73 protein-coding genes, 1 tRNA gene and 1 pseudogene (1 of these 75 running past the window's edge) are annotated in these 89,975 nt (G+C 65.9%); 36 read left to right on the forward strand and 39 right to left on the reverse strand.

Going from position 1 to position 89,975, the window contains the following annotated elements; translation table 11 throughout:
* The 5 genes from hemW to dnaK all read right to left on the reverse strand — a co-directional run.
* Positions 1 to 574: the 5' portion of a radical SAM family heme chaperone HemW gene (gene hemW, locus CV103_RS04510; protein ID WP_107394140.1), read on the reverse strand. The gene continues 560 nt to the left of window position 1, outside the view; 574 of the gene's 1,134 nt are visible here — the first part of the coding sequence; the start codon lies at positions 572 to 574; the stop codon falls past the left edge of the window.
* A 167-nt stretch (positions 575 to 741) separates the two neighbouring features.
* Positions 742 to 1,353 (reverse strand): RdgB/HAM1 family non-canonical purine NTP pyrophosphatase, encoded by a 612-nt coding sequence (gene rdgB, locus CV103_RS04515; protein ID WP_107394077.1) that lies wholly within the window; start codon positions 1,351 to 1,353, stop codon positions 742 to 744.
* On the reverse strand, positions 1,350 to 2,066 hold the full coding sequence (gene rph / locus CV103_RS04520) for a ribonuclease PH (RefSeq protein ID WP_015457242.1): 717 nt from the start codon (positions 2,064 to 2,066) through the stop codon (positions 1,350 to 1,352). The genes rdgB and rph overlap by 4 nt, the downstream gene beginning before the upstream one ends.
* Before the next feature lie 231 nt (positions 2,067 to 2,297).
* The gene (gene dnaJ, locus CV103_RS04525; RefSeq protein ID WP_015457241.1) at positions 2,298 to 3,422 is read right to left on the reverse strand and encodes a molecular chaperone DnaJ; all 1,125 of its coding nucleotides are present in this window, start codon (positions 3,420 to 3,422) and stop codon (positions 2,298 to 2,300) included.
* Between the two features lie 130 nt (positions 3,423 to 3,552).
* Positions 3,553 to 5,457 (reverse strand): molecular chaperone DnaK, encoded by a 1,905-nt coding sequence (dnaK, locus tag CV103_RS04530; protein ID WP_015457240.1) that lies wholly within the window; start codon positions 5,455 to 5,457, stop codon positions 3,553 to 3,555.
* Between the two features lie 197 nt (positions 5,458 to 5,654).
* Between dnaK and CV103_RS04535 the strand changes: the two genes are divergently transcribed.
* The 4 genes from CV103_RS04535 to CV103_RS04550 all read left to right on the forward strand — a co-directional run bounded on the left by CV103_RS04535 (position 5,655) and on the right by CV103_RS04550 (position 7,635).
* Positions 5,655 to 6,119 carry a copper chaperone PCu(A)C gene (locus CV103_RS04535; protein WP_107394141.1) on the forward strand — a complete coding sequence of 155 codons (465 nt, stop codon included), beginning with the start codon at positions 5,655 to 5,657 and terminating at the stop codon, positions 6,117 to 6,119.
* Between the two features lie 32 nt (positions 6,120 to 6,151).
* Positions 6,152 to 6,649 carry a vgr related protein gene (locus CV103_RS04540; protein ID WP_107394078.1) on the forward strand — a complete coding sequence of 166 codons (498 nt, stop codon included), beginning with the start codon at positions 6,152 to 6,154 and terminating at the stop codon, positions 6,647 to 6,649.
* 33 nt (positions 6,650 to 6,682) lie between these two features.
* The gene (ybaK, locus tag CV103_RS04545) at positions 6,683 to 7,156 is read left to right on the forward strand and encodes a Cys-tRNA(Pro) deacylase (RefSeq protein WP_107394079.1); all 474 of its coding nucleotides are present in this window, start codon (positions 6,683 to 6,685) and stop codon (positions 7,154 to 7,156) included.
* A gap of 164 nt (positions 7,157 to 7,320) precedes the next feature.
* On the forward strand, positions 7,321 to 7,635 hold the full coding sequence (locus CV103_RS04550) for a hypothetical protein (protein ID WP_015457236.1): 315 nt from the start codon (positions 7,321 to 7,323) through the stop codon (positions 7,633 to 7,635).
* 21 nt (positions 7,636 to 7,656) lie between these two features.
* Here CV103_RS04550 and CV103_RS04555 read toward each other — a convergent pair whose 3' ends face one another.
* Genes CV103_RS04555 through CV103_RS04575 form a run of 5 tightly spaced genes read right to left on the reverse strand, consistent with a single transcriptional unit; the run spans position 7,657 to position 12,869 of the window.
* Complete coding sequence (locus CV103_RS04555) at positions 7,657 to 8,076, reverse strand: low affinity iron permease family protein (RefSeq protein ID WP_015457235.1); 420 nt, start codon at positions 8,074 to 8,076, stop codon at positions 7,657 to 7,659.
* Between the two features lie 24 nt (positions 8,077 to 8,100).
* The gene (locus CV103_RS04560; RefSeq protein WP_107394080.1) at positions 8,101 to 9,210 is read right to left on the reverse strand and encodes an ABC transporter permease; all 1,110 of its coding nucleotides are present in this window, start codon (positions 9,208 to 9,210) and stop codon (positions 8,101 to 8,103) included.
* A gap of 1 nt (position 9,211) precedes the next feature.
* On the reverse strand, positions 9,212 to 10,339 hold the full coding sequence (locus CV103_RS04565) for an ABC transporter permease (protein WP_107394081.1): 1,128 nt from the start codon (positions 10,337 to 10,339) through the stop codon (positions 9,212 to 9,214).
* Positions 10,336 to 11,373 carry an HlyD family secretion protein gene (locus CV103_RS04570; RefSeq protein ID WP_211314346.1) on the reverse strand — a complete coding sequence of 346 codons (1,038 nt, stop codon included), beginning with the start codon at positions 11,371 to 11,373 and terminating at the stop codon, positions 10,336 to 10,338. Before CV103_RS04570 ends, CV103_RS04565 begins: the two co-directional genes overlap by 4 nt.
* The gene (locus CV103_RS04575; RefSeq protein WP_107394082.1) at positions 11,370 to 12,869 is read right to left on the reverse strand and encodes a TolC family protein; all 1,500 of its coding nucleotides are present in this window, start codon (positions 12,867 to 12,869) and stop codon (positions 11,370 to 11,372) included. Before CV103_RS04575 ends, CV103_RS04570 begins: the two co-directional genes overlap by 4 nt.
* A gap of 447 nt (positions 12,870 to 13,316) precedes the next feature.
* On the opposite strand from CV103_RS04575, the gene CV103_RS04580 reads away from it, so the two are divergent.
* Entirely contained in the window at positions 13,317 to 15,611 is a 2,295-nt protein-coding gene (locus tag CV103_RS04580) for an Orn/Lys/Arg family decarboxylase (protein WP_015457230.1), read from the forward strand.
* Between the two features lie 39 nt (positions 15,612 to 15,650).
* Here CV103_RS04580 and CV103_RS04585 read toward each other — a convergent pair whose 3' ends face one another.
* On the reverse strand, positions 15,651 to 17,264 hold the full coding sequence (locus tag CV103_RS04585; protein ID WP_107394084.1) for a DcaP family trimeric outer membrane transporter: 1,614 nt from the start codon (positions 17,262 to 17,264) through the stop codon (positions 15,651 to 15,653).
* Between the two features lie 157 nt (positions 17,265 to 17,421).
* Between CV103_RS04585 and CV103_RS04590 the strand changes: the two genes are divergently transcribed.
* On the forward strand, positions 17,422 to 17,994 hold the full coding sequence (locus CV103_RS04590; RefSeq protein ID WP_070935862.1) for a DedA family protein: 573 nt from the start codon (positions 17,422 to 17,424) through the stop codon (positions 17,992 to 17,994).
* Here CV103_RS04590 and cls read toward each other — a convergent pair.
* The 5 genes from cls to CV103_RS04615 are packed head-to-tail and all read right to left on the reverse strand — an operon-like array spanning position 17,986 to position 28,628.
* Positions 17,986 to 19,401 (reverse strand): cardiolipin synthase, encoded by a 1,416-nt coding sequence (gene cls, locus CV103_RS04595; RefSeq protein ID WP_107394143.1) that lies wholly within the window; start codon positions 19,399 to 19,401, stop codon positions 17,986 to 17,988. The two genes, CV103_RS04590 and cls, sit on opposite strands and share 9 nt — an antisense overlap.
* A 28-nt stretch (positions 19,402 to 19,429) precedes the next feature.
* Entirely contained in the window at positions 19,430 to 21,196 is a 1,767-nt protein-coding gene (gene nagE, locus CV103_RS04600) for an N-acetylglucosamine-specific PTS transporter subunit IIBC (protein ID WP_107394085.1), read from the reverse strand.
* Positions 21,196 to 23,655 carry a phosphoenolpyruvate--protein phosphotransferase gene (gene ptsP, locus CV103_RS04605; protein WP_107394144.1) on the reverse strand — a complete coding sequence of 820 codons (2,460 nt, stop codon included), beginning with the start codon at positions 23,653 to 23,655 and terminating at the stop codon, positions 21,196 to 21,198. The genes nagE and ptsP overlap by 1 nt, the downstream gene beginning before the upstream one ends.
* Before the next feature lie 2 nt (positions 23,656 to 23,657).
* On the reverse strand, positions 23,658 to 25,940 hold the full coding sequence (locus CV103_RS04610; RefSeq protein ID WP_211314347.1) for a family 20 glycosylhydrolase: 2,283 nt from the start codon (positions 25,938 to 25,940) through the stop codon (positions 23,658 to 23,660).
* 60 nt (positions 25,941 to 26,000) lie between these two features.
* Positions 26,001 to 28,628, reverse strand: coding sequence for a TonB-dependent receptor (locus tag CV103_RS04615; RefSeq protein ID WP_107394086.1), 2,628 nt, complete (start codon positions 28,626 to 28,628; stop codon positions 26,001 to 26,003).
* A gap of 255 nt (positions 28,629 to 28,883) precedes the next feature.
* Between CV103_RS04615 and CV103_RS04620 the strand changes: the two genes are divergently transcribed.
* From CV103_RS04620 to nagA, 3 genes are read left to right on the forward strand one after another with little or no spacing between them, the layout of a single operon-like run.
* Positions 28,884 to 29,624, forward strand: coding sequence for a GntR family transcriptional regulator (locus CV103_RS04620; protein ID WP_107394087.1), 741 nt, complete (start codon positions 28,884 to 28,886; stop codon positions 29,622 to 29,624).
* Positions 29,621 to 30,652 (forward strand): SIS domain-containing protein, encoded by a 1,032-nt coding sequence (locus tag CV103_RS04625; protein WP_107394088.1) that lies wholly within the window; start codon positions 29,621 to 29,623, stop codon positions 30,650 to 30,652. Before CV103_RS04620 ends, CV103_RS04625 begins: the two co-directional genes overlap by 4 nt.
* A complete protein-coding gene (nagA, locus tag CV103_RS04630; protein ID WP_107394089.1) occupies positions 30,652 to 31,794 on the forward strand; it encodes an N-acetylglucosamine-6-phosphate deacetylase in 1,143 nt (380 codons plus the stop codon). The genes CV103_RS04625 and nagA overlap by 1 nt, the downstream gene beginning before the upstream one ends.
* A 38-nt stretch (positions 31,795 to 31,832) precedes the next feature.
* Here nagA and CV103_RS04635 read toward each other — a convergent pair whose 3' ends face one another.
* Both CV103_RS04635 and CV103_RS04640 read right to left on the reverse strand, forming a co-directional pair.
* Complete coding sequence (locus tag CV103_RS04635; RefSeq protein WP_107394090.1) at positions 31,833 to 32,351, reverse strand: VOC family protein; 519 nt, start codon at positions 32,349 to 32,351, stop codon at positions 31,833 to 31,835.
* On the reverse strand, positions 32,348 to 33,841 hold the full coding sequence (locus tag CV103_RS04640; protein ID WP_107394091.1) for an FAD-binding protein: 1,494 nt from the start codon (positions 33,839 to 33,841) through the stop codon (positions 32,348 to 32,350). The genes CV103_RS04635 and CV103_RS04640 overlap by 4 nt, the downstream gene beginning before the upstream one ends.
* Positions 33,842 to 33,928: 87 nt before the next feature.
* Between CV103_RS04640 and CV103_RS04645 the strand changes: the two genes are divergently transcribed.
* The 9 genes from CV103_RS04645 (at position 33,929) to CV103_RS04685 (ending at position 42,725) form a co-directional block, all read left to right on the forward strand.
* On the forward strand, positions 33,929 to 34,558 hold the full coding sequence (locus tag CV103_RS04645) for a TetR/AcrR family transcriptional regulator (protein ID WP_107394092.1): 630 nt from the start codon (positions 33,929 to 33,931) through the stop codon (positions 34,556 to 34,558).
* Between the two features lie 63 nt (positions 34,559 to 34,621).
* Complete coding sequence (locus CV103_RS04650; protein WP_107394093.1) at positions 34,622 to 35,215, forward strand: LemA family protein; 594 nt, start codon at positions 34,622 to 34,624, stop codon at positions 35,213 to 35,215.
* Positions 35,212 to 36,009, forward strand: coding sequence for a TPM domain-containing protein (locus tag CV103_RS04655; RefSeq protein WP_107394094.1), 798 nt, complete (start codon positions 35,212 to 35,214; stop codon positions 36,007 to 36,009). Before CV103_RS04650 ends, CV103_RS04655 begins: the two co-directional genes overlap by 4 nt.
* The gene (locus CV103_RS04660) at positions 36,009 to 36,683 is read left to right on the forward strand and encodes a TPM domain-containing protein (RefSeq protein WP_084653205.1); all 675 of its coding nucleotides are present in this window, start codon (positions 36,009 to 36,011) and stop codon (positions 36,681 to 36,683) included. The genes CV103_RS04655 and CV103_RS04660 overlap by 1 nt, the downstream gene beginning before the upstream one ends.
* A 106-nt stretch (positions 36,684 to 36,789) precedes the next feature.
* On the forward strand, positions 36,790 to 38,085 hold the full coding sequence (locus CV103_RS04665; protein ID WP_015457213.1) for a cytochrome c: 1,296 nt from the start codon (positions 36,790 to 36,792) through the stop codon (positions 38,083 to 38,085).
* Between the two features lie 5 nt (positions 38,086 to 38,090).
* Positions 38,091 to 38,582 (forward strand): (2Fe-2S)-binding protein, encoded by a 492-nt coding sequence (locus tag CV103_RS04670; RefSeq protein ID WP_107394095.1) that lies wholly within the window; start codon positions 38,091 to 38,093, stop codon positions 38,580 to 38,582.
* Positions 38,579 to 40,915, forward strand: a complete 2,337-nt coding sequence (locus CV103_RS04675; RefSeq protein WP_107394096.1) for a xanthine dehydrogenase family protein molybdopterin-binding subunit — start codon at positions 38,579 to 38,581, stop codon at positions 40,913 to 40,915. The genes CV103_RS04670 and CV103_RS04675 overlap by 4 nt, the downstream gene beginning before the upstream one ends.
* A gap of 221 nt (positions 40,916 to 41,136) precedes the next feature.
* The gene (locus tag CV103_RS04680; protein WP_107394097.1) at positions 41,137 to 42,288 is read left to right on the forward strand and encodes an epoxide hydrolase family protein; all 1,152 of its coding nucleotides are present in this window, start codon (positions 41,137 to 41,139) and stop codon (positions 42,286 to 42,288) included.
* A 32-nt stretch (positions 42,289 to 42,320) separates the two neighbouring features.
* Positions 42,321 to 42,725 (forward strand): RidA family protein, encoded by a 405-nt coding sequence (locus CV103_RS04685; RefSeq protein WP_015457209.1) that lies wholly within the window; start codon positions 42,321 to 42,323, stop codon positions 42,723 to 42,725.
* A gap of 34 nt (positions 42,726 to 42,759) precedes the next feature.
* On the opposite strand, the gene pncB is transcribed toward CV103_RS04685, so the two are convergent.
* Positions 42,760 to 44,064: a nicotinate phosphoribosyltransferase gene (gene pncB, locus CV103_RS04690; protein WP_107394098.1), complete on the reverse strand. Its 1,305-nt coding sequence runs from the start codon at positions 44,062 to 44,064 to the stop codon at positions 42,760 to 42,762.
* A gap of 76 nt (positions 44,065 to 44,140) precedes the next feature.
* Between pncB and CV103_RS04695 the strand changes: the two genes are divergently transcribed.
* Both CV103_RS04695 and CV103_RS04700 read left to right on the forward strand, forming a co-directional pair.
* A complete protein-coding gene (locus CV103_RS04695) occupies positions 44,141 to 45,076 on the forward strand; it encodes an aldo/keto reductase (RefSeq protein WP_107394099.1) in 936 nt (311 codons plus the stop codon).
* A 7-nt stretch (positions 45,077 to 45,083) separates the two neighbouring features.
* A complete protein-coding gene (locus tag CV103_RS04700; RefSeq protein ID WP_107394100.1) occupies positions 45,084 to 46,694 on the forward strand; it encodes a GMC family oxidoreductase in 1,611 nt (536 codons plus the stop codon).
* A gap of 28 nt (positions 46,695 to 46,722) precedes the next feature.
* Here CV103_RS04700 and CV103_RS04705 read toward each other — a convergent pair whose 3' ends face one another.
* On the reverse strand, positions 46,723 to 48,039 hold the full coding sequence (locus CV103_RS04705) for a methyl-accepting chemotaxis protein (RefSeq protein WP_107394101.1): 1,317 nt from the start codon (positions 48,037 to 48,039) through the stop codon (positions 46,723 to 46,725).
* A 371-nt stretch (positions 48,040 to 48,410) separates the two neighbouring features.
* On the opposite strand from CV103_RS04705, the gene CV103_RS04710 reads away from it, so the two are divergent.
* Both CV103_RS04710 and CV103_RS04715 read left to right on the forward strand, forming a co-directional pair.
* A tRNA-Leu gene (locus CV103_RS04710) sits at positions 48,411 to 48,495 on the forward strand.
* A gap of 118 nt (positions 48,496 to 48,613) precedes the next feature.
* Positions 48,614 to 49,678 carry an NAD(P)-dependent alcohol dehydrogenase gene (locus CV103_RS04715; protein WP_245896643.1) on the forward strand — a complete coding sequence of 355 codons (1,065 nt, stop codon included), beginning with the start codon at positions 48,614 to 48,616 and terminating at the stop codon, positions 49,676 to 49,678.
* A gap of 20 nt (positions 49,679 to 49,698) precedes the next feature.
* Here the strand turns inward: CV103_RS04715 and CV103_RS04720 are convergent, their stop codons facing one another.
* On the reverse strand, positions 49,699 to 50,133 hold the full coding sequence (locus CV103_RS04720; RefSeq protein WP_015457203.1) for a hotdog fold thioesterase: 435 nt from the start codon (positions 50,131 to 50,133) through the stop codon (positions 49,699 to 49,701).
* 714 nt (positions 50,134 to 50,847) lie between these two features.
* Between CV103_RS04720 and CV103_RS04725 the strand changes: the two genes are divergently transcribed.
* The 6 genes from CV103_RS04725 to CV103_RS04750 all read left to right on the forward strand — a co-directional run bounded on the left by CV103_RS04725 (position 50,848) and on the right by CV103_RS04750 (position 61,300).
* Positions 50,848 to 51,363, forward strand: coding sequence for an RNA polymerase sigma factor (locus tag CV103_RS04725; RefSeq protein WP_070934111.1), 516 nt, complete (start codon positions 50,848 to 50,850; stop codon positions 51,361 to 51,363).
* Positions 51,341 to 52,285 carry a FecR family protein gene (locus CV103_RS04730; protein ID WP_146163375.1) on the forward strand — a complete coding sequence of 315 codons (945 nt, stop codon included), beginning with the start codon at positions 51,341 to 51,343 and terminating at the stop codon, positions 52,283 to 52,285. Before CV103_RS04725 ends, CV103_RS04730 begins: the two co-directional genes overlap by 23 nt.
* A gap of 122 nt (positions 52,286 to 52,407) precedes the next feature.
* Complete coding sequence (locus tag CV103_RS04735) at positions 52,408 to 55,602, forward strand: TonB-dependent receptor (RefSeq protein WP_146163376.1); 3,195 nt, start codon at positions 52,408 to 52,410, stop codon at positions 55,600 to 55,602.
* Between the two features lie 124 nt (positions 55,603 to 55,726).
* Positions 55,727 to 58,720, forward strand: coding sequence for a TonB-dependent receptor domain-containing protein (locus CV103_RS04740; RefSeq protein WP_107394105.1), 2,994 nt, complete (start codon positions 55,727 to 55,729; stop codon positions 58,718 to 58,720).
* A 79-nt stretch (positions 58,721 to 58,799) separates the two neighbouring features.
* Positions 58,800 to 59,675 carry a glycerophosphodiester phosphodiesterase gene (locus tag CV103_RS04745; RefSeq protein WP_170112548.1) on the forward strand — a complete coding sequence of 292 codons (876 nt, stop codon included), beginning with the start codon at positions 58,800 to 58,802 and terminating at the stop codon, positions 59,673 to 59,675.
* Between the two features lie 29 nt (positions 59,676 to 59,704).
* On the forward strand, positions 59,705 to 61,300 hold the full coding sequence (locus CV103_RS04750) for an alkaline phosphatase D family protein (RefSeq protein ID WP_211314348.1): 1,596 nt from the start codon (positions 59,705 to 59,707) through the stop codon (positions 61,298 to 61,300).
* 220 nt (positions 61,301 to 61,520) lie between these two features.
* On the opposite strand, the gene CV103_RS04755 is transcribed toward CV103_RS04750, so the two are convergent.
* The gene (locus CV103_RS04755; protein ID WP_107394107.1) at positions 61,521 to 62,285 is read right to left on the reverse strand and encodes an alpha/beta fold hydrolase; all 765 of its coding nucleotides are present in this window, start codon (positions 62,283 to 62,285) and stop codon (positions 61,521 to 61,523) included.
* 53 nt (positions 62,286 to 62,338) lie between these two features.
* Here CV103_RS04755 and CV103_RS04760 point away from each other — a divergent pair, with 53 nt between their 5' ends.
* The gene (locus CV103_RS04760; protein WP_245896644.1) at positions 62,339 to 63,400 is read left to right on the forward strand and encodes a cupin domain-containing protein; all 1,062 of its coding nucleotides are present in this window, start codon (positions 62,339 to 62,341) and stop codon (positions 63,398 to 63,400) included.
* A 134-nt stretch (positions 63,401 to 63,534) separates the two neighbouring features.
* Here CV103_RS04760 and hisD (CV103_RS04765) read toward each other — a convergent pair whose 3' ends face one another.
* Complete coding sequence (gene hisD / locus CV103_RS04765) at positions 63,535 to 64,836, reverse strand: histidinol dehydrogenase (RefSeq protein WP_107394149.1); 1,302 nt, start codon at positions 64,834 to 64,836, stop codon at positions 63,535 to 63,537.
* A gap of 136 nt (positions 64,837 to 64,972) precedes the next feature.
* Between hisD (CV103_RS04765) and CV103_RS04770 the strand changes: the two genes are divergently transcribed.
* From CV103_RS04770 to CV103_RS04780, 3 genes are all read left to right on the forward strand, one after another.
* Positions 64,973 to 66,016 (forward strand): LacI family DNA-binding transcriptional regulator, encoded by a 1,044-nt coding sequence (locus tag CV103_RS04770; RefSeq protein ID WP_170112549.1) that lies wholly within the window; start codon positions 64,973 to 64,975, stop codon positions 66,014 to 66,016.
* A gap of 278 nt (positions 66,017 to 66,294) precedes the next feature.
* Positions 66,295 to 68,619, forward strand: coding sequence for a TonB-dependent receptor (locus CV103_RS04775; RefSeq protein WP_170112550.1), 2,325 nt, complete (start codon positions 66,295 to 66,297; stop codon positions 68,617 to 68,619).
* Between the two features lie 117 nt (positions 68,620 to 68,736).
* Entirely contained in the window at positions 68,737 to 69,993 is a 1,257-nt protein-coding gene (locus tag CV103_RS04780; protein WP_170112551.1) for an MFS transporter, read from the forward strand.
* 70 nt (positions 69,994 to 70,063) lie between these two features.
* On the opposite strand, the gene CV103_RS04785 is transcribed toward CV103_RS04780, so the two are convergent.
* The 5 genes from CV103_RS04785 to CV103_RS04805 form a co-directional block, all read right to left on the reverse strand.
* Complete coding sequence (locus CV103_RS04785) at positions 70,064 to 70,957, reverse strand: EamA family transporter (protein ID WP_245896645.1); 894 nt, start codon at positions 70,955 to 70,957, stop codon at positions 70,064 to 70,066.
* The gene (locus tag CV103_RS04790; RefSeq protein ID WP_107394112.1) at positions 70,954 to 71,709 is read right to left on the reverse strand and encodes an HpcH/HpaI aldolase family protein; all 756 of its coding nucleotides are present in this window, start codon (positions 71,707 to 71,709) and stop codon (positions 70,954 to 70,956) included. Before CV103_RS04790 ends, CV103_RS04785 begins: the two co-directional genes overlap by 4 nt.
* Positions 71,706 to 72,482 carry an SDR family NAD(P)-dependent oxidoreductase gene (locus CV103_RS04795; RefSeq protein WP_107394113.1) on the reverse strand — a complete coding sequence of 259 codons (777 nt, stop codon included), beginning with the start codon at positions 72,480 to 72,482 and terminating at the stop codon, positions 71,706 to 71,708. The genes CV103_RS04790 and CV103_RS04795 overlap by 4 nt, the downstream gene beginning before the upstream one ends.
* Position 72,483: 1 nt before the next feature.
* Positions 72,484 to 73,821 (reverse strand): histidinol dehydrogenase, encoded by a 1,338-nt coding sequence (gene hisD, locus CV103_RS04800; RefSeq protein WP_107394114.1) that lies wholly within the window; start codon positions 73,819 to 73,821, stop codon positions 72,484 to 72,486.
* A gap of 176 nt (positions 73,822 to 73,997) precedes the next feature.
* Positions 73,998 to 75,161, reverse strand: a complete 1,164-nt coding sequence (locus CV103_RS04805) for a nuclear transport factor 2 family protein (RefSeq protein ID WP_107394115.1) — start codon at positions 75,159 to 75,161, stop codon at positions 73,998 to 74,000.
* Between the two features lie 326 nt (positions 75,162 to 75,487).
* On the opposite strand from CV103_RS04805, the gene CV103_RS04810 reads away from it, so the two are divergent.
* Positions 75,488 to 75,820, forward strand: a complete 333-nt coding sequence (locus tag CV103_RS04810) for an ArsR/SmtB family transcription factor (RefSeq protein ID WP_070934096.1) — start codon at positions 75,488 to 75,490, stop codon at positions 75,818 to 75,820.
* Between the two features lie 3 nt (positions 75,821 to 75,823).
* Positions 75,824 to 76,303: an SRPBCC family protein gene (locus CV103_RS04815; protein ID WP_107394116.1), complete on the forward strand. Its 480-nt coding sequence runs from the start codon at positions 75,824 to 75,826 to the stop codon at positions 76,301 to 76,303.
* 123 nt (positions 76,304 to 76,426) lie between these two features.
* On the opposite strand, the gene CV103_RS22775 is transcribed toward CV103_RS04815, so the two are convergent.
* Entirely contained in the window at positions 76,427 to 77,134 is a 708-nt protein-coding gene (locus CV103_RS22775; RefSeq protein ID WP_245896647.1) for a hypothetical protein, read from the reverse strand.
* 212 nt (positions 77,135 to 77,346) lie between these two features.
* Between CV103_RS22775 and CV103_RS04825 the strand changes: the two genes are divergently transcribed.
* On the forward strand, positions 77,347 to 78,324 hold the full coding sequence (locus tag CV103_RS04825) for an AraC family transcriptional regulator (RefSeq protein WP_107394117.1): 978 nt from the start codon (positions 77,347 to 77,349) through the stop codon (positions 78,322 to 78,324).
* A gap of 37 nt (positions 78,325 to 78,361) precedes the next feature.
* On the opposite strand, the gene CV103_RS04830 is transcribed toward CV103_RS04825, so the two are convergent.
* The 10 genes and pseudogenes from CV103_RS04830 to CV103_RS04875 form a co-directional block, all read right to left on the reverse strand.
* A complete protein-coding gene (locus tag CV103_RS04830; protein WP_107394118.1) occupies positions 78,362 to 79,186 on the reverse strand; it encodes an outer membrane beta-barrel protein in 825 nt (274 codons plus the stop codon).
* A gap of 50 nt (positions 79,187 to 79,236) precedes the next feature.
* Positions 79,237 to 80,085 (reverse strand): bestrophin-like domain, encoded by an 849-nt coding sequence (locus tag CV103_RS04835; protein WP_070934091.1) that lies wholly within the window; start codon positions 80,083 to 80,085, stop codon positions 79,237 to 79,239.
* Positions 80,086 to 80,923: 838 nt separating this feature from the next.
* A complete protein-coding gene (locus tag CV103_RS04845; RefSeq protein WP_107394119.1) occupies positions 80,924 to 81,364 on the reverse strand; it encodes a DUF1622 domain-containing protein in 441 nt (146 codons plus the stop codon).
* The gene (locus CV103_RS04850) at positions 81,361 to 82,290 is read right to left on the reverse strand and encodes a formylglycine-generating enzyme family protein (protein WP_107394120.1); all 930 of its coding nucleotides are present in this window, start codon (positions 82,288 to 82,290) and stop codon (positions 81,361 to 81,363) included. The genes CV103_RS04845 and CV103_RS04850 overlap by 4 nt, the downstream gene beginning before the upstream one ends.
* 29 nt (positions 82,291 to 82,319) lie before the next feature.
* On the reverse strand, positions 82,320 to 83,180 hold the full coding sequence (locus tag CV103_RS04855) for a Na+-dependent transporter (RefSeq protein WP_107394151.1): 861 nt from the start codon (positions 83,178 to 83,180) through the stop codon (positions 82,320 to 82,322).
* Between the two features lie 97 nt (positions 83,181 to 83,277).
* Positions 83,278 to 84,846: an arylsulfatase gene (locus CV103_RS04860; protein WP_107394121.1), complete on the reverse strand. Its 1,569-nt coding sequence runs from the start codon at positions 84,844 to 84,846 to the stop codon at positions 83,278 to 83,280.
* A gap of 65 nt (positions 84,847 to 84,911) precedes the next feature.
* On the reverse strand, positions 84,912 to 85,280 hold the full coding sequence (locus tag CV103_RS04865; RefSeq protein ID WP_211314349.1) for a YidH family protein: 369 nt from the start codon (positions 85,278 to 85,280) through the stop codon (positions 84,912 to 84,914).
* An 880-nt stretch (positions 85,281 to 86,160) separates the two neighbouring features.
* Positions 86,161 to 86,295: pseudogene (locus CV103_RS22780) on the reverse strand (integrase); the annotation flags it as partial.
* A complete protein-coding gene (locus CV103_RS04870; RefSeq protein WP_107394122.1) occupies positions 86,292 to 87,398 on the reverse strand; it encodes a redoxin family protein in 1,107 nt (368 codons plus the stop codon). The pseudogene CV103_RS22780 and the gene CV103_RS04870, both read right to left, overlap by 4 nt.
* Before the next feature lie 134 nt (positions 87,399 to 87,532).
* Positions 87,533 to 88,198, reverse strand: coding sequence for a TetR/AcrR family transcriptional regulator (locus tag CV103_RS04875; RefSeq protein WP_107394123.1), 666 nt, complete (start codon positions 88,196 to 88,198; stop codon positions 87,533 to 87,535).
* A 112-nt stretch (positions 88,199 to 88,310) separates the two neighbouring features.
* On the opposite strand from CV103_RS04875, the gene CV103_RS04880 reads away from it, so the two are divergent.
* Positions 88,311 to 89,900 (forward strand): ABC-F family ATP-binding cassette domain-containing protein, encoded by a 1,590-nt coding sequence (locus CV103_RS04880; protein WP_107394124.1) that lies wholly within the window; start codon positions 88,311 to 88,313, stop codon positions 89,898 to 89,900.
* The last annotated feature ends 75 nt before the right edge of the window (positions 89,901 to 89,975 follow it).

The raw sequence follows: 89,975 nt of genomic DNA on the forward strand, positions 1-89,975 counted from the left end.
GTTCGATGGTGAGCTGGTAGAGCGACAGATGGCCGGTGCCGAAGCCGATGGCGCGGGCCAGCTCGGCCCCCCATGCCGCCTCGCTCTGGCCTGGCAGGGCGTAGATCAGATCGAAGCTGACCCGGCCGAAATGGCGCTGCGCCGTCTCCAGCGCTGCCAGCCCCTCGTCCACGCCATGCGCGCGGCCCAGGAAATGGAGCATGCGATCGTCCAGCGATTGCAGGCCCAGCGACACGCGGTTCACGCCCGCCGTCGCCAGCCCCGCGAAGCGCGCCGCCTCGACCGAGGAGGGATTGGCCTCCAGCGTGATCTCCACGTCATCGGCAAAGCCCCAATGCCCCTCGGCCGCCGCGATCACCGCCGCCACGGTTTCGGGGTGCATCAGCGATGGTGTGCCGCCGCCGAAGAAGATGGAGGTGATCGGCCGGCCTGGCGCGACCGCCGCTTCATGCGCGAGATCGGCGATCAGCGCGTCCCGCCACGCCGTCTCGTCGATTTCGGCGCGGACATGGCTGTTGAAATCGCAATAGGGGCATTTGGAGACGCAGAACGGCCAGTGGACGTAGAGGGCCAGCGGTTCTTCTCCCTCTCCCCTTGGGGAGAGGGCAAGGGAGAGGGGGGAGCCTTCGGACCGGCTCGATGCCGGTTCGAAGGCTGCGGGCGTGGGACGCTCGCTGGCGCTCGCGCCCCCTCTCCCAACCCTCTCCCCGGGGGGAGAGGGCTTTTTGGGATTCGTCACCGTCAAAGCACCGCCGCGACCAGCTTGCGGAAAGCATCCGCGCGATGGCTCATCGCATGCTTGGCGGCCGGGTCCATCTCGCCGAAGGTGACGTCATGGTGCCAGGGCTGGAACATGGGATCATAACCGAATCCCTTGTCCCCGCGCGGCGGCCAGACGAGCGTGCCGTCCACCCGCCCCTCGAAGCTTTCGATATGGCCGTCGGGCCAGCAGATCGAAAGCGCGCAGATGAAATGGGCGTCGCGGCCGACATCGGGGCCGAGCTTGCCGAGATTGTCCTCGACGAGCTGCATCGCCAGCCCGAATTCCTTGGTCTCCCCCGCCCAGCGCGCGGAGAAGATGCCCGGCTCGCCGCCCAGCGCTTCCACGCACAGCCCCGAATCGTCGGCCAGCGCCGGCAGGCCGGAAAGATCGGCGGCCGCGCGCGCCTTCAATTCGGCATTGGCGATGAAGGTGGTGCCCGTCTCGTCCGGTTCCGGCAGGCCCAGCGATCCGGCCGAGACCGGTTCGATGCCGAAGGGGGCGAGCAGCTCGCGAATCTCGCGCACCTTGCCCTCATTATGGCTGGCGATCACCAGCCGGCCGGGGGCAAGCTTGCGGTGATGCGCGGTCACCGCGCCACCGCCCGGCGCTGGGCCGCGAATATCTCGCCGCAGCCGATGCGGGCGAGGCGCAGCAGGCGGAGCAGCGCTTCCTCGTCATAGGTGGCGCCTTCGGCGGTCGCCTGCGCCTCGGCGATGTTGCCATTGTCCAGCAACACGAAATTGGCGTCAGCATGGGCATTCGAATCCTCGATATAATCGAGGTCGAGCACCGGCGTGCCTTCGTAGATGCCGCAGGAGATCGCCGCGACCTGGGCGGTGATCGGGTCCTCCGTCAGCAGGCCCTGCTTCATCAGGCTGTCCACCGCGAGGCGGAGCGCCACCCAGGCGCCGGAGATGGAAGCGGTGCGCGTGCCGCCGTCCGCCTGGATCACGTCGCAGTCGAGCGTGATCTGGCGTTCGCCGAGCTTGGTGAGATCGACCACCGCGCGCAAGGAACGGCCGATAAGACGCTGGATTTCCTGGGTGCGGCCCGATTGCTTGCCCTTTGCGGCCTCACGACTGCCGCGCGTGTGGGTGGCGCGGGGCAGCATGCCATATTCGGCCGTCACCCAGCCCTGGCCCTTGCCGCGCAGGAAGGGGGGCACGCGCTCCTCGATCGATGCGGTGACGAGCACCTTGGTGTCGCCGAAGCCGATCAGCACGGAACCTTCGGCATGGCGGGTATAGCCGGTCTCGATCGAGATCGGACGCATCTGGTCGGGCGCGCGGCCGGAGGGGCGCATGGGCATTCCTTCGCTGGTGAACTCAAGCCAGCGCGTCTAGCCCCCCGCGCGCCGGGAGGCCAGAGCGAAGGTGGGTGGGGGAGGGCGCAGCGGATCCGCACCTTCCCTTCGCCCGTGCCGGCAAAGGCCAGCATCCATTGTCATTCCGCCAGATATTCGGGCGTGGCGGTAATGGATGCCGAAACGGGTCCAGCCTGACGGGCTGTTCCCCGAGGTGGGGCAGCGTCAGCCTTATTCCCCGAACATGCCCTTCAGCTTGGCGAAGAAGCCGCTGGCCTCCGGCGATTCCTCGCCGGTTTCCAGCGTGCGGAACTCCTCGAGCAGTTCGCGCTGGCGGGGGGTGAGCCTGGTCGGCGTCTCCACATCGACCTGGATCACCATGTCGCCATGGCCCCGGCCGTTCAGCACCGGCATGCCGGCGCCGCGCTGGCGGATCTGCTTGCCGGACTGGATGCCGGCGGGAATGCGCAGCTCGTGCCGCTCGCCGTCCAGCCCCGGCACCTCGATCGTGCCGCCCAGCGCCGCCGTGGTGATGGAGACCGGATAGCGGGCGAAGAGGGTGGTGCCCTCCCGCTCGAACAATTTGTGCCGGCTCACATGGATGAAGATGTAGAGATCGCCCGGAGGCGCGCCGCGCGCGCCGGCCTCGCCCTCGCCGGTCAGGCGGATGCGGGTGCCTTCGTCCACGCCGGGGGGGATGTTCACCTCCAGCGTCTTGGTGCGATCGACCCGGCCTTCGCCCCGGCAATCGGGGCAGGGCTCGGCGATCACCTGGCCCGCACCGTGGCAGGACGGGCAGGTGCGCTCGACCACGAAGAAGCCCTGCTGCGCGCGCACCTTGCCGTGGCCGCCGCAGGTGGGGCAGCCCTTGGCCGACGTGCCGGGCTTGGCGCCGGTGCCGCCGCACGGCTCGCAATTGGCCGCGACGTCGACGCGGATCTCCGCCTTCTTGCCGTGGAAGGCGTCCTCCAGCGTGATTTCCATGTCGTAGCGCAGGTCCGCCCCGCGCCGCACATTCTGGCGGCCGCCACGGCCGCCGCCCATGAATTCGCCGAAGATATTTTCGAATATGTCGGAAAAGCCGCCGAAATCCTGCGCGCCGAAGCCGCCAGGCCCGCCCGCGCCGCCATTCTGGAAGGCGGCATGGCCGAACCGGTCGTAAGCCGCGCGCTTCTGCGGGTCCTTCAGGCAGTCATAGGCTGCGCTGATCGCCTTGAACTTGGCTTCCGAATCCTTGCAGCCGGGATTGCGATCCGGATGGCACTGCATCGCCAGCTTGCGGTAGGCGGATTTGATCGTCTTGTCGTCCGCAGTCCGTTCGACTTCGAGCAGTTCGTAGAAATCAACCTCGGCCATTCAGCCCCCCGGCCAGAAAAACCGCCCCTTCCATGACGCGGGCGGAAGCGGCGATCCGCCCTCCGGCCGGCGTTGCCGCCGCCGAAGGGGGATGACCATCCATGCCATGCGAATGGAAGGGGCGCATCGCTTACGCCTTGTTGTTGTCGTCGACTTCCGAGAATTCGGCGTCGACCACATCGTCGGCCTTGGCTTCGCCGGCGTCGGCGGAAGGCGAGGCGGCGGCCGCCTGCTCCTTCTCGTAGATCGCCTGGCCAAGCTTCATCGCCACCTGGGCAAGCGCCTGGGCCTTCTCGGTCATCTGGGCGGGATCGCCGCCCTCGACAGCGGTCTTGGCCTCGGCCACGGCCGCCTCGATCTCGGACTTCAGCGCCGCATCCACCTTGTCGCCATGCTCCTCGAGCTGGCGCTCGGTGGTGTGGATCAGGCTTTCGGCGTTGTTCTTGGCTTCCGCCGCCTCACGCCGCTTCTTGTCCTCCTCGGCGAACTTCTCGGCATCCTTGACCATCTGGTCGATGTCGGCGTCGGAAAGGCCGCCGGACGCCTGGATGCGGATCTGCTGTTCCTTGCCGGTGCCCTTGTCCTTGGCGGTCACATGGACGATGCCGTTGGCGTCGATGTCGAACGTCACCTCGATCTGCGGCACGCCGCGCGGCGCCGGCGGGATGCCGACCAGATCGAACTGGCCGAGCAGCTTGTTGTCCGCTGCCATCTCGCGCTCGCCCTGGAACACGCGGATCGTCACCGCCTGCTGGTTGTCGTCGGCGGTCGAATAGACCTGCGACTTCTTGGCGGGGATGGTGGTGTTGCGATCGATCATGCGGGTGAACACGCCGCCCAGCGTCTCGATGCCCAGCGACAGCGGGGTCACGTCGAGCAGCAGCACGTCCTTCACGTCGCCCTGCAGCACGCCGGCCTGGATGGCGGCGCCCATGGCGACCACCTCGTCCGGGTTCACGCCGGTATGCGGTTCCTTGCCGAAGAAGGACTTAACGACTTCGCGCACCTTGGGCATGCGGGTCATGCCGCCGACCAGCACGACCTCGTCGATCGCATCGGCCTTCACGCCGGCATCGGCCAGCGCCTTGCGGCAGGGTTCCAGCGTGCGGTTGATGAGGTCCGCCACCAGCCGCTCCAGATCGGAACGGGTGATCGACTTCACCAGATGCTTCGGCCCGGTGGCGTCGGCGGTGATGAAGGGCAGGTTCACTTCCGTCGTCTGCGCGGACGAAAGCTCGATCTTCGCCTTCTCGGCCGCTTCCTTCAGGCGCTGGAGGGCGAGGCGATCCTTGGTCAGGTCGATGCCCTCGGCCTTCTTGAACTCGTCCGCCAGGAACTCGACGATCTTGGCGTCGAAATCCTCGCCGCCCAGGAAGGTGTCGCCGTTGGTGGACTTCACCTCGAACACGCCGTCGCCGATCTCGAGGATCGAGATGTCGAAGGTGCCGCCGCCAAGGTCGTAGACGGCGATGGTCTTGCCGTCATTCTTGTCGAGGCCATAAGCGAGCGCGGCCGCCGTCGGCTCGTTGATGATGCGCAGCACCTCGAGGCCCGCGATCTGGCCGGCGTCCTTGGTCGCCTGGCGCTGGGCGTCGTTGAAATAGGCCGGAACGGTGATCACCGCCTGGGTCACGGTCTCGCCCAGATAGGCTTCGGCCGTTTCCTTCATCTTCTGCAGGATGAAGGCGGAGATCTGCGACGGCGAATAATCGCTGCCGCCGGCCTGCACCCATGCGTCGCCGTTGCTGCCGCGGACGATGTGATAGGGCACCAGCTCGGTGTCCTTCTTCGTCACGGGATCGTCGAAGCGGCGGCCGATCAGGCGCTTCACCGCGAAGATCGTGTTGTCAGGATTGGTCACGGCCTGGCGCTTGGCCGGCTGGCCGATCAGGCGCTCGCCATCCTTGGCGAAGGCCACGATCGAAGGCGTGGTGCGCGCGCCTTCGGCATTTTCGATAACCTTGGGCTTGCCGCCGTCCATCACGGCGACGCAGCTGTTGGTGGTGCCCAGGTCGATCCCGATTACTTTAGCCATACTTATACCCTTCGTCCCCCGAAGTTTGCGGCGTATCCGCCGGTTCCCCTTGCCAGTGAAGCGAAAACCGGTCGGCTGTTGCTGTTCGGGGCTCGATATAGGCGGGCTTTCGGTTGCCGCAAGACACCCGGCTCGCCTAATGCGATCTGGTTGGAACGATCCGGCGCGGCGGCGATCGGATGGACGGAGAATATGCCATGGGTCGAGGGTTGCTGCGGCTGGCGCCGCTTGCGTTGATGGCACTGGCGGCGTGCCAGCCGGCACGGCCGGATGCGCCGGCGGTGAAGGATGCCTGGGTCCGCCTTTCGCCGGTGGCCGGGCGGCCGGCGGCCGCCTATTTCACTGTGGAAGGCGGCGTGCAGGCGGATCGGCTGGTCGCGGTGGAAAGCCCCCGCGTCGGCCGGATCGAGCTGCACGAAGGCGGCATGGCGGACGGCATGATGACGATGCGCCCGATCGACGGCGCCGACGTGCCGGCGGGCGGCACGGTGGCCTTCGCGCCGGGCGGCAACCATGCGATGCTGTTCGACGTCGCGGCCGATGTGAAGCCGGGCGGCACGCTGCCGCTCACCTTCCGCTTCAGGAGCGGCAAGGCGGTGAACATCGATGCCGCCACCCGCGCGGCCGGCGATGCCGCGCCCGACGGCCATGCCGGCCACTGATCGCCCCGGCGCCGGCCGGGCGGGGTAGGGGGATGGCGGAGCCGCCCGTCTCCCGCCCTTTGACGGCGGGCGAGCGCGCGCTCGCCGCCGGCATGTTCGGGCCGGCGATCGATTATGACGCGGTCCGGCTCCACCGCCGCAAATGGTGGCCGCTCCACCCGCCCCGCGTGGTGATGGCGCCAGACGGGCACATCTGGTTCCACCCCGAAAGCCCGATCTGGCGCGATGACTTCGCCCAGGCGCCGGTCGCGGCGCAGGGGCTTTTCATCCACGAGATGGCGCATGTCTGGCAGGCGCAGCGGCGGGGGCGGTGGTGGCTGCCGCTGATGCGCCATCCCTTCTGCCGTTACGGCTATCGGATCCGCGCCGGCTGGCCGCTCGACCGCTACGGGATCGAGCAGCAGGCGGAGATCGTCCGCCATGCCTTCCTGCTGCGCGCGGGATGCGTGGCGCCCGGCGGGGCGACGCTCGCCCAGTGCGAGGCCGCGCTGCCGGCGGACTGGGCCTTGCCGCGCGACGGCGCGGCTTGACCCTGGCGGGCGGCGATGGAATGAGCGCGCATCATGTCCAAAGCCACGCGCGGAACGCAGATGCTGGCGAAGGCCGGACTGGCCTTCACCGTCCATGCCTATGATTATGATCCCGGCGCCGATCGCGTCGGGCTGCAGGCGGCCGAGGCGCTGGGCGTGCCGCCCGGCCAGGTGCTGAAGACGCTGATGGCGCTGGTCGACGGCAAGCCGGTCTGCGCGATCGTGCCGTCCGATCGCGAAGTGGCGATGAAGAAGCTCGCCGCCGCGCTCGGTGGGAAATCGGCGGAGATGATGAAGCCCGCCGATGCGGAGCGGATCACCGGCTACAAGGTCGGCGGGATCAGCCCTTTCGGCCAGATACGCAAGGTGCCCGTCGCGATCGAGGAAGCGGCGCTGGGCCATGACGCGGTGTTCCTGAACGCCGGGCAGCGCGGGCTGCAGGTCCGTATCGATCCGCGCGATGCGGCGGCGCTGCTGAAGGCCAGGGCGGCGGCGCTCGTTGCCTGAAGGCCGGCCCGGCTGTTCCGGCCGGGGCATGCAGGATTGCCACACATGCCGGGCAAAAATGCGGATTGCCCCAAAATGGTCATGGTGCGGGGCAACAAAGCGCCTTGCCAGCGATCGGCTTTTGCTTTCGACTGGGGTGGCCTTGCGTAATAGAGGGAATGACGATGAGCGTAGCGGGTAAGTCGATCGAGAGCGGCGGGGTCGAACGCATCCCGAGTGCGCCGCGTTCGAACTTCGTTTCGGAAGAACTGGCCCGCATCAGCTCGCTGCTGATCGACGCCTGCCCGCCGGAAGCGATCGTCAGCTTCCATTATGAAAGTGCGCTCCACGTTCATATCGACGTGCGCAACCTGGAACATGTCACCATCGTCGAAGCGCTGCTGCCCACGCTGGGCGCCGGCATCTTCCACGATATCCAGCGCGGCAATTCGCCCCAGCATCCCTTCTTCCACCGGGTGAGCGCGCGGGTCGACCGCTGATCGGCGGGGCCACAGGCCCCGTCATATCCGGGCGATCAGGCGGGCGACGGAAATGTGGCCCGCTCCGTGTTCCTCGTCCTCGTCTCCCTCCGACCCATATTTGCTTTCCAGCGCGCGGCGGATCAGCTCTAGCTCCGTCTCGGTCAGATGCTCGATGCCGATGAACTGGTTGCGCGCGCTCCTCAGCGCGCGGATCAGCTCGTCCAGCTTGGCCTGCATCGCCGCCGCATCGCGATTCTGGGAATTCTGGATCAGGAACACCATCAGGAAGGTGACGATCGTCGTTGATGTGTTGACGATCAGCTGCCACGTGTCCGAAAATTGGAAGATCGGGCCGGTCAGCGCCCACGCCAGGATGAAACCGGCCGCCAGCGCGAAGGCCAGCGGTTGCCCGGCAAAGGCCGCGATGCGATTGGCGAACAGGGTGAACAGCCGGTTCATGGGGCACGTCCTTCGCAAGAGGGATCAGCGGAGCGCGGCTTTTTCCCCGCCGCTCAGCCGCAGGAACGCGACAGCGCCGTAAATGGCTGCCAGCGCCGCGATCCCGGCCAGCCGGCCGGCCACGTCGCGCAAGGGGGCGCCCATCTCATTGAGCCGCACGAAGGTTTCCATCCCCATGGTCGCGGGCGAAAGATGGGCCAGCATCGCCACCGGCACGGGCATCGATGCGATCGGCCAGGCGGCGCCGGTCAGGAAGAACAGCAGGATCGATGTCGGGATCAGCACCTGCAGCGCCCGGTCCGGCCCGTCGACGATGCTCCCCATCATCATGCCCAGCGCGCTGACCGCGAGCGCGAAGATCGGCACCGCCACGAATAGGGCGGGCACGTTGCCGGCGCGCGGCATATCCTGGAACCAGTATATCCAGCCGAAATAGAGGAAGGCGCCCATGATGCCGATCAGCGCGATCGCGCACCACGTGCCCAGGAAATCGGCGGTGCCCCACGGTGCCGGCTCTTCCCGCCGCCGGCCTGCCACCAGCATCGCCGATCCGAACAGCAGGGTCTGCTGCAATATGATCGCGGCGACGGCGGGAAAGACATAGTCGGCATAGCCTTCGCGCGTGTTGAACAGCGGCCGCTGCACGATCGCGATCGGCGCCTGGAGGTGCAGGCCCTGCGCCACATGCCCCAGCCGCTGCGCCGCCGCGCCGATCGCGGCCGCCTGCACCGCGCCGCCGATGTCGCGTGCGCGGATCAGGTAGGTGCCGTTCACCCAGATGCCGATGCCCGCGCCGGGCGCGCCGGTCAGCAGCCCGCGCTCCAGCCCCCTGGGCAGCATCAATATCCCGTCCGCCTCCCGGTCGCGCACCAGCCGTTCGGCCTCCGCCGCCGATGCCGCCTCGGCCACGATCCGCACCTCGCGCGCGTCCCCCAGGTTGCGGATGACCTGGCGGGTCAGCGGGCTGCGTTCCAGATCCACCACCACCACCGGCAATTGCCGGGCCGTCTGGTGGGCATAGGGCGCGGGATAATAGAATCCGTAGAGGATCACCGCGACGACGATGATCGACGCGAGCGCGAGCGTGGTGAATATGGTGCGGAACACGCCCGCGAAGGCGGCGCCGAACCCCATCTCAGCCGCGCTCCCGCCGCCGCAGCGCCAGCGCGGTGACCGCCGCCGGCACCAGCAGATAGGCCGAAAGCACCGCGATCGTCGGCAGCGCCACCCGCACCGGCGCGCCGAGGAACTGGTCCATCTGCAACCGCAGATAATGGGTGAAGGGCAGCACCTGGCTCCACCCGCGGGCAAAGCCCGATCCGCCCGTCAGCGGCAGCGTGCCGCCGGAATAGGCCAGCGCCGATCCGGCATAGAGCGCGCTTGCCGAGAAGGCGACGCTCGCCTTGCCCGTCACCGTCACCAGCATGGCGGAGATGCTGGCCGTACCCGCGAACAGCAGCGCCTGGGCGAGGAGGGTGAGGAGGATGCTGCCGTTCATCGTCCAGCCGCGCACGCCCGCCACCCAGATCAGCCAAACCGCGCCCCAGCCGGCGAGCAGGATCAGATAGGGCGCCATCTTGCCCGCGAGCGCCGCCATGCCGCCGCCCGTTTCCGCCCGCCAGCGGGCGAGCGATTCCCCGTCAAGCTCGCGCCCGATCGCCATCACCGCCACGCAGGCCGTAAGCAGGTGGAGCACGGCGGGATGGATCAGCGCCTGCAGATACCATTCGAAGCTGGTCTGCGGGTTGAACAGCACCGTCGCCTGCACGCGCGGCGGATCGATGCGGATCGCCGGCAGGCCGCGCGCATGCAGCACATCCAGCCCGCGTTCGGCCACCACCGCTTCCACCGCGCTCCCGATCCCGTTCGCGGCGCTCGATCCGATGGTGAGGAAGGATGCGTTGAAGAGAATGTGGATGGCGGGCGTCGTATCGCGCGAAAGGCCGGCGCCCGCGTCGCGGGGAATGTGCAGCACCGCCCAGACCACGCCGGCCCGCACCATCCCTTCCGCCTCGGCCAGGGTCGCCGGCGTTTCGGCGATCGTCACCGCCGGCGCGGCAGCCACGGCCCGGACCAGCGCGCGGCTGAAGGCGCTGTGATCGTCATCGACGATGGCCACGGGCAGGTGGCGGGGCACGGCCGCGATCAGCATCGCCGCCACGATCATGATCGCGGCCGCCGGAAACAGCGTCACCATCGCCAGATCCCAGCGATCGCGCCGGAGATGGGCGACCTCGCGGGAAAAGGCCCTGGCGAAGCTCATCGCGGCCAGGCGAACAGCACGCTCATCCCCGGCCGCAGCCCCGCCACGGGGCGGGCGGGGCGCAGCTTCACCTCGAAGCTGCGAATGTCGAAGCCGGAAGACTGGCGCGTTGCCCGCCAGGTGGCGAAATCCCCCTGCGGATCGATATGATAGACGGTGAAGGGCACGCCCTTCAGCTTGAGCGCCGGTATGTCGCCGCGCATTTCCAGCCCTGGGGCGATGCCCTTGTAATCGTTCTCGCGGACATTGACCGCGACCCAGGGGTGGGCGGTGTCGATGATCTGGTAGATCGGCACCGCCGGGCCGACGATCTCGCCCGCTTCCGCCAGCTTCTTGCTGATCTCCCCGCCGATCGGGGCGATCAGTTTCGTCTCGGCCTGCAAGGCTTCGGCGGTGGATACGCCGGCGGCGGCGACCTCGACCTGCGCGCGGGCGACATCCTTCTCCTCCGCGCGGGTGCCGGATACGGCCTTCAGATATTGCTGGCGGGCGGCCTCCGCCTGGGCGGCGCTGGCATCGCGGGCGGCGTGGGCCTCGTCGCGCCGCTGGGCGGCGATCACCCCTTCGGCGAACAGATTGTCGGCCCGCCGCGCGGTGACGGCCGCCAGCCCCGCCGCGGCTTGCGCGGATTGCCATACGGATCTGAGCGCGCGGACATCCTCGGCCCGGTTGCCCTCGTTGGCCATCGCCTCCAGCGCCCGCGCACTCGCCAATGCGCCTTCGGCCTGCCGGCGGCCGGCGTCGATCTCCGGGCTGGTGAGCGTCGCGAGCAGCGCGCCGGCCTTCACCGTCTGCCCTTCCTCGGCGATCAGCTTCTCCACCCGCGCCAGCGCCTTGGTGGCGACGTTCACCTGATCGGCATCCACCATGCCCTGCAACTGCGGCGGCGCCGGCCGCGAGGCGAACCACAGGCCGACGGCCAGCGCCAGCGCGACGATCAGCAGCGCCGCGACCAGCAGGCGCCGGTCGCGCGGCGGCACCTCGGCGGGTTCGGCGGCAGGAGAGGCGCCGGGGGGCTGGCTGATGTCCGTCATGGCGCGCTGATCCGGTCGGCACGGGCGAGATAATCGGGAAAGCTGTCGCCGCGATTGCTGGCGGCGAGCAGGGCGGAAAGCGCCACCACATATTCATAGGCGGCGGCGATCCGCTGCGTGCGGGCCAGCGACAGGGCGGTGCGCGCGTCGATCAGCGCGGCGGCGGTGCCTTCGCCCTCACGGAAGGCCACCTCCTGCACGCGCAGATTCTCGTTCGCGGCCGCCAGGCTGGAATCGAGCGACAGGAAGGATCGCCGCGCCGTTTCGACGAGATTATAGGCACGGTTCGTTTCGATCGCGATCGTCTTGCGCGCGTCGCGGGCGGCATCGTCCGCCGCCTGCCGCCGCTCGCGCGCGGCGTTCAGGGATCGCTGGCGATCGATGTTGGATAGCAAGGTGTATCGCACGCCCACGCCGGCGATCCAGTCGGGATCGGTGGGCAACGCATTGTCGCGGTTGAAATTATAGGAACCGAAGGCGAAGGCCTGCGGCCGGAATCGCGACCGCGCCAGATCCTCGCCCGCGCCGGCCAGATCGCGGGCGGCATCGGCGGCGCGCGCCTGGGGATGGCCCTCGCTCGCGCTGGCCAGGAACTGGTCGAGCGGCTCGATCGGCCGGGCGTTCACGAACAGCGGCGTCGTCGGCCGCACGCCCGGCTGGGCATCCAGCAGGCGAGCGAGCGTATCGGACGCGGTCGCTTCCTCCAGCGCGGCCCGTTCCACCGCGCGCTGGGCGGCGTCGCGCGCCACCTGCACCTGCAGCACGCCGGCGCGCGGCAGCACGCCTTCCCGCTCCATCGCCCTGGCATTGGCCAGATGGCGGTCGAAGCCATCGCGCGTCTCGACCGCGCTCGCCAGCAGCGCCTGGGCAAGCTGCTGCCCGAAATAAGCCTGGACGAGCTGGATCTGCGAAAGGCTTTGCGCGCCGGCTTCCTTGGCGCGCGCCAGCGCCACCGTGGCGCCCGCGCCGCGCTGCACCGCCGGGATCGCGCCGCCGGTATAAAGGGGCAGGGCGGCCGTCACGCTCGGGCGGAACACCGTGTCGCGCACCCGATAGTCGAGCGTGTCGGGGATCAGCGACAGCAGCCCCGGCAGCGCCTGCTCGATCCGCCCGGTCACCTGCTGGACGATGCCGGCGAATTCCGGCGGGAACTGGCCCGGCAGGCCGTCCAGATAATCCGACGTCGCGTTGGCGAAGGCGTTCTTCTCCCCCGTCAGATCGACCGAAAGGCTCTTCTGATATTCGATCACCGATGCCGATGCGCTCACCACCGGCCGGTTGAGCGCCTTGAGCGCGGCCGCCTGCTCCTCGCTCGCGCGCACCTCATGCCCCGCGCCGCTCAGCGAAGGCGATACGCGCGCAAGCCGCTCCCGCGCGGCATCGAAGCTTATCGCCATCCGTGCCGTATCGGATGGCGTGGCGGCGGCGGAGGAAATCTGTTCGGCGGGGGCTGCCATCGCGGCCGGGAAGGGGCCGGCCGCCATCAGGCCCGCCATCGCTATCCCTCGTGCGGCCGGGCGAAGGGCCATTGTCGCGATGCGGGCGCGAGGCGACTCCATAGCGCGTGACATTAATGCAGGAATTCGCAGGCCGCCAGATAACAACGCGCCAGGTTTTTTCGGTTGAACCACAGCATGAAAGGGCGGATATTCCGCTCCGCATCGCGACCGCAGGACTCATCAGCCGGGGAGCGTGAACTATGCGCAGATCTTCGTGCCCAGTCTTTTCTGTGGTCGATCGGTTGCGATCATCCGGCCGCTTGCCGGAAAGCCGATACCTATTTTCCTCATCACCAACTGAATTGATCGGCGACGCTACGGCGCCGATGAAAATCTGTCATTGAAATGACCCTCGCCTGAAACCCGATCGGTTCCCGTCATGATGCGACCACCGGCAAGCGGTGGCGCCGCTCTTCCGTTCCCGTCTGTGTGAAGGAGTATGCGATGCCGTCACAATCGAGCCTCAGGCTGGCGATGCGCGCCCTGCTGGTGCGCGAAACCTTCGGCCCCGATTCCGCCGCCGGCCGCGCTGTCGATCATCTGGTGGATGATCTGGAAAGGCGCGAAATCGATGTCGTCATCTCCTCCACGGTGGAAGACGCGGTGGCGATCGTCTCCACCGATCCCTCGATCCAGTGCCTGCTGCTCGATTGGGAACTGGGCACGGGCGGGGATCACCAGCCGGCCATAACCGTGCTGGATGCGATGCGCGCCTTCAATGCCGACGTGCCGATCTTCCTCCTCGCCGATCATAGCGCGGCGTCCTCCATCCCCACCGATGCGATGACGAAGGCGGACGATTTCATCTGGCTGCTGGAGGACACCACCGATTTCATCGGCGGCCGGGTGCTGGCCGCGCTGCAGCGCTACCGTTCCACCGTGCTGCCCCCGATGTTCGGGGCGCTGGTGGAATTCGCCCGCACCTATGAATATTCCTGGCACACGCCGGGCCATACCGGCGGCACGGCCTTCCTCACCTCGCCGGTCGGCCGCGCCTTCTTCGAATTTTTCGGGGAAAGCCTGTTCCGGTCCGATCTGTCGATCTCGGTCGGCGATCTCGGCTCGCTGCTCGATCACAGCGGCGCGATCGGCGACGGCGAACGCTATGCCGCAGGCGTGTTCGGATCGGATCGCACCTATTATGTCACCAACGGTTCCTCCACCTCGAACCGCGTGATCCTGATGGCCAGCGTCACCCGCGACCAGGTGGCGCTGTGCGACCGCAACTGCCACAAGTCGGTCGAGCATGCGATGACGCTGTCGGGCGCGATCCCCTGCTATCTGATGCCCACCCGCAACGCTTACGGCATCATCGGCCCGATCCCGCCGGAACGGCTCACCCCCTCGGCGCTGCGTGTGCTGGTCAGCGATAATCCGCTGGTGAAGGACGGGATCGATCCCGCGCCCGTCCATGCCGTCATCACCAACTCCACCTATGACGGGCTCTGCTACAATGTCGCGCGGGTGGAGGAGCTGATGGGCGAGAGCGTCGATCGCCTCCATTTCGACGAGGCGTGGTATGGCTATGCCCGCTTCAACCCGATCTACCGCCAGCGCTTCGGCATGCATGGCGAGCCGGCGGAGCGCGATCGCGCGGCCATGCCCAGCGTGTTCGCCACCCAATCGACGCACAAGCTGCTGGCGGCCTTGTCGCAGGCGTCGATGATCCATGTGCGCGACGGCCGCAACCCGATCGATCATGCCCGCTTCAACGAGGCGTTCATGATGCATGCCTCCACATCGCCCTGCTATCCGATCATCGCGTCGAACGACGTGTCGGCGGCGATGATGGATTCTTCGGGCGAAAAGCTCACCGGCGCCTCGATCCGCGAGGCGATCGCCTTCCGCCAGACGGTCGCGCGGCTGAATGCCGAGATCGCCGACCAGAATGGCTGGTTCTTCGATATCTGGCAGCCGCCCACCGTCACCGACACGCGCGGCAAGACGGTGGCCTTCCACGAGGCGGACCCGGAGTATCTCGCCAGCGAGCCCGGCTGCTGGCACCTCGCCCCCGACGCCGAATGGCACGGCTTCGGCAATATCGAGCCGGGTTATTGCATGCTCGATCCGATCAAGGTTTCCGTGCTCACGCCCGGCATGGACCCGGACGGCGGCCTCAGGGCGGTGGGCATCCCCGCCAGCATCGTCACCTCATACCTCGCCGCGCGTGGCATCGTCGTCGAGAAGACGACCGATTTCACCATCCTCTTCCTCTTCTCGATGGGCGTCACCAAGGGGAAATGGGGCACGCTGGTCAACGCGCTCCTCGATTTCCGCAAGGATTATGACGCGAACGTGCCGCTTTCCCGCGCCATCCCCTCGCTGGTGAAGGACCATCCCGATCGCTACGGGAAGATGGGCCTGCGCGAGCTGGCGGACCTGATGTTCTCGGCGATGGACGAGCTGAAGACCACGCACACCATGTCCGAAGCCTTCAGCATCCTGCCCAAGCCGGAAATGAGCCCGGTCGCCGCCTATGAGGAGCTGGTCCGCGGCCGGATCGACCGGATCACGCTGGATGAGCTTGCCGGCCGCACGCTCGCCACCGGCATCGTCCCCTATCCGCCGGGAATTCCGCTGATGATGCCGGGCGAGAATGCCGGCCCCGCCGATGGTGCGCTGATCGGATATCTGAAGGCGCTGGAGGCGTATGACCAGCGCTTCCCCGGTTTCGGCCACGACACGCACGGCGTGGAGGTGGAGGACGGCCTCTATCGCGTGATGGTGCTGAAGAAGTGATCGGCGCGGGGCCGGGCGCCGATCAAGCCCGGCCCCGCATCACCGCACGAAATCATATTTCACCGTCGCCTGGATGCGCGATGCGTTGCGCGACAGATCGTTCTGCCGCTTCTGCCAGCCGAGCAGCCCTTCCAGGCCGACGCTGAGCGAGCCGGCCGGCGACCAGATCAGGTTGAACGCGCCATAGCGGGTCTGGGCGATATCGTCGGGGTCGAGGTAGCCGCCGTCGCTCAGCTTCAGCGCGCTCAGCACCAGGTTGGACCGGAAATCCTCGCTCCAATAATGGGTGTAGCCCGCCGTGCCGCCGATCATGCGGGTCAGCCGGAGCCGGCCGTCCGGGCGGATGGCCGCATCGAGGCCGAGGCCGTTCAGATCGTTCATGTAGCGCGCCACGCCGGCGCCATAGGTGACGGAGGCAAGGAAAAGATCCTTGTCGAACAGCGAGACCGATCCCGAGGCGGTAATGCCGTAGGCCGTGGCGCTGTCCCCGTCTCCGGTCACGCTGTCGCGATAGGATATGCGGCGGATCAGGCCGCCCAGCTGGACGTGCCCGCGGCTGTCCTCCAGCCGGCCGAGCAGGACGATATCGGGCATCTTCTCCACCGTCTTCTGCGGATCGGCCAGTTGCAGGTCGCTTTCCGGCCGTTCGATCGAAACGGTCAGGCTGGCGCCGGGCGCCACCTTGAAGGATTGGCGGACCGAGGCGGTGCGCAGGAAATTGACGGCGCCCGGCCCCCAATCGTCCAGCGTGTCGGGCAGCACGTCCGCATCCACGAAGGCGGAATAGCCGAAGCCGCCATAGGTGTTGCCGAGCTGGCCATAAGCGTGGTGGAGGGCGAAGCCGTAGCTTTCGCCGTCGCCGTAGAAGTCGTTTTCGACATAGAAACGCAGGCTGCCGCCCAGCACCGAGGGGCGGCGGACATCCATGGTGAAGCGGGTGCCGCGGGCGTTGACGGTGGCGCGGTGGCCCACGCGCTTGCCGAAGGGAATGGCGCCGGCGTTGAATTCGTCGCGATCGCCGACGAAGGAAGGATCGACGATCGCGTCCACCTTGGCATAGCCGCCGATGCGGATGGCGGTTTCCGTGCCCGGTATCTCGATGAAGCCCTTGAGGTCGGGATCATTGGGCGGGGCGGCATTGTCGATCCGCGAGGCGCCGGTGATGTTGTCGCCGATCGTCTGCCGGGGCGGCAGCCGCGTCGCGGGAACGCCGAGGCGGCCGGCCGTGGAGGCCGTAGCGGATGCGATGCCCGTCGGCGCCGGCTGGCCAGCGGGCGGAATGGCGGCAGGCGGAAGGGCGGCGGGCGGAAGGGCGGTGGGCGGCGGCTGGATCCCAGCCGAACGGGTCGGGGCCGGCCCGGCGGCGGCGGGCGATTGCGGGGCGGGGGATGCCTGGCCCGATGCTTCCTGGCCCAGCGCTTCCTGGCTCGGCGGGGGCAGGGCGGCCTGCTGCGGCGCCACCGCATCCAGCCGGGATTTCAGTTCCCTGACCAGCGAGCGGAGCTGCTCGACCTCGCCGCGCAGCGCCTTCACTTCGGCGGCATTATCCTGGCCGGCGGCTTGATCGGCCGCCCGGGCGGGCTTGCCCGTGCTCACGCACATCAGCGCCAGCGCAAGGGCAGGGCCGGCTTGCCGCGAAGACAGGATCGCCATGGATCGCCCCCATTTCAGCGACGGTATCGGAAGTCCCCGTCGACGGGGATTAAATCGCGATTCCGATAATTGTTCCACTAGGCCAACGATGAAGCGCGGCGGGCGATTGCGGGGCATGGGGCTATGCCGGCCCGTGGAAAATGCGCATGTTCACCGCATGACGGTGGAAGCGCTCATCGCCCGTTACGGCCTGCTCGCGATCTTCATCGGCGCGGGGGTGGAAGGGGAGACGGTGGTCGTCACCGGCGGCCTGCTCGCCCATCAGGGGTTGCTGCCGCTGCCCGGTGCGATGATCGCGGCGGCGCTGGGTTCCTGCCTCGCCGACCAGCTTTTCTTCGCCGCCGGCCGGCGGTTCCGCGATCGTCCGCGCGTGCGCCGCCTGATCGCCCGGCCGGCCTTCGCCCGCGCCTTCGCCATGTTCGAACGCCACCCGCTCGCTTTCGTCTTCGGATTCCGCTTCCTTTACGGCCTGCGCACGGTGAGCCCGATCGCGATCGGCACCTCGCGCCTGCCGGCACGCACCTTCCTGCTGATGAACGCGATCGCCGCCGCGATCTGGGGCGTGGTCTTCACCGGCATAGGCTATGCCTTCGGCCAGGGGATAGAGCGGCTTTTCGGCCGGCTGCGCACTGCCGAGCATGTGATCGCCGCCGTGGCCGGCGTGGCGATCATCCTGCTTGCAGCCACCTGGATCGCCCGGCGGCTGATCGGCCGGCGCGCCTCACAATAAGGGGCTCACCAGCCGGGCGACATTCTCCGCGAACTTGCGCAGGCCGCTGCGGCGGCGCCATTGGTCCAGCGTCACCTCGTCGCTTTCGGCCAGATAGGCCTGCTGGATCGCCGTCAGCCGCGCGATATCGGCCGTATCGAACAGCAGCAGGCTCACCTCCTCGTTCAGCTCGAACGACCGGATGTCGATGTTGCTCGAACCCAGGATCGCCAGTCTGTCGTCGAAGGCGACGTTCTTGGCGTGGAGCAGCCGCCGGCGATAACGGCGGATGCGCACGCCGCTGCGCAACAGCTCATCATAATAGGATGATTGCGCGAAGTGGACGAGGCGCTGGTCGACGATCGCCGATACCACCAGGTCCACCGTCACGCCGCGCAGCACGGCGGTGCGCAGCGCCGAAAGCAGGTCTTCGTCCGGGATGAGGTAGGGTGTGACCAGCACCACCCGATGCCGCGCGCGGTGGATCTGCCAGATCAGCATCGTGTGGAAGCCCTGGCTGCGATAATCGGCCCCGCTCGGCAGCACCTGCGCGGTGGCCGTGCCGGCCGCGGGCGATATTTCGGGGGAGTCCTCCAGCAGCCTTTCGGTTTCCAGATACCAGTCGGCCAGGAACACCGCCGTCATCTCGGCCACCACCGGCCCGGTCACGCGCACCACCAGCTCGCGGTTGGTGACGCCGGGGCGGAAATCCTGCGCGACGATATTCTGCGATCCGGTAAAGCCGACCTGCCCGTCGATCAGGAAGAGCTTGCGGTGGTTGCGCATGTCGCGCCGGGTGCGATCGCGCAGCAGGCGAAAGGGCAAGGCGGCGCGCACCTCCACCCCCGCCGCGCGCAGGCCCGCCACCGTGCCGCGCCGCCAGCGATGCGACCCCACCGGATCGAACAGCACATGGCAGGCGACGCCGCGCGCCACCGCCCGTGCCAGCGCCGCCATCACCCGCTGGCCCACGGCATCGTCGGCGAAGATGTAGACGAGCAGGCGGACATCGCGTTTCGCCGCATCGATATCCTCGACCAGCCGGTCGATCACCGCATCATAATCGTCGATGAATTCCACGGCATTGCCGCCCACGGCGGGCAGGTGGCCCAGCGTGCGGGCGAGCGTCGCGGCCTCCGGCTCGTTCATGGTGCCGGGCGGGGCTTCGGCGTCCAGCCGGGCGGCAAGGCCGGCGACGAAGGGATCGAGCGCGTGGAAGCGCTCCCGCCGCCAGCGCGGGAAACGGGGCGATCCGATCGCCAGGAACAGCAGCAGGCCCGGCAGCGGCAGCACGAAGATCAGCAGCAGCCAGCTTCGCGTCGCCGCCGGGCTCCTGCGGAAAGGCACCACCACCAGCATGACGAGGCGGATGGCCCATTCGACCAGATAATAGCTTTCGCCCAGCGAGGGTATGTCGTGGATCGCCATCAGCGGCGATCCTAGCATCACCCGCCGTTCAAGCCGATATCGGGCTTATCCCCGCCAGCATCCCGGCTTCCGCGCCCTGTGGGCAGATGAGATGGAGCCGCCCCGGCGCGACGCGCGCGGCCGGCCGGCCGGTGATCCGGGCAATGCCGGGAAGGTCGACCAGCGCTTCCTCCGCCACCGTCACCCGCACGCGGCCGGCTTTGGCATCGGCGGCGCGGATATTGCCGGCGCCGCCCAGGAGGGGCAGCAGATCGGCGGCCAGCGCCGGATGGGGGGCGGAGGCGTTCGTCGGAGCAGGCGCCGGAGCAGGGGGCGGCGCCATGGCGGCCGGCGCGGCGGCGGCGTGCGGCATCGCCAGCCGGCCGCGTATCTCGCCCGCCACCTGATCGGCGACCGGGCCGAGCACCACCTGCAGGCCGCCGCCGTCCAGCCGCAGCACGCCGCGCGCGCCCAGCGCCTTCAGCGCGGCTTCGTCCGCCGCGCGGTTATCGGCCAGCACCAACCGCAGCCGGGTGGTGCAGGCATCCACCGTGCGCAGGTTGGCCGCCCCGCCGAGCGCAGCGATATAGCCGCTCGCCCGATCGGCGGCCGGGTCGCCTTCGGCGACCTGCGCGGGCGCGGAGGCAATGTCACGCCCCGGCGTCTTCAGGTCGAAGCGGCGGATGCACCAGGTGAAGGCGGCATAATAGATCGCGAAATAGGCGGCGCCCACCGGCAGCAGCATCAGCGGCCGCGTCGCCAGCCCGAAGTTCAGCAGATAATCGATCAGGCCCGCCGAAAAGCCGAAGCCCAGCCGCACGTCCAGCAGGTCCATCACCACCATCGCCACGCCGGTCAGCACGGCATGCAGCGCGTAGAGCAGGGGGGCGAGGAAGATGAAGCTGAACTCGATCGGCTCGGTCACGCCGGTCAGGAAGGAGGTGAGCGCGAGGCTGAGCAGCATGCCGCCCACCGCCTTGCGCCGTTCGGGCAGCGCGGTGCGATACATGGCGAGGCAGGCCGCCGGCAGGCCGAACATCATCACCGGGAAGAAGCCGGACATGAAGGCGCCCGCTGCCGGATCGCCCGCGAAGAAGCGCTTGAGATCGCCGGTCGCGCCATGGAAATCGCCGAGGATGAACCAGGCGATGTTGTTCAGGATATGGTGCAGGCCGGTGATGATGAGCAGCCGGTTGAGCGCGCCATAGATGAACAGGCCGACGCTGCCCGCGCCCACCACCCATTCGCTGAGGCGGGCGATGGCGCCCGCGATCCAGGGGAAGCCCAGGCCGAACAGCGCCGCGCCCACCAGCCCGGCGCAGCCCGCCGCGATCGGCACGAACCGGCGCCCGCCGAAGAAGGCGAGATATTCCGGCAGCTTGATGTTGGAATATCGGTTGTAGAGCCAGCCAGACGCCAGGCCGGAGAGGATACCGGCCGGCACGCTGAGCCGGGCCAGTTCCTTCGCCTTCCACGCGGCGGCGGCAAGATCGCGCGCGGCGGGATCGGTGAAGGCGGCGGTGGCGTCCGCCGGCACCGCCAGCAGCGATTTCGCGCCCTCCATGGTGACGAGGAAGCAGACGACGCCGGCAAGGCCCGCCGCGCCGTGATTCTCCCGCGCGAGGCCGATGGCGATGCCGGCGGCGAACAGCAGGCCGAGATTGGCGAAGATCGCATCGCCCGCCGCCGCGATGAAGGGCAGGTTCAAAAGATCCGGCTGGCCCAGCCGCAGCAGCAGGCCGGCGACCGGCAGCACCGCGACCGGCAGCATCAGCGCGCGGCCCAGCGGCTGGAGGGCGTCGATACGCAATTTCATCACGCGGCTTCCCTGATGGCGCGGGTGGCGAGGCTGCGCACCTCGGCAGCCGTGGCGCAGGCGAGCGCCGCTTCCGCCAGCCGGCGGGCCTCGTTCATGTCGATGCGGCGGATCGCCGCCTTCAGCGCCGGGATGGCGGCGGGCGTGGCGGAAAGCTCGTCCAGCCCCAGGCCGATCAGGATCGCGGCGGCCAGCGGATCGCTCGCCATGCCGCCGCATGCGCCGATCCAGCGATCGTGCCGGCGGGCGCCGGCCACGGCGGCGGCGATCAGGCGGAGCACGGCGGGGTGGAGGCCGTCGATCATCGGTGCGGTCGCCGCGTTGCCGCGATCGGCGGCCAGTGCATATTGGGTGAGATCGTTGGTGCCGAGCGACAGGAAATCCGCGTCCGCCGCCAGCCCATCGGCCAGCATGGCGGCGGCGGGCGTTTCCACCATGATGCCCAGCGGCGCGCGGGGGGCGCCGGTTTCGGCCACCGCCTCGTCATAAAGCGCGCGGGCGCGGGCGAATTCCGTCCTGTCCACCACCATCGGCAGCATGATGCGGCACTGCGCCGCCGGCACGCCGCGCAGGATCGCGCGGAACTGCGCCTTCAGCAGATCCGGCCGCGCCAGCGACAACCGGAGGCCGCGCTGGCCGAGCGCGGGATTCTCCTCCGCCGGCATCGGCAGATAGGGAACGGGCTTGTCGCCCCCTATGTCCAGCGTGCGCAGGATCAGCGGGCGGCCATCCAGCCGGCGGGCGATTTCGGCATAGCTTGCCGCCTGCTCCTCCTCCGACGGCGCATCGGCGCGGTCGAGGAACAGGAATTCGGTGCGCAGCAGGCCGCAGCCCTCGGCGCCGGACGCCACGGCGCGATCCGCCTCTTCGGCGCTGGCGAGGTTGGCGAATATCTCCACCCGCATGCCATCGGCGGTGCGGCCGGGCTCGCTGGCGGCGGCGAGGTTGCGGGCATGCGAGGCGCGCTCGCGATCGATCCGCTCGCGCGCATCGGCGACGGCCCGATCATCGGGCGCGGCGACGATCCGCGCGGCGGCGGCATCGACGATCATGACGGTGCCGGCGGGGATGGCGAGCACGTCCGCGCCCGCCGCCACGATCATCGGCACGCCCGCCGAGGCGGCCAGGATGGCGACATGCGACGTCGGCCCGCCGCGCGCGGTGACGATCGCCGCCAGCCGCGCGGGATCGAGCGCCATGAACTGCGACGGCAGCAGTTCGTCCGCGATCAGCACCGCGCCTTCGGGCGGGGCGGGTGCGGCCGGGACGGGAACGCCGGCGATGGCGGCGATCACCTGCCGTTCGATATCCTTTAGGTCCGCCGCCCGTTCGATCAGCAGCCGATCGCCCGTCGCCTCGATCGCGGCGACCTGCGCGGCCGTCGCCGCCCGCCAGGCGAAGCCCGCGCTCCGCCCTTCGGCGATCGCGGCCCGCGCGGCATCGATCAGGTCCGGGTCCTCGGTGATCGCGCGATGGGCGATGGTGATCTCGGCGCCCTTGCCGTCCTTCGGTTCGTCCAGCCGGGTCCGCACCCCGGCCAAAGCGCGATCCAGCGCCTCGGTCTCCCGGTCCGCGCCGCGACCGTCCTCGGCCACGGCGATATCGGCCACGACGAAGGGGAAGGCCGTGCCGATTGCGAAGCCGGGCGCAGCCATGGTCGCGCCCTGCACGGCCGGCGCGAGGGCGCTGGGAGGCGCGGGGGGATCGCCGGCCTCGCCCATGCCGCCTTCGATCAGGGTGGCGATCGTCGTCACCGCCGCGCGAGCGTCATCGCCGCGGGCCGAGATCAGCAGCCGGTCGCCATGGCGCAGGCCCAGCCCGAGCATGGCGACGGTGCTGCGCGCGTTCGCGTTCCGCCCGTGCGCCTCGAACCGCACCTCCGCCACAAAAGGCTTCAGCGCCGCCGCGATCCGCGCCGCCGGCCGGGCATGGATGCCGTTGGCGAGCGGAACCGTCACCTCGCAGGACGCGCTGTCCTCGCTGACGGGGGCCGCTTGGCGGACGGTGCCGACGGCCTCCACCGTCATCAGCGGATCGCCGGCGGCCACCGCGTGATCGGCGGCCAGCACGGACACGGCATAGCCTTCGTTGGCGATCAGGATCGGGGTGACGAGGCTCTTCGCGCCATCGGCCACCTGATCGAGATCGACCGCGATCAGCGGATCGCCGGCCTTCACGGCCTGCCCGTCCGCGACGCTGGCCGTGAAGCCGCGCCCGCCGAGCGCCACCGTTTCCAGCCCGATATGGATCAGCAGCTCCGCCCCGTTGGCGAGCCTGAGCGTCACCGCATGGCGGGTGGGGGAGACGGCGATCACGGTCGCGTCGCAGGGCGCGCGCAGCACGCCATCGACCGGATCGATCGCCACGCCATCCCCCATCATCCGTTCGGCGAAGACGGGATCGGGCACGGCCTCGATCGGCAGCGCCCAGCCGGCGAAGGGGGCGCCGATGACGACAATGCTCACCGCCCGGCCTCCGGCTGCGCCGTTTCCAGCCGCACGGCGGCGATGCCCCACATCGGGTCCGGCCCGTTGGCGGTGTAGGTGAAGCAGAGATCGTGGCGGCCGGCCATAGCCGGCAGATCGGCGCGGAGCGTAGTGAGGCCGGGATTGCCCGCCGCCGGCGCGAGCGGCAGCGTCGCAATCCTGCGCCCATCGCACCCGTCGACCCGCACCTCGAACTCTCCCTCCGCCGTCGCCGGCCTGGCGAAGCGGATCGTGTCCCGATCCGCGCCGAGCTGGAAGTTGAACGGTATCTGCCCGACATCCAGCGCGATCCGCGTCACGCCGTCCATCGCCGCCGCTTCATATTTCCAGCAGGGATTGAGGATATCGGTGAGGAATGTCGCGCGCGGCCCCGCCGCCGGGGCGTCATCCTCCAGATTGAGGACGAGCTTGTCGGTGCAGGTATGGAGATCGGCGGCCGTCCGCGACCGCAGATCGGCGGCGTCGATGCGCCGGTCGATCGCGCCCGGCAGTGCCCGTCCGTCGCGGAACGCCTTCGCCCGGAGCCGCGCCGGCACCGTGAGATCGAGCGGCCCGGCATAGAGCGGGGAGGCCGATCCGGGTGCCGATCCGTCCAAAGTGTAGCGTATTTCAGAACCGATCTGGTTCGCAATCCGCACCCGCGCTTTGCCGCCTTCGCCGACGTCCATTTCGGCCTGCGGCGCGAGCGCGCTGGTCGCGGCTTCCAGCCCCAAGGGTTTCAGCCGGTCGAGCTGCGGCAGCAACCGGCCGACGAAGCCCTGAAAATCGCTGGCGCCCGCGCGCGACCATCCAAGCTCCGCAATGGCCGATGCGCGCGGGAACATCATCCACGCGGCCCGCGCCTCGGTGCGGGCATGCTCGGTCCACAAATTGCCCTGCACGCCCAGGATATGATGCTGCTGATCCGCCGTGAGCGACGCGGGCGCGGGATCGAAGCCATAGACATCCGCCAGCGTGATGAGCTGGCCGCGCCCCGGCGGCTCGGTCGCGGCGGTCCCCTGGCGGTGGTTCAGATAGAGGATGGGGGCGGGGGATAGCACGGTATCGTGCCCGAGCTTCGCCGCCGCCACCGCGCCTTCGATGCCGCGCCACGACATCACGGTCGCATTGGGGGCGAGCCCGCCCTCCAATATCTCGTCCCAGCCGATTAGCCGGCGGCCATGGGCGTTCAGGAAGGTTTCGATGCGGTGGATGAACCAGCTTTGCAGGGCGGCCTCGTTCGCCACGCCCAGCGCGCGCATCCGCGCCTGGATGGCGGGCGACTGGCGCCACTGGTCCTTCACCGCCTCGTCCCCGCCGACATGGATGTAGGCGGAGGGGAAGAGCGCCATCACCTCGGTCAGCACGTCTTCCAGGAAGCCGAAGGTGCTGTCGTCGACATTGTAGAGCCAGGGGAAGACGCCCCAGTCGCTTTCCGCGCCCGGCGTCGCCGGCACGCCCGATCCCAGTTCGGGATAGGCGCGGATGGCGGAGAGCGCGTGGCCGGGCATCTCGATCTCGGGCACGACGGTGATCGCGCGCGCGGCGGCATAAGCGACGATCGCGCGCACCTGATCCTGGGTGTAGAAGTCGCCGGTGCGGGGCAGTTCCGGCGCGCCGGGCGCGGAAGCGGGCGTCCGCCACGCGCCCACTTCGGTGAGCTTGGGATATTTGCGGATTTCCAGCCGCCATCCCTGATCGTCGACGAGATGCCAGTGGAAGCGGTTGAGCTTGTGCGCGGCCATCCAGTCGATCAGCCGCATGATGAATTCGGGGGACTGATAATGGCGGGCGCTGTCCAGCATCAGCCCGCGCCAGGCGAAGCGGGGGGCATCGTCGATCCGGACGGCTTCCACCGTGCCGTCGCCGTTCGCGGTGGCGAGCTGCCACAGGCTGATCGCGCCATAGAGCAGGCCGGCATCGTCGCTTGCGCGGATGACGGCGCCCTTGCCCGAAATATCGAGGCGGTAGCTTTCGGCCGCCATGCCGCGCGCGCGGACGAAACGGATGGCGCCGCCGGAGGCCAGCGCCGGGCGGAAGCCGCGCGTGGCTAGCAGCAGATCGCCCAGCCGATTGGCGGCGTTGCGGGCGCCGGCATCCCCATGCGGCACGGCCATGCCGCTCGCCGCGGTCAGGCGGAAGCTGCCCTGCGCGGGCGCCGCCGAACGGGGAAGGGGAAGGATGGGCAGATCGGCCGCGTTCGCCGGCATGGAAGCGGCGGTCGCGGCCAGCAGCATGGAGCCGAGGGTGAGATGCTGCGCGATGCGATTGGGAAACACGGATCGGCTACCCCGAAAAAGAAAGTGGGCCGGGTTATCATACCCGGCCCAGGGCAGGGGTCAGTATTTGAAGCGGGCGCCGAAATAGAACTGGCGGCCGTTGTCGTAGATGCCGCGCGGCCGCACGGTGGTGCCCGAATATTGCTCGATCTTCTGGTTGGTCAGGTTGATCGCGTCGGCGGTGATCGCGATATTCTCGGTCACGTTGACGCTGACCGAGGCGTCCAGCGAGGCCGTGGACTTCTGGTTCAGCGGCACGCCGCGATCGATGTTGACGAAGAATTTCGAACGATAGGTGTAGGACAGCCGCGCCGACAGCACGTCATCCTCATAATAGCCGGTCAGGTTGTAGGTGTGCTTGGAATTGCCGGGGATCGCCTGGCCGTCGTCCGCCTTGGCGTCCGAATAGGTGTAGTTCACGATCGCGCCGAAGCCGTGCCAGATCGGGCGCGAAACCTGCAGCTCGAAGCCCTTGTTGGTGCCGCCACCGCCGTTTGACGCGCGATTGATGGCGAATTCGCAATTATAGAGGTTGGGGTTGGTGCCCGGCGCCGGCACGCAGCGATCGCCGTTGGGCGTCGCGGTTTCCACCGGATAGACCTCGAAATGCGTCTCGTTCACGATGTAGGACTGGATGTCCTTGTAGAACAGGGCCGCCGCCACGATCGTGTCGCGTTCCGGATACCATTCGAACGAGATGTCATACTGGTTGGCGCGGAACGGCTTCACGTCCGGATCGCCGCCTTCGCCCGAAAGCGCGCCGGGGTTCAGCGTCACGCGCGGCAGGATGTTGGTGTAATCCGGCCGGGCCATGGTGCGGCCGGCCGCGAAGCGGACCACCATCTTGTCGTTGAGATCGATGCTGAGGTTCGCGCTGGGCAGGATATCCGTATAGGACCGCTTGGCGCTTACCGGCAGATAGGTGCCGAACGGATTGTCGATCGCGCCGGGCGTTTCGGGCAGCACGCCGATCAGGTTGGCGTCGGTCGTCTGATCGGTGCGGATCACGCGGACGCCGAAATTGCCTTTCCAGCCTTCGCCGCCCAGCTTCGCCATGGCGAAGCCGCCATAGGTCTTCTCGTTGATCGAATAATTGTCCGACGGCAGCGGGATGCGCTGGCGCACGGATTCCGGCTGGCTGAAATAGATGCTGTCCAGCTTCTTCTGGTCCACCTGCCAGTAACGGCTGAAGGTGCCCGGCAGCTTGATGTTCTTCAGGAAGTTGCCCGGCGTCAGCTCGCCCGCGAAATCGGCCGACGTGCAGGGGCCGCCGTTGCAGCCTTCGGCCGCCAGCGGCATGTAGAAGCCGCCATAGGTGGTGGCCATGAAGGTGGCGTCGCGATCATGGTTGGTGAACTTGGCGCCCACCTTGATCGCGTTCAGCACGCCCATGTCCAGCTCATGCTCGTAATCGGCATAAGCGTAGAATTCCTGATCCTTGTTGCGGATGCTGTGGAACGACGCGAAGTCGAAGATCATGTCGTTCGGATCGGTCGGGTCGAAGCCGGCGAAGCTCACCTGCGGCGTCCTGCCGGTCAGGTCGAAGGTGAAGCTGCCCGGCGCGCCGCCTTCGTAGAAAGGCTGGTCCTTGGTGGCGCCGATCGCCTTGGTGTAGCCGATCTGGAAATGGGCGGTGCCCCGGTCGGAGGCGTGCCACACCGCATCGAAATCGGCCGACCAGGTATCGGTATAGGCCTTGCGCGAGATCGCGTCGAACACGGCCGCGCGGCCGGTGGTGCCGTTGTCGGCGGAGGTGATGGTGCCCTTCACCACGGTGCCGTCCACCACGGTGGCGTCGGTCAGCGTGCCGCCGCCGCCCAGCGCGTTATCGCCCCAGGCCATGAAGTTCTGGTTGAAGTTGTTGGCGTTCAGGCGCGAATAGAGCCCGGTCACGTTGATTTCCAGCGTGTCGGACGGGCGGAACTGCACCGCCAGGTTGCCGCCGTAACGCTCGCGATCCTGGGTGAACAGCGCGGACCCGATCAGGCCCGGCACCAGCGCGTCGCCGGTCGGCTGGCCGACGGGGGTAATGTAGCTCAGCACCTCGACGCCGTCGCGGCGCAGGCGGCGCTTCTGGTAGACGCCGCCGACGAGCACGCCGAAGCTCTCGTCGTCATTCTTCCAGCTGAACATGCCGGAGAATTGCGGGTCGAACTTGTCGGCGCGTTCCGAATAGACCATCTGCGCGGAGCCGGAGATGGAGAAGGCATCGAGATCCAGCGGACGGCGCGTTTCCACGTTGATCGTGGCGCCGACGCCGCCTTCGTCCAGATCGGCCATCGGGCTCTTATAGACTTCCAGCTTGCCGACGATTTCGGACGGCAGCATCAGGAAGTTGAAGCTGCGGGTGGCGGCCTGCTGGTCGAGGATGAACCAGTCGGCCGTGGCGATGCCGTGGCCGTTCAGCAGGGTGCGCGTCAGGTTCTTGTCGGTGCCTCGGACGTTGACGCGTTCGCCTTCGCCATATTCGCGATTGATCACCACGCCGGGCACGCGCTGCAGCGATTCGGCGACGTTCCTGTCGGGGAACTTGCCGATATCCTCGGCCGAGATCGCGTCGACGATCACGTCGGAATTGCGCTTCGTCTCGATCGCGGCGGCCTGCGATGCGCGGATGCCGGTGACGATGATGTCGTTATCGACGGTGGCCGCGTCCTGCGCGTGGGCGGCCTGCCCGAACGCGATCAAGGCGAGGATGCTGGCTGAATTTCTGAAGAATCGTCCGGTTGTCATCTGCTCTTCCCCTTCCCCGGCATCTCGCCTTTGCGATAATGCCAATTTGCTACCAATGACGTACCAATAAGCAGACCATCCGTCAGACCAATGCGTCGGTCAAGTAGCATTCTTACAATTTTTTGACGGATGGCGTGTTTTTCTGCTGGCAAATGGTATTTCATTGGTCTTATAGCTCTGACAAGCGGAAGGGCAGGGAGCCGAAGAAGGATGAGCCTGGCGGAACAGATTGGCGCGCTGGATGCGCACGGCCGGGCTCCGCTCTACCAGCGCCTCCAGGATGCGCTGCGCGGCGCGATCGAGCAGCAGCTCCTGAAACCGCAGCAGGCGCTGCCGCCGGAGCGCGACCTGGCCAGCGACTTCGCCGTTTCCCGCATCACCGTGCGCAAGGCGCTGGACGGGCTGGTGGCCGAAGGGCTGCTCAACCGGCGGCAGGGGGCGGGCACCTTCGTCGCCGGCCGCGTCGAGAAGCAGTTTTCGAAGCTGTCGTCCTTCTCCGAAGACATGGCGACGCGCGGCCGCACGCCTTCCAGCAAGTGGCTTTCCCGTTCCGAAGGCGCCGTGACGCCCGATGAATCGCTGACGCTGGGCCTGAGCCCCGGCACTCGCGTCTATCGCTTCGCGCGTATCCGCTATGCGGACGATCTCGCCATGGCGCTCGAATATTCGACGATCGCCGGCTACGGCCTGCCGTCGCTCGATACGGTCGGCGTGTCGCTTTATTCCGCGCTGGATGAGACGGGGAACCGGCCGGTGCGCGCGCTGCAGCGGCTGCGCGCGGTGCTGTTCGATGCGGAGCGGGCGGCGCTGCTGGGCATGGAGGCCGGCGCGCCGGGCCTGTTCATCGAGCGGCGCGGTTTTCTGGAAGACGGCCGCGCGATCGAGATGACGCACAGCTGGTATCGCGGCGATGCCTATGATTTCGTGGCCGAACTCAACGCACGGGCATGATGAACCCTGAACAGACCCTGATGTTCGCCGAAGCCGGCGAATCCGCCGCTGTCGTCACCCGCCAGCGCGCGGCCAATGCCGAGGCGCTGGCTGCCATCGCCGATCGGCTGCGCGGGCGCCCGCCGCGCGCCGTGCTGACCTGCGCGCGCGGCAGTTCGGACCATGCGGCGACCTATGCCAAATATCTGATCGAAACCCGGCTGGGGCTGCTGGTCTCCTCGGCCTCGCCGTCGGTCAGCTCCGTTTATGGCGCGGCGCAGCGGCTGGACGACATGCTGGCCATCGCCATCTCGCAATCGGGCAAGAGCCCGGACCTGCTTGCCACGGTCGAGGCCGCGAAGCAGGCGGGGGCGGCCGCGCTGGCGCTGGTCAACGTCGCCGATTCGCCGCTGGCCGCGCTCGCCGACGATGTCCTGCCGCTCCACGCCGGGCCGGAACGCAGCGTCGCCGCCACCAAATCCTACATCGCGACGCTGGCCGCGATCGCCGATCTGGTGCGGGCCTGGACCGGGGACGCCGGCCTGGCCGCGGCGCTCGACACGCTGCCCGATCTGCTACGCCGGGCCTGGGCGTGCGACTGGTCCCCGCTGGTCGATGCGCTTGCCGATGCGCGCGGCCTGTTCGTCGTCGGCCGGGGCATCGGCCTTGCCGTCGCGCAGGAAGCCGCGCTGAAATTCAAGGAGACCTGCGGCATCCAGGCCGAAGCCTTCAGCGCCGCCGAGCTGAAGCACGGGCCGATGGCGCTGGTCGGCCCCGGCTTCCCGCTGATCGTGTTCCGCCAGTCGGACGAAACCGGCCCCGGCGTCGATGCGCTGGCGGCCGAGATGGCGGCGCGGGGCGGCCCGGTGTTCATCGCCGGCGGTGAGGCGGCGGGCGCCACGCCCCTGCCTTCGATCGAGGGCGATGCCGCGATCGAGCCGCTGCTCCATATCCAGTCCTTCTACCGCGCCGCCAACGCCCTGTCGGTCCGTCGCGGCTTCGATCCCGACAAGCCGCCCCACCTCGCCAAGGTGACGGAGACACTGTGATGACGGTCGCGCTTGTCAACGGCCGCATCCTGATCGATTCCGCCTTCGTCGGGGGGCAGGCCGTGCTGGTCGAGGCCGGGCGCATCGCTGCGATCGTCGCCGAGGGCGATGTGCCCGACGATGTGGAACGGCACGATCTAGCCGGCCAGCGGCTGGCGCCCGGCTATATCGACCTTCAGGTCAATGGCGGTGGCGGCGTGCTGTTCAACGATATGCCGACCGTGGAGGGCATCGCCGCGATCGGCGCGGCGCACCGCCGCTACGGCACCACCGGCTTCCTGCCGACGCTGATCAGCGACGACCTTTCGGTGGTCCGCGCCGGCGTCGCGGCGGTGGACGCGGCGATCGCGGCCGGCGTGCCGGGCGTGCTGGGCATCCATATCGAAGGGCCGTTCCTGAACGTCGCCCGCAAGGGCATCCACAACCCGGCGAAGATCCGCGCGCTGGACGAGGACGGCATTGCTGCCGTCACCGGCCTTCGCCACGGGCGGACGCTGGTGACGCTGGCGCCCGAAAAGACCACGCCCGCCATCGTCCGCCGGCTGGTGGAAGCGGGCGTCGTGGTCGCGGCCGGGCATACCGCCGGCACCTACCGCCAGATCCGCGACGCGCTGGATCAGGGCATGTCCGGCTTCACCCACCTGTTCAACGCGATGTCGCCGCTTACCTCGCGCGAGCCGGGGGCGGTGGGCGCGGCGCTGGAGGACGAGGCGGCATGGTGCGGCCTGATCGTCGACGGCCGCCATGTCGATCCGGTGACGATGCGCCTCGCGCTTCGCTGCAAGCCGGCCGATCGCTTCGCGCTGGTGACGGATGCGATGCCGACGGTGGGCATGGCGGAAAAGAGCTTCGTGCTGCAGGGACACCGCATCACCGTGGTCGACGGCGTGTGCGTGAACGAGGACGGCACGCTGGCCGGATCGGACCTCGACATGGCGCGCGCCGTGCGCAACGCGGTGGCGATGCTGGATGTCAGCGCGGAAACCGCGATCGGCATGGCTTCGGACACACCGGCCCGCTTCCTGGGCGTCGCTGCGGATCGCGGGCGGATCGCCCCCGGCCTCGCCGCCGATTTCGTGCTGCTGGACGATGCGCTGAACGTCGCCGGCACCTGGATTGCCGGCGCGTTCGAGGCGGCCTGAGGCGGTAATCCGGCCCGCCGGATCGCTCCGGCAGCCCTTTAGCCGATGGTGGTGATGGGGTTGCTGCCGTCCCACGCCCTTGTGGCGGCGGCACCGGCGACGATCATCTCGCGCATGCCCTGGCCCTGGATGAATTCGTAGAGCACGCCCGTTTCGCCTTCGGGTTCGAGATAGGCGACATTGGTGGCGGGATTGCTCGCTTCGAACACGGTGCTGAGCCCATTGGCGGATGCGCGGGCGACGGCATCGCCCAGATCGTCCACCACCCAGGCGATATGGTGGATGCCGAGGATCGGGGTGCCATTGGCATTGCGATAGGGCGAGGGCGTGGCGTTGGTGGCCTGGATAAGCTCGATCTGGATATCGCCCTGATAGGACAAGGCGACATCCATGGTGACGATGCCTTCCACCCCGCGATAGCGGCCCTGGAGGCTGACATTGCGGAACACCGTCCACGGGCCGACGCCGAGCTGCGCGATCCAGCGGGCGATGCCGCGATCGAGATCGTCGACGAGATAGCCGATCTGGTCGATCGGGCCGAACAGGGCCTTGGTCATGCAGTCGCCTTTCGTGCGGGAAGGCGGGCGGCATGCGCGCCTGCGCGCCGCCCGAAGAAGGATGCTTCGCCCAGGCAGGTGCCGGAGGCATAGCCGTTGCTGTCCTGCGCGATGTTCGACGCGCAGGCGCCGGCCGCGTAGAGGCCGGGGAGGGGCGTGCCCGCCGCATCCAGCACCTCGCCATCGACGGACACCCGCAGCCCGCCCAGCGTGAAGCCGGTATAGACAGCGCGGCCGAACGACAGGTCGAAGGCGGCATAGGGGCCTTCGTCGAGCGGCTTCAGCCATTTCGGATGCTTGTGGAAATCCGGGTCCGCACCGTCGGCGGCGTGCCGGTTATATTCGGCCATGGTGGCCTGCAGCGATCCTTCGGGCAGGGCCAGCCCGGCCTCCATCTCCGCCACGGTGGCGAAGCCGTCGATGAGGCGCTGGTTGGTGAGCGAGGCGAAATGCGGATAGCCGAAGATCGCCGCATCGACGACGAGATAGACGATGCCGTCCGGCTGGCGGGCGGAGAAGATGCCCGAGCGGCTGTGATAGGAATCCTCGGCCACGAAGCGCTGGCCGTCGCGGTTGACGAGTATGCCCTTCAGCAGGTTTTCCGGCGGATAGAAGGGCGAGGTGAGGAAGGCTTCGTCCATGTGGATGGCGGTGCCGCCGGCCGCGGTGCCCAGCCGGATCGCCAGCCCATCGTCATGCGGGCTGCCCTGCACATAAGCGGACGCCAGTATCGGCACATGCCGCGCCACCATGTCGGGGTTCTGGCCGAAGCCGCCGCCGGCCAGCACCACGCCATGGCGGGCGCGGACATGCACCGGCTCGCCAAAGCGGCGGGCCTGGACGCCGACGATGCGATCGCCTTCGCGGATCAGGGCTTCCACCTTGCAATCGGCCATCACCGTGGCGCCGGCAGCTTCGGCGCGTTCGGAAAGGATGCGGAGCGCCAGCGCGCCGCCGCCTTCCTCGCCCTCGAAGGCGACCTTGTGGCCGCGCGGCGCGGGCTTCGCCATGTCGCGATAGGGCCAGACCTGCTCGTTGCCCGTCCAGATCAGGCATTCGCGGCCGGGCTGGACGACGTTCTTCTGCGGATAATAGCTGCGATCGAAGGGAACGCCCTGCGCCTCCAGCCAATCGAAATGGGCGACGCTGCCTTCGCTGTAGAGGCGGATCTTCTCCCGATCGGGATCGAGGGCGACGGCCTCCAGATAACGGGCCATTTCCGCCGGATCGTCATCGAAGCCGCAGGCCTGCTGCACGGGCGTGCCGCCGCCGAGATAGAAATGCCCGGCCGCGGCGGACGTGCTGCCGGTGCCGCCGCTGGTGCGTTCGACGATGATGACCGAGGCGCCGGCGGCGCGGGCTTCCAGCGCGGCGCAGGCGCCGGCCATGCCGAATCCCATGATCACCACATCGGCCGTGGCCGACCAGTCGGATACGGTGGCGGCATCGATCAGAAGGGGCGGGTGATCGCCCTGCCGGCTGGTGCTCATTTCGTGCCTTCCCCCCTCTCGCCCGGATCTGGATGAATTATGGTGGACTGTTAGTATAGTCAAATTCAAGGGCCATGAAGGAGCGGTATGGACGGAGCGATCGAGGGCGCGAGGCGGCGAGGCCGGCCGGCGGGGCGGACGGCGGCGGGGGAGGCGCAGCGCCGGCGGACGCGGGCGGCGATCCTGGCGGGGGCGGGCGAGGTGTTCGCGGCCGCGCCTTATGTGCATGCGACGATCGACGACATCATCCGCGCGGCGGGCGTGAGCCGGGCGACCTTCTACACCCATTTCGAATCGAAGCTGGCGCTGGCGATCGCCATCTATGACGGGATCGCGGGCGACTGGCTGGCGCTGTTCGACGCGCTGGCGGATGCGCGGACGGCGGGCGGGCTGCGGGCGTGGCTGGACCGGCTGGCCGCGCTCTATGCCGATCATGGCTATGTGACGCCGCTGGTGGCGCAGCTCCGCCTGTTCGAGCCAAGCTTCCGCGAAAGGCTGCTGCGCGATCGGGATCGGATCATCGACAGGCTCGCCCGCGCCGGCCTGCCGGGCTTCGCGGCGGCGGAGGGCGACATGCGCGAACGGGCGCGGGCGCACCTGCTGCTCCGCCGGCTGGACGAGGTGTGCGCCGATCTCGCCACGGGCGAGGCGCTGGCGGGAATCCATGCGGAGCTGATGGTGGAGGAACTGGAGGCGTTCATCGCGGGCCGGGCATGAGCGGATATCGGCAAGCCGCCGATCATCATGTATAGCGGGCGCTGCTTTGGGGAGAGACCGACCATGAATTTTCGCCGCACCACCCTTGCCGCGCTGGCGCCGATCGCCATCCTTTCGCTGTCCTCCTGCGGGATCAACGCCATCCCCACCGATGAGGAAGCCGCCAAGGCGCGCTGGGCCGACGTGCAGAACGAATATCAGCGCCGGGCCGATCTGATCCCCAACCTGGTGGCGACGGTGAAGGGCTATGCCGCGCAGGAAAAGGACGTGCTGACCCAGGTGACGGAGGCGCGCGCCAAGGCGACGTCGATCAACATCACCACCGACGACCTTTCCAACCCGGAGCGGCTGAAGCAGTTCGGCGACGCGCAGAACCAGCTTACCCAGGCGCTGGGGCAGCTCCGCACCGTGGTGGAAGCCTATCCCGAGCTGAAATCGAACGAGAATTTCCTGGCGCTGCAATCGCAGATCGAGGGCACGGAAAACCGCATCGGCATCGCGCGGCGCGATTATAACGCGGCGGTGCAGGCCTATAACACCCGCATCCGCACCTTCCCCGACGTGGTGGGCGCCAAGGTGATCTACGGATCGAAGCCGATGGCGACCTTCGAGGCGACGACGCCCGGATCGGACAAGGCGCCGACGGTATCCTTTTGACACGCCTGATCGCCCTGCTGTGGCTGCTGCTGGCCGCCACGGCGGCGGGCGCGCAGACCTTCCCGCCGCTGAGCGGACGGGTGGTGGACGCCGCGAACATCCTCTCGCCCGAGCAGGAGAGCGCGCTGACCGCGAAGCTGGCCGCGTTGGAACAGGGCAGCGGCCGGCAGTTCGTGGTGGCGACGGTGCCGGGCCTGCAGGGCTATACGATCGAGGATTACGGCTATCGGCTGGGGCGGAGCTGGGGGATCGGCACCGCCAAGCTGAATGACGGCCTGATCCTGCTGGTGGCGCCGAACGAGCGCAAGGTGCGGATCGAGGCGGGATATGGCCTGACCCCGATCGTGACCGACGCGCTTTCGGGCATCATCATCCGCCGCGCGATATTGCCGCGTTTCCGCGACGACGACATGGCGGGCGGGATCGATGCCGGCGCCGATGCGCTGATCGACCTGATAAAGCTGCCCGATGCCGAGGCGGCCGCCCGCGCGCAGGAGATCGTGAAGGCCGAAGCGGCGAAGGAAAGGCAGTTCGACCCGGCCGTGCTGATCCCGATCGTCATCATCGGCGGGATGATGCTGATGACGCTGCGATCGCGGCGGCGCGGCGGCGTCTATCGCCGGGGCGGCGGGCCAATCATCCTGTGGGGGCCGGGCATGGGCGGCTGGGGCGACGACGATGACGACCGCTGGGGCGGCGGCGGTGGCTGGGGAGGCGGCGGCTGGGGTGGCGGCGGCGGATTTTCCGGCGGCGGCGGCTCCTTCGGCGGCGGCGGGGCTTCGGGAAGCTGGTGATGATGCATCTGGATGCCGAGGATCATCGGCGGGTGAACGCCGCCATCGTCGCGGCGGAGGAACGCACCGACGGCGAGGTGATCGCGATCGTGGCGCGCCGGTCGGACGCCTATCATGATGCGGCGCTGCAATGGTCGCTGCTGGTGATGCTGCTGTGCTTCGCCGCCGTCGCCGCCTTCCCGCAGGCGTTTATCGGGCTGCTGGAAGCGATCACGGGCAGCTGGCACGCCGAATGGACGGTGCGCGAGCTGCTGACCATCCTGCTGGCGGTGCTGACGGCGATCTTCCTGGCGGCGCGGCTGGCGCTGAACTGGATGCCGCTCAGGCTGGCGCTAGTGCCGCGTTCCACCAGGATGCGCCGCGTTCGCCGCCGGGCGGTGACGCTGTTCAAGGTAGGGGCGGAGCGGCGCACGGCATCGCGCACGGGCGTGCTGCTATATCTTTCGCTGGACGAGCATCAGGCGGAGATCGTTTCCGATCGCGCGATCCATGCCAGCATCCCCGCCGAAGCCTGGGGCGCGGCGATGGCGCTGCTGGTGGATGCGGTGCGCGACGGCCGGCCGGGCGACGGCATGGTCGAAGCAATCGGCGCGATCGGAGACCTTCTGGCCCAGCATTTCCCCTTTACCGGGCAGGACCCGAACGAGCTGCCCGATCATATCATCCATGTATAAGAGCCCGCAAAACTTCTTCTGGACGTAATGGAATAGCCGGCGGAAACTATCGACATATCGACTCGGGCGGCTTGGGAGGCGGGCTGTTCATGATCTGGGGCGTGCATTGCTGAAGCGCATCCTGATCGGGATCGCCGCCGTGCTGGCCGTGGGGCTGGTGGGTTTCGGCATATTCGCCTGGCGATCCGCTATCGCCCCGATCCAGCCGCCGCCGGCATCGGCCTTCGCCCCCGAACTTGTCGCGCGCGGGGAGATACTGGCCAGCGCCGGCTATTGCGCCACCTGCCACACCGCCAAGGGCGGGCAGGCCTATGCCGGCGGCTATCCGATGGAAACGCCGTTCGGCACGATATATTCCACCAACATCACGCCGGACCCGGAGACCGGGATCGGCGCATGGCCCGAGGCGGCGTTCCGCCGGGCGATGCACGAAGGCGTGGCGCGGGACGGATCGCACCTGTTCCCGGCTTTTCCCTTCGACCATTTCACCAAGCTGAGCGATGCGGACATATCCGCGCTCTACGCCTTCTTCATGACCCGCAAGCCCGTGGTTGCGCCGGCGCGGGACAATGGCGTGCCGTTCCCGCTCAACATCCGGGCATTGCAGGCGGGCTGGAAGCTGCTTTTCTTCAAGCCCGGCCGGTTCCAGCCGCAGGCGGCGAAGAGCGCGGAATGGAACCGGGGCGCCTATCTGGCCGAAGGGCTGAGCCATTGCGGCGCCTGCCATACGCCGCGCAACATGCTGGGCGCGGAAAGGCGGCCGCTGGTCTATGCCGGCGCCCTTATCGACAATTGGGTGGCGCCGCCGCTGAATGCCGGCAATCCATCGCCCGTGCCCTGGGATCGGGACGAGCTGATCGCCTATCTGCAAAGCGGCGTCAGCCATTATCACGGCACGGCGGTGGGGCCGATGGCGCCGGTGGTGCGGGGGCTGCAACGGCTGCCGGGCAGCGACATCAACGCGCTGGCCGTCTATTTCTCCGATCGCGACGGCATCGAGCAGCGCCAAGGGATAGCGGCGCCCGCCGTGCAGCAGGCGCTGGCGACGAGCAGCGTGGGCAGCGGGCTCACTTACGATCCGGCGGCCCGGCTCTACACGGCGGCCTGCGCGTCCTGCCATTATAACGGCGCCGACGCGGTCAATCCGCTGCGGCCGGAACTGGCGCTGAACAGCGCGGTCAGCCTCGGCGATCCGACCAACCTGATCCAGGTGATCCTGCACGGCGTGGGCGCGGATGACGGCGTGCCAGGCGTGGTGATGCCGGCCTTTTCGCGGTTCAGCGACGCGGACATCGCGCGGATCGCCGCCTATCTGCGCGCGACCCGGACGAGGAAGGGGCCGTGGCTGGACCTGGAACGCAAGGTTGCCCAGGTGCGCGCGCACGGGCCGGGGCAGGAGTAGACGGCATGACCACCCGCTTCACCATCAACGGCCGCGCGGTTTCGGTGGATGCCGACGAGGATAGCGCCCTGCTGTGGGCGATCCGCGACGATATCGGGCTGACGGGCACCAAGTTCGGCTGCGGCATCGGCATGTGCGGGGCGTGCACCGTCCATGTCGGCGGGCGGGCGACGCGATCGTGCATCACCCCGCTCGCGGCGGTGGAAGGCGCGGACATCACCACGATCGAGGGGCTGGACCCGGCCGGCGCGCATCCGGTGCAGAAGGCCTGGCGGGCGCTGCAGGTGCCGCAATGCGGATATTGCCAGCCGGGCCAGATCATGCAGGTGGCGGCGATGCTGAAGGATTTCCCCGCGCCCACCGATGCCGATATCGATGCGGTGATGGCCGGCAGCCTGTGCCGCTGCATGACCTATGTGCGCATCCGCGCCGCGATAAAGGAAGCCGCGGCGGCGATGACGAAGGGGACGGCGAAGGCGAAGGGAGCGGCGGCATGAGCCGGCCGATCGCGGCGTCGTCGAAAGCCGGCGGGGCCGGGCCGGCGGCGCTGCTTTCGCGGCGCAACTTCCTGGCGCTTTCGGCCGGCGCGGGGATCAGCTTCGGCTTTGCCCGTATCGTCGATGCGGCGATGGACCCCGCCGTGCCCGGCGGGGTGCCCGCCGCGCCCCATGGCGGGCTGATCGAGCCCAATCTGTGGTTCGGGATCGACCATGACGGTATCGTCACCGTCAACATCATCCGCGCGGAGATGGGCCAGCATGTCGGCACCGCGCTGGCCCGCATCCTGGCCGACGAGCTGGAGGCGGACTGGAGCAAGGTGCGCATCGTCCATGTCGATACCGACCCCAAATGGGGGCTGATGGTGACGGGGGGAAGCTGGTCCGTCTGGCAGACCTTTCCGCTGTTCAGCCGGGCGGGGGCGGCGGGGCGGATCGCGCTGATCGAGGGCGGCGCGCGGCTGCTGGGCGTGGCGCCATCGGCCTGCGCGGCGCGCAACGGCGCGGTGGTGGCGGGCGGGCGCAGCATCGGCTTCGGCGAGATCGCCCGGCGCGGCGGGCTGACCCGCACCTTCACGCCCGAGGAGCTGGAGAAACTGCCGATCAAGCCGGTGAAGGACCGGCGGCTGATCGGCCGGCCGACCGAGGCGGTGGACATCGCCGCCAAGATCGACGGCACCGCGCGCTACGGCATCGATGCGCGCGTGCCCAACATGGTCCATGCGCGCCCGCTGCTGCCGCCGACGCGCAACGGATCGAAGGTGGTTTCGATCGACGACGGCGATGCGCGCAAGGTGAAGGGATATATCCGCAGCATCGCGCTGGACGACCCGTCCGATACCGTGCCGGGATGGGTGATGGTGATCGCCGAGACGTTCCAGGCGGCGCTGAAGGCATCGCGCCATGTGAAGGTGCGATGGACGCCGGGGCCGGGACATGGCGTTTCCGAAAAGCAGATACAGGACCGCGGGGCAGAGCTGGCGGCGAGCGCCGAGGGCGGCGTGGACCTGAACGTCGCCGACGACGACAGCACGCCCGAATTCGACTGGGCGGCGGCAACCACGCTGGAGCGGATCTACACGACGGCGACGGTGCTGCACTTCCAGCTCGAACCCGTGAACGCGCTGGCGTTCGAGAAGGACGGGATGTTCGAAATCCATACCGGCAACCAGTGGCAGTCGCTGATCCTGCCGACGCTGGCCAAGGCGCTGGACCGGCCCGAGGCATCGATCGTGATGCGCACCTACATGCTGGGCGGCGGGTTCGGCCGGCGGCTGAACGGCGATTATGCGGTGCCGGCGGCGCTGGCGGCCAAGGCGCTGGGCCGGCCGGTGAAGATGGTGCTGACCCGCGAGGACGACGTGCGTTTCGATTCGGTGCGGTCGCCATCGGTGCAGCGGCTGCGCATGGCCTTCGACGGCAGCGGCCAGATCCAGGCGATGGAGCATCATGCCTGCGCCGGCTGGCCGACGCAGGTGATGGCGGGCGCGCTGCTGGCCAAGGGACTGCGCGGCGGCCAATATGATCCCTTCGCGATCGCCGGGGCGGACCATTGGTATGATGTCGGCCGCCAGCGGGTGCGGGCCATTCCCAACGACCTCGCCAACAGCAGCTTCCGGCCGGGATGGCTGCGATCGGTGGGGCCGGGCTGGACCAACTGGGCGCTGGAAAGCTTCATGGACGAGGCGGCGTTGCAGGCGCGCGTCGATCCGGTCGCCTTCCGGCTGAAGCTGCTGACCGGCAAGGGCCGCAACGCGGGCACGGCGCCCAGTTCCGTCGGCGGGGCGCTGCGGCAGGCGGAGGTGGTGCGCCGGGCGGCCGCGCGGGCGGGGTGGGGGCAGCCGCTGCCGCCCGACACCGGGCTGGGCCTTGCCACCAGCTTCGGCCAGGAACGCGACATGCCGACCTGGGTGGCCTGCGCCGCGCGGGTGCGGGTGGAGCGGGCCAAGGGCAAGGTGATCGTGGAGAAGCTGACGATCGTGACCGACGCCGGCACCATCGTGGACCCGGACGGCGCGCTGGCGCAGACGCAGGGGGCGGCGCTCTGGGGCCTCAGCATGGCACTGCACGAGGGCACCGAGTTCGTGAACGGCGAGGTGCGGGACCTCAACCTCGACACCTATATGCCGCTGCGCATCGGCGACGTGCCGGCGATGGACATCAGCTTCGTCGACAGCGCCGAGGCGCCGGTGGGGCTGGGCGAGCCGGCGACGACGGTGGTGGCGCCGGCGATCGGCAACGCCATCTTCCGCGCGGTGGGGGTGCGGCTGCGCCACATCCCGATCACGCCCGAGGCCGTGCGCGAGGGGCTGGCGATCGCGGCCAGGAGCTGAAACCGGCCTCCGCCAGTTCGTGCGGCATCATCAAAGCATGGCCCGGATCGTGGCTTGCCTGGAAAAGGCGGGGGCATAACCTTCGGGCGCAGGGAAGCCGTGCCTGAGGCCGCTCCGGTTCCGATCGAACCGGGGAAGCCTTGGCAAAGCCCCTGTTCAACGCGATTTCCGGGCCGGCGGATGTTCCACCTGCCCCGAAATCACTCCTGCGGGGTGCCTTGATGAGCGTGACGCCTTTCACCATCGCCGTGCCGCAGGAAAGGCTGGACTGGATCAACCGCCGGTTGCGCGACGCGCACTGGCCGACGCCGGCCAGCGGCGATCCCTGGGCGTTCGGGACGAGCATCGGGGAGATGCGGTCGCTGGTGGATTATTGGCTGGAAAGCTACGACTGGCGCGCGCGGGAGACGGCGCTCAATCGCTTTCCGCATTTCCGGGCGCATATCGACCTGGGCGACGCGGCCTATGACGTCCACTTCATCCATGTGCGGGGCAAGGGGCCGAACCCGACGCCGGTGATCATCACCCATGGCTGGCCGGGATCGTTCGTCGAATTCATGGAGGTGATCGAGCCGCTGACCGATCCGGCGCGCTTCGGCGGCGATCCGGCGGACGCGGTGACAGTGGTGATCCCATCGCTGATCGGATACGGATTTTCCGGCAAGCCCGATCGGCCGATCGGCCCCCGCACCATCGCGCGCGCCTTCGACAAGCTGATGCGCGAGGAACTGGGCCATGACGGCTATATCGCGCAGGGCGGGGATTGGGGATCCTCGGTTTCCGGCTGGCTGGGCTATGAAGGGCAGGGCTCCCGCGCGGTGCACCTGAACTTCACCTTCGGCTGGACCGACCCGGCGGCCATTCCCGAAACGCCCGAGGAGATCGAGGCGGCGAAACGGCTGCAGGCGATATGGCGGGGCGAGGGCGGATATATGGCGATCCAGTCCACCAAGCCGGTGACGCTGGACCATGCGATGGCCGATAGCCCGCTGGGCGTGGCGGCGTGGATATTGGAGAAGTTCCACACCTGGTCCGACCTGGTCGATGGCGACCTCTGGTCCGTCTATGCGCGCGACCGGATCATCGACAACATCATGATCTATCTGGTGACGGACACGTTCGGCACCGCATCCTGGCTTTATCGCGGCGTGTTCGACGAGCCGGTGCCGGCCGGCGCGCGCGTGACAAAGCCCGTCGCCATCGCCAATTTTCCGGGCGAGCTGGGCCAGTTTCCACGCAGCACGGTGGAGAAAAGCTACAACGTCGTCCGCTGGACGGATGCGCCCCGCGGCGGCCATTTCGCGGCGATGGAGCAACCGGCGCTGTTCGTGGACGACCTGCGCGCCTTCGTGCGCGAGCAGCGCGGCGTCTGACGATCCCTGCCTTCCAACGATCGGAGCCAAGCATGAGCGTTCAGCACATCAACCCGGACAGCCTGTTCAGGCTGGACGGCTTTGCCCAGATTTCCGTGCCGCCGGCGGGCAAGCGGTTGGCCTTCATCGCCGGGCAGACGGCGCTGGACAAGGATTTCAGGCTGAATGCCGATGGCTTCCACGATCAGGTGGTGGCGGCCTTCGGCAATGTCGTCCACGCGCTCGACGCGCTGGGCGCGGGCACGGCGGATATCGTGAGCATGACCTTCTACATCGTCGGGCTGACGGATGCGAAGTTCCAGGATTTCGTGAAGGCGATGAACGTGGCGCTGGACGGCGGGCCGTTCCCGGCCAACGCATCCTCCGTGATCGGCGTCGAGCGGCTGGCGCTGGCGGGATTGCAGATCGAAATGTCCACCGTGGTCGCCATCGACTGAACCCATGACAGCCGGATCGCCGCCCTTTCCACGATCAGACGGTGACGGCGGCCTCGGTGCGTCCGGCATCGCCGAAGATGCGGAGGTAGCGCGCGATCTCGGCAGGATCGCCGGTGGCCTTGGCCGGATTGTCCGACAGCTTCACCGCCGGCTGGCCATCGGCATCCACCACCTTGCAGACCAGCGAGATCGGATCGAGCCCGGTGGTGGGGAAGGGCGCGCAGCCGCGGAAATCGTTGGTGAGGTTGGTGCCCCAGCCGAAGCTGAGCCGGACGCGGCCGTGGAAATGGCGATAGGTGGCCTCGATCGAATCCACGTCCATGCCGTCGGAGAAGATCAGCAGCTTTTCGCGCGGATCGCGGCCCTTTTCCCGCCACCAGCGGATGATCTGCTCGCCGGCCTCGATCGGCGGCAGGCTATCGGGCCGGAAGCCGGTCCAGTCGGCCAGCCAGTCCGGCGCGCCGCGCAGGAAGGCGGCTGTGCCGAAGGCGTCGGGCAGCGCGATCAGCAGATTGCCGCCATAAAGATCGCGCCAGTCGCGAAGCACGCGATAGGGCGCGGCGGCGATGCCGGCGTCGGTGCCGGCCAGCGCCGCGAGCACCATCGGCAGCTCGTGCGCGTTGGTGCCGATCGCCTCCAGATCATTGTCCATCGCCATGAGCACGTTGGAGGTGCCGATCAGCCGATCGCCCAGCCCTTCCTTCAGCGCCTCGACGCACCAGCGCTGCCACAGGAAGCCGTGGCGCCGGCGGGTGCCGAAATCGGAAATGGCGAGATCGGGCAGCGCGGCCAGCCTTTCCACCTTGCCCCACAATTTGGCCTTGGCGCGGGCGTAGAGCACGTCGAGCGCAAAGCGGCCGCGATCCTTGAGCGCCGCGCGGGAGCGGAGTTCGTTGACGATGGCGAGCGCCGGGATTTCCCACATGCTGGTGTGCGTCCACGGGCCGGCGAAGCGCAGCTCATACTGCCCGTCCGCCTTGCGCAGATCATATTCGGGGAGCCGGAATTCGGCGAGCCAGGCGATGAAATCCGGGCTGAACATCTGGGTGCGGCCGTAGAAACTGTTGCCGGCGAGCCAGATCAGTTCCTTGGCGGTGAAGCGGATGCCGCGCGCATGATCGAGCTGGGCGCGAAGCTCCCCCTCGTCGATCACGTCGGCCAGGCGCACCGCCGTGCTGCGGTTGATGAGCGCGAAGGTGGCCCGCACGTCCGGATAGAGGCGCCGGATCATCTGCAGCATCAGGAGCTTGTAGAAATCGGTATCGAGCAGGCTGCGGACGATGGGGTCGAGCCGCCACCCATGGTTGTAGGTGCGGGTGGCGATATCGGTGATGGCCATGGCCGATCCTATGGCCGGGCCGCCCACGGGATCAAGACGCCGGCGCGATGCCGGCGGCGGGAGAAGGAGAAAGGCATTGGAACTGCGCAATCTGGGCAAGACCGGCATCAAGGTTTCGATCGTGGGGCTGGGCTGCAACAATTTCGGCTGGAAGGCGGACCTGGAAGGATCGCGATCGATCATCGACGCGGCGCTGGCCAACGGCATCAACTTCCTCGACACGTCCGACAGCTACGGCCCGTCCGAGGACTTCATCGGCGAGGTGCTGGGCGCGCGGCGCAAGGATATCGTGCTGGCGACCAAGTTCGGATCGCCGCTGGATGAGGAAGGCAAGAAGAAGGGCGCTTCGCGGGCCTATATCGCCCAGGCGGTGGAATCGAGCCTGAAGCGGCTGAAGACCGACTGGATCGACCTTTACCAGCTTCACTTCCCCGATCCCGAGACGCCGATCGAGGAGACGCTGCGCGCGCTGGACGATCTGGTGCGGCAGGGCAAGGTGCGGGCGATCGGCTGTTCCAACCTGACCGGCGCGATGCTGCGCGAGGCGATGACGGTCGCGGCCGACAACGGGCTGACCCCGTTCGCCACCACCCAGAACGAATATAATCTGCTGTTCCGCGGCATGGAGGCGGAGCTGGGCGACCTGATCGTCGAGCATGGGCTGGGCGTGCTGCCTTATTTCCCGCTGGCGAACGGCGTGCTGACCGGCAAATACAAGCCCGGCCAGCCGGCCCCGGCCGGTGCGCGGCTGGCGGACGCGCCGGCCTTCTTCGATCCCTATAAGGACCCGGCGAAATGGGAGCTGGCGGCGCGGCTGGAAATGTTCGCGGTGGAGCGCGGGCATAGCCTGATCGAGCTTGCCTTTTCCTGGCTGGCGGCACAGCCGGGCGTGGCCAGCATCATCGCGGGCGCCAGCCGGCCGGAGCAGGCGGCGCAGAATGCGGGCGCGGCCGGCTGGAAGCTTTCGGCCACGGAGCTGGCCGAGATCGACCGGATGACGGCCGCCGCCTGATCGCCCGGTGCAGGCTTATGACTATGTGATCGTCGGCGGCGGTTCGGCGGGCTGCGTGCTCGCCAACCGCCTGTCCGCCGATCCCGGCATCAGCGTGCTGCTGATCGAGGCGGGCGGGCGCGACCGGAGCCCGCTGATCCGCGCGCCGGGCGGGCTGCTGCCGATCATGATGCGGGGGCTCTACGCATGGCGATTCATGTCCGTGCCGCAGCGGCATCTGGACGATCGCAGCCTCTATCTGCCGCGCGGGCGGGTGCTGGGAGGCGGATCGTCGATCAACGGCATGGTTTATTGCCGGGGAACGCCGGCCGATTATGACGGCTGGGCGGCGGCCGGCAATCCGGGCTGGGGCTTTGCCGACGTGCTGCCCTATTTCCGGCGGGCCGAAAGCTACGAACCCGGCGCCGACGACTATCATGGCGGGGACGGGCCGATCCGGGTGAGCCGGCCGGGGGTGAAGCATCCGCTGGCGCGCGCCTTCGTGGCGGCCGGCGTGGAGGCGGGGCATCGCAACAATCCCGACAGCAACGGGGCCTTCCGCGACGGCTTCGGTCCCACCGACGTGACCGCTGGGGGAGGGCGGCGATCGAGCAGCGCGGCCGCCTATCTGGACCCCGCGCGCGGGCGGCGGAACCTGACGATCGTCACCGGCGCGCAGGCGACGCGATTGATGTTCGACGGTCGGCGCGCAACGGGCGTGGCCTATGTGCGCAAGGGCGCGCCTTGCGAGGCAAGGGCGGTGCGCGAGGTGATATTGAGCGCAGGCGCGATCAATTCGCCGCAACTGCTGATGCTATCCGGCATCGGCCCGGCGGCGCACCTGCGCGGGCATGGCGTGGAGGTGCTGCACGACCTGCCGGGCGTGGGCGCGAACCTGCAGGATCATCTGGCGGTGGCGGTGAAGCATCGCTGCCTCCAGCCCATATCGATGTTCAAATATTTCAGCCCATTGTCGGGCGCGATGGCGCTGGGGCGATATATGCTGTTCCGGCAGGGGCCGCTGGCCGATCCGGGGATGGAGGCGGTGGCCTTCGTCCGTTCCGATCCGGCGCTGGCGGAACCCGACATCAAGTTCCATTTCGTCATGGCGCTTTATGCCAATAACGGGCGCGACCTGACGCCCGAGCATGGCTTTGCCGCGCACATCAACGTGGTGCGGCCGGAAAGCCGGGGGACGGTGCGGCTCGCCTCGGCCGATCCGATGGCGGCGCCGGCGATCGACCAGAATTATCTGGCGGACCCGCGCGACCGGGCGGTGATGCGCCACGGCATCCGCATCGCCCGCGAGATATTCGCCCAGCCGGCCTTCGATCCCTATCGCGGCGCGGAACTGGCGCCGGGGCCGGGCATCGCGGACGACGAGGCGCTAGACGCCTTCATCCGCGCGCATGCCGAGGCGGATTATCATTCGGTCGGCACCTGCCGGATGGGCGTGGACGGCAATGCGGTGGTGGACCCGGAATTGCGGGTCCATGGGGTCGGGGGGCTGCGGGTGGTGGACGCATCGGTGATGCCGCGCATCATCGGCGGCAACACCAACATGCCCGTCATCATGATCGCCGAGAAAGCGGCGGACATGATCCTGGGCCGGCGCCCGCGCATCCTGGAGGCGGCGTAGGATGGAGGCCCACGCCGCCCCTCAGGCTTCAGGCCGCCTTCAGCGCCGGCCGCAGGGCCGCGACCCGACCGGGATCGTCGCCGCCGATGCGGAACTGGCCAGCCTGATCGGCCAGGCTGCCGACCTCGCCCATCAGGTTGCGCGCGGCGGCGGAGGTCTGCTCCACCATCGCGGCATTTTGCTGGGTGGCGCGGTCCATGGTCGAGATGGCGGCGGTGATCTGCGCGATCGCGCTCGATTGCGCGCGATTTTCGTCGGCGATCCGCTCCAGCAGCGCATGCACCTCGTCGACATTGGTGGAAATGCCGTCGAGCGCGGCATCGACCTTCTGCACCGTGGCCACGGCCGTCACGATATCGGTCTGGGTGACGGTTAGCTGGTCGCGGGCGCGTTTGGCCTCCTCCTCGGCGCGCATGGCGAGTGCGCTGACCAGATCGGCGACGACCGCGAAGCCACGGCCCGCCTCGCCGGCGCGGCCGGCCTCGACGGCTGCGTTCATGGCGAGAACGCGGGTCTGGAAGGCGATCTTGTCCAGCCCCTCGATCACGCTGTCTATGCCCTTGGCGCTTTCGCTCACCCGGCCCATGGCCTCGACCGCGTCCTCGGCGAGCGCACGGCCGTTGGAGACGACCTCGAGCGCGCCGTTGGCGCGTTCGACCGTGCCGTTCGCGGCCTCCGCCGTCGCGCGGAGCCGTTCGTCCATCTCGGTGATCGAGGCGGATGTCTGCTCCAGGCTGGCGGCGTTGCTTTCCGTGCGGCGGGCGAGGTCTTCCGATGCGTGCGCGATCTCGCTGCTGCCGGTGCGGATGGTGGCGGCGCTGGCCGTGACCGATCCGATGAGCTGGCGGAGCGAGCCGAGCGCGGCGTTGAAATTGGCGCGCAGCTCCGCATAGCTTTCCGGATAATCCTCGCGAATCTCCGCGGTAAGGTCGCCCCCGGCAAGGCGCTGGAGATTGGCGGTCATGCCGCGCACGATCTCCGCATTGCGCTGGGCTTCCTGGTTGAGCGCGATCTGCTGCCGGGCATTGTCGCGGAAGGCGAACATCGCCTTGGTCATCCGGCCCACGCAATCGCGATATTCGGTGAAGGCGATCGGGCTTTCGAGATCGCCGGCCGCCAGCGCCTCCATGCGGACGACGGTGGCGACATAGGGGGTGGAGATCGCGCGGCGGAACCACGCGCCCAGAAGGATGGCGACAACAAGAACGGCGCTGCCGACGGCAAGTGCCGTCGTGCCGCCGAAAAGCAGTGCCGCCATCGGCTGGATGGCGACGAGAAAGGACATCGTTCCGAACGCAATAAGCAACTTCAACCGGATCGGTGCGTCAGCAGTGAACCAGTTCATCCCACATTTCCTTCTCTGGTCGTTACGGACGACGCACAGGAAATCTGGCCGGACGATTAGATGGAATATTCGAACAAACTGAAATCGATACGCAATTTCCTCAATCGCCCCAGCCGCCTATAACGGTCCGTCGGACCCATTATAGAAGGGAGGCCGCGCACCGCGTGTTACGGCGCATAATTGTTTCCCGAGGGATGGGGGCAAATACGGCAGCCGATCCGGTGAGGATAAGGAAAGGCTCGGGCCGCGGCGGCTTTATAAAGACACCATTTCTTCGCTTTTTCTTTTGGCGGGCAAGATGCGCGCGATGCGCATGAAGGTGCTGGACGAGCCGCCGAGATTTTGCCATTCGGACCCCGGCCAATGCCTGTGCGGGCGTGGTGAAACTGGTAGACGCGCCGGACTCAAAATCCGGTTCCGAAAGGAGTGTCGGTTCGAGCCCGACCGCCCGCACCATCCCGTTTCCGGGGAATATTTCCGGCAAGGCCTTTCCGGGGATCGATAATCGCCATGGCGAGTTTACCGGCTGGCGCCGCCGGGGCGTCCAGCGGGAGGCGGTGGCATGGCGCAATCGATGAAGGCCGCGATTTTCGTCGAGCCGGGGCGGATCATCCTCGGCGAGAAGCCGATACCGGATGTGGGGCCGCTGGATGCGCTGATCCGCATCACCACCACCACCATCTGCGGCACCGACATCCATATATTGAAGGGCGAATATAAGGTCGCGCCGGGGCTGACGATCGGCCACGAGCCGGTGGGCATCATCGAGAAGCTGGGATCGGCGGTGCAGGGCTATAGCGAGGGGCAGCGGGTGATCGCGGGCGCCATCACGCCGAGCGGCTATTCCAACGCTTCCTTGTCGGGCTGCGGCGCGCAGTGCGGAGGCCCCGGCGGGCATGGCTGGAAGGCGGCCGGAGGCTGGCGGTTCGGCAACACCATCGACGGCGCGCAGGCGGAATATCTGCTGGTGCCCGATGCGATGGCCAATCTTGCCCCGGTGCCCGACGGGCTGACCGACGAGCAGGTGCTGATGTGCCCGGACATCATGTCCACCGGCTTCAGCGGCGCGGAATCGGGCAAGGTGAAGATCGGCGACATGGTGGCGGTGTTCGCCCAGGGACCGATCGGCCTCTGCGCCACGGCCGGCGCGCGGCTGATGGGGGCGAGCCTGATCATCGCGGTGGAATCGATCCCCGCCCGCGCGGAGATCGCGCGGGCCATGGGGGCGGATCATGTGGTGGATTTCACCAAGGTCGATCCGGTATCCGAGATATTGAAGCTGACCGGCGGGCGCGGCGTGGACGTTTCGATCGAGGCGCTGGGCACGCAGACCACGTTCGAGGCGGGGCTGCGCGTGCTGCGGCCGGGCGGCACGCTATCGTCCCTGGGCGTCTATTCGGAGGATCTGCGCATCCCCGTGGATGCCTTTGCGGCGGGGCTGGGCGACAACAAGATCATCACCACGCTCTGCCCCGGCGGCAAGGAACGGATGCGCCGGCTGATCGACACGATCGGGTCGGGCCGGGTGAATACCGAGCCGCTCGTCACCCACCATTTCTCCCTCGACGATATCGAGACCGCCTACGACCTGTTCGCGCACCAGCGCGACGGCGTGCTGAAGGTCGCGATCAAGCCCTGAGAGGGGGGCAGGGCGCCGCCTTATGCCCTGGCGAGGGGAATGACCGCGAGGGTGATGCGCGACAGGCAGACGAGGCGTTCCTCGGCATCGGTGATGCGGATCGTCCAGATCTGGGTGGTGCGGCCGATCGATTCGGCGGTCGCGACCGCATGGACGAAGCCGTCCTTTACCGGGCGGATATGGTTGGCGTTGATTTCCATGCCGACCACGGCGGTGGTGGCGGGATCGACGGTGAGCACGCCCGCGACCGAGCCGAGCGTTTCGGCCAGCGCCACTGATGCGCCGCCGTGCAGCCGGCCATAAGGCTGGCGGGTGCGCTCATCCACCGGCATGCGGGCCTTGATCCAATTGTCGCCGATATCGGTGAACTCGATGCCGAGATGGCCGGCCATGTTGTTCGTGCCCAAGGCGGTGAGCGCCTGAAGATCGATGCTTTCGTTATGCCAGATTGCCAAGGTGCGTGCCCTTCACAGGTGCGGGATTGGCTGGAGACCGGGACGCGCCGGATCGCGATGAAACGCGCCGGCCTGAGCCGTCATGATCCGGTTCCGGAAAGGTCGGGTCTGGTGGAGCTGAGGGGAAACGAACCCCCGACCTCTGCAGTGCGGTTGTGCCATCTGAGCCTTAAAAATGGCACTTTTCCGCCATTTCTCGATTTTTTGTCAAGCAAAATTTGCCAATTTTTTAATCAAATTGCGCGATTTGCGATACCAGTGCGATACCAAGATGCACTTTGAGGAACTCCGATCGCATTGCAGCCGACAGTCATCCGATCCTGAGGCCCGCAGCATTTGAGCCCATGGCTTCTCGTTGGGAAGGCGCCAAATCAGAGGTGTACGGTTCGTACCCCTCGGTTCCGCCATTTCAAAACCTGGTTCGCAGGGCTTTACTATGCCCAAGCGGCGCGGCTGCTAAGGCAATCACTTAGGCATTTCAGATGGGCACTCATATGCTCGCCCGTCCGGCGCCAATATTCCCCCACGCCGGCGATGTATCCCGGAGATATTCCGGTAGCAGGTGGCGGTAGTTCTTGTCAGCGTCCTCCCTCCAGCCTTTGGGTCCTCTAGATCAAGCATTGTGGTGCGCTACTCCCCACCGGCGGCAATGCGGACCTTTCAATCCGCGGGCGCAACTGAGCTGTCACATTGGGGGCCTAGGCCCCGATTCCGATGCGACTCGACAATTCCGACTGGGGCGGCCACCGCGTTGATTTGTTGCGCTATCTTGGGCGACGGGTGGACGATGCCGCGCTTCGCGAGGACATCGTTCAGGAGGCGATCGTCCGGCTGCTGGTCTATGAAGCCAAGCCCGGTATCGTCATCTCCAATGTCACGGGGTTGCTGCGCCGCATATCCCTCGATCTGACCCGCGATCATTTTCGCCGCATCGGGCGCAATCGAGTTGTCGAGCTGTCGGATGATCTTCCTTGCCAGCAGTCGGGCATTCAGGAGCGGCTGGAACAGCGGCAGCTCGTCGCGATCATCATCGATGTCGTGAAGGCCATGCCCAGGCTGCGGCGCGAGGTGTTCTTCCGTCGCCGCGTCGAGGAGCAATCGGCCAAGGAAGTGGCCCAGGCACTTGGAATTTCGCCTGGCGCGGTGGACGCGCATATTGCCCGGGCCGTGCTGGATCTGCATCTGGCTATTGAAAAGATCGAGAAGCGTGGCGGACCTGTCAGAGGATAGCACGATCGAATGGGAGGCGGCCCAATGGGTCGCCTGTCGGATGGGGGGCGAAGCGTTCGACGAGGCGGGCTTCGATGCATGGCTCGCGGGTGATGCACGTCGCAAGCCGCTGTTCGATACGATGTGGCGGCGCGTCATGGGGGCGGACATGGACGTGGCGCTGCGCGCCTATCGCCAGCGCAGGCGGGCCCGACATGTTGCGCTGGCGAGCGCCGCCGGCCTGCTGCTCGCCTGCACCGGTGGTTACGCGGCCTGGCCGTCGGTCGAGCTATTCCTGGCCCAGCCGCGGCATTATGCGTCCGCGGAAGGGGGCATTCGCGAAGTCGTGCTCGAAGACGGGACGCGCCTGACCCTGGCCGGCGGCGCCGATATCCGCGTCCGCTACACGGGCCACGACCGCGTTGTCGAGCTGACTCAGGGCACGGTTTTCGCCGATGTGGCGCATGACGCGCGCCGCCCCTTCCGCATAGACGCAGGCAAGGCCCGGATCACCGATCTCGGCACGCGTTTCGAAGTATCGAGCAACCCCGTTGCCGTCCGCGTGACCGTCGAGTCCGGGGCTGTGCGGCTGGGGGCAAATAGCTGGTTCGGCGACCGGATGGACCTTTCCGCCGATCAGGTCGCCATCCTGACCGGGAGCGAGCTAAGTCGTATCGCCAATGTGGGCGCGGGTGGGGTGGCCCGCTGGCGGCATGAATGGGTGGAGTATCGCGATGTGCCTCTGTCACAGGTGGTCTACGATCTGGAGGGCGTGTCGCCGCTCCGAATCCGGATCGCGGACGAAAAGCTCGCGAACCGCAGGGTGAGCGGTCGCGTCCGCCTCACCGATCCGGTGAGGCAGATCGACAATCTGGCCGTGATCCACGACTTCACCATCACCCGGCACGACGGCGCGATCTTCCTGTCGAGCGGCAAGCCGTAACCCTAAGTCGGGCAGGTCCTGCCGCGATGCAACAAGGGTGACACGAATAGCGCCTTCTGGGAGCGCGATGGCAGCGGCCCACGCGCTGCCCCGTTCCTGTGCAGCAAACGGAGGATTGCCGGGTGCCCCTGTCGCATGGCCTGCGTGGCGCGAGCTTCGCCATATTGGGCGTTGCCCTCTGCTCGCTGTCCGTTCCCGCGCAGGCCGGCCTGACGCTTCCGGCCGCCAGCCTCTCCGATTCGCTGACCGCCTTGTCCCGGGCCGCGAGTGTCGAAATCCTCGCCGACCCGGCGCTCCTGCGCGGGAAAAGGGCGCCGGCCGTTCGCGCCGCGCCAACGGCTGAGGGTGCGTTGGATGAGCTGCTTCGCGGATCGGGGCTGCGCTACCTGAAGCGCGGAGGCACCTTCCTGATAGTCCGCAGCGCCCGTCCGCCACAACGCACCGCCGCCGTCACGCCACGAATTGCTTCGCCGTCCAACAGGTCTGGCCCATCGACTCCTCCTGCGGAACCCGGCATGGCCGCCGATGCCAGCATCGTCGTCACCGGCACGCATATAGCCCGGCCCGAGCTGCATTCGGCGATGCCGATCAGCGTGATCCGCATGGACGATGCCCGGAATTACGCGCGGGATACCATCTATGACGTGCTGCTGCTCGATCCGGCGATCGGGCCGGGCCTGGGCGAGTCCAATTCGCAGGGGCAGGAATATGATGTGGGCGTGGCCAACATCAATTTGCGCGGCATGGGCAATAATCGCTCACTGGTGCTGGTCGATGGGCAGCGCTGGGTATCGGGCGGGGCGCGGATCTCGGCGGTCGATCTGAACACAATCCCGAGCGCGATGATCGACCGGATCGAAGTCGTGACGGGCGGCGCCGCGGCGATCTATGGCGCCGATGCGGTAACCGGCGCCGTCAACGTCATCATGAAGAAGTCGATGGCCGGCGTGCAGCTTTCCGCCACCGATGGGATTTCAAGCCGGGGCGATGCCCGCCAGTCCAACCTTTCGCTGGCCACCGGCTTCAGGTTCGGCGGCGGGCGCGGACGCTTCGTGTTCGGCGGCGACTATGGCCGCAAGGCGCCGCTACGCTGGGCCGAGCGCTATGACCGGCGCCAGACCTATTACGCCAATCCTGCGAACACCGGCCCGCACGATGGCATTCCCGACATGGTGCTGGCCCACAATTACGGTTCCTTCTATCGCAGCGCCGTCCCGAGCTTCTATGTCGGCAATCAATGGTATCAGTATCGCCAGGGAAGCGTCGTCCCGGTCGACTATGACGTTCCGGTGACGCCCGGCGAGACGGGGACCGGCGATGGCGGCCCCGTCACCACCGGTTTCGAAAATCACCTGCTGCGCAACGCTTCGGAACGCGGATCGCTTTATGCCCATCTCGCTTATGAGCTGAGCCCGGCCGTCAGTTGGAGCGCGACGTTCAGTTATGCGCACAGCTACGCGCGCGCGGTGCCGGAATGGCCCGAGGTCCGCACCGACGGCCGCCCGGCGAACTGGTGGGGCGGCACCACCGGAGAAATCGCGACGCTCGCCAACCCCTGGCTGCCGGACCCGATCCGCCAGTTCATGCTTGCGCGCGGGATCACCGCGCTTCCTCTCGATCGGACCTATTTCAACCTGCCCCAGGCCTATGAGATCCATCGCCGTAACAACATCTCGTTCGGCACCGAACTGGCCGGTCCGCTGGCAGGCGGGCTGAACTGGATGGCGTTTGTGCGTTACGGCGAAGTGACCGATCGCATCGAAACCACCAATATGGTCGGCAAAGCGGAATGGCTTCGGGCGCGTGACACAATTGTCGATCCCGCGACCGGGCAGATCGTCTGCGCAGACCCCGCGGCACGGGCGAGCGGCTGCGTCCCGCTCAACTTCTTTAGCACCGAACCGTACAGCCCGGCGCTCCTCGCCTATATCGAGAGGAGCCGGTACGAGCGGAACGAGAATTCGCTGCTGAACGCTGGCGGCACGCTCAGCGGGGACATCCTTCGCCTGCCGCACGGCGACGTTTCGATCGCGGGGGGCGTCGAGTGGCGGCGCGAGACGCTGCACACGCGTGACGATCCGGACACGGAAAAGCTTGCCGACATCATCATCTCGCCCGGCTCCGACTATGCGTTTCACCCCGCGCTCGATGCCGTGCGCGACACGATCGAGCTCTACGGTGAAGTCGAGGTGCCGCTGCTGCGCGATCTTCCCTTCGCGCGCCGGCTGGAGATCGAGGGCGCCTACCGCCTCTCCAGCTATAGCGACAATCCGGACACTCATACCTGGAAGGCGGGCGGCAGCTGGGAACCGGTCGCCGGATTCACCCTGCGCGGCGTGTTCTCGCATTCGATCCGCGTGCCCAATTTCGGCGAGCTTTTCTCGCCGCTCAGCCAGGCCATCTATGGGCATATCAACGATCCCTGCCAGGCTGGCGCCATCCTGCAGAATGCGAACCGGGCCGCGAATTGCGCGGCACTGCTGCCCGGCCTGAGCCTGCCGCTGCCCAATCCGAACCTCAACGCACCGGTGATCTACAGCGGAGGCAATCCGGAACTGACGCCGGAGACGTCGAACAGCTTTACGCTGGGTGCGGTGTTTCAGCCGAAGCTCGTGACGGGCTTCGACATGACCGTGGATTATTGGAACATCCGGATCGACGACATCATCACGTCGCTGTCCTACACTACAATCCTCAACAGCTGCGTCGATTCCCCGGGCGGCCCGAACCCGGTCTATTGCCAGTTCGTCCAGCGCAACGCCGACGGCACAGTCAACTTTATCCATGCCCAATATGCCAATCTGGCCGGCCAGCATGCCCGCGGCATCGATTTCGGCGCGAACTATCGGGCGCCGCTTGGCAAAGGGCTGCTGCGGGCGGGATTCCGCGGCACCTATCTGCTCGAGCAGACGACGATCACGCAGCGGGGCAGCCCGGGCGTCGACTATGCAGGCCAGTGGAATTATCCACGTGTCAGGGCGACGCTGACGGCCAGCTATTCGTTGGGGAAGGTCACGCTCGGGCTGAACAGCCGCTTCATCAGCGGCAGCGCCTATAGCATCGCCGATGCCTCGGAGGAGACGCGCGATCCCCGCCATGTGCCGGCCTATCTCTACAACGATCTGATGGTGCAGGTCCGTCCGGCCGAAAAATTCAGCCTCACCATCGGCGTGAAGAACATCAGCAACGCCGATATCTTCGCACCGCTGCGCGATACGGCGCCGGGCCCGCATGGTTCGGGCGGCGTCGCGACGGGGGCCGCTTATTATGATCCCGTCGGTCGTTATTTCTTCACCAGGGTCGATTTGCGCTTCTGATCGCTGCAAGAAAATAGTCGCAGTTATGTAACGGAAATGAAAAAAGAAACTTTGTAAGATTTTCGAAGCAGCGGCGGCTTTCCCTTTGACCGTTTCAGTTCGTCAAAGGGGATTGCAGGTGTCCATGTTCCGTGACCCGCTTCATGCGGGCGTCGCCAGTTTCGCGCTCGCCTTGGGGATGCTCGCCAGCGGCGCAGCCTATGCCCAGACCAGCACGACACCAGCTTCCACCGACCGGGCCGGTCCGCAGGGTGCCGCCCGCGACGGCGCCGGTGCGGCCAGCGACATTATCGTCACCGGCACGCACATCGCCCGCCCTGAGCTCCAATCGACGATGCCGATCCGCGTGATCACCACCGAGGATGCCAGGAATTTTGGTCGCAACACCGTCTATGACACGCTGTTGCTCAATCCCGCGGTTGGCCCCGGTTTGGGTGAGATGAACTCGCTTGGCCAGGAATATGACCAGGGTGTCGCCAACATCAACTTGCGCCAGATGGGCGCGAACCGTTCATTGGTGGTCGTGGACGGGCATCGCTGGGTATCGGGTGGCGCGCGGACCTCGGCCGTCGACCTCAATACGATTCCGACGGCGCTGATCGATCGCATTGAAACGGTGACGGGTGGCGCTGCGGCGATTTACGGTGCCGACGCGGTGACCGGCGCCGTCAACATCATCATGAAGAAGAAAATGAGCGGCCTGAACCTTACCGCGACCAGCGGTATCTCAGGTGAAGGCGATGCCCGGCAGTCCGATTTTTCCGTGGCCACCGGCTTCGACTTCGGCGGCGGACGCGGCCATTTCGTCATTGGCGGCAATTATAGCGACACGGCGCCGCTGGCGACCCTCGATCGCACGACCAAACGCTATGTCTATCAGGTTAATCCCAGGAACACCGGTCCGAATGACGGTATCCCCGACAATTACCTGATCGACTACCATCAGTTCTACCGTTCCCATTTCCCCACCTTCTGCATCATCGGTACGGCCGGCATGTGCGGCAACCAGAATGGGCAATGGTATCAGCTGATTAACAATCAGATCGTCGCCATTCCCAAGAGCAGCTACAACGTGGTTTCGAACGGCGACACCGGCGTTCAGGATGGCGGCCCGGACAGCGCCTTCGGCATTTACGACTCTATTCTGCTTCGCGGGAAATCAGCCCGGGCCTCGGCTTATTCGAACCTTTCCTACGAGCTGACCCCTGCGATCACCTGGAATGCCGTCTTTGGCTATGCTCACAGCTACAGCCGCGGCAATGCGGAGTGGCCGCAATATCGCGATGATGCGCGTGCGACCAACTGGTGGGGCAAGAATGGGGTCGGCACGACGGGTGAGATCGCGCGGCTAACCGACCCCTATCTGCCCGATACCTTGCGCGATTTCATGGTTTCCAACAACCTGACGCAAATCTCGTTCGACCGTCATTATACGAATATTCCCACTCCCTGGGAAATCCACAAGCGCAATGCCATCACGACAGGTACCGACATCGGCGGCGACCTGACAGGCAAGCTCAATTGGCAGGCCTTCGTCCGCTATGGGCAGGTGGTCGACAACATCACCACCAGGAATGCAGTCGGTCGCGACGAGTGGCTCAACGCGCGTGACACGATCCTCCTGGACGGTCAGGTCGTTTGCCGCGATCCCGCCGCGCGCGCCGCGGGCTGCGCTCCGTTCAACTACTATACCACCGACGCACCGAGCCAGGCCTGGATCGATTATGCCGAGAAGGAGCGGTATGAGCGCACCAAGAACACGATGATCAATGCCGGCGCCAATATCGACGGCAGCCTGTTCAGCCTGCCATATGGCGATGTTTCCATCGCTGCAGGCTTCGAATGGCGGCGTGAGACGCTGCGCACGCGGGACGATCCCGACACGGCGAAGCTCGCCGATATCGTCTGGTCGCCGGGAATGGACATGGCGTTGCATCCCGCGCTCGAGCATCGCCGCGACACGACGGAGTTTTATGGCGAGGCCGTGATCCCGCTTCTTCGGGACCTGCCGTTCGCCCGGCGGCTGGAAATCGAAGGCGCCGTGCGCTGGTCGCACTATAGCGACAATCCGAACGGCACCACCTGGAAGGCCGGAGGCAGTTGGGAACCCGTGACCGGCCTGACCTTGCGCGGCACCTACTCGCATTCGATCCGCGTGCCCAATTTCGGCGAACTCTTCTCGCCGATCAGCATGGTGACGCTCGGCCATATCAGCGATCCGTGCCAGGCTGGGCTCATCACGCAGGACAATGACCGGGCGGCCAATTGCGCCGCTACCGTCCCCAACTGGACCGGGCCGCTGCCAAACCCCAACCTCAATCAGCCCCGGGTCTTCAGCGGCGGTAATCCGGATCTGACGCCGGAAACCTCCAACTCCTTCACCGTGGGCGTCGTGCTTCAGCCGCGTTTCCTGCGCGGGTTCGATCTGACGGTCGACTATTGGGACATCAAGATCGACAATGTCGTCACCTCGCTGGCCTACACGACGCTGATGAACAGCTGCGTGAACGCCAGCGGCGGCCCGGACCAGGCTTATTGCCAATTCGTTCACCGAGACCCGGTCACGGGCGAGGTGGATTATGTGCAAGCGCAATATGCGAACCTGGCCGGGCAACGTGCGCGCGGCATCGATATCGGGGCGAACTACCGCGTCCCGATCGGTGCGGGAGAGATGCGGCTGGGCTTCAGCGGCACCTATCTGCTCGAACAGACGACCATCTCGCAGGTGGGCAGCGCGGGCACGGACAATTCGGGCGCCTGGAATTATCCGCGCTTCAAGGGCACGCTGATCACCAGCTATTCGCTCGGGAAGTTCACGCTCGGAGTGAACACGCGGATGATCAGCGCGGCCAAATACAGCGCCACCGCCCAATCGGACGAGACGTACGAGATTCCGCGTATTCCGGCCTATTTCATGAATGACATCACGCTGAATATCCGGGCGACGGATAAGTACATGTTCAGCTTTGGCGTGAAGAACGTCAGCGATAAGGGTCCGCCGTTCTTCCTGCAGGACACCCCGACCACGCCGCATCAGACGGTGGGGAACAATACTGGCAACGCATATTACGACGCGATCGGCCGCTATTTCTTCGTCAAGGTCGATGCGAGCTTCTGACGCAAATCTGTGACAATCGGACCATATGACCGGCTCCGTTCCGTTCAGGAGCGGAGCCGTGTCGCCCCGGGAGTATTCCATGAACATAGATGCTCTGATGCGATCCCTCGCCGCATTGCTGGCCGTCGGCGGTGCGCTCGCCATTTCGCCTGCGTCCGCGCAGAACCGGCCCTTTGTCGTCGCTCATCGCGGCGGGGCTCTGCTCCTGCCCGAAAATACCCTCCCGGCCTTCGACAATGCGCTGCGGCTCGGCGTCGATATGCTTGAGTTCGACATGGTCATGACTGCCGATAACCAGCTCGTCATCACCCACGATACGAGCGTGAACCCCAGCTTCTGCACGGCCAACGGCGTCGCGCCCGGGCCGGTCCGCGCGATGAAGCTTGCGGACGTGCTGAAGTTCGATTGCGGATCCACGCACCGCGCCATCTATCCCACCCAGAAGCCTGTGCCCGGCACGCCCATGCCGACGGCCGACGCCTTCCTCGCCCGCTATGCCAAGGCGAACGTGATGTTCTTCGGGGAGACGAAGATGCCCAAGCCCGGCGAAGGGAGCGTCGATCCGGTGGCTTTTGCGAAGAAGGTGGACGCGCTGGTCCGCAAATATGGGCTCGAGGGGCGTTATATCCTCCAGTCGTTCGATTGGCGGACGATCGATGCGATGCATGAGGTCAACCCGCGCATCCCCACCTGCCTGCTCGGGGTGTGGCGCGAGAAGGCAGATTATCTGGAACTCGCCCGCGCGCACCATGCGACCTGCCTATTGCTGCGCCTGCAGGATGCGGACGCGGCGGAGGTCAAGCGGTTGCGTGCGGCCGGCGTGCAGGTTTTCTCCGATGTCGTTGATGATGAGGCGGGCTGGCGCGCCTATCTCGCGCGCGGCGACGACGCGATATTTACCAACGATCCGGCCGGTCTCACCGCCTTCCTGCACCGAACCGCTTCCGCGCGCTGACACGTGCCGGGAAATGACAGGGGGTTGCCATGCTGAAACTGATCGTGCCGAAACCGGCCACGCTGAAACTGGATCGTCGCCAGCTGATCAAGGCGGGCGGAAGTTTTGCCCTGATCGCGGGGATTTCCCGATCGCCCCTGCTCGCCGCACCGCTGGGCGCCAATCCCTTCGCGCTCGGGGTCGCTGCGGGCGATCCTTGGCCTGACGGCTTCGTCATCTGGACCCGGCTCGCCCCACGCCCGCTCGACGAGCATGGCGGCATGCCCGCCGCGCATGTGCCGGTCCGGTGGGAGGTTGCCGAGGATCAGGGCTTTGCGCGGGTGGTCCGCAAGGGCGAGGCGACGGCGTTGCCGGAACTGGCGCATTCGGTCCATGTGGAGGTCGATGGGCTGCTACCCCACCGCCGCTACTGGTATCGCTTCGCCACTGCGGGGTCGGACCTGAGCCCGGTCGGAACCGCCCGCACCGCACCCTTGGCAGGCGCCCTGGTCGACCGGCTGCGGATCGGCGTCGGCGGATGCCAGCATTACGAGATGGGCTATTATGACGCCTGGAAGCATCTCGCCGCCGAGCCCGACCTCGACCTGATCTTCCACTATGGCGACTATATTTACGAGGACGCCGCCATGCCGCTTGGACCGCAGGGCAAGCGCAACAATGTTCGCCAGCATGCCGGCGACGAGATCTACAGCATCGACGACTATCGCCGCCGCTATGCCCAGTATAAGAGCGACCCGGATCTTCAGGCCGCCCACGCCGCCTGCGCCTTCGCCGCGTCGTTCGACGATCATGAGATCGACAATAATTGGGCGAGCGACTTCGATCAGGACGGCACGGATCCGGCGATCTTCGCGCTGCGCCGCTACGCCGCGCTTCAGGCCTGGTATGAACATATGCCCGTGCGCAAGGCCCAGTTTCCGATCGCGGGCGGGCTGACCGCCTATCGCCGGCTCGACTTTGGGCGGCTGATGCGGATGCATGTGCTCGACACGCGCTCCTATCGCTCGGATCAGCCGTGCGGCGACAATGGTGGCAAGAGCGCGTGCCCGCCCGAGGCGCATATGCAGCCCGATATGCTCGGCAAGACGCAGGAAGCCTGGCTGGACGAGGGACTCGGCAACGATGCGGCCTGGAACCTTCTGGCGCAGCAGGTCATCGTGATGCCGATCGATCTGCGCCCTGCCGATGCCGAGGAGCCTAGGCACGGCACCGACCTCTGGGATGGCTATCGGCCGGCGCGCGAGCGGCTGATCGCCTCCGTCCGCAGGCACGGGCTCAGCAACGTCGTCATCGCAACGGGCGATCACCACAAGCATATGGCAGGGGCCGTGCCGGCGGACGACGACAGGCTGGACGGTGAAAAGGTCGCCGTCGAGTTTCTGTCGACCTCGATCACCTCTGGTGGAAATGGCGTTGGGACGGCGGGGCTGGAGCACATCGTCCGGAACAATCCCCAGATTGATCTCTACGCCGATCAGCGGGGATACCAGCTTTTCGAGATCACGCCGAAGCTATGGAAAACCGACATCAAGGTGCTCGATCGGGTCGATCGTACCGGCGGCAAGCTCAGCACCCTCGCCAGCTACACCGTTGAGCCCGGTCGTCCCGCGCTCCACCGATCCTGAGCCGGAGTTCGCAGGTTGCGTGCTGTGGCCGGAAACCCCGGAAGTCCGCCTGTCGATGATCCATTCCTCAAAGCCGCGAATTCGGAAGCGGGCAGCATGGTGAGGACGGGCGGGGCGATATCGTCCGTGATCAGCGAGGTGAGCTTCATGGGCGATATCGCCAGCATTGAGGCGTCAGGCTGCCCGTTCACGCGGTTCTGACTCGGAGAACCCGTCGAGCTTAAGCGGATACCCTGTCCACCCGTTCCAGCCAGGATGAAATATGTGCGGCCACGGCTTCCGGCTGCTCGAGCGTCACGAAATGTCCGGCATCAGGAAGAAGCGCCAATTGAGCATCGGGCAGACGATGCGCCATCTCGCGCTGCATTTCCGGCGTACATAGCGCGTCTTCGCATCCGCCCAACACCAGGCTGGGCATCGTCATCCTTGCGATCCGGTCGCGGCTGTCGATCCGCGAGAGACCGATCTCGGTCTGGTTGAGCAGCAATTGCCGGCCGCCGTCGCGGGCCATGGCTGCGATCAGGTGCTGGAGGGCCGCGTCCTGCCGACGGCCCTCGCTGACGTAGCGTGGCCACATGATCTTTCGGATATAGTGATCGAGGTTCTCGCTGCCGGAAATGGCCTCACGGCGCCGCTCGGCATGGAATTCCGGCGCCACTGGCCGCGCGTTGCTGCCGATCAGGGCGAGACCGGCCACGCGCCCGGGCTCGGTCGCCGCGATTTCCAGCGAGACAATGCCTCCGAGTGAAAATCCCAGAAGTGCGAAGCGGGGAGGGGCATCGGCGAGAATGCGCCGCGCCGCTTCATGCACGTCGCTCACGTCGGTCAGCGGGGCGATGCTGACGGAACGCTCGGGCAGCAATGCCAGGACTGGAGTGAAAACCCGCTCGTCGCAAAGCGTGCCTGGCACGAGCAACAGCGGCAGCCGCTCCGTGTCATTATCGGATCCCGTCAGTTTCCCGCCATCCATCTCGTAAATTCCCATCCATCTTGCGTGCTTCAACTAAATACCCTAGCTGCTATGCATTCGGATGCAATATGCGCTGGCCAGCGCGGATCGGAGTTTTGAGCGTGACCCTTTGGACCCAGGAAGCCATGAACGCGAGGCTGGTGCGCTATGCTGATCTGATACCGTGCCGCACGGCCTTCATCGATACGAAGACACCGGGCTCTACTGAGAAAGAGAATTTTACGATCATTGGCGCGGGCGTTTCGGAAAGCGCCGACCAGCACGTCCATATTACCGAAAAGCACGGGTTCAACATCGGTGCGGCGCGCCAGCCATTCGGTTGCGTCAATTCGCAGCACAGCCATGACACGGCCGAAGTCTTTATGGTTCATTCGGGCCGTTGGCGCCTGCTTTTCGGGCCGAATTGCGAGGATGGTTCGCTGGAGATAGGGCCGGGCGACGTTTGTTCCGTACCGATCCACATGTTCCGCGGCTTCGAGAAGGTCGACGACGGCGTGGGCATGCTGTTCACCGTGCTGGGTGAGGACGATCCGGGCAAGGTGACCTGGGCGCCCGCCGTTTTCGAAGCGGCCGCGGGCCACGGCCTGAAGCTCGCCAAGGGGGGCATGCTGATCGATACGTCGGACGGGGACTATCAGCTCAAGCAGGTCGAGCTTGAGGAGGCGATCGATCCGGAAACGGTTGCCAAGCTCAAGACGCCGCCGCTGGACAAGCTGCTGGAATGCGTCGCGACCTATGAACAGGTCCGGGCGAATCCCAATCCGTGCTCGCCCCTGGCGGCCGAGGGCGTGGAGGAAGCAGCGATCATCACCCCCAGGCCGACCCGCGACGGATTCGAGCCGGGGCCGATTTCCGGCTGGTGGCCGCATGGCTGCAACCTGCGCCTCTTCACGCTGCAAACAGGGGCCTACGTGCCCATGCACAGCCGGCAGGAAGCCGAAGTCCTGATCCTCCAGGAAGGCACGCTCGAAGTAAGCTGGGCCGACGGTGCAATCGTCATGGGGGCGGGAGATACGCTGACCGTGCCGATCGGCCTTCCGCACGCCTTCCGCAACACCGCATCGGTGCCGGCGATCGCCTTCGTCGCGCGTGGCACCGAAGATCCCGCACCGCCTGTTTTTCTGGGGTAATGCGCCGGTTCGAGCCCGGATGTGAGATGGCGCCCGAGCGCGGTCTGAAACGAGCCGTGCTTCAGCGATTGCCATGAAAAAGGGCGCCGGATTAACCGGCGCCCTTTCCTTTTGTCACCTGTGGTTGCGACCCGTCAGGCTGATGCTTTCAGACGATCGAAGCGGATGGCCGCGGCTTTCTGATGGCCTTCCAGGCCTTCGCTGCCGCTCTGCCGGATGGCGGGCGGGGCGACGGCGCGGATCGCGGATTCCTCGAGCCATTGATAAGTTGCGATCTTCACGTAGGAGCCGACCCAGAGGCCGCCGGTATATTTACCCGCGCCCATCGTCGGGAGCGTGTGGTTCGTACCGACATTCTTGTCGGAATAGACCACGCTGGCGTTCTCGCCGATGAACAGTGAGCCGTAGTTGCGCAGCTTCTTGGCGAAAGCGTGGGGATCGGCGGTGTGCACCTGCAGATGCTCGGCCGCGACGTAATCGGAATAGGCGATCATCGCGGCTTCGTCTTCGCAGAGGACCACTTCGCCATAATTGGCCCAGCTTTCCGCCGCGACCTTGGCCGTGGCGAGTGTCTGGAGCTGACGATCGACTTCGGCCACCGTCGCCTGGGCGAGAGCGCGATCGGTGGTGATCAGGCCGACACGCGTGCGCACGTCGTGTTCGGCCTGGCCCAGCAGGTCGGTGGCGATCAGCTCGGGGTTGCCGGTTGCATCGGCAACGATGAAGATCTCGGACGGCCCGGCGAGCTGGTCGATGCCGACCGGGCCGAATACCTGGCGCTTGGCCTCGTTCACGAAAGCGTTGCCCGGACCCATGATCTTGTCGACCTGCGGCACGGACTCGGTGCCATATGCCATCGCTGCGATGGCTTGCGCGCCACCGATCAGGAAGATGCGGTCGGCACCCGACAGGTGGCAGCCGGCGACCATCGCCTTGTGCGCATTGGGCGGCAGGCAGGCGACGACTTCGTCGCAGCCCGCGACCTTGCCGGGTACGATCGTCATGATCGGCGCCGACAACAGCGGGAAGCGCCCGCCCGGCACATAGGCGCCGACGCGCTGGATCGGGATCACCCGATGGCCCAGGTGGAGACCGGGCATCGGCTCGACTTCCAGCGGCAGGATCGTGGAAAGCTGGGCCTCGGCGAAGCGACGCACGTTCTCGATGGCGAATTCGGTATCCGCGCGGGTCTGCGGATCGAGCATATCAAGGGCCTGTTGCCGTTCGGCCGGCGTCACCTCGAACTGCTCGAGGTCGGAATTGTCGAACTTGCTCGCATATTCGCGCACGGCGGCATCGCCGCGCTCGCGCACGTCCTTGAGCACGCCGGCGACGAGGCCGGCGACCTTGCTGTTGTCGGCGTGCTGGTCCTGGACGGGGCTCTTAATATATTCGAGCTTGCCTTCGAGAGCGCGAGGCGCGGGGACGCGGGTCATATGGGAATCCTTCAACTGACATGCCGCAGGAGCGGATTCGCTTCCTTTAGTGCATTCGAATGCATATGTCATTCCAATCCGATTGCCACCATGCTGTTTTGCAATTTTTCAGCGAAGTGTAGGAAGGATGGGACAAGTGCTTGACGAGGACGCGATGGACCAGCCTGTAAAACCGACCACGCTTGCGCGCCGGGCGACGTCCTATGACGTAGCGCGAAAGGCCGGGGTGTCGCAGTCGGCAGTCTCGCGCTGTTTCGCGCCGGGCGGCAGCATCGCCCCGGCCACGCGCAAGCGGATCGAGAAGGTCGCCGCCGAACTCGGCTATCGTCCCAACGCCCTGGCGCAGGGGTTGATCTCGGGGCGGACCAACATGGTGGCCGTGCTGATTTCCAGCCTCACGAACCTCTATTATCCCGAAGTGCTTGAAGAGCTGACACGCCGTCTGACCGAGCGGGACACCCGCGTCCTGCTCTTTTCGCTGCGCGCGGAGGGGGAGGTGGACGAAGTTCTCGATCAGGTCTGGCGGCACAGCCTGGATGGGGTCATCTCGGCTGCCCGGCTGTCCGACGCGCAAATCCAGCTTTTCGAGGACCACCGTGTGCCACTGGTGCTCTATAACCGTGTTCCCGCGAAGGCGCGGGCCGCGAGCGTATGCTGCGATTCCGCCGCTGGAGAGGTCGAGCTGGTGGAGCGGCTGCTGGCGGCAGGGCATCGCGATTTCGGCATCATCGCCGGTCCCGAAGATTCCTATGTCGGCGAGGAGCGGCGCCGGGCAGCGCTCGATCGGCTGGCGGCGGCCGGTTTCAACGACGTGCCGGTCGTGCGCGGCGACTTCAGCTATAGCGGGGGCAGGGAAGGCCTGCGCCAGTTGATGGCGGGGGGATTGAGCCTCAACGCGGTGATTTGCGGCAACGATCAGATGGCGATTGGCGCGATCGATTGCGCGCGTGAGGCGTTCAAGCTGAAGATTCCGGATGATCTGTCCATCGTCGGCTTCGACGGTACTGCGCCCGCCAGCTGGTCGAGCTATCGGGTCACCTCGATCCGCCAGCCCGTACGGCGCATGACCGAGGCTGCGGTTTCGATGCTCATTGAACGCATCGAGAATGAAAACACGTCGGCCGAACGTCGCCTCTTCGCCGGCGAATTCGTGCGCGGAGCCTCCGCGCGACTCGCATGACGCAGGATCGCATTCGGAAGCAAAATTCTCGCGGATAGACCGGCTTCTCCAGGTGGGGCCTGTGGCATCACGTCTGTCCGGCGCCTTTCCTTCGCGCCGTGGAAATAATATTTCTCTATGTATATTAGTGAGTTATGGCATGTGACGGCAAGCGCGGCAGCGTCCAATTCATGATGCATTCGAATGCATTTTGTCATGGACGCGTCACAAGCGAATTGGTAGCGTGTGCTCCTACGGAACAGGTCGATAGGGCCGGCCGTCAGGGGAAAGGGTTTTGCATGACCAATCGTTTCTGGTTAGGTGGCGTTTCGGCACTGGCCATGACTCTCTGTGCTTCTGCGGCCATGGCCCAGGATGCCGCAGGAACGGCGCCTCAAAGTGCGGACGCATCCTCAGACAGCCTTATCGGTGATATCGTCGTCACGGCCCAGCGCCGCAGTGAGCGCCTGCAGGATGTGCCGCTCTCTGTGACGGCGGTCAGCGGTGCCGATCTCACGCGCAGCCGCGTCAACGATGCCAGCCGCCTCCAGCTCTTGTCGCCGGGCCTGACTTGGGGGCAGCAGGGTGCCGATTCCTTCCCGGCGATCCGGGGCGTGCGCACGCAGCTCGTCAGCGCACAGAGCGACCCGGTGATCGGCTTCTATCTCGACGGAGTCTATCAGAGCCGCACGCAGCAGCAGTCCATTCCGCTGTTTGATATCGCCCGGGTCGAGGTGCAGCGCGGCCCGCAAGGCACGCTCTATGGCCGCAATACCTTTGGCGGCAATATCTCGGTCGTTACCCAGTTGCCGACCAAGGACTTCGAAGCCGGCTTCAACGCAGCGGCCGGAAACTACAACCTGCGCCAGTTCGATGCCTTCGTGAACCTGCCCGTGAGCGACACGCTGCAATTGCGCGTCGCCGGCTATCACAGTGAGCATGACGGCTATGTCCGCTCGACTACCAACCCCGACGTCCGTTTCAACGACGAGGATCAGTCGGCGCTGCGCGCGAGCCTGCTCTACACGCCGACGGAGCGGCTCGAGGTCCAGGTCCATGCCGGCTACTGGGAACGCAACGACGCCGGCGGCGGCGCTTACGGCTATAAGACCGTCGGTACGCTGATCGATCCGGCGACGGGTATGCGCTCGATCAACGGCGTGCCCTATGCGGTGAACCCGTCGGTGACCAACGGCTCGGTCTTCGTCAACGGCGTCGACATTGGCGTGCCGGTGACAGGCGACGAGTATCACGTCCAGTGGGACTATCAGCCGACCGAATATCTGCGTGAGAAATATGTCAACGGCCAGATCGGCTATGACTTTGGCGGCGTCGCAATAAAGTCGATCACGGGATACACAAAATTCCGCTCGCGCCGCAGCGGTGACCTCGACCAGTCGTCGATGGTCTTCCCCGCGGCCGGCGTGACAGCCGCCTTCGCCGGTTCGGGCATCCAGCAGCCAGACACCGACGTGAAGACTTTTAGCCAGGAGCTGCAGCTCTCTTCCACCGACAAGGGGTCTCCGCTGCAGTGGATCGTCGGCGGATATTATTTCCACGACATGGTCGACGAGCTTTACAGCCAGGTCTACACCGCACCCACGGCGACCGCACTCAGCACGCGTTCTCGTACGGAGATCGATACCAAGGCCTATGCGCTTTACGGGCAGGCGACTTATTCGATCATTCCCGACACGCTTCGTCTGACCGCCGGCATCCGCTATTCGGACGAGACCAAGGACTATGTGATCACCAACTTCACCGCGCCCGCGGGCACGTTCAACTTCGATACCCAGACCGCGGCGCGCGGCGCTGGGCAGGCGAAGTTCAACAAGGTGACCTGGCGCGCAGGTGTCGAGTTCAACGCGACGCGCGACAACATGCTCTACGCATCGGTTTCGACCGGCTTCGAATCCGGCGGCATCAACAACAATTCAAACAACGCGCTGATCCCGCCAAGCTATGCGCCGCAGACGGTGACGGCCTATGAGATCGGTTCGAAGAACAAGTTCGCCGATGGCCGGATAATCCTGAACGCCAGCCTGTTTTATAATAAATATAAAGACTTGCAGATAACGATTCTCGATCCTCTGACCAACCTGTCATATTATTCGAGCGCGGGGGCGGCGCGCAGCTACGGCGCTGAGTTCGAGCTGAAGACCCTGCCGGTCGACGGCCTGCATGTCGACCTGACGGCGGCGCTGCTCAATGCCAAGTTCACCAAATATGTCCGACCGAACCCGTTCGGCGACACCGCAACCGTCGACCTGGCGGGCAACCGCGTGCCGACCTCGCCCACGCTGAAGACCACGGCCAGCATCTCCTATGATGCAGATCTGGGCGATCACGGCATGATCTCACCGCGCATCGACCTGCTCTATTCGACCAAATATTATTCGACCGACTACAACACCGTGCTCGATCTGCAGAAGTCCTATGCCACGGTCGATGCCAGCCTGCGTTACACGCCGGAATCGGGTAGCTTCTACGTCGAAGGGTTCGTCAACAACCTGACCGACAAGGCGGTGATCTATTCGGCGACGCTGGGCGGCAACGCGCGTATCCAGGAATCCTTCAGCCCGCCCCGCGTCTGGGGTGTGCGCCTGGGCGCGAGCTTCCGCTAAGTCCATGGATCGGGGCGCGTGAAAGGACCTGAGATGAAGCCTGTCCCGCCGGCCCACCCCGATCCCGAAGATGCTATCGAAGAAGCGCTCGCCATCGGGACCGATGGCGGCGCGCTGATGGTGACCGATGCCGCCCCCCCACTCATCGTGGCATCGGATGAAGGCAACTATCCCCCGCTCGCGCGCGGGATAGTTGCCTTCGCTTTTCTGATGGTTGCGGAATTCTTCTATAGCTGGGCGTGGAATTCGGTCGACGTGCTGCGGCCCTACATTCGCGAGAGCCTGGGCCTGACGCTGACCGAAGCCGGCTCCGGCTATTCAGCCCAGGGCGCGGGCGCCCTGATCGGCGCCGTCGTCATGGGGCAGCTCGCTGACCGGTTCGGGCGCCGCAAGATGCTGGCCGTGGTCATGATCGGCTACGGCCTGGCGTTGATTGCCGGAACTTTCGTCACAAGCTATGCGGCCTATCTTGCCGATCGCTTCCTGCTCGGCCTGTTCATGGGCGGTATTTTCCCGATCGTCGTCGGTATCTATGTCGGCCTGTTCGCGAGCAACGTGCGGGGACGGCTGGCCAGCCTGATCAATGCGATCTTCGGCTGCGCGGTTACCCTGCTGGGCGTGACCAGCGGCTGGGTCGGCGGCGATTGGAAATGGCTGCTGTGGATGGGCGGTGTCCCGCCAGTCCTGCTCGCCGGTTTCGCTTTCGTGCTGATTCCCAGCACGGCAGACGCCCGGGCGGACGCTGCAGCCGGCAAGGCGCGCGCGCCCGTGCTCGACCTGTTCTCTCGCGACATGCGTGTTCAGACGCTGGCGCTCGCTGCGCTCATGGGCCTCAACTTTTTCGGCTACCAGGCATTCAGCGGCTGGCTGACGACCTATCTGCGCGACGTTCGCCACCTGAGCCCGGCGACCCTGGGCGATCTCGTCGCCTGGCAATTCGCCGCGAACATCATCGGAGGTTTCTTCTGGGGCTGGACCGGCGACACTTTCGGCCGCCGCTTCAATGCGCTGGGCTTCATCGGCGCGGCGCTCGCCATCCTCATCTACCTCAATGTCGGCACGAATGTCGTTTTGCTCGGATCGGTCGGTGCGGCCTATGGTTTCATGCTGTCGTCGAGCGTCGTCTGGGGGCCATGGCTGACCGAACTCTATCCGCCGCACCTCAAATCGACGGCGGCGTCGATCTTCAACTGGGGCCGGATCGTCAGCTTCTTCGCACCGTTGGTCACGGGCTCGCTGGCCAGCAGCTTCGGCCTCGGCGCGACGATGGGGCTCGCCAGCGTGACTTTCGTCATTGCCGGGCTGATCTGGCTCGCCTTGCCCGAAACGCATGCCAGTCCGCTGCTGCCCGGGCGCCGGCTAAAGGCGCGCTGAGCCCAACAAGGTCATCCCTGCGAGCGCGGGTGTTTGGCTTGCTCACCGCGACGTAAGTGGTCCGCCTATTTCAGACTTGCGGCGGGACTGCGTCTTCCAGTGCATGGTTGCGCGATATTCCGACCGAGGCGGCGATCAGCGCGGCGATGGCCAGGCACTGCAGCAGGCTTAGCCGTTCGCCGAGGATCGCCAGGGCGGCCAGCGCGCCGATCGCAGGCTCGAGGCTGACGACCACGCCGAAGACATGGCGTGGCAGGCGCTTGAGCGCGATCATCTCCAGCGAGAAGGGAATGGCGCTCGCCAGCACCGCGACGACGAGGCCGCCGGCGAGGATTTGCGGCTCGATCAGGCGCGCGCCGGTTGAGACGATGCCGACGGGAACGGCGATCAGGGCCGCGACACAGGTGCCCAGACAAACGACCTGGCCCGCGGGCAGAATCTCGCTCGCGCGCTTGCCGGCGACGATGTAGAGCGCCCAGGCCAGTGCCGCACCGAGGACGAAGGCCAGTCCGACGGGATCCAGCGCGGCATGACTCGATCCGGAAATCGCGCCGGGAAGAGTCAAGCTGGCGACGCCGAGGGCGGCGCAGGCGATCCACAGATAATCCGCCCGTCGCACCGAAAACATAAGCGCGATGCTCAGCGGCCCCAGAAACTCGATCGCGATGGCAATGCCCAGCGGCAGGGTGCGCAAGGCCATGTAGAAACAAAGGTTCATGGCCGCGATCGTCATGCCGTAAGGCACTACGGCCACCCAGCCAACGCGCCCGATCTGCCAGCGCCACGGTCGGAAAAGCGCGATCAGCAGCAGCGCTGAAAGTCCCAGGCGCAACGCATTGGTGCCGCTGGCACCTGCCAGCGGGAACAGCGCCTTGGCGAAGGAATTGCCGATACAGACCGACGCCATCGCGGCGATCAACGGGACGAGACCGCCGAGCAGGCCCAGTCCCCGGCTTTCGTTCACCTCTTGACCTGCGCGACCAGCGCGGCCGCGCCCGCCAGCATGAAGCCATGATCCGATCCCAGCAGGAACAGGGTAGCGCCCTTGTCGATCCAGGTGGGAACGTCGTCGAGTCGAGCCAAGAACATGCCGGTCCTCCGGCCGTGACGCTGGCCGGCGGCGCAGACCTTCTCGACCGCGGCGATCACCTGCGGATCATCCTGGCTCGCCGCGCCGTAGGCGACGGTCAGGTCGACGCGGCCGACGAACAGCGCATCGACTCCCTCGACGGCGGCGATCTCCTCGATCGCGTCGATGGCTTCGGGGTCTTCGATCTGGAGCACGACCGTAGTGCGCGTGGCGCTGTCGGCAAGATGGGCGGCCATCGGCTTCGTCGTATAGGCGGCGGCGCGCGCGGAGCCCGCATAGCCGCGCCCGCCGGCGCCATAGTGGCTGAGCCGCACCGCCGTGCACGCTTCCTCGGCCGATCGCACGTGCGGGATGACGACGCCCGTTGCGCCGCAATCGAGGGCATTGAGGATATGCTCGGGCGCGGCCGAGGGAACACGCACCAGCACGTCCATTCCCGCCGCGCGCGCGGCCATGATGCAGGCGTCGATCGCCGGCCGGTCGAACGGCGCATGCTCGGCATCGAGGCACAGGCAGTCGAGCGCGCTGAGCCCCAGAACCTCGACGACGATCGGGGAGGGGGTCTTCACGAACGTGCCGACCAGCATTTCGCCCGCCGCAAGCCGTTGCTTGAGGTTGCCGCTCATTCCGCCGTCCATCCTCCATCAACGACCAGCGAGGTCCCCGTCATCAGGCTGGAGGCGTCCGATGCCAGGAAAACCGCGGCGCCCATCAGATCTTCCACCCTGCCGATCCGGCCCAGCTTGATCTTGTCGAGCACGCTCGCCTTGAACGCCGTATCCTCGAAGAACGGCCTGGTCATCGGCGTCTCGATGAAGGTCGGAGCGATCGTGTTGGAACGGATGCCGTATGGCGCGAGGTCTAGCGCGAAGCTCTTGCTCATGCCCTCCAGCGCCCATTTCGATGCGCAATAGAGCGACCGGTTGGGTCCGCCGACATGGCCCATCTGGCTGCCGATGTGGATCAGGCTGCCGCCCTCGATCCGCGCGGCCAACATCTGCCGGACGCAGGCCTGGGCAACGAAGAAGGCGCTCTTGACGTTGAGGTCCAGCACCGCGTCGTAATCGGCCTCGCTGACGTTGATCATCGGCTTGGGACGGTTGGTCCCCGCATTGTTGACCAGGACGTGGAAGGCCGGGCGCTCGTCGAAGAAGCGCGTTACGGCATCGAGGTCTGAGACGTCGAGCGCCGCTGCTTCCGCCTGGCCGCCCGATTGCCCAATGGCCTCGGCCACGGACGCGATCTCGTGGTCCGAACGCGCGGCCAGGGTCACGGCGGCGCCGGCCTCGGCGAGAGCCGCGGCCATGGCCGCGCCGATCCCCCGACCTGCGCCCGTCACCAGGACCCGCCGCCCGTCGAGGCGAAAGCTGGGCGTTCGCGGCAATGCGGCGGCGGTCATGTCAGGCGTCGGCGACGGTGAGCTCGGAGGGAGCGGCCGTACCAGCATAGGGCACTTCGCGATGGCCGAAGCGGCGCACGCGGATGTTGGCCTGCTCGCCGTGGCCGGCAAAGCCTTCGAGCCCGCAGAGACGGCTGCAATATTCGCCGATCAGCGCCGAGGCTTCGTCGGTCAGCACCTTCTGATAGGTGCAGGTCTTGATGAACTTGCCGACCCAGAGCCCGCCCGTATAGCGTGCGGCTTTCTTGGTCGGGAGGGTGTGGTTGGTGCCGATCACTTTGTCGCCGAACGACACATTGGTTCGCGCACCGAGGAACAGCGCGCCATAGTTGCTCATATTCTTGAGAAAATAGTCGGGATCGGCGGTCATCACCTGGACATGCTCGCTGGCGATCTCGTCGGCGATGCGCGCCATTTCGGCGTCGTCCTCGGCGACGATCACCTCGCCGTAGGTTTCCCACGCCTTGCGCGCAATGTCGGCCGTGGGCAGGATATCAAGCAGCTTTTCGATCCACGCGATCGTCTCGCGCGCCAGCTTTTCCGACGTGGTCAGCAGGATCGCCGGGCTGTCAGGACCGTGCTCGGCCTGGCCGAGCAGATCGGTGGCCGCCAGTTCGCCGTCGCAGCCGATCTCGTCGGCGATGACCAGCGTTTCGGTCGGCCCCGCGAACAGGTCGATGCCGACACGGCCGAAGAGCTGTCGCTTGGCTTCGGCTACGAAAGCGTTGCCCGGACCGACGAGGATATCGACCGGCGCTATCGACTGGGTGCCGAGGCCCATTGCCGCGACCGCCTGGATACCGCCGAGGCAGTAGATCTCGTCGGCGCCAGCCAATGCCTGCGCCGCGACGATCGCCGGCGCTGGCTTGCCGCCGAAGGGCGGGGCACAGGTCACGACCCGCGGCACACCCGCCACCTTGGCGGTGATCACCGACATATGTGCCGAGGCGAGCAGCGGATACTTGCCGCCGGGTACGTAGCACCCTGCGGCGTTCAGAGGCAGGTTCTTGTGTCCCAGGATCACGCCGGGCAGGGTCTCGACCTCGACGTCGGTCATGCTGGCGCGCTGGATCCGGGCGAAGTTGCGCACCTGGGTCTGGGCGAACTCGATGTCCTTCAGGTCTTGCGGCGAAAGGGTGTCGATGCAGGCCTGGATTTCCGCCGGGGTCAGGCGATAGGAATCACGATCCCACTTGTCGAACCTGATCGAAAGCTCGCGCACGGCATCGTCGCCGCGCTTCTCGATATCCGCGAGGATGCCTTCGACCGTGTCGCGCACCTGGCGATTATTCTCAGCTTTCGCTTCTGCGGTCGCTCCACGCTTCAGATAGATAGCCATCGGATCCTCTAAATGCATTCGAATGCAAAACCGCTAGATGAGATCTGGTCGAAAGGCAAGGCGCTTCCTGGGGAGGGGGAGGGCGTTGACGACCAGATGAACGACGGGTGCGGGATGCATCGGGTGACGCAAGGATGGCAGCGGATGGTTGCTGCGATCCTTGCGTCGGAATCGGCTCAAATTTCGGCGTCGGCGGCCTTCTGCATGTCGGCAAGCTTGAGCTGCACCAGCATCGAAAGCTCGTCGTACACCACCCATTCGTCGACGATTTTGCCGTCGATGACGTGGTAGTGCGTGACGCCCATGACGAAGAGGTGATGGCCGGTCGGTGCGCCCAATGAGCCATAGCCCATGTGATGTCCGTCCATCGTCCAGCGCACCGCATATTTGACGCCGCCTTCCTCGCTTTCGACCGAGCAGATATGCTGCGGAACATAAGCGCAGTCGGGGATCAGCGCGACCAGCTTGATCGTCTGGTGGAGAACCGCGGCGATGCCATAGAGCTCGCGCATCAGCGGCCCGTGCCACTGGCAGGTCGGCGCATAGATCTCGTGGATGCGGCCGAACATCCGCTTGTTGAAGATGTGGTGGAGATCGCGCAGAAGCTGGGCTTCGCCCTCATTGTGCGCGATCGATACATCGGCCTCGGTTTCGGGCGGATACTGGCCAAGCAGCCGGCGATTCTCCGCCAGGTCGATTACTTTCTCGCCGGTCTCGAATTTCCTGCGTGCGATGTCGGTGGCATAAGAATGCGGGTCGATGCCGAGCTGGATCAGCGGCCCCATATTGTCGCGGACGATCCACTCTTTATAGATCTTGTTCTCCAAGATCATGCAGTCGGCCACGGTGCGCGTCATGAAGCTGCGGCCCGTGGGTTTGCCGTACATGCCATATTCGGTGTGCCGGCCGCCGCCGTTGGTCATGTGGCTCGTGTAGAAGCCGTCGACATCATTGCCGTTCCAGATCACCTGGATCGCGCGCCCGCGCCGGTCGGGGAATTCGGCAAGGCGTTGGATCGTGTCGCGAATATGGGTCTCGCGATCGTACATCGTGCCCAGCGTCGTGTAGGCAACGCAGTTGTGCGTGTAATGGGTATAGATCAGGCCGACGTCGCGCTCGTCCCAGATCTTGTGCGTGCAGCGGACGATGTAGTCGACGATGTCGGTGTAGCAATCATCGAAGCCGCGCATGCTCTGGACGCGCGGACGGCCTTCGGGAACGAGTTGTTGGAAATCCCGGCGCTCCACCTGCAATACGGCCCGCGCGTCATCGTTTGCACGCGCCGCAATCTTGGTGCCCACGCTCGTTGTTTTTGGCGCCTTGCCCTCATCCTCGCTCATAAATGCTCCTGTGGTCTGTTAGATGCTCGGTATAGTCCGCGAAGGTTGATACCGCCTGCCACGAATTGTCCGGGCAAGGTGCGATTTGCTGCTTCGCGTTGCCTGCTTGTCCATCCGGAATTTGCACATATGAAAGCCCCGGGACCCGGTTTTTGCGTGGCAGCCAGCAGAGCTTGTGCAACGAAATGCATTCGAATGCAATTACCAATCTGATGACTGTCTTCCCGCCGTTGACGGCGCGTTCGTCACGCTGCGCGACAGCCTGATACTAAGGCGATGACCTTATTATCCTTGACGTGCTGACAGCGGGCCGGTTACTTAGGCATATGCCTTACCATTCGGCTCCTCTCGACCTCACTTTTCATGCCCTCAGCGATCCCACGCGGCGAGCGGTGGTGTCGCGGCTCGCAGAGGGCGAGGCGCCCGTCACCGCCCTGGCCGAACCATTCGATATGGCGCTTCCCTCCTTCGCACAGCATCTCAGGGTGCTGGAAGAGTGCGGGCTGATCGCCAGCGAAAAACGCGGGCGCAGTCGCTGGTGCAGACTGGTGCAGGCGCGCTTCGCCGAAGCGGCGGACTGGATGGAAAAGGAGCGCCGGCTGGCTGCCGAGCGGTTGGACCGGCTGGAACTCTATTTGGATAAGGCGGGAGAGGAATAAGATATGGCGAACCTTTTGGAAACCTGGTCGCTCGATCGCGAAATCGTGCTGGTCAAGCTCCTCGATCACCCGCGCGATAAGGTCTTTGCCGCCTGGACGAACCCCAAGGCGCTAGCCGAATGGTATGGCCCGAGTGGGCTCAGCATCGAAAGCCACGAGGCCGACATCCGTGAGGGCGGGACCTGGCGGTTCGACATGGTGGGCATATTCGAGGGTAAGGAACAGCGCTTTCCGAACCTCATGCGCTTCCTGGAGATTGTGCCAAACGAACGGATCGTGATGGACTATGGCACCCCCGACCCCGACGATCCCGAGCGTTTTCGAATGACGGTGACCTTCGATGAGCAGGCCGACGGCAAAACGGTGCTAACCATGCGTCAGCTCCACCCCAGTCGTAAGCGGCGTCAGGTCGTCATCGGTTTCGGCGCGGTGGGATATGGATTGCAGACGCTGGACGGCCTCGCGGCTTGGCTCGACGCCTAGCCACCATGACGTGCCGAGTGTCGCAACCGAACGGTTGTGACGCCCCGCACCGGCGGCTTTCGACCATTCCAGTCCTGAAAACTGCCCGGCAGGAAAGTCGGGGCTGCCATACCCAACTATCCCTCATCCGGCGGCAACGATTGGATGGGCCGACCTTATCGTATCGATAAGATCTTCCACCACAGTGTTTTCACCGGCAGAGCCCGATGGCGCCACCGACCAGTTGCAGTGCGGGTGCGTACCCAAACTGTACACACGGACCGGCCCGACCACGAGCCGCCATCGCCGCCGGCTGCCGCCGGCATTGCGGGTGAGCGTTGCGACGATGAGGTTCTGCAATTCGCTGCTGGTCATGATCGTCAGGTCTGTCGCGCTAAATGCCGGACTTCGCAATGGCGCTATGGTGGCTATGCAGTCGCAGGTGCGCGCAAAGATCCAGGTCAGCGCCGGCAGGCGGCTCATGGCTGAAAGAACAGTGCTCGGCCGTGACATGCGAACCGGCAGATGCTGGAGGAGGTTTTCAAGGGCGTGGGCGCGATGCTGAATGTTGTGCTGGAAACGAACGCGATCCGCGCTCTGCTCGTCGAATATCGGAGCGGGTGGCCAAGGTTCTCTGTGTTCTCTATCCCGACCCGGTCGATGGCTACCCGCCGAAATATGCGCGGGATCCCCACCATCGACATTCGCCGGCGTGGTGCTTCTTGCTTCCTTGCCTCCCGACTCATTCCGACTTCTGGAATTCTTGCACTGCTGCTTGACTTCGAAAGCCGTCGCGCGATGAAGAAACTCATGGCAGAGCAGGGGCTCATCCCCACCAATGTTGGTGCTCAAGCTCGACGGCTGGACGTGTGCCGCGGGCCGACCATTGAGGCTATGGCGCCTGCCAGGATGTAATAATCCTGAAAAGATGGATCCGTTGCTCGGTCAGGGGCGATGTGTGACCATGAATTTCGGTCGGATGTCCCAATTTCGTTGGGAGGTGGATCGAAAGAAGGTAATTACCCGACAGAAATCGTTGCGTCTGCTTGGGCAGGAGATTGGAGATGGAGGCATCGGCTCTGCTTCGGAACTATCCCGCGATCCGCACGAATGCTCCCGAGGAATTGCAGGACTGGCTGCGGCCGATTTTTTCTGTCCGATCGATCGACATGCCCGAGGGCGGAAAGGCATTCCAGAGCGTCCTCAACCATTGTGAACTGCCTTCCATCGCCCTGACCTACGCCCGCTACGGATCGCCTTTGCAGGCCCAGCTTTCCCAGAACGACTATTTCGTCCAGGGTTTCCCGATCTCCGGATCGGGCGAGGTCCGCTGGAACAGGCACAGCCTGCTGGTCGAGGAACTGGGTGGCGGTATTGCTGGCGGCCCCGGCTCCGAAGGCATGTTCGTTTACGGCCCAACTTTCGCCCACCTCATTCTGAAGATGTCGCCTGCCGTTCTTGCGCGGAAGCTTTCCGCCATGATCGGCAAGCCAGTGGACCCTCCGTTGCAATTGACCGGCCGGCCGAACGCCAATTCGCGGTTTGCGGCGGCGCAGCTTCGGCTGCTGCGCTTTCTGGTGGGCGAACTCGATCGCGACGAAGACATGCTGCCTGCCAATGTGATTGCGGAGACCGAGCAAGCGGTGATCGTTGCCTATCTGATGGCCAACGAGCATAATTACAGCAAATGGCTGGAAGGGACGCCGCGCGCCGCTGCGCCCTGGCAGGTGCGCCGCGCGGTCGATTATATCGAGCAGAACTGGGATCAGTCCATCACCGTGGAAGCGCTGGCAGAGGCTGCGGAAACCACCGCAAGGAGCCTGTTCTATCTCTTTCACCGCACCCACGGCATTTCGCCAATGGCCTATGTTGGCAGGGTGAGGCTGCGATATGCGCGCGCGATGCTAAGCAACCCGACATCGGAGATGAACGTGACCTCGGTGGGTTTCAGCTGCGGCTTCTCCAATCTCGGCCATTTCGCCCGGAAATATTATCAGGCGTTCGGCGAGCATCCCTCCGATACGCTGAAGAGCTACCGGTGATCCCGGGAAGCCCCAGGGGGACGATCCCTGGCGCAACTTAAAAGCCGAACTGGAGAAAGACGGCCGGCCCCTTGAACTTGTGAGAGACCCTTCCGGTCCAGCGCTGCTTTTCCACATCGACGCGATAATCGACATAGCGATAGGTCGCGCCGATCCCGACATTCTTCAGCGCGCGATAGCTGATCGATGCCTGGGTATTGATGAGGCGGCCGTCATAGTCGTCGATTTTCAGTGAGAGATAATCGATCCGTCCATTGAGGGTGAGCCGGGGCGCAACCTCGAGCGCGGTGAAGAGCCCGAGTGTGGGGAGGGGGGCGAGGAAATCATGCCTGCGCCCCTCGACGTTCGCGGACTGGTCGCCGACGCTGGTTTCGCCATCCAGCCTGACCTTGAACCTGGTCGCGTGCAGGCCGAGCGCGGCGCCCAGTTCGAAATTCTCTTTTCGTATGAAGGCATAGCCGAGCGTCAGCCGATAAACGTCGGTGCTGAATTTCGTCGAGACCCTAGCCGACGCAGGATAGGTAATGTCGTCGAAGACGATATCGCGGCTGATGACGTTCGATCCTTTGCGGCTGAGCGAATAATATTCGCCGCCGATCGAGAAATTGCTTCCCAATCGGACGCCGGCGAACACGGCTGGCAGCGTTTCATGCTTGTCCAGGGCGAGATCGGATTCCAGGTCGATCGACGTGCCTTGGGCACCCGATCGCGTCGAAGACAGGCGGACCGAGGTATCCACCCGCGGCCAATAGGCCGACGTCTCGATCCAGAAATGGTCCTGAAGCGCTTGCGCCGCCGCAGGGGCTGTTGCGAAGGTGCTTCCCGCCAGGCTGGCGGCAATCAGGCTTATCCGCGTGAACATGGTCTTTCTCCACCTGGGCATCGATATGATCGATGGATGTGGCCCCGCAGTCATGGAGCCTCGTCTGCGGGTCGGCTGAAGCGATCGAACAGCGCCGGCGGTTGAGCCCGCATCGTCTGGCGCAGCGCGATCATCGGTTCCTGGGATTCATTGATGCCGCCTGCGTTGGGCCGGTTGACGTCCATGATCAGCAGGACCGACAGCGAAAAGAGGAACAGGAGAAAGGCAGCCGATATCCGCCCGTTCCGGCCGACGAGGACATAGCCAAGCACGCCTGCGCTGATCAGCATGTAGATTAGCAGGACGAGGAAGACCTCCATCGGCACACGCGCATAGCGCGCGGCCTTGCGGGCGGCATCCATGTCGATCAAGGCGTTCATGCTATCCAGGAAGGCGCTTGAAAAATCGTAGGATCGGATCGTCGGATAGGCCGCGACGGTCGCGGTCCACAGGTCGGCAAGCATGCGGTCATTAGCGCCGAGCCGCGGCTGGATATCCTTGCCATGGGCCTTGGCTAGCGCGATCCGGTTATCCGTATAGTCGACCAGCATCCGGCTGATGCGCGCGCGGTGAGGCTCCTCCAGCAGTTGCGCGCGCAGATAGGTCGTGCCGATCGCATTCGCTTCCACCAGCACGCGCTCGCGCCGGGTTTCGTAACGGTCGATCGCGAGTGAAAAGGTGAAGCCGGTGAGCAGGGCGAGCAGACCCAGCACTGCCGATACGATATAGCCTTCATGCCCATCGCCACCGGCCGCCGTTTCCACGGTGGCCGTGCTATCCCGGCGGCGGCGAAGCCGCCAGCCGGCCAGCGCGGCCGCGAACAAGGTGAGCAGCAGCAAGGGCCCGAGCGCCCAGAGCGGAATCCGTTCCAGCCATGTGGCCAATGATGACGCGTCCATTGCCCTGCTTCCCTTTGCTGTCTCCGTTTCCGTTCCGATCGCAGCGGCGGCGCTTCATTCAGAAGTTCAGCGAGACGCCCAAGGTTGGCCCCTGCTGGACGATGTCGAAGCGAAAGCCGTCCCTGTCGTAATCGACGCCCAGCGCGATAGCCTGCGACCGCCGACGCCGTGCGGCTGATCCGAAGGCCGAGCGTTGCGCCGGCATCCCAATCGATATTCGCGCCGCCGCCGCCGATGAGGCCCCATCCGCTCAGATAGAGGCTGTCGCTGAGCCAATAGCGACCGCGCAATCCGCCCATCGCATCGACCCAGGTGGCGTTGTCATTGCCGCTCCTGCCGTTTAGCAGGCCGCCCTCCAGCCCGATCTTCACATCCGCGTTCCAGATCTTCGGGCCCAGCACGAAATCCAGGATATGGCGGTCGCCATGGGCCAGCGAATAGCCTCCGCCGACGAAGCCGGCGAAGGTGGACGATTTCACGCGTGCCGTTTCGGCAAGCGCGCCTCTCGGCGTTCCGTAGGCCAGGGAAATCTTTGTGAACATCATGTCGACGACAATGCTGTAGCGGCCCTTGCGCGCTTCGCCGGTCGCCATTGCTGCGAAGTCGAGATTGTCGAGCACCTTCCCGAAATCCGGGCTGATATGGACAGGTGGCAGACCGAATTGGGCAACATCGCCGGAAAGGCCCGCCGCCCACAGATAGGGTGTGATCGCGAAGCTCCACCCGCTGCCCTCGTGTTCCGCCGGGGGCGGCGCGGATGGGGGCGCATCCTGGGCCGCGACATGTGGCGCCATACCGGCCAGAGCTGTCAACGCGAAAAAGGTGGCATATGCCTGTTTCATGGCCTGTCCCCGTTCGATGAGGGCGTGCGAAGCTCGGGAAATGTCGTCGGATCCGCGCCGGGGCGCGGCGATTTTCCGGAATCGAGGGCGCGGCGTTCCTCGATTTCCCGGATCTCGCGTTGATCGCGTTCCAGAAAGACGTTGAGGAAAGTGCGGATGACGGCGATCGCGCCGAGTCGGCCGACATCGTCCCAGCTCGGCGCCGTGGAAGTTTCGATGATGTCGGCGGCAAGCTGGAAGGTCAGTCCCGCGATCAGCCAGCGCGCCTGCCGCATCCAGATGAGGCGGACGGCATGCCCGTTCTTCCGCCCCGAAAGCATCGCCGGGGCGCCCCGGACGAACGCCTCCGCCGTGCCGATGGTGATGACGATAAGCGCCGCAAGCTCGATCAGCGGAACGACCAGCGCGGTCAGCTCGATCAACCATTCCTCTATCATGGCATCGCCTCCGCTTTCGGAGCCGGGCGCTTGATGCAGCGAAAGCCCAGATGCGAGATGGCCGTGTCGATCGGCTGGGCCATGCGGGCCGCTGGCCGGTAGCGCCGGCAGTAATTGGGCGCGCAGAGATGCGATCCGCCCTTGGTGACGCGCCGCGGAATCCGCATGCCTGGCGCATTCGGATCGAAACTTTCCTCGGCCGCGCCGCCGCGTGGATTGGCGACGGTGCAGCAGCTCCGATGGCGGGTGCCATGGTCGCCATACCAGTCGGCCGTCCATTGCCAGACGTTGCCGGCCATGTCGTACAGGCCGTAGCCGTTGGGGGGAAATGCCCGCACGGGCGACGTATATTCGAAGCCGTCCTCCCGCGTGTTGCGATAGGGGAATTCGCCCTGCCAGGTATTGGCCATATATTTTCCGTTGGGGGGCAGATCGTCGCCCCAGACGAATTCCCTGCCGTCCAACCCGCCGCGCGCGGCGAATTCCCATTCCGCCTCGGTCGGCAACGCCTTGCAGGCCCAATGCGCATAGGCAGCCACGTCCTCCCAGGCGACATGCACGACGGGATGATCCATCAGCCCCCGGATCGAGCTTGCGGGTCCGCGCGGGTGACGCCAGTCCGCGCCGGCCACATAGTGCCACCAGTTATAATGGTTGCTCATGTCGACCGGGGCGCTGGGTTTGCGGAACAGGATCGAGGATGCCGCCAGCAGCTCGGGCCGCGCGCCTGGATAGTCGGCGGGGTCCGCCGGCCTTTCGGCCAGCGTGATATAGCCGGTGGCCTTCACGAAATGCGCGAAGTCGCGATTGGTGACGGTGGTGGCATCCATCCAGAAGCCGTCCACGCTCACGCGATGTGCGGGGGCTTCTTCCGGATAGTGATGGTCGGAACCCATCAGGAATGTCCCTCCCGGTATCCAGACCATGCCGGGCGGCGATGGCGATGCTGGCGTGCTCATGCCGGTGTCTCCCCGGAAGCGGCGCGCCGGCGGCGGACATAGGGAAGGGACACGAGCGCGCTGATGACGAGATGGTAGAACACCACCGCCAGCACGGCCTTCTCGTGCGGGAAGTTCGCGGTGGCGATCGCAATCGCCACGCCGGGGTGGCGGGTGCCCGTGGCCAGTGCCAGGACGGTGCGATTCCCGTTGTCGGGACCGCCCAGAAGATGGCCCGCGACCAGGCCTATGAGCGTGAAGGCGATCAGGCCCAACAGCACGCCATCGCCGACCATGGCCCAGATCGCGGGTCCAGCCTCGAACAGCAGCGGCAGCGCGGCCACGACCAGCAATATCATCGCCGCCCGGGACATGGCAGGGGCGATCCGCGCCGCCGCATCCGGCTGCAGGGTGCGGATGCCGATGCCAATCCCCAGCGGGATAATGACGGAAACAAGCATGACGGTGGCGACACGGCTGGCGGAAATGTCCACCGCAACCCCCAGCAACCGCCCGATCAGCGTGACGGCCAGGGGCGTCAGCACCACGGCCGCCACCGATGCCGTCGCCAGCAGGCCCACGGCATAAGCGCCGGACCCGCCCGCCTTGATCTGCTTGGCCGGCAGGATGGGGGGCACCGGGGACATGGCAAGCGCGATCAGGGCGATCTTCACCGCCGGCACCGGATCAATCAGGAAAGACAGCAGGATGGCGGCTGCTATCATGACGACGCTCATCGACACGATCGATCGCAGCAGCAGCGCCGGACGGCGGAGCAGATAGATCGCATCGCCCCTGCCGGCCCGAAGCCCCAGCGCGAGGACCATGAAGAAGATGCTGATGTTGATCAGCAGCGGGATGATGTGTGCGAGCGCCATGGTGGATCGCTCCATTTTGGGCGGGAGGGGACGGGCGGCGCCGGAACGCCGCCCGTGGCCCTTGCCGCAGCCGCACGAACGGCCGATCGCGACAGGATCAGTTGTTCGTCGTCCGGCTGGTTTCGAGCCGGCTCATCGCGCCTTCCAGCGCCTTGTGCAGGCTCAGCGTGTCTGCGCCCTGGCGCGGGGGATAGGCCTGCAGGCTCTTGAGATGGGCGGCGATAAAGGGTGTGGCCGCATTCGGCGCCCATAGCTTGGAGGCGAAGAACTTCCTGCCGATATATCCCCATTCGTGGGATTCCGGGTCCATCTTCTCCAGAGGATCCATCAGCAGGTTGAACAGATAGGGTACGCTTGGATAATATTTTTCGTTGAACCAGCTGCCTTCCTTCTTCACGCCGATGTGCATTTTCCAGCCATCGACGCGGACGGCCATCAGATCCGTCTCGTCATAATAGAAGAATTCGCGGCGAGCCGATTTGGGCGACTTCCCGGTCCAGTGATCCAGATTGTTATAGCCATCGAGATGAACCTTATAGGTCATACCATTCATCTCATAACCATCCAGAAGATCGCTCTTCAGATTGGGAAGGCCCGCGGCCGCCGCGAGCGTGACGTATAGATCCTCGTGGGACTGGACGCCGTTGGACGATGAATGTGGCGCAATCCGCGCCGGCCACCGAACGACGCAGGGCACGCGCAGGCCGCCTTCCCAGCTCGTCCCCTTCTCGCCGCGGAACGGAGCATAGCCGCCATCAGGCCAGAACATCATCTCATTGCCGTTGTCGGTGGTGTAGACGACGATCGTATTTTCATCGACGCCCAGTTCGCGCAGCTTGTTCAGCAACGCACCGATCTGCTCGTCATGTTCCAGCATCTTGGCCCGCACGAGATCTTCCTCGGCCCGGCCTTCGTCGACGGCCTTCTGGATATATTTCTTGGGCGAATGCGACCAGATGTGGATGGCCGTGGTGTTGAACCAGCAGAAGAAGGGCTTGTCGCCCTTGCCGTGGCGGTCGAGGAAGTCGAGCGTCTTGTCCAGCACCTCGCCGTCGAACGTTTCCATGCGTTCGCGGGTCAGCATGCCGGTATTCTCGATGCGCTGCTTGCCGACGCGGCCGAAAATGGGATCCTCGGCCGGATCGTCCTCGTCCGTGGCCCAGGCATGCAGCACGCCGCGCGGACCATATTTCTTCAGATAATCCGCATTCTTCTGGCCCGGATAGTCGAGCTGCTCGGGTTCCTCCTCCGCGTTCAGGTGATAGAGGTTGCCGAACCATTCATCGAAGCCATGGACCGTGGGCAGGAATTCGTTGCGGTCGCCCAGATGGTTCTTGCCGAACTGCCCCGTCACATAGCCCTGCGACTTCAGCACCTCGGCCAGTGTGGGATCTTCCTTCTGGATGCCGCGAGGCGATCCCGGAATGCCGATCGTCGTCATGCCCGTGCGCACCGGCACCTGCCCGGTGATGAAGGCCGCGCGGCCGGCGGTGCAGCTTGCCTGGCCGTAATGATCGGTGAAAAGGATGCCTTCCTCGGCGATCCGATCGATATTGGGCGTTCGCCCCATCATGCCATGAGTATAGGCGCCCACATTCCACATCCCGATGTCGTCGCCGAATATCACCAGTATATTCGGCCTGCCGGAATTGCTTTTCGAGGCCATAACATCCTCCTGATAATAAACATTGATGGAAGAATGATTATGTTATGTGGCGACATGTATTGTGTTCAATTGAACGGCATTATCTTGAAAAGCATGCTTGCGATCGTCCATACGCCCAGTATCAGCAGCAGGATCGCGGTTATGAGCGTGAGTGAAGGCGGAAAGCCGCTTTTGCCATGAATCAGCTGTTCTTCGGCCATGAGGCGCCGTTCGCGGCGCAGCTCGATCATGAACCGGACGTGGTAGACGATGCCGAACGTCAGCATCATGATGCCGAAGGCGACGAGCGTGGTGCCGAACGTCCGTTCAGGTGCGGCGCTGGGCAGCAGATTCTGGTCCTTCAGCTTCTGGGCGAGCTGGTGGATCGTGAAGCCGAAGGAGATCAGCGACAATGACGTGCGGATGACCGACATCAAGGTGCGATCCGCGCTCATGCGGGTTCGCTGGAAGGACATGCCCGTCCGCCGGGCCGATAGTTCGGTCGAAATATCGTCAGATATCATTTGCATACCAAGCCTCCGGCTGCGGCAGTCGCAGTCGACCCGAATTTATCTGCCTGGGATGGGGTCATTCCTTGACCCGTTGGCATGCAATCTATCGCCCTTGTTCGGGCGCGCGCTACTCAGGAACAGGAAGCGCCTGGCCGGATTCTACAAAAAAGTGCCGGTGGCAGGCCGTGAGCGCGGGGGCGTCTCGAACCTGACCTCGCCCTAGGCGATCGCCGCGCCCGGTTAAGGAGACTCATTTGATCCACTCGGCTGCAACGGCAGCGAGAGCGAACGTGGCAAGGTAGTTGGAGACATAGCGATCGCATCGAGTGCATCGAAAGCTCATCGGAGCTCGGCAGCCTCGATGGATGGAACGGCTGGTTCACCACCGATGTCGCGCGTGCCCGCTATGCTGCAGCGGCAAGGATGGGTTCGCTTGATAGATCCTCTGCCGGCACTCGGCGGGAGGCGATCCTTGCAATGGCAAGCACTGAACTTGTGTCCCGTATCGCACCGCCTGGCTCCGTCATGGAATCGATTGAGGAGGATCTCGTCGGTGATACTCGCTTCGAAATCCAGCGAGCCATAATCCGTGTCAAACACGGTCTTCAATCAACTGTCAGTAGTCACTCCCAAGGCCAGGGTGGAAGCCCGGTGACTTCGAACTCATCTCCTGATGGGAATGCGATCATCAGCGAGGCGTCAGCGGTTGTCGCCGCGTTCGCCGTCATAGCCGCCGTTCGATGTGCTTGGAGAGCTCCCCAAAGCAGGCGCCCGTTCATTGCGCCGTGCATCGCTTTCTCGTCGGAACGAGGAGCCGCTCAGGTTAGATTTCGGTACGCGTAGCAACGATCAGGACGTTATCGATATCGATGCCAAGATACTTGACAGTGTTCTCGATCTTGCTGTGGCCCAGCAAGATTTGAACCGCCCACAAATTGCCGGTGACCTTGCAGATCACCCGAATGTGAAGACATATGCACGCACGCCACCTCGATGAAATTCAACGCGAACGGTCCGGTCGACCACCTGGTCCGGCTGTCGAACGAGCTGGTAAAGACGATCCTCCTGCAACTCACCCCAGCCCGACTCATCCACGTCGCTGCCGTGATTGGCACCGGGAGGCGCACCATCGATCGTGACACGAAACCGGACTAGGCGCCGATCGGCGGCACCGCCGAGCACCAGATGTAAATCGCGTGCATGGAATCTGAACGTGATCGCGCCGCCGGCTCCGCCGAGAGCCGCGAATTCCGGGCCAACGGTCCAGCGCCCCGCGAGAGCCCATTGGTTGAGGGATAGGTCGCGCGGAGTCGTATAGGTCGTTTCGACATTTTTCACGAGCCCGCCAGGAGACGCGAACTTCACCGCCTTCTCGAAACCGACATAGGCTTCGGGCGATCGCAGATCGCTCCAGGCGGCTTCGGCCTCTATTCCGGTGCCTTTGATCGGAGAAATGGGAACGTCCGATGGATCGTGCCCCGTCTCGGCCAGGAGCTTTCGGATCAGTTGTTCGGCATCGGCGTAATTGCCTTCACCCAGCCGGTAACCCCGGATACGTCCTTTCGCATCAATGAAGTAAAAACCAGGCCAGCCTTCGTTACCGAATTCGCGCCAGAACGCATAATGATTGTCCTGCAGATTCGGATAGCGGACGTCCAATTGCGCGCTTGCGAGGCGTACTTCCGCGGCATCCTTTTCGAAGTCGAATTCGGGGGTATGGATGCCGACGACCACCAGCCCCTTGTCACCATATCTGTCGCTCCATGCGCGCAGATAGGGTAGCGCGCGCAGCGAATTGATACACGAATAGGTCCAGAAATTCACCAGTACGACCTTGCCGCGAAGGGCCTGCACGCCACCGGGCACGGGCGTCAGCCAGGATGACGAGCGGTGCAGGAGATCCAGGGGGGAGGCCGTCATGCCTGCCGGGGCAGCCGCGCTCATACTGTTCGCAGACTGGTGGGGCACCAGGCTCAAAGCGTCATCGAAGCAGAGCAGGGTGGTCGTGCCCGCCGCCAGAATGGCGGCGACAAAGAAGCCAGTCGAACGGAATTTACGCATAGCAGTCACTCGCATTGCCGTCGAAGCTGACGAACTGAGCGCATTGCGTATAGAGACGCGATCGCGGCTGGGTTGTTAGCAACTGCTATGTTCTGTGATGCCCCGACAGTGGCAGGGAGCTCGTTCAGTCGCGCCTATTGGGATGGAATGGTAAAGGGCGGTCCATCGACGCGGCCGCAAGCACGAAGGAAGATCATCCATCGCGCCTGGAATATCCGATCGGGTTCGGCGGTATTGTTCGTCTCGTCGGCGCGCAGGCGGACACGATTGTTCGCCCCTTCGAGAAGGTCGACGAGGATTTCGCAGATCACACCCGGATCGCCCGGCAAAACGAGTCCCGCAGCCTGGGCCGAGGCGATCGCACCGACCAACGACTCCAAAGCCATCCTTGACCATGCAGCGAGCCGGTGTCGAAGCGCCGGGGAAAAGGCTGCCTCCGCGCTGACCGACAGATAGAAGGCCGCATAGTCGCGCGACGAGCCGATCTCGAAATAACGCAGGGCCGTTTGCCGGACAGCCTCAAGGGGGTCCGCGACCCCCATGGCGGCCGATGTCAGGGCCGCCTTGAACCGGCGGATGTCGCGTTCGACGACGGCCTCCAGCAGCGCCCCCTTGTTTGGGTAGCGGCGATAGATCGTGTGCTTGGATATGCCGAGTTCGAGAGCGATCTCATCCACAGACGTTGCGGCAACCCCTTTCCGGCAAAAGGTCGAGCGGGCGCCGTCGAGCAGAAGATCATCGAGCTGCGCCGCTCGTTCCCGGGTTGGACGTCCTCCAGCCTTGCGCGTGCTTAATCCCATTCTCGGTTCCGTTTTTGCTGGTCAAAACGGCACGACAAGGTTGCGTTTTTATCGGCCATTCGATATCAGCACAATAGAGTGCTGTTTCTGGGTTTCAACGGATTTCCTCTCGATGTCATCCATCACCGTATCGAGGCTCGCTTGGTCGACGCCAGACGGCCGCCGGATCTTTTCCGATCTCGACCTCGGCTTCCGCCGAGAGCGCGCTGGTCTTGTCGGGCGCAATGGCGTGGGCAAGACTACGCTGTTGCATATTCTTGCCGGACGGCTTCAACCGCAGGCGGGCACGATCTCCATCACCGGCACGCTGGGCGTGCTCAGGCAGAGCGTTCAGGTCGGCCCGCAAGAGACGGTGGCTGATCTGTTCGGTGTAGCGGGGGCGCTGGCGATCCTGCGCCGTGCGGAGGCCGGGGAAGCCGGCATCGACGAACTGGCGGAAGCCGACTGGATGCTTGACGAACGCATCGCCACCGCGCTTGCGAAAGTGGGCCTTACAGCACGGGCCGATACGCTTCTTGCCGAACTCTCCGGTGGCCAGCGGACGCGCGCCGGCCTGGCCGCCGCGATCTTCGCTGAACCGGATTTCCTGCTGCTCGACGAGCCCACCAACAATCTTGATCGTGCCGGCCGCGACGCCGTGATCGGCTTCCTTGCCGACTGGAAGTCGGGTGCGATCGTCATCAGCCATGACCGCGCACTTCTGGAGCGCATGGATGCAATCGTCGAGATGACGTCTCTTGGCATCACTCGCTATGGCGGTAACTGGAGCCTGTACCGGGAGCGCAAGGTGGTCGAGCTTGAGGCCGCGCAGCACGACCTGGCGTTTGCCGAGAAAAGGATCGCGGAGGTCAATCGCAAGACGCAGCTCGCCGTCGCACGGAAAGATCGCCGGGACGCTAGTGGCGCGAGGAAAGGCGCTCGCGGCGATATGCCGCGTATTCTGGCGGGTGCCCGGAAGAACGCTGCCGAGGCGAGCCGCGGAGATGACGCTCGGCTTGCCGAGCGTCAGAAGGAGCAAGCTCGGGCGGCAGCCGCGGCGGCGCGGGAGAGAATCGAAACCCTGCAGCAACTGTTGCTCGTGCTGCCGCCGACTCGGCTCGCGGCGAGCCGCACGGTTCTGACGCTGGACAAGGTCATGGCCGGCTACGAGACCGGCCACCCGATCCTGCGCGACCTGTCCTTCACCATGGTCGGACCGGAACGCGTCGCGCTCGTTGGACCGAACGGATCGGGCAAGACGACCCTCGTCAAGCTGATCGCGGGCAAGATGCAGCCCACCGGCGGAAGTGTTTCGGTTGGTGTGGATTTTGCGCTGCTCGATCAGCACGTGAGCATCCTCGATCGCGAATGGTCGATCCTCGACAATTTCATGCGGCTGAATCCCGATTCCAGCGAGCATGCATGTCGCTCCGCGCTGGCAGGTTTCCTGTTCCGGGCAGACGAGGCGCTGCAGAAGGTCGGCGCACTAAGCGGAGGCCAGATGTTACGCGCCGGTCTGGCCTGTGTGCTGGGCGGACCGCGTGCGCCATCGCTGCTCATCCTGGATGAGCCCACCAATCACCTGGATATCGACTCGGTTCAGGCGATCGAGGTCGGGCTCGCGGCCTATGATGGGGCGCTTCTCGTCGTCAGCCACGATGAGGCGTTCCTGACCAATATCGGCATCAGCCGGCGGCTGGAACTGTTCGGAGAAGCGTCCTAGGGTCGGGACCCATAAACAGGATTCCCTTGGCGTCGGGAATGTGATTCATATGTGGACGCCCCCTTGGCAAGGGCA

Origin of the sequence: Edaphosphingomonas fennica (assembly GCF_003034225.1) — a bacterium.
In the GTDB taxonomy this organism is placed as follows: domain Bacteria; phylum Pseudomonadota; class Alphaproteobacteria; order Sphingomonadales; family Sphingomonadaceae; genus Sphingomonas_E; species Sphingomonas_E fennica.

Excerpts from the sequence above, each read along its gene's own strand:
- CV103_RS04805 (WP_107394115.1), bottom strand. The coding sequence starts at position 75,161 with ATGAGCGAGGATGAGGGCAAGGCGCCAAAAACAACGAGCGTGGGCACC.
- CV103_RS04815 (WP_107394116.1), top strand. The coding sequence starts at position 75,824 with ATGGCGAACCTTTTGGAAACCTGGTCGCTCGATCGCGAAATCGTGCTG.
- CV103_RS04635 (WP_107394090.1), bottom strand. The coding sequence starts at position 32,351 with ATGACCAAGGCCCTGTTCGGCCCGATCGACCAGATCGGCTATCTCGTC.
- CV103_RS04640 (WP_107394091.1), bottom strand. The coding sequence starts at position 33,841 with ATGAGCACCAGCCGGCAGGGCGATCACCCGCCCCTTCTGATCGATGCC.
- CV103_RS04715 (WP_245896643.1), top strand. The coding sequence starts at position 48,614 with ATGAAGGCCGCGATTTTCGTCGAGCCGGGGCGGATCATCCTCGGCGAG.
- CV103_RS04585 (WP_107394084.1), bottom strand. The coding sequence starts at position 17,264 with ATGGCGATCCTGTCTTCGCGGCAAGCCGGCCCTGCCCTTGCGCTGGCG.
- CV103_RS04775 (WP_170112550.1), top strand. The coding sequence starts at position 66,295 with ATGACCAATCGTTTCTGGTTAGGTGGCGTTTCGGCACTGGCCATGACT.
- CV103_RS04880 (WP_107394124.1), top strand. The coding sequence starts at position 88,311 with ATGTCATCCATCACCGTATCGAGGCTCGCTTGGTCGACGCCAGACGGC.
- CV103_RS04650 (WP_107394093.1), top strand. The coding sequence starts at position 34,622 with ATGAATTTTCGCCGCACCACCCTTGCCGCGCTGGCGCCGATCGCCATC.
- CV103_RS04850 (WP_107394120.1), bottom strand. The coding sequence starts at position 82,290 with ATGGTCTGGATACCGGGAGGGACATTCCTGATGGGTTCCGACCATCAC.
- CV103_RS04860 (WP_107394121.1), bottom strand. The coding sequence starts at position 84,846 with ATGGCCTCGAAAAGCAATTCCGGCAGGCCGAATATACTGGTGATATTC.
- dnaJ (WP_015457241.1), bottom strand. The coding sequence starts at position 3,422 with ATGGCCGAGGTTGATTTCTACGAACTGCTCGAAGTCGAACGGACTGCG.
- CV103_RS04685 (WP_015457209.1), top strand. The coding sequence starts at position 42,321 with ATGAGCGTTCAGCACATCAACCCGGACAGCCTGTTCAGGCTGGACGGC.
- CV103_RS04570 (WP_211314346.1), bottom strand. The coding sequence starts at position 11,373 with ATGACGGACATCAGCCAGCCCCCCGGCGCCTCTCCTGCCGCCGAACCC.
- CV103_RS04575 (WP_107394082.1), bottom strand. The coding sequence starts at position 12,869 with ATGGCGGGCCTGATGGCGGCCGGCCCCTTCCCGGCCGCGATGGCAGCC.
- CV103_RS04810 (WP_070934096.1), top strand. The coding sequence starts at position 75,488 with ATGCCTTACCATTCGGCTCCTCTCGACCTCACTTTTCATGCCCTCAGC.
- CV103_RS04555 (WP_015457235.1), bottom strand. The coding sequence starts at position 8,076 with ATGAACCGGCTGTTCACCCTGTTCGCCAATCGCATCGCGGCCTTTGCC.
- CV103_RS04755 (WP_107394107.1), bottom strand. The coding sequence starts at position 62,285 with ATGGGAATTTACGAGATGGATGGCGGGAAACTGACGGGATCCGATAAT.
- CV103_RS04590 (WP_070935862.1), top strand. The coding sequence starts at position 17,422 with ATGACGGTGGAAGCGCTCATCGCCCGTTACGGCCTGCTCGCGATCTTC.
- CV103_RS04745 (WP_170112548.1), top strand. The coding sequence starts at position 58,800 with ATGAACATAGATGCTCTGATGCGATCCCTCGCCGCATTGCTGGCCGTC.
- CV103_RS04645 (WP_107394092.1), top strand. The coding sequence starts at position 33,929 with ATGGACGGAGCGATCGAGGGCGCGAGGCGGCGAGGCCGGCCGGCGGGG.
- CV103_RS04725 (WP_070934111.1), top strand. The coding sequence starts at position 50,848 with ATGCGACTCGACAATTCCGACTGGGGCGGCCACCGCGTTGATTTGTTG.
- CV103_RS04550 (WP_015457236.1), top strand. The coding sequence starts at position 7,321 with ATGAGCGTAGCGGGTAAGTCGATCGAGAGCGGCGGGGTCGAACGCATC.
- CV103_RS04835 (WP_070934091.1), bottom strand. The coding sequence starts at position 80,085 with ATGGACGCGTCATCATTGGCCACATGGCTGGAACGGATTCCGCTCTGG.
- CV103_RS04750 (WP_211314348.1), top strand. The coding sequence starts at position 59,705 with ATGCTGAAACTGATCGTGCCGAAACCGGCCACGCTGAAACTGGATCGT.
- CV103_RS04680 (WP_107394097.1), top strand. The coding sequence starts at position 41,137 with ATGAGCGTGACGCCTTTCACCATCGCCGTGCCGCAGGAAAGGCTGGAC.
- CV103_RS04580 (WP_015457230.1), top strand. The coding sequence starts at position 13,317 with ATGCCGTCACAATCGAGCCTCAGGCTGGCGATGCGCGCCCTGCTGGTG.
- CV103_RS04790 (WP_107394112.1), bottom strand. The coding sequence starts at position 71,709 with ATGAGCGGCAACCTCAAGCAACGGCTTGCGGCGGGCGAAATGCTGGTC.
- CV103_RS04875 (WP_107394123.1), bottom strand. The coding sequence starts at position 88,198 with ATGGGATTAAGCACGCGCAAGGCTGGAGGACGTCCAACCCGGGAACGA.
- ybaK (WP_107394079.1), top strand. The coding sequence starts at position 6,683 with ATGTCCAAAGCCACGCGCGGAACGCAGATGCTGGCGAAGGCCGGACTG.
- nagA (WP_107394089.1), top strand. The coding sequence starts at position 30,652 with ATGACGGTCGCGCTTGTCAACGGCCGCATCCTGATCGATTCCGCCTTC.
- hisD (WP_107394114.1), bottom strand. The coding sequence starts at position 73,821 with ATGGCTATCTATCTGAAGCGTGGAGCGACCGCAGAAGCGAAAGCTGAG.
- CV103_RS04535 (WP_107394141.1), top strand. The coding sequence starts at position 5,655 with ATGGGTCGAGGGTTGCTGCGGCTGGCGCCGCTTGCGTTGATGGCACTG.
- CV103_RS04830 (WP_107394118.1), bottom strand. The coding sequence starts at position 79,186 with ATGTTCACGCGGATAAGCCTGATTGCCGCCAGCCTGGCGGGAAGCACC.
- CV103_RS04675 (WP_107394096.1), top strand. The coding sequence starts at position 38,579 with ATGAGCCGGCCGATCGCGGCGTCGTCGAAAGCCGGCGGGGCCGGGCCG.
- CV103_RS04660 (WP_084653205.1), top strand. The coding sequence starts at position 36,009 with ATGATGCATCTGGATGCCGAGGATCATCGGCGGGTGAACGCCGCCATC.
- CV103_RS04620 (WP_107394087.1), top strand. The coding sequence starts at position 28,884 with ATGAGCCTGGCGGAACAGATTGGCGCGCTGGATGCGCACGGCCGGGCT.
- CV103_RS04845 (WP_107394119.1), bottom strand. The coding sequence starts at position 81,364 with ATGATAGAGGAATGGTTGATCGAGCTGACCGCGCTGGTCGTTCCGCTG.
- CV103_RS04760 (WP_245896644.1), top strand. The coding sequence starts at position 62,339 with ATGCGCTGGCCAGCGCGGATCGGAGTTTTGAGCGTGACCCTTTGGACC.
- CV103_RS04625 (WP_107394088.1), top strand. The coding sequence starts at position 29,621 with ATGATGAACCCTGAACAGACCCTGATGTTCGCCGAAGCCGGCGAATCC.
- rph (WP_015457242.1), bottom strand. The coding sequence starts at position 2,066 with ATGCGCCCCTCCGGCCGCGCGCCCGACCAGATGCGTCCGATCTCGATC.
- CV103_RS04870 (WP_107394122.1), bottom strand. The coding sequence starts at position 87,398 with ATGCGTAAATTCCGTTCGACTGGCTTCTTTGTCGCCGCCATTCTGGCG.
- CV103_RS04540 (WP_107394078.1), top strand. The coding sequence starts at position 6,152 with ATGGCGGAGCCGCCCGTCTCCCGCCCTTTGACGGCGGGCGAGCGCGCG.
- cls (WP_107394143.1), bottom strand. The coding sequence starts at position 19,401 with ATGGCGATCCACGACATACCCTCGCTGGGCGAAAGCTATTATCTGGTC.
- CV103_RS04670 (WP_107394095.1), top strand. The coding sequence starts at position 38,091 with ATGACCACCCGCTTCACCATCAACGGCCGCGCGGTTTCGGTGGATGCC.
- CV103_RS04705 (WP_107394101.1), bottom strand. The coding sequence starts at position 48,039 with ATGAACTGGTTCACTGCTGACGCACCGATCCGGTTGAAGTTGCTTATT.
- nagE (WP_107394085.1), bottom strand. The coding sequence starts at position 21,196 with ATGAAATTGCGTATCGACGCCCTCCAGCCGCTGGGCCGCGCGCTGATG.
- CV103_RS04795 (WP_107394113.1), bottom strand. The coding sequence starts at position 72,482 with ATGACCGCCGCCGCATTGCCGCGAACGCCCAGCTTTCGCCTCGACGGG.
- CV103_RS04780 (WP_170112551.1), top strand. The coding sequence starts at position 68,737 with ATGGTGACCGATGCCGCCCCCCCACTCATCGTGGCATCGGATGAAGGC.
- CV103_RS04560 (WP_107394080.1), bottom strand. The coding sequence starts at position 9,210 with ATGGGGTTCGGCGCCGCCTTCGCGGGCGTGTTCCGCACCATATTCACC.
- CV103_RS04565 (WP_107394081.1), bottom strand. The coding sequence starts at position 10,339 with ATGAGCTTCGCCAGGGCCTTTTCCCGCGAGGTCGCCCATCTCCGGCGC.
- CV103_RS04865 (WP_211314349.1), bottom strand. The coding sequence starts at position 85,280 with ATGAGCGCGGATCGCACCTTGATGTCGGTCATCCGCACGTCATTGTCG.
- CV103_RS04740 (WP_107394105.1), top strand. The coding sequence starts at position 55,727 with ATGTTCCGTGACCCGCTTCATGCGGGCGTCGCCAGTTTCGCGCTCGCC.
- pncB (WP_107394098.1), bottom strand. The coding sequence starts at position 44,064 with ATGGCCATCACCGATATCGCCACCCGCACCTACAACCATGGGTGGCGG.
- CV103_RS04855 (WP_107394151.1), bottom strand. The coding sequence starts at position 83,180 with ATGGCGCTCGCACACATCATCCCGCTGCTGATCAACATCAGCATCTTC.
- hisD (WP_107394149.1), bottom strand. The coding sequence starts at position 64,836 with ATGACCCGCGTCCCCGCGCCTCGCGCTCTCGAAGGCAAGCTCGAATAT.
- CV103_RS04825 (WP_107394117.1), top strand. The coding sequence starts at position 77,347 with ATGGAGGCATCGGCTCTGCTTCGGAACTATCCCGCGATCCGCACGAAT.
- dnaK (WP_015457240.1), bottom strand. The coding sequence starts at position 5,457 with ATGGCTAAAGTAATCGGGATCGACCTGGGCACCACCAACAGCTGCGTC.